Origin of the sequence: Variovorax nivicola (genome assembly GCF_051216475.1) — a bacterium.
Lineage (GTDB): Bacteria > Pseudomonadota > Gammaproteobacteria > Burkholderiales > Burkholderiaceae_C > Variovorax.
Map to the genome: position 1 here is coordinate 1 of NZ_JBPJZK010000012.1, position 108367 is coordinate 108367.

At 66.0% G+C, this 108367-nt stretch carries 118 protein-coding genes and 1 tRNA gene; 73 read left to right on the forward strand and 46 right to left on the reverse strand.

Annotated elements, in window-relative coordinates; translation table 11 throughout:
- The 15 genes from ACSFBF_RS31490 to ACSFBF_RS31560 form a co-directional block, all read left to right on the forward strand.
- A partial coding sequence (locus ACSFBF_RS31490; RefSeq protein ID WP_475539687.1) for an EF-Tu C-terminal domain-related protein occupies nt 1-116 on the forward strand: 116 nt, incomplete at its 5' end.
- Nucleotides 117-137: 21 nt separating this feature from the next.
- Nucleotides 138-452 (forward strand): 30S ribosomal protein S10, encoded by a 315-nt coding sequence (rpsJ, locus tag ACSFBF_RS31495; protein WP_007838118.1) that lies wholly within the window; start codon nt 138-140, stop codon nt 450-452.
- A 153-nt stretch (nt 453-605) separates the two neighbouring features.
- A complete protein-coding gene (locus ACSFBF_RS31500; RefSeq protein WP_435473938.1) occupies nt 606-2192 on the forward strand; it encodes a hypothetical protein in 1587 nt (528 codons plus the stop codon).
- Nucleotides 2193-2209: 17 nt separating this feature from the next.
- Nucleotides 2210-2758: a hypothetical protein gene (locus ACSFBF_RS31505; protein WP_435473940.1), complete on the forward strand. Its 549-nt coding sequence runs from the start codon at nt 2210-2212 to the stop codon at nt 2756-2758.
- 238 nt (nt 2759-2996) lie between these two features.
- Nucleotides 2997-3677, forward strand: coding sequence for a 50S ribosomal protein L3 (gene rplC, locus ACSFBF_RS31510; protein WP_093057774.1), 681 nt, complete (start codon nt 2997-2999; stop codon nt 3675-3677).
- Entirely contained in the window at nt 3677-4297 is a 621-nt protein-coding gene (gene rplD, locus ACSFBF_RS31515) for a 50S ribosomal protein L4 (protein ID WP_019657681.1), read from the forward strand. The genes rplC and rplD overlap by 1 nt, the downstream gene beginning before the upstream one ends.
- Nucleotides 4294-4629 carry a 50S ribosomal protein L23 gene (gene rplW / locus ACSFBF_RS31520; RefSeq protein WP_093057773.1) on the forward strand — a complete coding sequence of 112 codons (336 nt, stop codon included), beginning with the start codon at nt 4294-4296 and terminating at the stop codon, nt 4627-4629. Before rplD ends, rplW begins: the two co-directional genes overlap by 4 nt.
- A gap of 2 nt (nt 4630-4631) precedes the next feature.
- Nucleotides 4632-5456 carry a 50S ribosomal protein L2 gene (gene rplB / locus ACSFBF_RS31525; RefSeq protein ID WP_093057772.1) on the forward strand — a complete coding sequence of 275 codons (825 nt, stop codon included), beginning with the start codon at nt 4632-4634 and terminating at the stop codon, nt 5454-5456.
- Nucleotides 5457-5466: 10 nt separating this feature from the next.
- Nucleotides 5467-5745 carry a 30S ribosomal protein S19 gene (rpsS, locus tag ACSFBF_RS31530; protein WP_007838132.1) on the forward strand — a complete coding sequence of 93 codons (279 nt, stop codon included), beginning with the start codon at nt 5467-5469 and terminating at the stop codon, nt 5743-5745.
- Between the two features lie 9 nt (nt 5746-5754).
- The gene (rplV, locus tag ACSFBF_RS31535) at nt 5755-6087 is read left to right on the forward strand and encodes a 50S ribosomal protein L22 (RefSeq protein ID WP_007838134.1); all 333 of its coding nucleotides are present in this window, start codon (nt 5755-5757) and stop codon (nt 6085-6087) included.
- 17 nt (nt 6088-6104) lie between these two features.
- Entirely contained in the window at nt 6105-7019 is a 915-nt protein-coding gene (gene rpsC / locus ACSFBF_RS31540) for a 30S ribosomal protein S3 (protein ID WP_435473944.1), read from the forward strand.
- A 52-nt stretch (nt 7020-7071) separates the two neighbouring features.
- On the forward strand, nt 7072-7488 hold the full coding sequence (gene rplP / locus ACSFBF_RS31545) for a 50S ribosomal protein L16 (protein ID WP_007838137.1): 417 nt from the start codon (nt 7072-7074) through the stop codon (nt 7486-7488).
- Nucleotides 7489-7543: 55 nt separating this feature from the next.
- Nucleotides 7544-7753: a 50S ribosomal protein L29 gene (gene rpmC / locus ACSFBF_RS31550; RefSeq protein WP_258355404.1), complete on the forward strand. Its 210-nt coding sequence runs from the start codon at nt 7544-7546 to the stop codon at nt 7751-7753.
- A gap of 9 nt (nt 7754-7762) precedes the next feature.
- The gene (gene rpsQ, locus ACSFBF_RS31555; protein WP_015867662.1) at nt 7763-8032 is read left to right on the forward strand and encodes a 30S ribosomal protein S17; all 270 of its coding nucleotides are present in this window, start codon (nt 7763-7765) and stop codon (nt 8030-8032) included.
- Nucleotides 8033-8108: 76 nt separating this feature from the next.
- A complete protein-coding gene (locus ACSFBF_RS31560) occupies nt 8109-8615 on the forward strand; it encodes a peroxiredoxin (RefSeq protein WP_093079077.1) in 507 nt (168 codons plus the stop codon).
- Between the two features lie 13 nt (nt 8616-8628).
- Here the strand turns inward: ACSFBF_RS31560 and ACSFBF_RS31565 are convergent, their stop codons facing one another.
- Entirely contained in the window at nt 8629-9216 is a 588-nt protein-coding gene (locus ACSFBF_RS31565; protein WP_435473947.1) for a GNAT family N-acetyltransferase, read from the reverse strand.
- Nucleotides 9213-9923 carry a cytochrome b/b6 domain-containing protein gene (locus tag ACSFBF_RS31570; protein ID WP_435473949.1) on the reverse strand — a complete coding sequence of 237 codons (711 nt, stop codon included), beginning with the start codon at nt 9921-9923 and terminating at the stop codon, nt 9213-9215. The genes ACSFBF_RS31565 and ACSFBF_RS31570 overlap by 4 nt, the downstream gene beginning before the upstream one ends.
- 162 nt (nt 9924-10085) lie before the next feature.
- Here ACSFBF_RS31570 and ACSFBF_RS31575 point away from each other — a divergent pair, with 162 nt between their 5' ends.
- Nucleotides 10086-10532, forward strand: a complete 447-nt coding sequence (locus tag ACSFBF_RS31575) for a c-type cytochrome (protein WP_435473951.1) — start codon at nt 10086-10088, stop codon at nt 10530-10532.
- Nucleotides 10533-10596: 64 nt separating this feature from the next.
- Here ACSFBF_RS31575 and ACSFBF_RS31580 read toward each other — a convergent pair whose 3' ends face one another.
- Nucleotides 10597-11094, reverse strand: coding sequence for a TlpA disulfide reductase family protein (locus ACSFBF_RS31580; RefSeq protein ID WP_093057766.1), 498 nt, complete (start codon nt 11092-11094; stop codon nt 10597-10599).
- 100 nt (nt 11095-11194) lie between these two features.
- Here ACSFBF_RS31580 and ACSFBF_RS31585 point away from each other — a divergent pair, with 100 nt between their 5' ends.
- The 11 genes from ACSFBF_RS31585 (at nt 11195) to ACSFBF_RS31635 (ending at nt 19705) form a co-directional block, all read left to right on the forward strand.
- Nucleotides 11195-11740, forward strand: coding sequence for a hypothetical protein (locus tag ACSFBF_RS31585; RefSeq protein ID WP_435473954.1), 546 nt, complete (start codon nt 11195-11197; stop codon nt 11738-11740).
- A 169-nt stretch (nt 11741-11909) separates the two neighbouring features.
- Nucleotides 11910-12365, forward strand: coding sequence for a PTS sugar transporter subunit IIA (locus ACSFBF_RS31590; protein WP_093057764.1), 456 nt, complete (start codon nt 11910-11912; stop codon nt 12363-12365).
- Nucleotides 12334-12603, forward strand: coding sequence for an HPr family phosphocarrier protein (locus tag ACSFBF_RS31595; protein ID WP_258352525.1), 270 nt, complete (start codon nt 12334-12336; stop codon nt 12601-12603). Before ACSFBF_RS31590 ends, ACSFBF_RS31595 begins: the two co-directional genes overlap by 32 nt.
- A 10-nt stretch (nt 12604-12613) precedes the next feature.
- A complete protein-coding gene (gene ptsP / locus ACSFBF_RS31600; RefSeq protein ID WP_435473956.1) occupies nt 12614-14416 on the forward strand; it encodes a phosphoenolpyruvate--protein phosphotransferase in 1803 nt (600 codons plus the stop codon).
- 133 nt (nt 14417-14549) lie between these two features.
- The gene (locus tag ACSFBF_RS31605) at nt 14550-14924 is read left to right on the forward strand and encodes a DUF4148 domain-containing protein (protein WP_435473958.1); all 375 of its coding nucleotides are present in this window, start codon (nt 14550-14552) and stop codon (nt 14922-14924) included.
- 132 nt (nt 14925-15056) lie between these two features.
- Nucleotides 15057-15524 carry a Spy/CpxP family protein refolding chaperone gene (locus ACSFBF_RS31610; RefSeq protein WP_093057760.1) on the forward strand — a complete coding sequence of 156 codons (468 nt, stop codon included), beginning with the start codon at nt 15057-15059 and terminating at the stop codon, nt 15522-15524.
- Between the two features lie 94 nt (nt 15525-15618).
- Nucleotides 15619-16014 carry a DUF4260 domain-containing protein gene (locus tag ACSFBF_RS31615; RefSeq protein WP_435473960.1) on the forward strand — a complete coding sequence of 132 codons (396 nt, stop codon included), beginning with the start codon at nt 15619-15621 and terminating at the stop codon, nt 16012-16014.
- A complete protein-coding gene (locus tag ACSFBF_RS31620) occupies nt 16008-16397 on the forward strand; it encodes a hypothetical protein (protein WP_435473962.1) in 390 nt (129 codons plus the stop codon). Before ACSFBF_RS31615 ends, ACSFBF_RS31620 begins: the two co-directional genes overlap by 7 nt.
- Nucleotides 16398-16447: 50 nt before the next feature.
- Nucleotides 16448-17143, forward strand: coding sequence for a response regulator transcription factor (locus ACSFBF_RS31625; RefSeq protein ID WP_435473964.1), 696 nt, complete (start codon nt 16448-16450; stop codon nt 17141-17143).
- 26 nt (nt 17144-17169) lie between these two features.
- A complete protein-coding gene (locus tag ACSFBF_RS31630) occupies nt 17170-18552 on the forward strand; it encodes a HAMP domain-containing sensor histidine kinase (protein ID WP_435473966.1) in 1383 nt (460 codons plus the stop codon).
- Between the two features lie 109 nt (nt 18553-18661).
- On the forward strand, nt 18662-19705 hold the full coding sequence (locus tag ACSFBF_RS31635; RefSeq protein ID WP_435473968.1) for an NADP-dependent oxidoreductase: 1044 nt from the start codon (nt 18662-18664) through the stop codon (nt 19703-19705).
- A 25-nt stretch (nt 19706-19730) separates the two neighbouring features.
- Here ACSFBF_RS31635 and ACSFBF_RS31640 read toward each other — a convergent pair whose 3' ends face one another.
- The 5 genes from ACSFBF_RS31640 to ACSFBF_RS31660 form a co-directional block, all read right to left on the reverse strand.
- Nucleotides 19731-20048, reverse strand: coding sequence for a hypothetical protein (locus tag ACSFBF_RS31640; RefSeq protein ID WP_435473970.1), 318 nt, complete (start codon nt 20046-20048; stop codon nt 19731-19733).
- An 86-nt stretch (nt 20049-20134) separates the two neighbouring features.
- Nucleotides 20135-20983 carry a DMT family transporter gene (locus tag ACSFBF_RS31645; protein ID WP_435473972.1) on the reverse strand — a complete coding sequence of 283 codons (849 nt, stop codon included), beginning with the start codon at nt 20981-20983 and terminating at the stop codon, nt 20135-20137.
- A 78-nt stretch (nt 20984-21061) separates the two neighbouring features.
- Nucleotides 21062-21754, reverse strand: coding sequence for a helix-turn-helix domain-containing protein (locus ACSFBF_RS31650; protein WP_435473974.1), 693 nt, complete (start codon nt 21752-21754; stop codon nt 21062-21064).
- A gap of 52 nt (nt 21755-21806) precedes the next feature.
- Nucleotides 21807-22937, reverse strand: coding sequence for an SLC13 family permease (locus ACSFBF_RS31655; protein WP_435473976.1), 1131 nt, complete (start codon nt 22935-22937; stop codon nt 21807-21809).
- Nucleotides 22918-24450 (reverse strand): class I adenylate-forming enzyme family protein, encoded by a 1533-nt coding sequence (locus ACSFBF_RS31660; RefSeq protein ID WP_435473978.1) that lies wholly within the window; start codon nt 24448-24450, stop codon nt 22918-22920. The genes ACSFBF_RS31655 and ACSFBF_RS31660 overlap by 20 nt, the downstream gene beginning before the upstream one ends.
- 179 nt (nt 24451-24629) lie before the next feature.
- On the opposite strand from ACSFBF_RS31660, the gene ACSFBF_RS31665 reads away from it, so the two are divergent.
- Entirely contained in the window at nt 24630-25133 is a 504-nt protein-coding gene (locus ACSFBF_RS31665; protein ID WP_435473980.1) for a hypothetical protein, read from the forward strand.
- Here the strand turns inward: ACSFBF_RS31665 and ACSFBF_RS31670 are convergent.
- The 3 genes from ACSFBF_RS31670 to ACSFBF_RS31680 are packed head-to-tail and all read right to left on the reverse strand — an operon-like array spanning nt 25125 to nt 30920.
- The gene (locus ACSFBF_RS31670; protein ID WP_435473982.1) at nt 25125-26567 is read right to left on the reverse strand and encodes an efflux transporter outer membrane subunit; all 1443 of its coding nucleotides are present in this window, start codon (nt 26565-26567) and stop codon (nt 25125-25127) included. The two genes, ACSFBF_RS31665 and ACSFBF_RS31670, sit on opposite strands and share 9 nt — an antisense overlap.
- A gap of 5 nt (nt 26568-26572) precedes the next feature.
- On the reverse strand, nt 26573-29710 hold the full coding sequence (locus ACSFBF_RS31675; RefSeq protein WP_435473984.1) for an efflux RND transporter permease subunit: 3138 nt from the start codon (nt 29708-29710) through the stop codon (nt 26573-26575).
- A gap of 13 nt (nt 29711-29723) precedes the next feature.
- Nucleotides 29724-30920, reverse strand: coding sequence for an efflux RND transporter periplasmic adaptor subunit (locus tag ACSFBF_RS31680; RefSeq protein ID WP_435473986.1), 1197 nt, complete (start codon nt 30918-30920; stop codon nt 29724-29726).
- 135 nt (nt 30921-31055) lie between these two features.
- Here ACSFBF_RS31680 and baeS point away from each other — a divergent pair, with 135 nt between their 5' ends.
- Both baeS and ACSFBF_RS31690 read left to right on the forward strand, forming a co-directional pair.
- Nucleotides 31056-32441: a sensor histidine kinase efflux regulator BaeS gene (baeS, locus tag ACSFBF_RS31685; RefSeq protein WP_435473988.1), complete on the forward strand. Its 1386-nt coding sequence runs from the start codon at nt 31056-31058 to the stop codon at nt 32439-32441.
- An 11-nt stretch (nt 32442-32452) separates the two neighbouring features.
- On the forward strand, nt 32453-33139 hold the full coding sequence (locus tag ACSFBF_RS31690) for a response regulator (RefSeq protein ID WP_435473990.1): 687 nt from the start codon (nt 32453-32455) through the stop codon (nt 33137-33139).
- 18 nt (nt 33140-33157) lie between these two features.
- Here ACSFBF_RS31690 and ACSFBF_RS31695 read toward each other — a convergent pair whose 3' ends face one another.
- From ACSFBF_RS31695 to ACSFBF_RS31735, 9 genes are read right to left on the reverse strand one after another with little or no spacing between them, the layout of a single operon-like run.
- Complete coding sequence (locus ACSFBF_RS31695; protein WP_435473992.1) at nt 33158-34294, reverse strand: DegT/DnrJ/EryC1/StrS family aminotransferase; 1137 nt, start codon at nt 34292-34294, stop codon at nt 33158-33160.
- The gene (locus ACSFBF_RS31700; RefSeq protein ID WP_435473994.1) at nt 34291-35331 is read right to left on the reverse strand and encodes a Gfo/Idh/MocA family protein; all 1041 of its coding nucleotides are present in this window, start codon (nt 35329-35331) and stop codon (nt 34291-34293) included. Before ACSFBF_RS31700 ends, ACSFBF_RS31695 begins: the two co-directional genes overlap by 4 nt.
- Nucleotides 35279-36055 (reverse strand): hypothetical protein, encoded by a 777-nt coding sequence (locus ACSFBF_RS31705; protein ID WP_435473996.1) that lies wholly within the window; start codon nt 36053-36055, stop codon nt 35279-35281. Before ACSFBF_RS31705 ends, ACSFBF_RS31700 begins: the two co-directional genes overlap by 53 nt.
- Nucleotides 36052-37485 carry a glycosyltransferase gene (locus tag ACSFBF_RS31710; protein ID WP_435473998.1) on the reverse strand — a complete coding sequence of 478 codons (1434 nt, stop codon included), beginning with the start codon at nt 37483-37485 and terminating at the stop codon, nt 36052-36054. Before ACSFBF_RS31710 ends, ACSFBF_RS31705 begins: the two co-directional genes overlap by 4 nt.
- On the reverse strand, nt 37482-38483 hold the full coding sequence (lipA, locus tag ACSFBF_RS31715; RefSeq protein WP_435474000.1) for a lipoyl synthase: 1002 nt from the start codon (nt 38481-38483) through the stop codon (nt 37482-37484). The genes ACSFBF_RS31710 and lipA overlap by 4 nt, the downstream gene beginning before the upstream one ends.
- Before the next feature lie 7 nt (nt 38484-38490).
- Nucleotides 38491-39186: a lipoyl(octanoyl) transferase LipB gene (gene lipB / locus ACSFBF_RS31720; RefSeq protein ID WP_435474002.1), complete on the reverse strand. Its 696-nt coding sequence runs from the start codon at nt 39184-39186 to the stop codon at nt 38491-38493.
- Complete coding sequence (locus ACSFBF_RS31725; protein WP_435474004.1) at nt 39183-40403, reverse strand: MBL fold metallo-hydrolase; 1221 nt, start codon at nt 40401-40403, stop codon at nt 39183-39185. The genes lipB and ACSFBF_RS31725 overlap by 4 nt, the downstream gene beginning before the upstream one ends.
- Nucleotides 40400-40711 (reverse strand): YbeD family protein, encoded by a 312-nt coding sequence (locus ACSFBF_RS31730; RefSeq protein ID WP_435474006.1) that lies wholly within the window; start codon nt 40709-40711, stop codon nt 40400-40402. Before ACSFBF_RS31730 ends, ACSFBF_RS31725 begins: the two co-directional genes overlap by 4 nt.
- Nucleotides 40708-41601: a D-amino acid aminotransferase gene (locus ACSFBF_RS31735; protein WP_435474008.1), complete on the reverse strand. Its 894-nt coding sequence runs from the start codon at nt 41599-41601 to the stop codon at nt 40708-40710. Before ACSFBF_RS31735 ends, ACSFBF_RS31730 begins: the two co-directional genes overlap by 4 nt.
- Before the next feature lie 158 nt (nt 41602-41759).
- Here ACSFBF_RS31735 and ACSFBF_RS31740 point away from each other — a divergent pair, with 158 nt between their 5' ends.
- The 22 genes from ACSFBF_RS31740 to ACSFBF_RS31845 all read left to right on the forward strand — a co-directional run bounded on the left by ACSFBF_RS31740 (nt 41760) and on the right by ACSFBF_RS31845 (nt 64253).
- Nucleotides 41760-42245, forward strand: a complete 486-nt coding sequence (locus ACSFBF_RS31740) for an ATP synthase subunit I (protein ID WP_093057738.1) — start codon at nt 41760-41762, stop codon at nt 42243-42245.
- Nucleotides 42246-42249: 4 nt separating this feature from the next.
- Nucleotides 42250-43119 carry a F0F1 ATP synthase subunit A gene (gene atpB / locus ACSFBF_RS31745; RefSeq protein WP_093057737.1) on the forward strand — a complete coding sequence of 290 codons (870 nt, stop codon included), beginning with the start codon at nt 42250-42252 and terminating at the stop codon, nt 43117-43119.
- 60 nt (nt 43120-43179) lie between these two features.
- Nucleotides 43180-43443 carry a F0F1 ATP synthase subunit C gene (gene atpE / locus ACSFBF_RS31750; protein ID WP_007830191.1) on the forward strand — a complete coding sequence of 88 codons (264 nt, stop codon included), beginning with the start codon at nt 43180-43182 and terminating at the stop codon, nt 43441-43443.
- An 88-nt stretch (nt 43444-43531) separates the two neighbouring features.
- A complete protein-coding gene (locus ACSFBF_RS31755; protein ID WP_435474011.1) occupies nt 43532-44002 on the forward strand; it encodes a F0F1 ATP synthase subunit B in 471 nt (156 codons plus the stop codon).
- A gap of 8 nt (nt 44003-44010) precedes the next feature.
- Complete coding sequence (locus tag ACSFBF_RS31760) at nt 44011-44541, forward strand: F0F1 ATP synthase subunit delta (protein ID WP_435474013.1); 531 nt, start codon at nt 44011-44013, stop codon at nt 44539-44541.
- A 48-nt stretch (nt 44542-44589) separates the two neighbouring features.
- Nucleotides 44590-46143, forward strand: a complete 1554-nt coding sequence (atpA, locus tag ACSFBF_RS31765; RefSeq protein ID WP_435474015.1) for a F0F1 ATP synthase subunit alpha — start codon at nt 44590-44592, stop codon at nt 46141-46143.
- A gap of 33 nt (nt 46144-46176) precedes the next feature.
- Nucleotides 46177-47052 (forward strand): F0F1 ATP synthase subunit gamma, encoded by an 876-nt coding sequence (atpG, locus tag ACSFBF_RS31770; RefSeq protein WP_093057733.1) that lies wholly within the window; start codon nt 46177-46179, stop codon nt 47050-47052.
- 90 nt (nt 47053-47142) lie between these two features.
- Nucleotides 47143-47526 (forward strand): hypothetical protein, encoded by a 384-nt coding sequence (locus ACSFBF_RS31775; RefSeq protein WP_435474017.1) that lies wholly within the window; start codon nt 47143-47145, stop codon nt 47524-47526.
- Between the two features lie 137 nt (nt 47527-47663).
- Nucleotides 47664-49064, forward strand: a complete 1401-nt coding sequence (gene atpD / locus ACSFBF_RS31780; protein ID WP_435474019.1) for a F0F1 ATP synthase subunit beta — start codon at nt 47664-47666, stop codon at nt 49062-49064.
- 18 nt (nt 49065-49082) lie between these two features.
- Nucleotides 49083-49502 carry a F0F1 ATP synthase subunit epsilon gene (locus tag ACSFBF_RS31785; RefSeq protein ID WP_093057730.1) on the forward strand — a complete coding sequence of 140 codons (420 nt, stop codon included), beginning with the start codon at nt 49083-49085 and terminating at the stop codon, nt 49500-49502.
- Nucleotides 49503-49732: 230 nt separating this feature from the next.
- Nucleotides 49733-50902 carry an ROK family protein gene (locus tag ACSFBF_RS31790; RefSeq protein WP_435474185.1) on the forward strand — a complete coding sequence of 390 codons (1170 nt, stop codon included), beginning with the start codon at nt 49733-49735 and terminating at the stop codon, nt 50900-50902.
- Nucleotides 50899-52437: a sugar ABC transporter ATP-binding protein gene (locus ACSFBF_RS31795; protein WP_435474022.1), complete on the forward strand. Its 1539-nt coding sequence runs from the start codon at nt 50899-50901 to the stop codon at nt 52435-52437. The genes ACSFBF_RS31790 and ACSFBF_RS31795 overlap by 4 nt, the downstream gene beginning before the upstream one ends.
- Nucleotides 52400-53431 carry an ABC transporter permease gene (locus ACSFBF_RS31800; RefSeq protein ID WP_258352628.1) on the forward strand — a complete coding sequence of 344 codons (1032 nt, stop codon included), beginning with the start codon at nt 52400-52402 and terminating at the stop codon, nt 53429-53431. Before ACSFBF_RS31795 ends, ACSFBF_RS31800 begins: the two co-directional genes overlap by 38 nt.
- A gap of 161 nt (nt 53432-53592) precedes the next feature.
- Complete coding sequence (locus ACSFBF_RS31805) at nt 53593-54555, forward strand: substrate-binding domain-containing protein (protein ID WP_435474024.1); 963 nt, start codon at nt 53593-53595, stop codon at nt 54553-54555.
- Nucleotides 54556-54592: 37 nt separating this feature from the next.
- On the forward strand, nt 54593-55720 hold the full coding sequence (locus ACSFBF_RS31810; RefSeq protein ID WP_435474187.1) for a Gfo/Idh/MocA family protein: 1128 nt from the start codon (nt 54593-54595) through the stop codon (nt 55718-55720).
- Nucleotides 55721-55890: 170 nt separating this feature from the next.
- Complete coding sequence (locus tag ACSFBF_RS31815; protein WP_435474026.1) at nt 55891-56595, forward strand: hypothetical protein; 705 nt, start codon at nt 55891-55893, stop codon at nt 56593-56595.
- Nucleotides 56596-56614: 19 nt separating this feature from the next.
- Complete coding sequence (locus ACSFBF_RS31820; protein WP_435474028.1) at nt 56615-57541, forward strand: hypothetical protein; 927 nt, start codon at nt 56615-56617, stop codon at nt 57539-57541.
- 82 nt (nt 57542-57623) lie between these two features.
- Nucleotides 57624-58325: a phosphatase PAP2 family protein gene (locus tag ACSFBF_RS31825; protein WP_435474030.1), complete on the forward strand. Its 702-nt coding sequence runs from the start codon at nt 57624-57626 to the stop codon at nt 58323-58325.
- A 77-nt stretch (nt 58326-58402) separates the two neighbouring features.
- Nucleotides 58403-58819 carry a DUF3617 domain-containing protein gene (locus ACSFBF_RS31830; RefSeq protein ID WP_435474032.1) on the forward strand — a complete coding sequence of 139 codons (417 nt, stop codon included), beginning with the start codon at nt 58403-58405 and terminating at the stop codon, nt 58817-58819.
- A gap of 144 nt (nt 58820-58963) precedes the next feature.
- Nucleotides 58964-59992 carry a ligase-associated DNA damage response exonuclease gene (locus ACSFBF_RS31835; RefSeq protein WP_435474034.1) on the forward strand — a complete coding sequence of 343 codons (1029 nt, stop codon included), beginning with the start codon at nt 58964-58966 and terminating at the stop codon, nt 59990-59992.
- Nucleotides 59989-61644, forward strand: coding sequence for an ATP-dependent DNA ligase (locus tag ACSFBF_RS31840; protein ID WP_435474036.1), 1656 nt, complete (start codon nt 59989-59991; stop codon nt 61642-61644). The genes ACSFBF_RS31835 and ACSFBF_RS31840 overlap by 4 nt, the downstream gene beginning before the upstream one ends.
- Nucleotides 61641-64253: a ligase-associated DNA damage response DEXH box helicase gene (locus ACSFBF_RS31845; protein ID WP_435474038.1), complete on the forward strand. Its 2613-nt coding sequence runs from the start codon at nt 61641-61643 to the stop codon at nt 64251-64253. Before ACSFBF_RS31840 ends, ACSFBF_RS31845 begins: the two co-directional genes overlap by 4 nt.
- Nucleotides 64254-64258: 5 nt before the next feature.
- On the opposite strand, the gene trxC is transcribed toward ACSFBF_RS31845, so the two are convergent.
- Nucleotides 64259-64708 (reverse strand): thioredoxin TrxC, encoded by a 450-nt coding sequence (gene trxC, locus ACSFBF_RS31850; protein WP_435474040.1) that lies wholly within the window; start codon nt 64706-64708, stop codon nt 64259-64261.
- Nucleotides 64709-64785: 77 nt separating this feature from the next.
- Between trxC and pdeM the strand changes: the two genes are divergently transcribed.
- Nucleotides 64786-65466, forward strand: a complete 681-nt coding sequence (gene pdeM, locus ACSFBF_RS31855; RefSeq protein WP_435474042.1) for a ligase-associated DNA damage response endonuclease PdeM — start codon at nt 64786-64788, stop codon at nt 65464-65466.
- Here the strand turns inward: pdeM and ACSFBF_RS31860 are convergent.
- From ACSFBF_RS31860 to ACSFBF_RS31870, 3 genes are read right to left on the reverse strand one after another with little or no spacing between them, the layout of a single operon-like run.
- Nucleotides 65463-65999, reverse strand: coding sequence for a TPM domain-containing protein (locus ACSFBF_RS31860; protein WP_435474044.1), 537 nt, complete (start codon nt 65997-65999; stop codon nt 65463-65465). The two genes, pdeM and ACSFBF_RS31860, sit on opposite strands and share 4 nt — an antisense overlap.
- Nucleotides 66000-66004: 5 nt before the next feature.
- Nucleotides 66005-66910: a TPM domain-containing protein gene (locus tag ACSFBF_RS31865; RefSeq protein WP_435474046.1), complete on the reverse strand. Its 906-nt coding sequence runs from the start codon at nt 66908-66910 to the stop codon at nt 66005-66007.
- 10 nt (nt 66911-66920) lie between these two features.
- Entirely contained in the window at nt 66921-67520 is a 600-nt protein-coding gene (locus ACSFBF_RS31870; RefSeq protein ID WP_371127398.1) for a LemA family protein, read from the reverse strand.
- Nucleotides 67521-67566: 46 nt separating this feature from the next.
- On the opposite strand from ACSFBF_RS31870, the gene ACSFBF_RS31875 reads away from it, so the two are divergent.
- Complete coding sequence (locus tag ACSFBF_RS31875) at nt 67567-68325, forward strand: hypothetical protein (protein WP_435474048.1); 759 nt, start codon at nt 67567-67569, stop codon at nt 68323-68325.
- A gap of 1 nt (nt 68326) precedes the next feature.
- Here ACSFBF_RS31875 and ACSFBF_RS31880 read toward each other — a convergent pair whose 3' ends face one another.
- From ACSFBF_RS31880 to ACSFBF_RS31910, 7 genes are all read right to left on the reverse strand, one after another.
- Nucleotides 68327-69001 (reverse strand): cysteine hydrolase family protein, encoded by a 675-nt coding sequence (locus ACSFBF_RS31880; protein ID WP_435474050.1) that lies wholly within the window; start codon nt 68999-69001, stop codon nt 68327-68329.
- A complete protein-coding gene (locus tag ACSFBF_RS31885) occupies nt 68998-69930 on the reverse strand; it encodes an ABC transporter permease (protein ID WP_435474052.1) in 933 nt (310 codons plus the stop codon). Before ACSFBF_RS31885 ends, ACSFBF_RS31880 begins: the two co-directional genes overlap by 4 nt.
- Nucleotides 69927-71048, reverse strand: a complete 1122-nt coding sequence (locus tag ACSFBF_RS31890) for an ABC transporter permease (protein ID WP_435474189.1) — start codon at nt 71046-71048, stop codon at nt 69927-69929. The genes ACSFBF_RS31885 and ACSFBF_RS31890 overlap by 4 nt, the downstream gene beginning before the upstream one ends.
- 19 nt (nt 71049-71067) lie before the next feature.
- The gene (locus ACSFBF_RS31895; protein ID WP_435474054.1) at nt 71068-72597 is read right to left on the reverse strand and encodes an ABC transporter ATP-binding protein; all 1530 of its coding nucleotides are present in this window, start codon (nt 72595-72597) and stop codon (nt 71068-71070) included.
- Nucleotides 72598-72601: 4 nt separating this feature from the next.
- Nucleotides 72602-73711: a BMP family ABC transporter substrate-binding protein gene (locus tag ACSFBF_RS31900; RefSeq protein WP_435474056.1), complete on the reverse strand. Its 1110-nt coding sequence runs from the start codon at nt 73709-73711 to the stop codon at nt 72602-72604.
- 67 nt (nt 73712-73778) lie between these two features.
- Entirely contained in the window at nt 73779-74165 is a 387-nt protein-coding gene (locus tag ACSFBF_RS31905) for a VOC family protein (RefSeq protein WP_258352650.1), read from the reverse strand.
- Nucleotides 74166-74475: 310 nt separating this feature from the next.
- Nucleotides 74476-75477 carry an isopenicillin N synthase family dioxygenase gene (locus tag ACSFBF_RS31910; protein WP_435474059.1) on the reverse strand — a complete coding sequence of 334 codons (1002 nt, stop codon included), beginning with the start codon at nt 75475-75477 and terminating at the stop codon, nt 74476-74478.
- Between the two features lie 211 nt (nt 75478-75688).
- Between ACSFBF_RS31910 and rutR the strand changes: the two genes are divergently transcribed.
- Nucleotides 75689-76399 carry an HTH-type transcriptional regulator RutR gene (gene rutR, locus ACSFBF_RS31915; RefSeq protein ID WP_435474061.1) on the forward strand — a complete coding sequence of 237 codons (711 nt, stop codon included), beginning with the start codon at nt 75689-75691 and terminating at the stop codon, nt 76397-76399.
- Nucleotides 76400-76411: 12 nt separating this feature from the next.
- On the opposite strand, the gene rutF is transcribed toward rutR, so the two are convergent.
- From rutF to rutA, 6 genes are read right to left on the reverse strand one after another with little or no spacing between them, the layout of a single operon-like run.
- Nucleotides 76412-76957: an NADH-dependent FMN reductase RutF gene (gene rutF, locus ACSFBF_RS31920; protein WP_435474063.1), complete on the reverse strand. Its 546-nt coding sequence runs from the start codon at nt 76955-76957 to the stop codon at nt 76412-76414.
- Between the two features lie 15 nt (nt 76958-76972).
- On the reverse strand, nt 76973-77575 hold the full coding sequence (locus tag ACSFBF_RS31925; protein WP_435474065.1) for a malonic semialdehyde reductase: 603 nt from the start codon (nt 77573-77575) through the stop codon (nt 76973-76975).
- Nucleotides 77572-78378, reverse strand: coding sequence for a pyrimidine utilization protein D (gene rutD / locus ACSFBF_RS31930; RefSeq protein WP_435474067.1), 807 nt, complete (start codon nt 78376-78378; stop codon nt 77572-77574). Before rutD ends, ACSFBF_RS31925 begins: the two co-directional genes overlap by 4 nt.
- Nucleotides 78379-78383: 5 nt before the next feature.
- On the reverse strand, nt 78384-78776 hold the full coding sequence (rutC, locus tag ACSFBF_RS31935; protein ID WP_435474069.1) for a pyrimidine utilization protein C: 393 nt from the start codon (nt 78774-78776) through the stop codon (nt 78384-78386).
- Between the two features lie 23 nt (nt 78777-78799).
- A complete protein-coding gene (gene rutB / locus ACSFBF_RS31940; RefSeq protein WP_435474071.1) occupies nt 78800-79591 on the reverse strand; it encodes a pyrimidine utilization protein B in 792 nt (263 codons plus the stop codon).
- Between the two features lie 13 nt (nt 79592-79604).
- A complete protein-coding gene (gene rutA / locus ACSFBF_RS31945) occupies nt 79605-80717 on the reverse strand; it encodes a pyrimidine utilization protein A (RefSeq protein WP_435474073.1) in 1113 nt (370 codons plus the stop codon).
- Nucleotides 80718-80934: 217 nt separating this feature from the next.
- Here rutA and ACSFBF_RS31950 point away from each other — a divergent pair, with 217 nt between their 5' ends.
- The 3 genes from ACSFBF_RS31950 to ACSFBF_RS31960 are packed head-to-tail and all read left to right on the forward strand — an operon-like array spanning nt 80935 to nt 83031.
- Nucleotides 80935-81387 (forward strand): YybH family protein, encoded by a 453-nt coding sequence (locus tag ACSFBF_RS31950; RefSeq protein ID WP_093057704.1) that lies wholly within the window; start codon nt 80935-80937, stop codon nt 81385-81387.
- 53 nt (nt 81388-81440) lie between these two features.
- Complete coding sequence (locus ACSFBF_RS31955; protein WP_435474191.1) at nt 81441-82463, forward strand: YheT family hydrolase; 1023 nt, start codon at nt 81441-81443, stop codon at nt 82461-82463.
- A 4-nt stretch (nt 82464-82467) separates the two neighbouring features.
- Complete coding sequence (locus tag ACSFBF_RS31960; protein ID WP_435474076.1) at nt 82468-83031, forward strand: DUF2946 family protein; 564 nt, start codon at nt 82468-82470, stop codon at nt 83029-83031.
- A 48-nt stretch (nt 83032-83079) separates the two neighbouring features.
- Here ACSFBF_RS31960 and ACSFBF_RS31965 read toward each other — a convergent pair whose 3' ends face one another.
- The 4 genes from ACSFBF_RS31965 to ACSFBF_RS31980 all read right to left on the reverse strand — a co-directional run bounded on the left by ACSFBF_RS31965 (nt 83080) and on the right by ACSFBF_RS31980 (nt 89688).
- Entirely contained in the window at nt 83080-83691 is a 612-nt protein-coding gene (locus tag ACSFBF_RS31965) for a c-type cytochrome (protein WP_435474078.1), read from the reverse strand.
- A 116-nt stretch (nt 83692-83807) separates the two neighbouring features.
- Entirely contained in the window at nt 83808-85229 is a 1422-nt protein-coding gene (locus ACSFBF_RS31970; protein ID WP_435474080.1) for an efflux transporter outer membrane subunit, read from the reverse strand.
- On the reverse strand, nt 85222-88386 hold the full coding sequence (locus ACSFBF_RS31975; protein ID WP_435474082.1) for an efflux RND transporter permease subunit: 3165 nt from the start codon (nt 88384-88386) through the stop codon (nt 85222-85224). Before ACSFBF_RS31975 ends, ACSFBF_RS31970 begins: the two co-directional genes overlap by 8 nt.
- Before the next feature lie 18 nt (nt 88387-88404).
- A complete protein-coding gene (locus ACSFBF_RS31980) occupies nt 88405-89688 on the reverse strand; it encodes an efflux RND transporter periplasmic adaptor subunit (RefSeq protein WP_435474084.1) in 1284 nt (427 codons plus the stop codon).
- A 177-nt stretch (nt 89689-89865) separates the two neighbouring features.
- Between ACSFBF_RS31980 and ACSFBF_RS31985 the strand changes: the two genes are divergently transcribed.
- The 9 genes from ACSFBF_RS31985 (at nt 89866) to ACSFBF_RS32025 (ending at nt 98768) form a co-directional block, all read left to right on the forward strand.
- Entirely contained in the window at nt 89866-90537 is a 672-nt protein-coding gene (locus ACSFBF_RS31985) for a TetR family transcriptional regulator (protein ID WP_435474086.1), read from the forward strand.
- A gap of 43 nt (nt 90538-90580) precedes the next feature.
- A tRNA-Arg gene (locus ACSFBF_RS31990) sits at nt 90581-90655 on the forward strand.
- A gap of 67 nt (nt 90656-90722) precedes the next feature.
- On the forward strand, nt 90723-91580 hold the full coding sequence (locus ACSFBF_RS31995) for an inositol monophosphatase family protein (protein WP_435474088.1): 858 nt from the start codon (nt 90723-90725) through the stop codon (nt 91578-91580).
- A gap of 239 nt (nt 91581-91819) precedes the next feature.
- Entirely contained in the window at nt 91820-94483 is a 2664-nt protein-coding gene (locus ACSFBF_RS32000) for a type VI secretion system Vgr family protein (RefSeq protein WP_435474090.1), read from the forward strand.
- Nucleotides 94483-95796: an N-acetylmuramidase family protein gene (locus ACSFBF_RS32005; protein WP_435474092.1), complete on the forward strand. Its 1314-nt coding sequence runs from the start codon at nt 94483-94485 to the stop codon at nt 95794-95796. The genes ACSFBF_RS32000 and ACSFBF_RS32005 overlap by 1 nt, the downstream gene beginning before the upstream one ends.
- Complete coding sequence (locus tag ACSFBF_RS32010; RefSeq protein WP_435474094.1) at nt 95783-96442, forward strand: SH3 domain-containing protein; 660 nt, start codon at nt 95783-95785, stop codon at nt 96440-96442. Before ACSFBF_RS32005 ends, ACSFBF_RS32010 begins: the two co-directional genes overlap by 14 nt.
- 65 nt (nt 96443-96507) lie before the next feature.
- Complete coding sequence (locus ACSFBF_RS32015) at nt 96508-97155, forward strand: hypothetical protein (protein ID WP_435474096.1); 648 nt, start codon at nt 96508-96510, stop codon at nt 97153-97155.
- A gap of 292 nt (nt 97156-97447) precedes the next feature.
- Nucleotides 97448-97951: a pentapeptide repeat-containing protein gene (locus ACSFBF_RS32020; RefSeq protein WP_435474098.1), complete on the forward strand. Its 504-nt coding sequence runs from the start codon at nt 97448-97450 to the stop codon at nt 97949-97951.
- Between the two features lie 88 nt (nt 97952-98039).
- A complete protein-coding gene (locus ACSFBF_RS32025) occupies nt 98040-98768 on the forward strand; it encodes a glutathione S-transferase (RefSeq protein WP_435474100.1) in 729 nt (242 codons plus the stop codon).
- Between the two features lie 2 nt (nt 98769-98770).
- Here ACSFBF_RS32025 and rsmI read toward each other — a convergent pair whose 3' ends face one another.
- Nucleotides 98771-99724 (reverse strand): 16S rRNA (cytidine(1402)-2'-O)-methyltransferase, encoded by a 954-nt coding sequence (gene rsmI / locus ACSFBF_RS32030; protein WP_435474102.1) that lies wholly within the window; start codon nt 99722-99724, stop codon nt 98771-98773.
- 54 nt (nt 99725-99778) lie between these two features.
- Between rsmI and ACSFBF_RS32035 the strand changes: the two genes are divergently transcribed.
- The 3 genes from ACSFBF_RS32035 to ACSFBF_RS32045 all read left to right on the forward strand — a co-directional run bounded on the left by ACSFBF_RS32035 (nt 99779) and on the right by ACSFBF_RS32045 (nt 101700).
- A complete protein-coding gene (locus tag ACSFBF_RS32035; RefSeq protein WP_435474104.1) occupies nt 99779-100153 on the forward strand; it encodes a YraN family protein in 375 nt (124 codons plus the stop codon).
- Nucleotides 100154-100240: 87 nt separating this feature from the next.
- Entirely contained in the window at nt 100241-100885 is a 645-nt protein-coding gene (locus tag ACSFBF_RS32040) for an SIS domain-containing protein (protein WP_435474106.1), read from the forward strand.
- Entirely contained in the window at nt 100882-101700 is an 819-nt protein-coding gene (locus tag ACSFBF_RS32045; protein ID WP_435474108.1) for a BON domain-containing protein, read from the forward strand. Before ACSFBF_RS32040 ends, ACSFBF_RS32045 begins: the two co-directional genes overlap by 4 nt.
- Before the next feature lie 47 nt (nt 101701-101747).
- Here ACSFBF_RS32045 and ACSFBF_RS32050 read toward each other — a convergent pair whose 3' ends face one another.
- Nucleotides 101748-102656, reverse strand: a complete 909-nt coding sequence (locus ACSFBF_RS32050; protein WP_435474110.1) for an NAD(P)-dependent oxidoreductase — start codon at nt 102654-102656, stop codon at nt 101748-101750.
- 87 nt (nt 102657-102743) lie between these two features.
- On the opposite strand from ACSFBF_RS32050, the gene ACSFBF_RS32055 reads away from it, so the two are divergent.
- Together ACSFBF_RS32055 and ACSFBF_RS32060 are read left to right on the forward strand one after the other, a co-directional pair.
- Nucleotides 102744-103226, forward strand: coding sequence for a MerR family transcriptional regulator (locus ACSFBF_RS32055; RefSeq protein WP_435474112.1), 483 nt, complete (start codon nt 102744-102746; stop codon nt 103224-103226).
- Nucleotides 103223-104776 (forward strand): MFS transporter, encoded by a 1554-nt coding sequence (locus ACSFBF_RS32060; RefSeq protein ID WP_435474114.1) that lies wholly within the window; start codon nt 103223-103225, stop codon nt 104774-104776. The genes ACSFBF_RS32055 and ACSFBF_RS32060 overlap by 4 nt, the downstream gene beginning before the upstream one ends.
- Before the next feature lie 15 nt (nt 104777-104791).
- On the opposite strand, the gene ACSFBF_RS32065 is transcribed toward ACSFBF_RS32060, so the two are convergent.
- Together ACSFBF_RS32065 and ACSFBF_RS32070 are read right to left on the reverse strand one after the other, a co-directional pair.
- Nucleotides 104792-105928, reverse strand: a complete 1137-nt coding sequence (locus ACSFBF_RS32065; protein WP_435474116.1) for a PilT/PilU family type 4a pilus ATPase — start codon at nt 105926-105928, stop codon at nt 104792-104794.
- Nucleotides 105929-105962: 34 nt separating this feature from the next.
- Nucleotides 105963-107006, reverse strand: coding sequence for a type IV pilus twitching motility protein PilT (locus tag ACSFBF_RS32070; RefSeq protein WP_435474118.1), 1044 nt, complete (start codon nt 107004-107006; stop codon nt 105963-105965).
- A gap of 51 nt (nt 107007-107057) precedes the next feature.
- Here ACSFBF_RS32070 and ACSFBF_RS32075 point away from each other — a divergent pair, with 51 nt between their 5' ends.
- Nucleotides 107058-107759, forward strand: coding sequence for a YggS family pyridoxal phosphate-dependent enzyme (locus ACSFBF_RS32075; protein WP_435474193.1), 702 nt, complete (start codon nt 107058-107060; stop codon nt 107757-107759).
- A 15-nt stretch (nt 107760-107774) separates the two neighbouring features.
- Here ACSFBF_RS32075 and ACSFBF_RS32080 read toward each other — a convergent pair whose 3' ends face one another.
- Nucleotides 107775-108242, reverse strand: coding sequence for an Lrp/AsnC ligand binding domain-containing protein (locus ACSFBF_RS32080; RefSeq protein WP_435474120.1), 468 nt, complete (start codon nt 108240-108242; stop codon nt 107775-107777).
- Between the last annotated feature and the right edge of the window lie 125 nt (nt 108243-108367).

Genomic DNA, 108367 nt, shown 5'->3' on the forward strand with positions numbered 1-108367 from the left:
GCATCACCGTCAAGCTGATCAACCCGATCGCGATGGAAGAAGGCCTGCGCTTCGCCATCCGTGAAGGCGGCCGTACCGTGGGTTCGGGCGTCGTGGCCAAGATCCTCGACATCTAAGCCGGACGCAAAGGAATCACCATGGCTACCAAGCAAAAAATCCGCATCCGCCTGAAGGCATTCGACTACAAGCTGATCGACCAGTCGGCAGCCGAAATCGTCGACACCGCCAAGCGCACCGGCGCGATCGTCAAGGGCCCCGTGCCCCTGCCGACCCGCATGAAGCGTTTCGACATCCTGCGTTCGCCGCACGTCAACAAGACGTCGCGCGACCAGCTGGAAATCCGCACGCACCAGCGCCTGATGGACATCGTCGACCCGACCGACAAGACCGTGGACGCGCTGATGAAGCTCGACCTGCCGGCCGGCGTGGACGTCGAGATCAAGCTGCAGTAATTCGTTAGACCTCGCGTCTCGGTTATTGACAAGGCCCGCCTGCAGAAATGCAGGCGGGCTTTGTGCTTTATGTCACGCAGATGTGGCATCCTCGCCGGACGACAGCCTCCCTCCATCGAGGCGTCGGACAGCTGAAACGAGGGCAGCACAGCTATGAGACAAAGCATCTCTTTTGCATCGGGTTTGGTGGCTTGCATCGCGGCGGCGTTGTTGACCGCATGCGGCGGCGGTGGGGGAGGTGGCGGTGGTGGCATTCCCTTGTTGCCCGTGCTTCCGACGACGCCAGTCGCCCTGAGCGGTACGGCCACCTATGAGTCGGTGCCCAATCCCAGCGGTCGCCTCGTGTACGCCGATACCTCGGTCAAGCCGGTGCGCGGCGCCTTTGTCGAAGTGCTCGACGCCACCAGTGGCAGCCAGCTGGCCACGACCTCCACCGACGACAACGGCGCCTATTCGGCGAGCGTTCCGTCGAACACGAACGTGATTGTCCGCGTGCGCGCCCAACTGACCCGCACTGGCGCGCTCCCGAGCTGGGACGTCACCGTGCGCGACAACACGCAGTCGAACGCGATCTATTCCATGCAGTCGTCGGCATTCTCCACGGGCGCCGCGGCGCTCAGCCGCGACCTGCGTGCCGGCAGCGGATGGGGCGGATCGAGCTACACCAGCCAGCGTGTATCCGGGCCGTTCGCCGTGGTGGATACGGTCTACACCGCGATGCAAAAGGTGCTGTCGGTGGCGCCGGCGACGGCGTTTCCGTCGCTGAAGGTGTTCTGGAGTGTCAACAACACGAACTCCGGCGGCAGCATCGCGCTGGGACAGATCGGCACAACGTTCTTCATCGGCAGGAGTTCGGGCGCCGAGATCTACGTGCTCGGCAAGGAAGATGTGGACACCGACGAATTCGACGCGCCCGTGATCGCGCACGAGTGGGGTCACTACTACCAGGCTTCCTTCAGTCGCGACGATTCGCCGGGCGGCGCGCACTCCACGACCGAGCGCATCGATCGCCGGCTCGCTTTTTCCGAAGGATGGGGCAATGGCTGGTCCGGCATTGCGCTGGGGCGGAGCAACTATGTCGACTCGGGCGGGCCTGGCCAGGCTGACGGCGGCAGCCTCGATCTCACGCAGGGGCCGGCGACCGATAGAGGATGGTTCCGTGAATCCTCGATTCAGTCGATCTTCTGGAATCTGAACCAGCAGGCCGGGTTCAAGCCGATCCACGACACGATGACGGGGGCGCTGTTCAGGAGCGGTGCGCCGGTCACGTCGATTCATCCGTTCACGGCGGCATTCAACGCGACGGTGCCGGGCAGTGCGTCGGTACTGACTACCTTGCTGACGGGGCAAAGCATCAGCGCGGCCACCAACGACGCATATGGCACACAGGAAACCAACGATGGTGGCGCACCGACCGTGAACTACACGCTGCCGATGTACAAACAGGCAGTGGTCGGTACGGCCACTTCGGCCTGCGTGACGAACACTGCGGATCCTCAGCGGGACGGAAACAAGCTCGGAAGCTTTGCCTACCTGCGCTTTACGGCGCCCGCCAACCGTAGCTACCAGTTCACGATCTCCCCGCCGTCGGGCGCCAATCCCAACTACGCGATCTACCGGGGTGGGGTGGTGAGCCGAAACACCAGTTCGGTCAACCTGTCGGCCGGCGACCATGTTCTGGTTGTCAACGACCTCAACAATTCCGCCGCCAGCACCTGCTTCGGCGTGATCATTCAATAGCAGTGAGGAAGGCCGCCATGAACCTCCGTTCCAGTTCGACGATCGCCACCGTGGCATGCCTGACGCTCGCCGCCGCGTCGGCGCCGGTCTTTGCAGATGGCGTGCCGGCGCCCCGCACCGCCAAGCACGCCGCCTTGTCCCGCAATGCTGCGCCCATGACGGTCGCGGCGCGCAAGCCCAACGATTCCGGTGTCGTGATCCAGTTCAGGGTGGAAGGTACGCCCCAGGTCGGCCGGCCGGTCTCTGTCGTTCTTCAGTTCGACGGTGTGAGCGATCCGGCAGGTGCCACCGCGCGCCTGACGACCGATGCCGGCCTGACCCTGACCACAAGCAGCAGCCTGGCCTTGCCTGCTGGACAGCGTACGACCGCCACTGCCACGGTGACGAGCGACCGCGAGGGCCTCGCCTACCTGAACGTCTTTGTCACGCAGAACGGCGCCATGAGCATCGTCGCCATTCCCGTGCAGACCGGCTCGGCCGCGCCGGCCATGAAGGCTGCGGGCGAGATGAAGTCGTCCGCGGAAGGCGAAAAAATCATCTCGCTGCCGGCCAAAGAGCCGAAATAAGCCGCGAAAGCCCCCGGAAACGGGGCTTCGGCGCCCTCAAAACGGCCGCAATTGCAGTGCTTGCGCGGAGCCCGCATCGCGGGCTATAATCGCAGGCTCTGCCCTTGCTGCGTCCGCATTGGGTGTTGTTCTGGCAGAGATTTATCAACCTTCTTACGCTGTTCGGGGAAGCCCGGCAAACGCTGTCGCCAATTGAAGTGGCAGCGGCGTAGGGAGTTTCCATTTTTGGAGAAAACAAATGAGTCTGAGCAACTCCCTCGGGTTGCTGGGCCGCAAGGTGGGGATGATGCGTCTCTTCACCGATGACGGGGACGCAGTTCCTGTCACGGTGGTGGATGTGTCCAACAACCGTGTGACCCAGATCAAGTCCCAAGAGACCGATGGCTACGTCGCCCTGCAGGTGACGTTCGGTTCGCGCAAAGCATCGCGCGTGACCAAGCCCGAAGCCGGCCACCTCGCCAAGGCAGGTGTCGAAGCAGGCGAAATCATCCAGGAATTCCGCGTTACCGCCGATACCGCTGGTCAGCACAAGGCTGGCGGCGTGATTGCTGTGACGAGCGTCTTCTCCGTGGGCCAGAAGGTGGACGTGCAGGGCACTTCCATTGGTAAGGGCTACGCTGGCACGATCAAGCGTCACAACATGAGCTCGCAACGCGCGTCGCACGGTAACAGCCGTTCGCACAACGTTCCCGGCTCGATCGGTATGGCACAAGACCCCGGTCGCGTGTTCCCCGGCAAGCGCATGACGGGCCACCTCGGCGACGTCACCCGCACGACGCAAAACCTCGACGTGTTCCGCATCGACGAAGCACGTCAACTGCTGCTCATCAAGGGCGCGATTCCGGGTTCGAAGGGTGGCTTCGTCACCGTGCGTCCCGCCGTCAAGGCCAAGCCGCAAGCGGCCCAAGGAGCGAAGTAATGGAACTCGAACTCCTGAACGAACAAGGCCAGGCCGCGTCGAAGTACGACGCCCCCGAGACTGTGTTCGGCCGTGACTACAACGAAGACCTGGTTCACCAGATCGTCGTTGCATTCCAGGCCAACGCCCGCCAAGGCACGCGCGCCCAGAAGGACCGCGAACAGGTCAAGCACTCGACCAAGAAGCCTTTCAAGCAAAAGGGAACGGGCCGCGCCCGTGCCGGTATGACGTCCTCGCCGCTGTGGCGCGGGGGTGGCCGGATTTTCCCGAACATGCCTGACGAAAACTTCTCGCAGAAGATCAACAAGAAGATGTACCGCGCCGGCATGGCGTCCATCTTCTCGCAGCTGGCTCGCGAAGGCCGTCTGGCCGTGGTCGATTCGATCAAGGTCGACTCGCCCAAGACCAAGCCGCTGGCAGCCCGTTTCAAGGCGATGAATCTCGAGTCCGTGCTCGTGATCGCCGAAGAAGTCGACGAAAACCTGTACCTTGCCTCGCGCAATCTGGTCAACGTTCTCGTGGTCGAACCCCGCTACGCCGATCCGGTGTCGCTGGTTCACTACAAGAAGGTGCTGGTCACCAAGGGTGCCGTCGACAAGCTCAAGGAGATGTTCGCATGAGCCGCGTGAACCCTACCGCCGCTGAACGTACGTTCGAAGAAGGCCGCCTGATGGCGGTGCTGGTCGCCCCGATCGTGTCTGAAAAGGCCACGATGGTCGGCGAGAAGTCGAACGCTGTCACTTTCAAGGTGCTGCAAGACGCCACCAAGCCCGAGATCAAGGCCGCTGTCGAACTGATGTTCAAGGTCGAAGTCCAGGGCGTGTCGGTGCTCAACACCAAGGGCAAGACCAAGCGCTTTGGCAAGTCCATCGGCCGCCGCGACAACGTTCGCAAGGCCTATGTGACGCTGAAGGCCGGTCAAGAGCTCAACCTCGTCGGGGAAGGCGCTTAATCATGGCCGTCATCAAGATGAAACCCACTTCGCCGGGCCAACGCGGCGCGGTGAAGATCTCGCGTGACCACCTGTTCAAGGGTGCTCCTCACGCAGCCCTGCTGGAACCCCAGTTCCAGAAGGCCGGCCGTAACAACAACGGTCACATCACGATCCGTCACCGTGGCGGTGGTTCCAAGCACCACTACCGCGTTGTCGACTTCGTGCGCAACAAGGACGGCATTCCGGCCAAGGTCGAACGCATCGAGTACGACCCGAACCGCACCGCCCACATCGCTCTGGTCTGCTACGCCGACGGCGAGCGCCGCTACATCATCGCCCCGCGCGGTCTTGAAGCCGGTGCAACGCTGCTGTCGGGCGCCGAAGCCCCGATCCGCGCCGGCAACACCCTGCCGATCCGCAACATCCCGGTCGGCTCGACGATCCACTGCATCGAACTGCAACCCGGCAAGGGCGCGCAGATCGCACGTTCGGCCGGTACGTCGGCTACGCTGCTGGCCCGTGAAGGCGTTTACGCCCAGGTCCGCATGCGTTCGGGCGAAGTCCGCCGCATTCACATCGAATGCCGCGCGACGATCGGCGAAGTTGCCAACGAAGAGCACAGCCTGCGCCAACTCGGCAAGGCAGGCGCCAAGCGCTGGAAGGGCATTCGCCCGACCGTTCGCGGCGTCGTGATGAACCCGGTCGACCACCCGCACGGTGGCGGCGAAGGCAAGACTGGCGAAGGCCGCCATCCTGTCGACCCATGGGGCAATCTGACCAAGGGCTATCGCACCCGTAACAACAAGCGCACGCAGGTCTTCATCGTGTCGCGTCGCAAGAAGTAAGGGATAGCCAATGACTCGCTCTCTCAAAAAGGGTCCTTTCGTCGACCACCACCTCGTGGCCAAGGCCGACAAGGCCGTGACGACCAAGGACAAGAAGCCGATCAAGACCTGGTCGCGCCGCTCGATGGTTCTGCCCGAATTCATCGGTCTGACCATCGCTGTGCACAACGGCAAGCAACACGTGCCCGTGTACATCACCGACCAGATGGTCGGCCACAAGCTCGGCGAATTTGCGCTCACGCGCACGTTCAAGGGGCACCCCGCGGACAAAAAAGTCCAGAAGAAGTAAGGAACGACCATGTCTGAAACACGTGCAGTCCTCCGCGGTGTCCGCCTGTCGGTCGACAAGGGCCGTCTGGTCGCGGACCTGATCCGCGGCAAGAAGGTCGATCAAGCGCTCAACGTTCTGCAGTTCACGCAGAAAAAGGCCGCTGTGATCATCAAGAAGGTGCTCGAGTCGGCAATCGCCAACGCCGAGCACAACGACGGTGCCGACATCGACGAGCTGAAGGTCAAGACCATCTACGTCGAGCAAGGTGCAACGCTCAAGCGCTTCACGGCGCGGGCCAAGGGTCGCGGCAATCGCATCAGCAAGCCCACGTGCCATGTGTACGTGACGGTTGGCAACTAAGAAGGCCTGGAAGAAATATGGGACAGAAAATCCACCCAACCGGGTTCCGCCTTGCGGTTACCCGTAACTGGTCCAGCCGTTGGTACGCAAGCGACCGCGATTTCGCGGGCATGCTGGCCGAAGACATCAAGGTTCGCGAATACCTGAAGAAGAAGCTGAAGAACGCTTCGGTTTCGCGCGTCATGATCGAGCGTCCCGCCAAGAATGCACGCATCACGATCTACTCGGCACGTCCGGGCGTCGTGATCGGCAAGAAGGGCGAAGACATCGAGAACCTCAAGCGCGAACTGGGCAAGCAGCTCGGCGTGCCGGTTGCGGTCAACATCGAAGAAGTGCGCAAGCCCGAAATCGATGCGCAGCTGATCGCCGACAGCATCACGCAGCAGCTCGAAAAGCGGATCATGTTCCGCCGCGCCATGAAGCGCGCCATGCAAAACGCCATGCGTCTGGGTGCCCTGGGCATCAAGATCATGTCGGCTGGCCGCCTGAACGGCATCGAAATCGCACGTACCGAGTGGTACCGCGAAGGCCGCGTGCCGCTTCACACCCTGCGCGCCGACATCGACTACGGCACCTCGGAAGCCAAGACCACCTACGGCGTCATCGGCGTCAAGGTCTGGGTCTACAAGGGCGACACGCTGGGTCGTAACGACCTGCCGGCCGTCGAAACGCCGCGTCCCGAAGAAGAACGTCGTCCGCGCGGTCCGCGCCGTGATGGCCGCCCTGGTGGCGACCGTCCGAGCAGCGACCGCCGTGGTCCCGGCCCGCGCGCCGGTGCCCGTGGCCCGATCGGTGGCAACACCGCCCCGGCCGATGGCAGCGACAAGCCCGCAGAAGCAACCGGCGGTGCCGGTGCAGACTCGAAACCCGCCGTTAAGCGCGTCCGCAAAGCCGCGCCCGCTGCAGCAGCGGACGGTGCCAAGACCGAGTAATCGGTCGCTCCCGGGCACGCAAGTGCCTGGGGCCCTCACGGAGTAACAAAACATGCTGCAACCTGCACGCAGAAAGTTCCGCAAGGAACAAAAGGGCCGCAACACCGGCATCGCAACCACGGGTAACTCGGTTGCGTTCGGTGACTTCGGTCTCAAATGCACCGACCGCGGCCGCCTCACGGCGCGCCAGATCGAAGCCGCTCGTCGCGCGATTTCGCGTCACGTGAAGCGCGGTGGCCGTATCTGGATCCGCGTGTTCCCGGACAAGCCAATCTCTACCAAGCCCGCTGAAGTGCGGATGGGTAACGGTAAGGGCAACCCCGAGTACTACGTCGCTGAAATCCAGCCTGGCAAGATCGTGTTCGAGATCGTCGGCGTGCCCGAAGAACTCGCCCGCGAAGCGTTCCGCCTGGCCGCCGCCAAGCTTCCGCTGCGTACGACGTTCGTCGCTCGCCAGCTCGGCGCCTGAGAGGAGAACATCCATGGCAACACGTAAGAAAAAAGAAACCGCGGCTCCGGCCAAGGTGACGAAGGCTGCAACCCTGCGCACGAAGGACGTCGTGGGCCTGCAAGCCGAAATCAAGGATCTGCAGAAGGCTCATTTCGGCCTGCGCATGCAGAAAGCCACGCAACAGCTGTCGAACACCTCGACGCTGCGCGTCACGCGTCGCGACATCGCGCGCGCCAAGACCATTCTTGCTCAGAAGCAGCAAGAAACCCCCGCCGCCAAGTAAGGAGTGAACATGACGGAAGCTAAAAAATCCCTCAAGCGCACCTTGATCGGCAAGGTGGTCAGCGACAAGCGTGCCAAGACCGTGACCGTGCTGGTCGAGCGCCGTGTGAAGCACGAGCTCTACGGCAAGATCGTGGCCAAGACGAGCAAGTACCACGCCCATGACGAAAAGGGCGAGTACAAGCTGGGCGACACCATCGAGATCACGGAAAGCCGTCCGATCTCGAAGACCAAGAACTGGGTCGTGACCCGTCTGGTCGAGAAGGCCGTTCTGGTCTGATCATCCCCGGCTCGATACAGCCCATCTAGAAACGGCCCACAATGTGGGCCGTTTTTCTTTTTCAGGAGCACATTCAATGATCAAAGTCGGCGACACCCTTCCTTCGGCCACCCTGCAGGAATATTCCGAGGTCGAGGGCGAAGGCTGCAGCATCGGCCCGAACGCCGTGGACGTGAGCAAGGCTTCGGCGGGCAAGACCATTGCGCTGTTCGCGCTGCCCGGTGCCTTCACGCCCACCTGCTCGGCCAAGCACGTGCCGGGCTACGTGCAGCACTTCGACGACTTCAAGGCTGCCGGCGTGGACGAGATCTGGTGCGTGAGCGTGAACGACGCCTTCGTGATGGGCGCCTGGGCGCGCGACCAGAAGACCGGCGCCAAGGTGCGCATGCTGGCCGACGGCAGCGCTGACTTCGCCAAGGCCACCGGCCTCACGCTCGACCTGACCGGTCGCGGCATGGGACTGCGCAGCAACCGTTATTCGATGCTCGTGAAGGACGGCAAGGTCGCGACGCTGAACGTCGAGGCGCCGGGCAAGTTCGAAGTCAGCGACGCCGATACGCTGCTGGCGCAAGCCCGCGGCTGATCGGCCGCTTCAGTCAGAGATCCACTTTGAGGTAGTGGGCCCCGGCGACGGGGTTGTGATAGTAGGGCGGCACCTCCGCGAAGCCCAGGTCTTCGTACAGGGCCCGCGCCGACTCCATGTCGTCGAGGGTGTCGAGCAGCACACAGCCGTATCCCGCGCTGCGTGCGGCGTCGAGGATCGCCTCGGCCAACTGGCGGCCCAGCCCCAGGCCACGGAAGCCGGGGCGTACGTAGAGGCGCTTCATTTCCGCAGCGTTCGCGTAGTCCGCGCTGTCGAGCGGCCGTAGCGCGCAGCACCCCGCCACATGCGCCAGCGTGCCGTCGGCGCGCTGCAGCGTTGGCGCTTGGCGCCCGGCGTCTTCCGACACATTGACGGGATCGACCAGCGCCAGAAACAGCGTGCCGCGTGGCTCGGCGTATTCGCCCGGCAGTTGTGCCAGCTCGCTGTCGAAATCCTGAAAGTCCAGATCGATGCCCAGCGAACCCGCGTAGTCGCGGAAGATCGCGCGCGCGGCCTCGATCTCGTGCGCCTCTTCAGGCGCAAGCAACACGACGGCCGGCATCGCTGACAGCGGCAGGGGGCGTGACACGGAAAAGCTCATACGCGCAACGAAGAAACCCAGTAAGCCACGCCCGCGCACAGCGCGAACAGCACCAGCGCAAGCCAGCGCGAGGCCGCATCGTCGCGGCTCGGCGCCACCTGGCCGCTCTCGGCGGAAACCAGCTTGTCGCCAGTCACCATCGGCCGCACCAGGCGATGCCGCTTGACGAGCACGTAGAACAGCACTGCCAGCACATGCAGGCTCACGAGCGTGATCACGGTCCACTTGCCCTGTGCCTTGTGCCAGCCCGTGGCCAGGCTCACGACTTCGCCCGAGACGAAACGCGTGAGCGGCCCAGAAGCCGAGATTTCGTCGTCCGCCATCAGCCCGGTGGCGACCTGCAACGCAAGGATCGCCAGCACCGCGAACACCGACAGCGCGCCCAGTGGCGTGTGCCCGATCAGATGGTCCGGATGCGCCCGTCCGCGCAGGTAGGCCACGACCGACCCCGGCCCGTAGACAAACGCCGCAAAGCGCGACCAGCGCCCGCCGACAAAACCCCAGAGCAGCCGGAACAGCAGCAGCGCAAGCACCGTGTACCCAAGGCGAAAGTGCCATTCCATGACACCGCCCAGGCCGGTGCCGATCATGCTGATGACGGCGATGGCAAGCGCCCAGTGGAAAAGGCGCGTTGGCAGGTCCCAGACCCGTGTGCGGGCGCCGGAGCCGGAGGTCGCGCGAAAGGCGGCCACGGAGGAGTCGGTCATCGAAGAAGGCGCCAAGGGGGCGCAATGCTGCGGAAGGCGCAGATTAGCAAAGTCCGGGCCCCAGTCTGCTTCGGGTTGTTGCTATGCGCCGGACACGGGCCGCCCCTACACTCGCCCGCAGTGCCGCGTTCGACGGCGCTTTCCCCACAACGAGGACCCACGATGACCCGACTTGCTTCGTTCGCCCTTGCAGCCGCCTGCGCTGCCATGTCCCTCCCCGCAGCGGCCCAGTTTGCCAAGCCCGAGGACGCCATCAAGTACCGCCAGAGCGCGCTATTCGTGATGAGCCAGCATTTCGCTCGCCTCGGCGCCATGGCCAACGGCCGTGCTCCCTACGACGCCAGCGCTGCAGCGGCCAATGCCGAAGTGGTCGCCGACATGGCGAAGCTGCCCTGGGCCGGCTTCGGCGCCGGCACCGAGGGCGGCAAGGCCAAGCCTGACGTCTGGAAGGAAGACGCCAAGTTCAAGGAGCGCCAGCAGAAGCTGATGGAAGAAACCGGCAAGCTGGTGACCGCCGCCAAGGCCGGCAACCTCGATGCGCTCAAGGCTCAGTTTGGCCCGACCGCCGCGAGCTGCAAGGCTTGTCACGACAGCTTCCGCAATCAGTAAACGGCGTATCTCAAAAGCAAAAGGCGCTCTTCTGGAGCGCCTTTTTGCTGGGAGGGCCGGAAGATCAGGCCTCGGCCAGCAGCTTTTCGATCAATTTGTGCAGCTCGGCGAAGTCCGGCTCGCCCACATAGCGCTTCACGATCTCGCCGCGCTTGTTGACCAGATAGGTGGTCGGCGTGAGCTTCACGTCGCCCCAGGCCTGCGCCACGCTGCCGGTGTTGTCGATCGCCACCTTGAACGGCAGCTTGCGCGTCTGGGCGAAATTGACGACGTAGCTCGGCGGGTCGTAGCTCATGGCCACGGCCAGGGTGTCGTAGCCCTGCGCCTTGTACTTGTCGTAGGTGGCGATGACCTTGGGCATCTCGCCGACGCAGGTCACGCAGCTCGTGGCCCAGAAGTTGACCAGGGTGACCTTGCCCTTCAGGTCCGCTGTACTCTTTTGCGTGCCGTCGAGCAACACGAAGGTCGAGGCCGGCGCGGCAGTGGCGCCGGAGCCGAGGTACACGCCCACGCCGGTGGCCAATGCGATGACGACGGCAGCGGCGGCGATGTATTTTTTCATGGCTTCAAGCAAGAGAAGGGCGGCGCGATTTTAGTTCCGCGTGCCGGATCGTGCTGGCGGCGCTCCGGCCGCCCTCGCGCGGTTCGATAATCGCTGCCCCATGCCGTCGTCGCCCGCTTTTTCTTCGTCCTGGCTTGCGCTGACCGCAGCAGCCCTGCTCGCAGCCTGCAGCCCCACTTTCAACTGGCGCGAAGTGCCGGTCGCCGAATCGGGCCTGATCGCGCTGCTGCCCTGCAAGCCCGACCGCGCGAACCGTGCCCTGCCGCTGGGCGCCGAATCGGTGCAGGTCGATATGGCGGGCTGCGAAGCCGGCGGTGCGACCTTCGCCATCGCGCATGCCTCTGCCAACGGCCCTGTGCAGGCCGAGGCCTGGCTCAATGCGTGGCACGTCGCCACGCGCGGCCAACTGGGCGAAGCGCGGCAGGTGACGGAAGCCCCCGCCAGCGTGCAGCGCGCGACCGCCACGCCCGCCCCGTTGCGGCTCGACGCCCAGCCGCAGCAGCAAGGCGCCGCACCGGTACAGGTGCTCTGGTTCGCCCAGTCGCAAAAAGACGGCACCGTGGCGCTCTATCAGGCTACCGTGCTGGGCAAGCCTTCCTCCGCCGAAGCGTCGAAGACATTCTTCGAGGGCCTGCGGCTTCCGTGAACGACCGCACCATTCGCTATTGTTTTGATAGTGCCTCCCGCGACAAGTGTGGACACACGGCTGTCTCATTTCGCGCGGTGCTGTCTGTTTTTCGGGGCTGCTGCGTTATGTCGTATATCTACTTCCCCTGGGCGCCCCCGCATAATCGACGAGTCGTCCTCCGTCCCGCATGAACAGCATCCTCATCATCGCCCACTCACCGTTCGCACACGCGCTGCGGCAGTGCGCGCTGCATGTGTTTCCCGATTGCGAGCAGGCCATCGTCGCGCTCGACGTGCTGCCCAACGTGTCGCCCGAAGAAACGCTGGCGGCCGCGCGCATCACGCTCGCGCAGCAGCTGCACACGCCGCGCTCGCAGGTGCTGGTGCTGGCAGACGTGTTCGGCGCCACGCCCTGCAACGTGGCGCAGAAGCTGGTGGACGGCGTCCGGTCGCGGCTGGTGGCGGGGGTCAATCTTCCGATGCTGCTGCGTGCCGTCACCTACCGGCATGAGCCTCTTGAGACGCTGGTGCAGCGCGCCCTCGCAGGCGGCACCGCGGGCGTCATGCAGGTGGCGGTGGCGGCTCCCCAGAATCAGGCGAAAAGAAAGCACAGTGATCAAGAAATCCGTGACCATCAGCAATAAGCTGGGCCTGCACGCACGCGCATCGGCCAAGCTGACCAAGCTCGCAGGCAGCTTTCCCTGCGAGGTGTGGCTCTCCCGCGGCGACCGCCGCATCAATGCCAAGAGCATCATGGGCGTGATGATGCTGGCCGCCGGCATCGGCTCGACCGTCGAGCTCGAAACCAACGGCCAGCAGGAAGAAGAAGCGATGAACGCCATCGTCCAGCTCATGGACGACAAGTTCGGCGAAGGCGAGTAAGGACCGTCCCATGACTTTCGCAGTCCACGGCCTCCCTGTCGCCCGTGGCATTGCCATCGGGCGCGCGGTGATGGTGGTGTCGAGCCGCATCGATGTGGCCCACTACTTCATCAAGCCCGAAGAAATCGAGACCGAGATTGACCGCGTGCGCACCGCGCGCAACGCAGTGGCCGACGAGCTCGCCAAGCTGCAGGCCAACGTCGCGCTGATGGGCCCCAACGACGCGCCGCACGAACTCGCGGCGCTGCTCGAGGTGCACCAGATGCTGCTGCAGGACGAGGCCTTGAGCGGCGGCGTCAAGCACTGGATCAGCGAGCGGCTCTACAACGCCGAATGGGCGCTGACCACGCAGCTCGAAATCATTGCGCGCCAGTTCGACGAGATGGAGGACGAGTACCTGCGCGAGCGCAAGGCCGACCTCGAACAGGTGGTCGAGCGCCTGCTGCACCGCATGAAGGGCACGGCCGCCGTGCTGGCTCCGAGCCCGCCGCGCCGCAAGCGCGCCGCCGCCTCGGACGACGACAACGACGACCCCACCGCTGGCGACGGCATCGACGTGCCGCTGGTGCTCATCGCGCACGACCTCTCGCCGGCCGACATGCTGCAGTTCAAGAAAAGCGTGTTCGCCGGCTTCGTCACCGACGTGGGTGGGCGCACCTCGCACACTGCCATCGTTGCGCGCAGCATGGACATTCCGGCCGTGGTCGGCGCGCGCACCGCGAGCCAGCTGGTGCGCCAGGACGACTGGGTCATCATCGACGGCGACGCCGGCGTGGTGATCGTTGATCCGTCTCCGATCATCCTGGCCGAGTACGGCTTCAAGCAGCGCCAGGGCGATCTCGAACGCGGCCGGCTCGCGCGGCTGCGCCACAAGCCGGCCGTCACGCTTGACGGCCAGCGCGTCGAACTGCTCGCCAACATCGAGATGCCCGAAGACACCGTGGGCGCCGTCAAGGCCGGGGCGGTGGGCGTGGGCCTGTTCCGCAGCGAATTCCTCTTCATGGGTCGCGAGTCGACCACGCGCCAGACCCGCCTGCCCGACGAAGAAGAGCAGTACCAGGCCTACAAGCGCGCGGTCGAGGGCATGCAGGGCATGCCCGTCACCATCCGCACCATCGACGTGGGGGCAGACAAGCCGCTCGACAGCAAGTCGGCCAACAAGCAGGAGCACCTGAACCCCGCGCTCGGCCTGCGCGCCATCCGCTGGAGCCTGGCCGACCCGGCGATGTTCCTCACGCAGCTGCGCGCCATTCTGCGTGCGGCGGCGCACGGCGAAATCCATCTGCTGATCCCCATGCTCGCGCACGCGAGCGAGATCCGCCAGACGCTGTCGCTGATCGACTTCGCGCGCACCGAGCTCGACAACCGCGGCGCGGTGCACGGCCCGGTGAAGCTCGGCGCCATGATCGAGATTCCGGCGGCCGCGCTCACGCTGAACATCTTCCTGAAGCACTTCGACTTCCTGTCGATCGGCACGAACGACCTGATCCAGTACACGCTGGCCATCGACCGCGCCGACGAATCGGTGGCGCACCTCTATGACCCTGCGCACCCCGCTGTGCTGCGCCTCGTGGCCGACACCATTGCCGAGTGCCGCCGCCAGGGCAAGGGCGTGGCCGTGTGCGGCGAGATGGCGGGCGACGTGGCCTTCACGCGCCTGCTGCTGGGCCTTGGCCTGCGCAGCTTCTCGATGCACCCCTCGCGCATCCTCGCGGTCAAGCAGGAAGTGCTGCGCGCTGACACCAGCAAGCTCGAGGCATGGGCCAAGAGCGTGCTCGAGTCCGACGACCCTGCCGCCACGATGGCGGGTTGAGCGTACTTTTCACTCACCCTGGCGGGTGGGTGAAAAGAAACGATACACGCCGAAACTGCGGCGAAAGGACTTGCGGGAACCCCGCAAGCACGATCAGGCCTCCTCTTCCAACCCTGAAAGAAAGGCCTGCATCATGAAATCTCTCTCCCTGACCCAGATCATTGCCGTTGGCTCGTTCGCCATGCTCGCCGCAGCCGGCGCCAAGGCTGAAAGCTACGAGGGCGTGCAGCCCACCGTGTCGGCCAAGAGCCGCGCCGACGTCAGCGCCGAAGCCATGAGCACCGCATCGGCACCCAACCAGAACGTGGTGCGCGGTTCGCGCGGCGCCGAGACCATGGCCGTGTCGACCGAGCGCGGTCGCATCGTCGCCGAAGCCGTGCGCGCCACCGCTGCGCCCGACCAGAACGTGTCGGCCAGCTCGCGCGTGAACAGCCAAGTCATCTCGACGATGCAGAACCCCGTCGACGCGCGCGCCTCGGCTGCCAACGCCAAGAGCAGCCGCCTGTAAGCAAACAGCCTCCGGCTTGCCGCCTCGCGCGTCGCAATAAAACGAAACACGCCGCAACCGCAGCGAGAGGACTTGGCCCGGTGCAGATCGCACCATGGAGCTTCCTCCTCACAGACAACACAAGGAATCACCATGAAGTACTGGATCAAACGAACTCTCTTCGGTTTTGCGGGCGCCGCAATGGTTGCCGGCAGCATCGCCGGTTGTGCCGGCCAACGACACGGCTGGGGCGGCGGCGACAGCGCCGAGTTCCGCGCGAAGATGATCGAGCGCGTGGGCAGCAAGCTCGAGCTCGACGCCAACCAGAAGCAGAAGCTCACCGTGCTGGCCGAGAAGCTGCAGGCGCAGCGCGAAGCCATGCGCGGCGCCGGCGGCTCGGGCGACCCGCGCTCGCAGTTCAAGGCGCTGTTCGCGGGCAACAAGCTCGACCAGGCCGGCGCCACGCGCCTGGTCGAAGAGAAGACCGCCGCAGTGCGCAACGGCAGCCCCGAGATCATTGCCGCCGCTGCCGACTTCTACGACAACCTGAACGCCGCGCAGCAGCAGAAGGTGCGCGACTTCATGGACCGAGGTGGCCGCCGCTGGAGCCATCGTGGATAGGCTCCACTCACCCCCGGGCTTCGCGCACTTCGTGTCGCTTCGCCTTCCCCCTCTCCGGGGGCGACAGCTGTGGACCGGCGAAGCCGGTTCCACGGTGTCTCCCGAACAGGCAGCGGTAGCGGGCGGGGTGCGTGCGCTGCTGCGGGTCGAAGGCGCCGTGGTGCTCGGCGTGGCACTCGCTGCCTACGCCCAGTTCGGCTTGGGCTGGGGCATGTTCGCGCTCTGGCTGCTCGCGCCCGATCTCTCGCTGCTGGGCTACCTTGCGGGCCCGCGCGTGGGCGCGGCGCTCTACAACGCGGCGCATTCGTACGTCGGGCCGGTGCTGCTGCTGGCGCTCGGCGTGCTTGCGGCCATGCCGTGGGCGGTGGCCGGCAGCCTGATCTGGCTGGTCCACATCGGCTTCGATCGCGCACTCGGCTACGGGCTCAAGTACGCGGCGGGCTTTGCCGCCACGCATCTGGGCCGCATCGGAAAGGCCGATCCATGGTGAGCCAAGGCAGCACAGTCCCCGTCATGCGCCCGCAGGCCGCGCGCGCCTGGATGCTGACCGAGGCGCTCGCGCTCGGCCTCGCATCGATGGTGCATGCCGGTCGCATCGTGCCGGGCTATGCGCATGGGCAGGCCCGCATCGCTGAAGCGGTGATCGCCACCGTGCTGGTGCTCGCCACGGTCGAGACCTGGCTGCGCCCAGAGGACGCGCGCCGCGCCGCCATCTTCGGCCAGGGCTTCGCGCTGCTGGGCACGCTGGTCGGGCTCGGCACCATCGTGGCGGGCATCGGTCCGCGCACCGTGCCCGACGTGGTCTACCACGCGCTTTTGCTCTCACTCCTCGTGACGGGTCTTACCTGGGCGGTGCGATGCCGGCAGGTCTGATGGTCAGCGAGGTCATCCGCCATTTCCTTGCCAGGAGGCACAATCCCGCCATGCCGCGCATCCTGCTGATCGACGACGACGAACACCTCGCCGCGCCGCTGACAACCTACTTCGCACGCTTCGGCTGCACGCTCGAGAGCGCCGTGCGCCCGAGCGAAGGCCTCGCCAAGCTGCGCGCCGGCACCTACGACGCGGCCATCCTCGACGTCATGCTGCCCGAGATGGACGGCTTCGAGCTGTGCCGCGAGATCCGCAAGGAAAGCGACATTCCCATCGTCATGCTCACCGCCCGCGGCGAAGTGATGGACCGCGTGGTCGGCCTCGAGCTTGGCGCCGACGACTACGTGCCCAAGCCCTTCGAGCCGCGCGAGCTGGTGGCACGCGTGCAGACCATCCTGCGCCGCCAGCGCAGCGTGCCGCAGGCGGTAGCCAACGGCACCCAGCACCGCGTGTTCGACGGCCTGTCGATCGACCTCGACCGGCGCCAGGTGCTGCGCCACGGCGAGCGCGTGGAGCTCACGGGCACCGAGTTCGAACTGCTGGCGCTGCTGGCGGCCGAGCCCGGCAAGGTGTTCAGCCGCGACGACATCCTCAATCGCCTGCGCGGCCACGAGGCCGAGCTCTACACGCGCGCAGTCGACATCGTGGTGAGCCGTCTGCGCAAGAAGCTGGAGCCGCTGGACTGCATCAAGACGCTGCGCAACGCCGGCTACGCGCTTGCTGTGGCACGAAGCGAACCTGCATGAGTTTCGGCCGCCGGGAATCCCGCAGGATGAGATGGCGCGGCGAGGAGTGCCGCGACGAGCAATCGCGCGAGGACTGGCACACGAAGTGGCACGCGCGCTGGAACGAGAAAGTGCAGGGCAAGCGCCGCTGGCGCCGCTCCCTGCGCGTGCGGCTGGTGCTGATGTTCGTGGTGCTGGCCATGGTGATGGCGGCGGTGTTCATGGGCGGCATGAAGAAGGCCTTCTCCACCGGCTGGGCCGAAGCTGCCAAGCCGATGCTGACCGACTACGCCGACCGCCTGGTGGCGGAGATCGGTACGCCGCCCGACGTGGGGCGCGCGCAGGCGCTCGTGGCGCGGCTGCCCATCACCATCCGCATCGTCGGCCCCAAGGTCAACTGGGACTCCAACCCCGGCGGCGCGAACAGCCCCGGCGGCTGGATGCACGACCGCGAAGATGTGTTCGGGGGCGACAAGTGGTTCATCCGCCCCACGGCCGACGGCCACCGCGTGATCTTCGGCTGGGCGCCCAAGCTCTGGCAGCTGGCGCCGCGTGCCACCGGCTGGGCCACGCTCGGCGTGCTGCTGTCGTGCGTGCTGCTGGGTTATGCCTACGTGAGCCGGCTGCTGCGGCCGCTGATCGACATTCGCGAAGGCGCGCAGCGCTTCGGCCGTGGCGAGTTCACGCAGCCCATTCCGGTGCGCCGCAACGACGACCTCGGCGATCTCGCCGAACGCATCAACACCATGGCCGACGACATCCAGGCCATGCTCGATGCCAAGCGCGGGCTGCTGCTCGCCCTGAGCCACGAACTGCGCTCGCCGCTCACGCGTGCCCGGCTCAATGCCGAGCTGCTGCCGGCCACGCCCGAAGGCCAGGCCGAGCGCGAGGCGCTGCTGCGCGACCTCAACGAGATGCGCGACCTCATCAGCGACCTGCTCGAAAGCGAACGCCTCGCGAGCCCGCACGTGGCGCTGCAGCGCGAGCCGGTCGACCTGGCGGTGCTGATCCGCGAGATCGTGGCCGAGATGCCCGATGCGCAGCACGTGCACCTCGACCTGGCCGAAGGCCTGCCGCCGCATGCCGTCGACCGCATGCGCATCCGCCTGCTGGTGCGCAACCTGCTGGACAACGCATTGCGCTACAGCGCCGACGCACCACGGCCGCCCTGCGTGTCGCTGCGCGCGGTGCTCGACGGCAGGAAGCAGGGCATCGAGATCGAGGTGCGCGACCACGGCCCCGGCGTGGACGACGAACAGCTCGAGCGGCTGACCGAGCCCTTCTACCGCACCGACGGCGCACGGGCGCGCGCCACCGGAGGCGTTGGCCTCGGCATGTACCTGTGCCGGCTGATTGCCGAGGCGCACGGCGGCGAGCTGACGGTGCGCAACGCCGGGCCGGGGCTGCAGATCATCGTCAGGCTGGCCTGAGGCAAGGCGGCCCGGCGGGCGCTGTCACCTGCGCTACCAGCCCGCCCGCGGGCCACGGCTACGATGCGCCTCCGTGCCAGCGTCCGGCATTCAAGGTCAAGGAGACACCATGAGCAGCTCACTCACCAACCACCAGGTTCGCCTCGCCAAACGCCCCGAGGGCACGGCCACCCGCGAGAACTGGAAATTCACCACCGAGCCCGTCGGCGAGCCAGCCGAGGGCGGCGTGCTGGTCAAGACGCTGTCGCTGTCGCTCGACCCCGCCATGCGCGGCTGGCTCAACGACGCCAAGAGCTACATCCCGCCCGTGGGCATCGACGAGGTTATGCGCGCCGGCGGCGTCGGCCGCGTCGTTGCCTCGAAGAACCCGCAGTTCGCGGTGGGCGACACCGTGTACGGCACGCTGGGCGTGCAGGAATACATCCTGATCCCCGAAGACCAGATCAAGCGCAACGGCCTGGTGAAGATCGACCTGAACGTCGGCACCATCGGCCAGTGGCTCAACGTGCTGGGCATGCCCGGCATGACCGGCTACTTCGGCCTGATGGACGTGGGCATGCCCAAGGCCGGCGAAACGGTGGTGGTTTCCGGTGCGGCCGGCGCGGTGGGCCAGACCGTGGGCCAGCTCGCCAAGATCAAGGGCTGCCGCGTGGTCGGCATCGCCGGCGGCGCCGCCAAGTGCGACTGGGTGGTGAAGGAGCTGGGCTTCGACGCCTGCATCGACTACAAAGCCGGCGCAGGCGCGGTGCGCGAAGGCCTCAAGACCCATTGCCCGAAGGGCGTGGACATCTACTTCGACAATGTCGGCGGCGAGATCCTCGACATGGTGCTGGCGCGGCTCGCGCGCAAGGCCCGCATCATCATCTGCGGCGCCATCAGCCAGTACAACAACGCCAACAGCATGCCCGCGGCCGGCCCCAAGAACTACCTGAGCCTGCTGGTGAACCGTGCGCGCATGGAAGGCATCGTGGTGTTCGACTACGCCGACCGCTATCACATCGCCATCGCCGAGATGGCCGGCTACCTGAAAGATGGGCGCATGAAGAGCAAGGAAGACATCGTGAAGGGCCTGGACACCTTCCCCGAGTCGCTCAACAAGCTCTTTGCCGGAGAAAACTTCGGCAAATTGGTGCTGCAGGTGGCGGAAGCCTGAAAAAGAAGAAGAAAAAAGCGCTTCTTCAGCTTTCGTCGGGCCGCATGGGAATGTCGCCCAGCGCGTCGTCCTCGCGCAGGCCCCGCGCGGCCTTCAGCAGCTCGATCGACAGGCCGTCGCCATGGCCTGCAAAGCCCCTGGCAATGCCTTCGAGCACTGTCGACAGGCCGGTTTCGCCGTCGCCGCGCGCATCCATGCTGATGTTCAGCACCCGGGCCGCCATCTGGCGGTAGGTGACGGCGCCCGCGCCCTCCAGCGCGGCCACCAGGTCGAGGTACAGCGCCAGGTTCAGGTCGAACACCAGCTTGGGCGTGATCTCGAAATCCCTGTTTTTGTCGTCCATGTGGGTTGGCTCCTTTATTCCTGAGCCTCCACTCTAGCCAGAAAAGAAGACGCCGAGCCGTCGGATACAGCCTGATTCAGCGCAAGTCAGCGCGCACGCGTGCCTATCACAGCCGCCGAGACGATGAGCCAGGCCGCCACGGCGATGGTCCAGGTCAGCGGCCGGCCGGTGACGAGCAGCAGCAGCGCGGTCGAGCCCAGCGGCGTGAGGTAGCTCAGGATGCCGATCTGCCGCGCGTCGCCGCGCTTGAGCGCGATGTCCCACGCGAAGAAAGCCGCGCCCAGCGGGCCGAGGCCGCAAAGCACGAGCAGCAGCCAGTCGCGGCCAGACAGCGCCACCGAGGGCTCGAGCACGGCGTGGCAGGCCAGCGAGAGCACGCCCGAGGCCAGCCCGAACAGGCCGATCGCCGAGGTCGGGAAGGCCGCCACGCGCTTCGTCCAGAGCGAATAGCTCGCCCAGACGAAGGCCGAGCCCAGCGCCGGCACGAAGCCCCAGTACTCCTGCGCTCCCGTTGCCGCCGTGGTGCCACCGCGCGCGCCGAGGATCGCGATCGCCGCGCCCGCGAACCCCAGCAGCCCCGCCACCAGGTGAAGCGGCCGCAGCGACATGCTCGGCAGCAGCACCGGCGCCAGCACCACCATGAAGAGCGGCCACAGGTAGTTGACGAGGTTGGCCTCGACCGGCGGCGCATGCCGCAGTGCGATGAACAGCAGGAAGTGAAAGCCGAACAGCCCGTAGATGCCCAGCGCCAGCGTGCGCGGCGGCACCTTCCATGCCGAGCGGTCGCGCAGCACCAGCGGCCAGCTCGGCACACTGCCGACGATCAGCGCGAGGCCGGTCAGAAGAAAAGGCGGCAGGTGCGACAGCGCAGTGCCGAGCGAGGCGAGCGTGGCCCAGAGCGCGATGGCCAGCAGGGCGTAGACGGTGGACGACATGAGCGGCAAGGCTAAGCGACGCGGTCGTCGCGCAATGACGGTCCGTCGTCGCGCAACGACGGTCTTGCCGGGGAGCGGTCAGCGACGCAGCGCGGCGGTGAGTGCGGAGGGCGAGCGGTAGCCCGTGCGGCGCGCCGTCTCAGCCACGCTCATGCCGCCCAGCCGCAGCTCACGCGCATGCGCCAGCCGCAGCGAGCGCAGCCAGTGCATCGCGCTCACGCCCTGCTCGTCGCGGCAGCGTTGCGCGAACTGGCTCGGGCTCAGGCAGGCGACATCGGCCAGGTCGGCCACGCCCAGCGGTTCATGCCAGCGGGCCCGGGCCCAGTCGGCGAGCAGGGTCCAGTCGATGCGGCGGCGGCGCGAATCCGCAGATACCGGCGCGGGGCTCCAGGCCTCCAGCAGCAGCGCGGGGCCGTGCTGCAAGGCCAGGGCCGAGGCCTGCGGTTGCTTCATGCATTGCGCCAGGTAGCGCGCGAGCGCGTGAAGTTGGGGCGAATCGGGCGGCGCACGCTCGGCGCAGCGGGCCCATGCCGGCTGCGTGGTGTCGAGCACCAGGCACAGGCTGCCGTGCTTGCGCGCGCTGAAGTCGTGCCGGTCACCCGGGGCGACCACCTGCGCCTCGCCCACGCCGATGCCGGCGCCCCGGCCTTCCACTTCGATCTCCAGCACGCCGTCGAGGCCGATCAGCACCTGGAAGTGGTCGTGCGCATGGCTGCCGTGCGAGTGGCCGTAGTCGCGCAGGGCCAGGGTGTGCGTGGCGGGCGTGTGCATGGAAAAGGGCTGGGAAGGGAGGGAGCGATTGTCCGCCCGCGCACCGCCGCTGTCACCCCAGCCGCAGCAGCAGCGCCGAAGCCGCGCACACCAGCAAAAAGGGAATGCTGATGCGGTGAAACTCCCGCAGCCCGTTCGGCAGCTTCGCAAGCCGCAGCGCGATCAGGTTGGCCAGCGAGCCCAGCACGCAGCCGAAGCCGCCCACGCTCACCCCGGCCGCCAGCGCGGGCAGTTCGCGCACGTGGCCATCCAGCAGGATCGCCGCCGGCACGTTGCTGATGAACTGCGACGTGACGATGGCCGCGAGGTAGGCGCGCCAGCCCTCGGTGATGGGCCAGTGGCCTAGCAGCGCAACGACGGTGGGTAGCTCCGCCAGCTGCCGCAGGTCCACGAACATCAGCGCGATGATCGCGAGCAGCGCCCAGTCGATGCCCCGCAGCACGCGCGGATACGACACCAGGAACACGCCGAACACCACGCCCAGCCCCGCCAGCAGCCAGTGCCGGTCCAGCGCGACCACGAATCCGATGAACAGCACCCCCGCCAGCGCCAGCAGGCGCGGCTGCACCGGCGCGGCCTCGGCCTCGGGCTTGAGCTCGATAGGCGTGCGCGGCACCAGCAGCCACACTGCGACGAAGAGCCAGAACAGCATCACTGCGACCGTCGGTCCCATCATCCCCATGAAGGCGAAGAAGCTCTCGCCCGAGCGGTGCCACAGATAGAGGTTCTGCGGATTGCCGATGGGCGTGAGCGCCGAGCCCGCGTTCACCGCAAGTGCCTGGAGCACCACCAGACGCGCGAGCGGCAGGTGCGCCTGCGTGGCGAGCACGCGCGTCAGCGGCACCAGCAGGAACAGGCTCACGTCGTTGGTCACCAGCGCCGAGAGAAAGGCTGCACTGGCCGTCAACATCAGCGCCAGGCTGCGCTGGTTGTGCGTGCGCGCCAGCAGGCGCTGCGCGGCGGCCTGCAGCATGCCGCTCTTCTCCACGCCCTGCGTGATGGCCAGCAGCCCCGCGAGCGCACCCACCGTCTGCCAGTCGACCAGCCGCAGCCAGTCCATCGGCGCACGCGGGCGCAGGAAGGCGAACAGTACGGCGACCGCCACCAGCACCCAGAGCAGGCCGTTGCCGCCGCCGCCGTGCTCGGACGGCGCCGCCGTGGTGTCAGCGGCCGACGAGTTCACGCAGTTCGCGCTTGAGCACCTTGCCGATGGCACTGCGCGGCAGCTCGTCGATGAAGCTCAGCCGCGCCAGGCGCTGCGTCTTGCCGAGCTGGGCGTTGGTCCACTGCAGCAGCGCGTCTTCCGTCGTGGCGTCGCCTTCGCGGCGTACCACGAACGCCACCGGCGTCTCGCCCCATTGCTCCGACGGCACGCCGACCACCGCCACGTCGGCCACTGCCGCATGGCCGCGCAGCACGGCCTCGAGGTCGCTCGGGTAGATGTTGAAGCCGCCGCTGATGATCATGTCCTTCTTGCGGTCGAACAGCGTGAGGAAGCCGTCGGCGTCGAAGCGGCCCACGTCGCCGGTGCGGATGAAGCGCTTGCCGCTGGCGTCGAACCACTCGGCTTCGCGTGTCTTCTCGGGCTGGCGGTGGTAGCCGGTCATCATGCCGCCCGAGTGGCCCACCACCTCGCCGGCCACCTCGGTGTTGCCGCGCGGCAGCTCGTTGCCTTCCTCGTCGATCAGGCGGATGTCGCTGCCCTCGGCGGGCTGGCCCACCGTGTGCAGCTTGGTCGGGTGCAGGTGCGCCTCCAGGATGCAGGTGCCGCCGCCCTCGGTCATGCCGTAGAACTCGATCAGCCCGCCGGGCCAGCGCTTCAGCACGTCGGCCTTGAGCGCGGCGTTGAAGGGCGCGCTGGTGCTGAACTTGAACTTGTAGGAAGACAGGTCGTGCTCGTCGAAGCGCGGGTGCGCCATCAGCCGCTGGTACTGCACCGGCACGAGCATGGTGTGCGTCACGCGGCGCTGCTGCGCCAGCTGCAGGTAGCCGAGCGCGTCGAACTTGGGCATCAGCACCACGCAGCCGCCGAAGGCCAGCGTGGGGAAGAACACCACCAGCGTGGTGTTGGAGTAGAGCGGCGTCGACAGCAGCGTGACGGTGTCGGGGCCGTATTCATATTTGGCGCCGCGCTGCACATGGGACCAGCGCATGCCATGGCCCTGCACGATGCCCTTGGGCTCGCCGGTGGTGCCCGACGAATAGATGATGTTGAAGGCCCAGCCGGGCTGCACCTCGACGGCCTCGGGCTTCGCGCCGGCCGGCGCCAGCCAGCCTTCGAAGTCGCGGCCGACCTGCGAGCCGTCAAGCGCAACGCGCGCAATGCCGCCGTCCTTCGCCGGGCCGATCACTTCGGCCGCCGAAGCATCGCTGAACAGGATGCGCGCGTCGGCGTCCTCGATCATGCGGGCCAGGCTGGCGGGCGTGGAGCCGGGCGCCAGCGGGGCCACCGCAACGCCCGCGCGCAACGCGCCCAGGAACACGGCCGCGTAGTTCACCGACGACGAGGCGCAGATGGCGATGGCGTCGCCCGCCTTGAGCCCGTCGCGCTGCAGGCTGGCCGCAACGCGGTCCATCAGCGCGTCGAGCGCGCGGTAGTCCAGCGTGCGGCCGGCGTCTGCCAGCGCGGCGTGGTCGGGGGTGTGGAGTGCGTGGAGGCGAACCAGATCGGCAATGGCGCCGAAACTGCGTTCCATAGAGGCTTGAACAGCGGGGTGCATGGGAGAGTCAGTCCTTCATCTTGGCCAGCCGGCAGGATAGCGGACCCGCCGCGCATGGCCAGCGCCTAGGCGACGCCTGCCGGTGCAGGACAGGGTGCCGTCAGTTGCCGCTCAGGAAGGCGGGGCGACCATGCCCGACCATCAAGGAGCTCACCATGGGTTTACTCGACATCCTCCAGCAGGCCATCGGCAACAACAACAGCAACAACGCCGAGGCCCACATCGACCAGGTCGCGCAGCACGCCTCCCCCGGCGAGATTGGCGCGGGGCTCGCCGCGGCCATGCGCTCCGACCAGACGCCGCCTTTCGGCGACACGGTCGGCAAGCTGTTCGGCCAGTCGTCGCCCGCGCAGCAGGCCGGCGTGCTCAACCAGATCCTGGCCACGCTGGGCCCGGCCGCTGCCTCGGTGTTGGCCGGCGGCGTGCTCGGGCGCGTGTTGCAGCCGGGGCAGGCGCAGGTCACGCCCGACCAGGCCTCGCAGCTGTCGCCCGCGCAGGTGACCGAGATCGCCGCGCATGCCGAGCAGCAGCATGCGGGCGTGATCGACGAGGTGAGCCAGTTCTACGCGCAGCACTCGGGGCTGATCAAGACGCTGGGTGGCGCGGCCATCGCCATTGCGCTGGCGAAGATGAAAGAGAACGCCACGCGATCAGCGTGACGATGCGGTGGTCTCGGCCCGTACCGTGTCCCCGCCGCCCATCACCTTGTAGAGCGTGATGCGGTTGCTCTGCTCCGACAGCTGCAGGCCAATCAGCGTTTGCTGCGCCGTGTACAGCGAGCGCTGCGCGTCCAGCACTTCGAGAAAGCTGTAGCTGCCGCTGCGGTAGAGCGCGTTCGACAGCGTGTAGCTCTTCTGCGTGGCATCGACCAGCGACTGCTGCGCCGCAATCTGCTCGCCGATCGAGCCGCGCGTGGCCAGCGCGTCGGCCACTTCCCTGAACGCGGTCTGCACGGTCTTCTCGTAGGTGGCGAGGTCGATCTCGCGCTGCGCCTTGGCCGAGTCGAGGCTGGCGCGGTTGCTGCCGGCGTTGAAGATCGGCAGGCTGACCGATGGCGCGAAGCTCCAGGTGCTGTTGCCGCCCTTGAACAGGCCCGACAGCGCCGTGCTCGACGAGCCCGAGCTCGCGGTCAGCGAGATCGTCGGGAAGAAGGCCGCGCGCGCTGCGCCGATGTCGGCGTTCGAGCCCTGCAGCGTGTGCTCGGCGGCCAGCACGTCGGGCCGCTGCTGCAGCAGCGTCGAAGGCAGGCCCGCGGGCACGTCGACCAGCGCGCTGGCCGTGGCCATGCCTGCGGCCGGCAGCAGATCGTCGGGCACGGTGGCGCCGGCCAGCAGGTCCAGCGCGTTGCGGTCGAGCGCCACCTGCGCGGTGTAACTGGCCACGTCCACGCGCGCGGAATCCACCGTCGTCTGCGCCTGGGCCAGCGACAGCGCCGAGCTGGCGCCCAGTTCATGCATGCGGCCGGTCAGCGCATAAGAACGCTGCTGGCTGGCCAGCGTGTCCTGTGCGAGCTTCAGCCGTTCGTTGTCCGCGGCCAGCGTGAGCCAGGCCGAGGCGACTTCCGCCACCAGGCTGATCTGCGTGCTGCGGGTCGTGGCCTCGGTCGACAGATAGCTCTGCAGCGCCGCCTCGTTGAGGTTGCGCACGCGACCGAACAGGTCGAGCTCGTAACTGCTGAAGCCCAGCGACGCGCTGTACGTCGAGCCGATGGACGATTCGCCGCTGCTGCTCGTTGCGGCCGAGGTGCGCGCGCGCGTGGCGCCCGCCGTGGCCGCGACGCTTGGGAACAGCTCGGCGCGCTGCACGCCGTACTGCGCGCGCGCCTTCTCGATGTTCTGCACCGCCACGCGCAGATCGCGGTTGTTGGCCAGCGCGAGCGCGATGGTGCGGCGCAGCCGGTCATCGTTGATGAAGCTCTGCCAGCCGGTGGTTGCGGAGACAGTCGCGTCCTTGGCCTCCTTCGCATTCGCGGAGGCCGGCCAGGCCGTGGGCACGGGCGCTTCGGGCCGCGAGTACACGGGCGCGAGGTTGACGCAGCCGGCCAGCAGCGCGGCTGCAACGAGTGCGGAGAGTCTGAAATGAATTCGGGTCATGGCGTTCATGCCTCAGGCAGCGCGGTCAGCGTGGGAGCCACCGCGGGTTTTTTCTTTTGCGCGAAGAAGCGCCGGATCACAACGAAGAACAGCGGCACGAAGAAGATGCCCAGCGCCGTGGCGGTCGCGATGCCGCCGAGCACGCCCACACCGATGGCGCGGCGACTGCCCGAGCCCGCGCCGCTGCTCAGCGCCAGCGGCAGCACGCCGAACATGAAGGCCAGCGAGGTCATCAAGATGGGCCGCAGCCGCAGGCGCACCGCCTGCAGCGTGGCATCGATCAGCGCGACGCCCTCGTCTTGCAGCTGCTTGGCGAATTCCACGATCAGGATCGCGTTCTTCGCCGACAGGCCCACCGTGGCCAGCAGCCCCACCTGGAAGTACACGTCGTTCGACAGCCCCGCCAGCTTCGTCGCCAGCACCGCGCCCAGCACGCCCAGCGGCACCACCAGAATCACCGAGAACGGCACCGACCAGCTCTCGTACAGCGCCGCGAGGCACAGGAACACGAACAAAATCGACACCGCGTAGAGCAGCGGCGCCTGCGAGCCCGACAGGCGTTCCTGATACGAGCTGCCGGCCCATTCGTAGCCGATGCCCTGCGGCAGCTGCTTCATGATGTTTTCCACCGCATCCATCGCCGCGCCCGAGCTCACACCCGCGGCAGGGTCGCCGATCAGCTCGAACGACGACATGCCGTTGTAGCGCGACAGCTGCGGCGAGCCATACGTCCAGCGGCTGCTGGCGAAGGCCGAGAACGGCACCATCTCGCTGCTTGCATTGCGCACGTACCAGCTGTTTACGCTGTCAGGCTGCATGCGGAAGGGCGCGTCGGCCTGCACATAGACCTTCTTCACGCGACCGTTGCTGATGAAGTCGTTCACATAGCTGCCGCCCATGGCGCTGGACAGCGTGTCGTTGATGTCCGAAGTCGACAGGCCCAGCGCCGAGGCCTTGCGGTCGTCGATGTCGATGGCGAACTGCGGCGTGTCGTCCAGGTTGTTGCTGCGCACCTGGCTCAGCGCCGGGTCTTTTTTGGCCAGGGTCAGGAACTGCTCGCGCGCCTGCACCAGCGCCTCGTGGCCGATGCCGCCAAGGTCCTGCAGCTGTACGTCGAAGCCCGCGTTGGAGCCCAGGCCACGCACGGCCGGCGGCAGCATCACGAACACGTTGGCGTTGCTGGTGCGCGCGGCCATCTCCATCGTGAAGCGGCGCGACAGCGATGCGGCGTCTTGCGCCTTGCCGCCGCGTTCGCTCCAGTCCTTCAGCGTGATGAAGGCGTTGCCCGTGGCCTGGTCGCCGCTCAGGCCGGTCAGCGTGATGAAGTGGCTGACTTCCTTTTGCGAAGACAGGTAGTCCTCGAAGTTCTTCATGGTCTGCTGCAGCTGCTCGTCGGTGGCGCTGGCGGGCAGCTTCACCTGGGCCATCAGCGTGCCCTGGTCTTCGTCGGGCAGGAACGATGTGGGCAGGCGCATGAAGGTCACGGCCAGCACGCCCACCAGCAGCGCGTACACCAGCAGGCTGCGCTTGCCGCGCTGCAGCAGTCCGCCGACGCCCGAGCGGTAGCGGTCTGCATTGCGCTCGAAGTTGCGGTTGAACCAGCCGAAGAAGCCGCGCTTCTCCTTGTTGTGGCCGGCCTCCACGGGCTTGAGCAGCGTGGCGCACAGCGCCGGCGACAGCGTGAGCGCCACCAGCACCGACAGCAGCATGGCCGCGACGATGGTCACCGAGAACTGGCGGTAGATCACGCCCGTCGAGCCGCCGAAGAAAGCCATGGGAATGAACACCGCCGACAGCACCAGCGCGATGCCCACCAGCGCACCGGTGATCTCGCGCATCGACTTGCGCGTGGCTTCCTTCGGCGAGAGCCCTTCCTCGGTCATGAGCCGTTCGACGTTTTCCACCACCACGATGGCGTCGTCCACCAAGAGGCCGATGGCCAGCACCATGCCGAACATGGTGAGCGTGTTGATCGAGTAGCCCAGCAGCGACAGCACGCCGAAGGTGCCCAGCAGCACCACCGGCACTGCGATGGCGGGGACCAGCGTGGCGCGCAGGTTCTGCAAAAAGAGATACATGATCAGCACGACCAGCACCATCGCCTCGCCCAGCGTCTTGGCCACTTCTTCGATGGAGATGCGCACGAAGGGCGTGGTGTCGTAGCCGACCACGGCCTTCATCTGGTTGGGGAAGAAAGGCGCCAGCTCCGCGAGCTTGGCCTTCACCGCGTTCGACACCGTGAGCGCGTTGGCGCCGGTGGCCAGCTTCACGCCCATGCCGGACGACGGCTTGCCGTCCAGGCGCGAGCTGACGGTGTAGCTCTCGCTGCCGAGCTCGATGCGCGCGACGTCGCCCAGTCGCACGATCGCGCCGCTGCTGCTGTCCGACTTGACGATCACCTCGCGGAACTGGTCGGCGGTGCGCAGCTTGCTGCGCGCGGTGATGGTCGCGGTGAGCCGCTGGCCCGCGGCCGCCGGCAACGCGCCGAGCTGGCCGGCCGAGACTTCGGTGTTCTGGCTGGTGAGCGCGGTGGTCACGTCCGAGGGCATCAACGAATACTTCTGCAGCTTGGCCGGGTCGAGCCAGATGCGCATGGCATAGCCCGAGCCCAGCGTCTGCACGTCGCCCACGCCGTCGATGCGGCTGACCACGTCGAGCAGGCTGCTGGAGATGTAGTCGCCGATGTCGGTGGCCGAGGCGCTGCCGTCCTGCGATACCAGCGAGACGATCATCAGGAAGTCGGTGCCCGACTTGGTGACCGTCACGCCCTGGCTCTGCACCGATTGCGGCAACTGCGACTCGGCCTGCTGCAGCTTGTTCTGCACCTGCATCTGCGCCACGTCGGCGTTGGTGCCGGCCTCGAAGGTGAGCTCGATGCGCGCGGTGCCCGACGAGGTGCTGCTCGACGACATCGAGACGAGCCGGTCGAGGCCCTTCATCTTCTGCTCGATCACCTGCGTGACCGAGTCCTCGATGGTCTTGGCCGACGCGCCGGTGTAGGTCGCGTTGATGGAAACCTTGGTGGGTGCGATGTCGGGGTACTGCTCCAGCGGCAGCGTGCTGATGGACAGTGCCCCCGCCAGCATGATGACGATGGCGATGACCCACGCGAAGATGGGCCGGTCGATGAAGAAGCGTGCCATGTGCGGGGCCTCCTCAGCGGGCGGTGCCGGCGGTTGCCGCGCTGGCTACCGTGGCGGTGTCGCTGGTCGTCGCAACGGGCTTCACCGTGTCGCCCACCTTCACCCTGAGCGAGCCCTCGACGATCACGCGCTCGCCAGCCTTCAGCCCGTCGGTCACCTGCCAGCGGCTGCCGACCGCGCGCGACACCTTCAGCGCGCGCTTCTCGACCTTGTTGTCGGCAGTGACCACCAGCGCTGATGCATCGCCGCTGGCCGTGCGCGTCACGCCCTGTTGCGGCACCAGCAGCGCCCGTTCGGCCACGCCTTCTTCGAGCACGGCGCGCACGTACATGCCGGGCAGCAGCGTGCGCTCGGGGTTCGGCACCAGGATGCGCAGCGTGACCGCGCCCGTGCCTTCGCTGACGGTGACGCTCGCGAACTGCAGGCGCCCGGCGTGGGCGTAGGCCGTGCCGTCTTCCAGCAGCAGCTTCACCGAGGCTTCGCTCTTGTCGCTGCTGCTCTTGAGCGTGCCGGCCGCGAGCTCGCGCTGCAGCCGCAGCAACTCGGTGGTCGATTGCGTCACGTCGACGTGGATCGGATCGAGCTGCTGCACGGTGGTGAGTGCGGTGGTCTGGCTCGCCGTGACCAGCGCGCCCGGTGTGACCGTGGAGGCCTCGATGCGCCCCGCGATCGGCGCGGTGATGCGCGTGAAGCCCAGGTTGATGCGCGCCGTGTCGAGCGAGGCGCGGGCCACGCCGAGCTCGGCTTCGGCTTGCTGCAGCGTGGCCTGGCTGTCGTCGTTGGTCTGCTGGCTGACGGCGTCGATCTTCGCGAGCTCGGCATTGCGGCGCGCGGTGACCTTCGCGGAGTTGACCGTGGCCTCGGCCTTGGCGACGCTGGCCTGCGCGCTGGCGTAGGACGCCTTGTAGCTGGCGGGGTCGAGCTGGTAGAGCACCTGCCCAGCCTTGACCAGCGCGCCTTCTTCGAACAGGCGTTGCTGCACGATGCCACCGACCTGCGGGCGGATCTCCGCGCTCAGGCGGGCGCGGGTGCGGCCCGACAGCTCGGTGGTGATCGGCTGGTTCTCGGGCTGGATGGTGACCACGCCGACTTGCGTGGCGGGAAGCTGGGGCGGTGCGGAGGAAGAAGAGCCGGAGCACCCCGCGATCGCGCCCAGCAGGCCGATGGCCAGGGCGCACGCGAGGCCGGTGCGGATGAAGCGGGAAGACATGTTCAGGGTTCCAATCAGGTTGGAATCCATGGTCTTCACCGAATGTGGAGCCAATGTGGAGGTCCCTGCGGCGTGCGCGGCCATGAGCGCGGAGTGCACCGCGCGGGCCTCATCTGGCTTATCTTGTGGCCCTTCATGAAGATCAGCATCACCACCAAGCTCTTTCTCGCCGTGCTGGCCACCGCCGTGCTGGCCGTGGTCGCGATGGGCGCCGCCTCGCGCTGGAACTTCGAGCGTGGCTTTGTCGGCTACCTCAACGAGCAGGGCGTGGAGCGGCTCGACTCCGTGCTGCCGAATGCCGTCGCGGCCTACCGGCAGAACGGCAGTTGGGACTTCCTGCGAGACAACCCCCGCCCGTGGTTCGAGATCATGCGGCCGGCGCCTTCCGAGTCGGGCGAGAGCTTCGAGCCGGGCCGCACGCCGGCGCTGGTGTCCGACCTGACGGGCGCCGTGCTGCGCATCGCACTGCTCGATACGAACAGGCAGGTGATCGTGGGCTTCAGGGAGATTCGCAAAGGCGCCATCGAACGCGCCGTGGTGGTCGACGGCAAGACCGTGGGCTGGGTTGCCATGATGCCGTTCCAGAGCGTGAGCGAAGCGGGCGACCAGCGCTTCCAGAAGAACCAGCTGCGCGCGAGCTGGGTCATCGGCAGCCTGTGCGTGCTGCTGGCCGCGGGCATCGCGTGGTGGATCGCGCGGGTGCTGCTCGCGCCCGTCAAGCGCGTGGCTGCGGCCACACATCGGCTGACGTCAGGCGACTACGCAAGTCGCGTTGCGGTGGCATCGCACGATGAGGTGGGACAACTGGCGCGCGACTTCAATTCGTTGGCCTTCACCTTGCAGCGCAACGAGCGGATGCGCCGCGAGTTCATGGCCGACGTGTCGCACGAGCTGCGCACGCCGCTGGGCGTGCTGCACGGCGAGCTGGAGGCAATGGAAGACGGCGTGCGCCGCCTCGACGCACAGGCAGTGCGCTCGCTGCAGCACGAAGTGGGCATGCTCAACAAGCTGGTCACCGACCTGTACGACCTGTCGATGGCGGACGTGGGCGCGCTCGCGTACCGCAAGGCCGACGTCGACCTGCGCGAGCTGATCGAACTGAGCGTGGATGCGTTCCGCGAGAGGCTGGCTTCGGCGGGACTGCGGCTGGAGCTGATGCTGCCCGCGCAGCCGCTGGCGATGTTCGCCGACGAGCGGCGCATGCAGCAGCTCTTCAGCAACCTCGTGCTCAACACCTGCCGCTACACCGACGCGGGCGGCGTGCTGCGCATCGAGGCGCGCGAGGACGGCAGCGAGATCGCGATCGATCTCATGGATTCGGCGCCGGGCGTCGACGCGGCGCTGCTGCCGCGCCTGTTCGAGCGTTTCTTCCGCGGCGAGGGTTCGCGCAACCGCGCCAGCGGCGGTGCGGGCCTTGGCCTGGCCATCTGCCGCAGCATCGTGGAGGCGCACGGCGGCACCATCGAGGCCAAGGCGTCGCCGCTGGGCGGGGTGTGGATTGCGGTGCGGCTGCCGCGATGAACGACACGACCATGGCAACTGCTTCTTCACCCGCACACATCCTGATCGTCGAGGACGAGCCGCGCATGGCCGCGCTGCTCGCCGACTATCTCCAGGCATCGGGCTACACCTCGCAATGGATCGCCAACGGGCTGGAGGTTGTGCCCTCTGTGAAAGCCCGCCGACCGGATCTGGTGCTGCTCGACCTCATGCTGCCCGGCCAGGACGGCATGAGCGTGTGCCGCGAACTGCGGCTGTTCAGCGAGGTGCCCGTCATCATGCTCACGGCGCGCGTCGAGGAGGCCGACCGCCTGATGGGGCTCGAGATCGGCGCGGACGACTACATCTGCAAGACGCCCTTCAGTCCGCGCGAGGTGGTGGCGCGCGTGAAGGCGCTGCTGCGCCGCAGCGGCTATGCGTCGCGCGAGGCATCGCCCCTGCAGATCGACGAGCAGACGTACAAGGCGACGCTGCACGGCACCCCGCTGGGGCTGACGCCGATCGAGTTTCGCCTGCTGAAGGCGCTGGCCGATGCGCGGGGCCGCGTGCTGTCGCGCGACAAGCTGCTCGACCATGTGCATGCAGACCAGCGCGCGGTGACCGATCGCGCGGTCGACAGCCACGTCAAGAATCTGCGCCGCAAGCTCGATGCGGCAAGCCAGGGGCAGGAGTTGATACGGTCGATCTACGGGGTGGGGTACCGGCTCGACTTGCCTTGATCGCCGCGTTCGCCCGTATCACGCGCCAGTCGCAGCAGCTTGCCGCACGACACCGATGATGTACTCGATTTCCTCGTCGCCGAGCATCGGGTAGAGCGGCAATGCGAGCGAACAGCCGGCCAGCGTCTCGCTGTGCGGCAGGGCGCCATCGACGTGCCAGGGCCGCAGTGCTTCGTGCCGGTGCAGCAGCTGCTCGTAGTAGATGCGAGTGGCGATGCCGGATGTGGCCAGTCGGGCCGCAAAGGTTTCGCGTTCGCGCGGGCCGGGCAGCCGGATGACGAAATAGTTCCACGCGTGGCCGGGCGAGTCTGGCGGCAAGCGAATCGGCAAGTCCGCCCAGGCCGACAGGTAGCGTGCGGCAATGGCGCGCCGTCGCGCGATGTGGTCCGGGAAATCATCCAGGGCGGCATTGAGCAGGCAGGCCTGCAGTTCGTCCATGCGGCTGTTGTGCCCGAGGCAGTGGTGCCTGCCGTCGTGGTAGCCGTGGTTGCGCAACAGCCGGGCCTTGCTGGCGTGGAGCGGGTCTCTAAAGGCCAGCGCACCGGCGTCGCCGGCAGCGCCGAGGGTCTTGGTCGGATAGAAGCTCATCGCCGCGGCGTCGCCCCAGGTGCCGGCGTTGCCCGCTGCGGTGCCGTCACCTGCCTGAGCACCGAGGCACTGCGCCACGTCCTCGACCAGCAGCAGTTTTTCGTCGCGGCAGTAGGCGGCCAGCTCGGGCAGGCCGCTCGGGTCGCCAAAGAGGCCGACCGCGAGGATCGCGCGGGTCCGCGGCGTGCGGGCGTTGCGGAAATGCGCGAGCGTTGGCAGGAAGTCGTCTGGCGCACTGTCGACGAAGACCGGCCGCGCGCCGGCGCCGAGCACCGCTTCCGCGCACGCGACGAAGGTGTAGGTCGGCATCAGGACCTCGTCCATCGCGTCCCCTCCGCCCGCGCTTCCGATGCCGAGGCTCTTGAAGGCCAGCAGCAACGCCTCGGAACCCGACCCCACGGCCACGGTCTCGCGGCCGTGCAGCAGCGCCGACAGCCGCGCCTCCAGAGCCAGGACCTGCGGGCCGAGGATGTAAGTGCCGCTGCGCAGCACGGCGGCGAGGGCCTGGGCCAGGCGCGCCGCCATCGGTTCGGCGGAAGCCGCCGGCCGGAACAGCGGGATCTTCATGCGTGCAGTATCTGGCAGGCCCGGGTGACGGCCACAAGGCCGTCGGCACCCGACGCGACGCGGCTGGCCTGGCCCAGGATGGCGCGCCGGAAGCCCTGGTACTGCCGTGTCAGGGCATCGTCGCCGGTCGCCGTCGCGGTCGAACGGCGCAGATCCAGCAACTGCTCACGGTGGCCGTCGCACACGTGCAACCGGGCGCTGGCCGGCATGCTGCCGTAGCCGCTCTCGAATTCGGCGACCAGTTCGCCCAGCCGCACGCGAGCGCGGACGCTTTGTTCACCGATGTGCCGCGCAAGCACTTCCAGCGGTGCTTCCACGGGAATCGCGCACAGCCAGGCAAACAGGTCGATGTCGTGCACCATCAGGTCCAGCACGCTGTCTCTGGCTGTGGCGATGCGAGTCGAATAGCGGCGAAACCGCATGAAAGGACGCTGGCGCTGCTGGCCCTGGCCGTGGCTCGCCGCTGCGTTCCGCAGCCGGTCCAGCACGGCTTCGTCGAACACCGGGTTGAAGCGCTCGATGTGCCCGGTGCTCAGGGTGACGCCGCATTGCCGCGCGGTGCGGATCATCAGGGCGCCTTCGTGCCGGTCGATGCAAAGCGGCTTCTCGACCAGCACGTGGCAGCCGCGCCGCATCAATGCCATTGCGACTTCGGCGTGCGCGTCGTCGCTGGTGGCGACTGTGACCGACGCAATGCCCGGCGGCAGATCGTCCAGGCTTGGCAACAGCGGCAGCGCCGCGAGTTCGCTGGCAGCGCGGGCCGACGACGAGCAATCCACCAGGGCACACAGATGGAAGCCGCTCAGGGCGAGGAGCTTTTGGGCGTGGACGCAGCCGAAGCGGCCGAGGCCCACGACTGCATGGGCCAGCGGAGCGTCGAGCGTGAGCGGAGCCGCGGAGGTGGCGATGGGGTCGGCGACGGTGGCCGTGCTGTCGTCGTCGATGGCAGGCGTCGTGAAGGACATCGAGGCGTCGATGGCTGTGTCAGCGCGTGGCGTCGCGCAGCCGGTCGGCCACGGCTTGCAGATGGGCGCCACGGATCACGTGCTTGTACACGCCGGCCGCGACGCGCTCTTCGCCGATGATTTCGAAAGAGGGCTTGGTTGCGGGCGCTTCTGCCAGTTCGTAGCGCGTGGGCTGTGCGGCGAAGAGGCATTCCCGCCCATAGGCCTGGGCGCCGAACTCGGCGATGAAGCCCGCCAGCTCCCGCTCCAGCTGGCCGCCGAAGCTGCGCGCATAGCCGTGCATGTCGTCCAGCTTGGCCTGCAGCTCGTGCCCGTCGAGTTCCACCATGACATGGCGCTCGGAGGCCAGCCGCGCCGGCGGGCTGGGATGGCCCACTGTGGGATAGCCGAGCGAGACGACCTCGCGGCCGCGCGCTGCGGCGTGCGCGGCGACCTGGTTGGCCAGCAGGCGACACAGGTCGTGCGAAGGGTTGTAGTCCTCCGCTTCGTCGGCGACGATGCAGTCGATGCCTTGTTCGACGACGTGCGTCGTCAACGCACTGACCCACTGGGTGAACAGGCGCGTGTCGCCTTCGAGCAGTGCCCGGTAGATGTCGGCATCGGCGACTGGTTGCACCACGTTCGGAATCCAGTGGGCGCCAGCTTGCGCCAGGTTGTCGATCGTCGGATCGAGCCGAGGCACACCGGTCGACCCGGCGCCGTTGGTCAGCACCACGAAGTCCGGCCGCTCGTTGCGCAGCCATTTCCAGAGCAGCAGTTCGTGGCCCGAATGGGCGGCGATCACCAGCGGCTTCATGCGCTTGGGCCGCCCGGGCGGACAAGGGTCGAAATACGGCGCAGCGGTCCGGTCACGCGCCATGAGTGACTGGCATAGACCTCGCGCAACTGCGCCTGGAGCAGGCTGAGCTCGGTGCGCGCTTGCCGGGCCTGCTGCTCGGCTTCCGCCAGCCGTGCGTTGCAGTCGGCGTTCGATTGCGCGGCCGCATGGTCCGCCTGCTGCCGTGCCTCAGCATGCGCCGCCGCATAGCTCGCTTGCCGCTGCGCCTCGGCCTGCGCCGCGTCAATCTGGACTTGATGCAGGCGCTGATGGTCGTTGAAGGATTGCTGGAGCCCCGCGATGTGCTGATGCAAGGAAGCAATATTCAGATGCGCCGCTGAAGGGCTGCCGCGCCGGATCCAGTCCTGCATGTAGCGGGACATCTCGTCCGCCCGTTGACTTGCGGGCACCTCGACCACCGGATGCTGCAGGACCATGCGCTGCACGCAACTCTCGAGCGCACCGAGCGTGGCGTCGAGGCTGCCATGCGCGCGCATCCATTCGCCGGTCTTGCCTGCATCGTCGGCGTCGTAGCGGTCGAGTTCGGCGCCCACGCTCTCCCGCGTGATCGGCCGGATCAGCATCGCCCGGCCGAAATTCCAGTGCCGTGCGTGGGCCACGGTCGCCGCCGTCACCATCTCGCCCATGCCCCAGGCTGGATCGAGCACCACCACTGAGTTGCCGGTGCACAGCGCCTCGGTGGCGCAGCGGCCCTTGCCGAAGACGATGTCGTAGCGGCCGAGTGCTTCTGCCGGGTCGGGCAGGTGGTTGCCGGTGCCACTGCCGATCACGTCCATCGAGATTCCGCGCTGCACACAGGCGGCGCGGATCTCCTCGAGCTGCGCATTGTGCGAGGCGTAGTTGCTGAAGACCAGCGCCGTGCGGGGCTGCGCCGGCAGGTCGCTGCGCCGGGGAAAGCGCGAAAGGTCGACACCGTTCTGGATCAGCTCGATGCGCTCGCGCGCGATGCCGAACTCGTGCACGAGGCGCTGCGCGCAGTTCTCGTCGACGGCCACATGACACACGACCTGTGCGAACTGCGCCGGGCGCCCGTGGTCGGCGCTGCGGTCGTGGCAGATCGTGATGACCGGCACGTCGTGGAAGTGCAGCAGGGCGCGAACCGTCTCGTGGTGTGTGTTCCCGACGATCACGTCAGGCCGCGCCGCCATGTCGGTGAGGTCGGTGACGCAGGCGATGGAGGCGAAGCGCAATTCGTTCGCCATGTCGCCGAAGGCCGTTGCGAAGATGGTGACGGCGTGTCCGCGACGGCGCAGCCACATCGCCAGGTCGCGCGTGAACATTTCGGCGCCTGTGCGATGCAGCAGGTAGCACATCGCCAGCAGGATGTGCAGGGGCTTGCCGGACTGCGGCGCGTCCGCAGCAGGGGCCGTCGCCGTGTCGTTGTTCAATCGAGCGACGGCGCGCCGGCCAGAACGTGTCCTGCCTGCTGGTCTGCGTGATAGCTGGACCGCACCATCGCACCCACCGCCGCGTGGCTGAAGCCCATCTTGTAGGCCTCTTCCTCGAACATCTTGAAAGTGTCGGGGTGCACGTAGCGGCGCACCGGCAGGTGCGAGCCCGACGGCGACAGGTACTGGCCGATGGTCAGCATGTCGATGTCGTGGGCGCGCATGTCGCGCATGACCTGCAGGATTTCTTCGTCGGTCTCACCGAGGCCGACCATGATGCCGCTCTTGGTCGGCACGTTGGGGTGCAGTGCCTTGAACTTCTTCAACAGATTCAGGCTGAACTGGTAGTCGCTGCCGGGGCGCGCTTCCTTGTAGAGGCGCGGCGCGGTTTCGAGGTTGTGGTTCATCACGTCCGGCGGCGCGGCCTTGAGGATCTCGAGGGCGCGGTCATCGCGGCCGCGGAAGTCGGGCACGAGTATCTCGATCTGAGTCATCGGCGAGAGCTCGCGGATGTTCTTGATGCAGTCGACGAAGTGCTGGCTGCCGCCGTCGCGCAGGTCGTCGCGGTCGACGCTGGTGATCACCACGTACTTCAGGCGCAGCTTGGCGATGGTCTTGGCGAGGTTGAGCGGCTCGTCCTTGTCCAGCGGGTCGGGGCGGCCGTGGCCCACGTCGCAGAACGGGCAGCGGCGCGTGCACTTGTCGCCCATGATCATGAAGGTGGCCGTGCCGTTGCCGAAGCATTCGCCGATGTTCGGGCAGGAAGCCTCTTCGCAGACGGTGTGCAGATTGCTCTCGCGCAGGATCTGCTTGATTTCGTAGAAGCGCGTGGTGGGGCTGCCGGCCTTGACGCGGATCCACTCGGGCTTCTTGAGCACTTCGCCGGTCTGCACCACCTTGACGGGAATGCGAGAGAGCTTGGCCGCCGCTTTCTGCTTGGCCAGGGGGTTGTAAGTTTCGGCGCTTTGCGCGTCGCGGACGACTTCTGTGGTGCTCATTGGTATGTCAAGGCGCCAGGTAGGCGGTGAGCTTCTGGCTCAGCACTTTGGCGGCTTCTTCCCATGTGGTTTGGATGCCGATTGTAGAAAGGTCGACCGTTTGCAGCCCTGCATAGCCGCAAGGGTTGATGCGTGAGAAGGGTTCGAGGTCCATCTGCACGTTGAGCGCGACGCCGTGGTAGGTGGCATGGCGGCTCACCTTGATGCCCAGCGCGGCGATCTTTCCGAGGCCGCGAAACGGGTCGGCGGCGGGCATCGGGCCGGTCAGCGCGGCGTGCGAGAACGGGTCGTCCAGCCGCACGTAGATGCCCGGCGCGCCGGGCACGCGGTGGCCGGTCACGCCGAAATGGGCAAGCGTGCGCAGCACCGATTCCTCGATGCGGTAGACGTATTCCTTGACGAAGTAGCCCACCCGGCGCAGGTCGATCAGCGGGTAGGCCACCACCTGGCCGGGGCCGTGGAAGGTGACCTGGCCGCCGCGGTCGGTCTGCACGACCGGGATGGCGCCGGGGTTCAGGATGTGGTCCTGCTTGCCCGCGATGCCTTGCGTGAACACCGGGGCGTGCTCGCAAATCCATAGCGCGTCGGGCGTGTCGAGCGTGCGTTCCAGCGTGAACTGCTTCATCGCCGCGAAGGTATCGGCGTAGTCGACGCGGCCCAGCGGATGCAACTCGATGGCAGGAAGGGTGGCTGTGTCTGTCATGGCGTGGCCTGCTGCCGTGCAGGCAGCGTGCGGGTCTCGCCGATGGCGAGGGTGAAGAAGGCGTCGTCGGCCACGCCCTGGGCCTTGCGGGCGACGGCCAGGTCTTTGGGCGGCTGGTCGAGTGCCTCGTCGGTGAGCGAGAAGGTGGCCCAGTGCACGCCGAGGCTGTGCTTGGCGTGCAGGTCGCGGTGGATGCGCACGCTTTCGTCGGGGTTCACGTGCTGGTCGGTCATGAACCAGCGTGGCTCGTAGGCGCCAACGGGCAGCAGGGCCAGGTCGAAGCCGCCGCCCTGCGCACTGCCCTGGCGCGGCGCGAGGCGGGCCTGGATGTCGGCGAAGTCCTTCGAATAGTCGGTGTCGCCCGAATAGAAGACATGCATCTTCGGCGAGAGCAGCGCGAAGCCGCCCCACAGCGTCTTCATGCGGTCGCCAAGGCCGCGTGCGCTCCAGTGCTGGGCGGGCGTGAGGAAGACCTGCACCGCGTCAGGCGTGTCCGTGGCGATGCCTGCGCCGTTGCGCTGGATGCGGACCTGCGCGGCTTGCGGTGCGGCGGCCGTTGTTGTGGCCGGCAGCGAGACGCTGTCCCACCAGTCGAGCTCGACCGCATTCGTGATGCCGCGCTCCGCCAGCCAGGGCGCGATGCCCAGCGGCACCACGAAGAGCGGCGGCCCGCCGGCCTGCGCGGCGAGCGCCCTCACGCTGCCTTCGTCCAGGTGGTCATAGTGGTTGTGGCTGATCAGCACGAGGTCGATGTGCGGCAGGTCTTTCAGCGCCACGCCGGGCGGCTGAAAGCGCTTGGGGCCGGCGAACGAGACCGGCGATGCGCGCTCGCCGAACACCGGGTCGGTCAGCACGTTGAGGCCGCCGTTCGCGGTCGGCACTTGTACGAGCACGGTGGCGTGGCCGATGAAGGTGGCGGTGGGGTGGGTGGGGGCGCTTGTGTTGGCCCGGAGGAAGGCGAGGTCTGGCGAGACCACTGGTGGCGGTGCGCTCGGTGGTGGCGGCAGGCCCTTGAACCACGACGGCAACTGCCAGCCGATCAGCACGTCGGTGAAGAAGTTCTTCGGCTTGAACTCGATGTAGTTGTCCTGGAAGCCTGCGGGCCGGTGGTGCTTGCGGCTGGCGTCGTAATAGGGGTTCGGTGCCGTCGAGCAGGCGGCCGCGACGCTGCTGGCGCACAGCGCCGCCGCGACGTGCCGCCAGCGGGAAGAGGTCAAAGCACGACCTTGACCATCGGGTGCGCGGACAGCGCGCGATACAGGTCGTCGAGCTGCTCGCGGCTGGTGGCCGTGACGGTGATGGTCACGCCGAGGTAGTTGCCGGCCTTGCTGTCGCGCAGCTCGACGGTGGTGGCGTCGAAGGTCGGATCGAATTGCTCGGCGATCTGCGTGACGGCATGCACGAAGCCGTCGACCTTGGCGCCCATCACCTTGATCGGAAACTGCGAGGGGTACTCGATCAGCGATTCCTTGCGCGGATCGGGGGTCGCGTTGGTGTCGGTGGGGGGGCTTGTGTTGTCGGTCATGCCAGGGCTCCGTGCTTCTGCGTGTTGTGTTGCTTGGCCTGCTGGTAGGCCGCATACAAGCTCTTGTAAATGGGGCCGGGGAGGCCGTTGCCAATAGCCTGCCCGTCGAGCGTGACGACGGGCAGCAGCTCCTTGCTGGCCGAGGAGATCAGCAATTCGTCGGCGGCGAACACCTCATCGCGCGAGATGGGGCGCAGCGCAAAGGGGATGCCGAGCGCCTTGCACAGGCGCTCGAACAGGCTGTAGCGGATGCCGGTCAGCACGAGGTTGTTCTTGGGCGGGCCCATCAGCTTGCCGTCCTTCACGATCCACACGTTGCTCGACGAGGCTTCGCTGAGCCACTCGTCGCGGAACATGATGGTCTCGGCCGCGCCGGCCTCCACGCTGATCTGCCGTGCGAGCACCGCGCCCAGCAGGCTGGTGCTCTTGATGTGGGCCTTCTGCCAGCGGAAGTCGGCCGCGGTGACGCAGGCCACGCCCTTGGCGCGGATGGCGTCGGAGATCGGCGGCAGTGGGTTCACCATCACGAACACCGTCGGACGCAGGCCGCGCACCATCGCGTGGTCGCGCGGGGCCACGCCGCGCGTCACCTGAAAGTACACTGACTGGGGTTCGTCGCCACCGGGCTCGACCAGGCGCATCACGATCTCGCGCCACTGCTCGAGCGAAAGCGGGTTCTCTATTTGCAGTTCGGCGAGCGAGCGGTCGAGGCGGGCCATGTGCTCCTCGAAGCAGAAGGGCTGGCCGAAGTAGACGGGGACGTATTCGTAGATGCCGTCGCCGAAAATGAAGCCACGGTCGAGGACGCTGATCTTCGCGTCGCGCAGGGCGGTGTACTCGCCGTCGAGGTAACAAAGCGTGGCGGGCAGGGCGTCGGTGATAGGGTGCATGAAGGAATTATGGTTGTGTGCGCCGCGTCGGGTTCGCGTCAGGGAATGCAGCGTCGATTTGCATGCGCGACAGCGCGGGGTGGCGGGACCGGCTGGGTTTTTACTTATAATCAATGGCTTTGTAGAAATTCTGGGTCGTCATCCGGGCTTCATTCGAAATGAAAACAATCGCCCGTCAAGACTCGGAGGTCGCTGAAGACCTCGATGCAGAATTCAAGCCGTTGACCGCCGATGAGGCGCGTGAACTGCGAGCAAAGAACCCTTCGGTCTCCCCATGGCGGGTGATCGCGGGTCAGTTGGTTGTCGGTCTGGTGGTGGCTCTGGCCGCCTGGGGACTGACGGGGAGGCAAAATCTGGGTTGGTCCGCCGCTTATGGTGCGATCGCGGTGGTTGTTCCATCGGCGGTTTTCGCACGCGGGCTGACCGGTCGGTTTTCTTCCTTGAATCCGGGCACTGCGGTGTTCGGATTCTTCCTGTGGGAAATGGTCAAGATGGCCTTGTCCGTGGCGATGCTGATCGCCGCGCCAAGGCTGATAACGGCGCTGAGCTGGCCAGCAATGCTGATCGGCCTGGTGGTGACAATGAAGGCGGCCTGGTTGGCGGTGATGTTCTCGCCCCGGCGCCGGCAACAGAGAGACGAGTAACGGAATGGCTGCTGAAAACGCTGCGGAACATGGTCAGACCGCGGGTGAATACATCGTTCACCACTTGACGCACCTGCAAAGCTCCAAGCCCGGAGGTGTTGCTGACTTCTCGGTTTTCAATTTCGACTCGCTCTTTTTCTCGATCACGCTCGGCATCCTGGGTTGCTGGCTGCTCTGGCTGGCTGCCCGCAAGGCCACTTCGGGTGTTCCCGGCCGTTTTCAAGCGGCTGTCGAACTGCTCGTCGAAATGGTCGACCAGCAGGCCAAGGGCATCGTCCACAACGCCACGAGCCGCAAGTTCGTCGCACCGCTGGCCCTCACGATCTTTGTGTGGATCTTCCTGCTGAATGCAATGGACCTGTTCCCGGTCGATTTGTTCCCGGCAATCTGGGCCAAGATCTTCCACATCGCCGGCGAAGACCCGCACCACGCCTACCTGCGTGTCGTGCCCACCGCCGACCTCTCGGTGACCATGGGCATGTCGGTGGCAGTGCTGCTGATCTGTATCTACTACAACATCAAGATCAAGGGCGCCGGCGGCTGGATCCACGAGCTGTTCACCGCACCCTTTGGCAACCACTGGGCGCTGTACCCCTTCAATTTCGCCATGCAGATGATCGAGTTCGTCGCCAAGACGGTCTCGCACGGCATGCGGTTGTTCGGCAACATGTACGCCGGTGAACTGATCTTCCTGCTGATCGCCCTGATGGGTGGTGCCTGGTCCATGTCGGCCACCGGCATCGGCCTGGCCATCGGCCACATCATCGCGGGCACGGCCTGGGCCATCTTCCACATCCTGATCATCACGCTGCAAGCCTTCGTGTTCATGATGCTGACGCTGGTCTACATCGGCCAGGCCCACGATCACCACTGATCATCAGTTTTCGTTTCTGTTTTTTGTTTTCTCTTCAACCAAAGTCCTCTAGGAGTCATCATGGAAGTTATTAGCTTTGTTGCACTGGCCGCCGGCCTGATCATCGGTCTGGGCGCTGTGGGCGCATGTATCGGCATCGGCATCATGGGCAGCAAGTACCTCGAGTCGGCCGCACGTCAGCCTGAACTCATGGGTGAACTTCAAACCAAGATGTTCCTGCTGGCTGGTCTGATCGACGCCGCTTTCATTATCGGCACCGGTATCGCTCTGTGGTTCGCAACGGCCAACCCGTTCCTGGCTCAGATCGCCAACCTGCCGAAGTAAGTCTTTCTCGTCGGACCTGCGTCGTCGTTCCCTAGTCCTCTGGCGTCTAGCGAATGGCTTCGATTCAATCCCAAAGAGAGGGTGAAAAGTGAGCATTACCGGTACCCTGATCGTTCAGATGATCGTGTTCCTGATCCTGGTCGGGTTCACGATGAAGTACGTGTGGCCGCCGATCGCGAAAGCGCTGGACGACCGCGCTGCGAAGATCGCCGAAGGCCTCGCTGCCGCCGACATGGCCAAGTCCGAGCTGTCCGCCGCCAACAAGCGCGTGGAAGCCGAACTGGGTCAGGCACGCAACGAGTCCGCACAACGTCTTGCCGACGCCGAACGTCGCGCCCAGGCCATCGTTGAAGAGGCCAAGGCCCGCGCGACCGAGGAAGGCAACAAGATCGTTGCAGCCGCACGCGTCGAAGCCGACCAGCAGGCACTGAAGGCCCGTGAAGCACTGCGCGAGCAGGTTGCCGCACTGGCCGTCAAGGGCGCAGAGCAGATTCTGCGCAAGGAAGTGAATGCAGGCGTTCACGCCGATTTGCTCGCCCGTCTGCAGACCGAACTCTGATAGAAGCCATGGCAGAACTCGCCACCATTGCACGCCCCTACGCCGAGGCGCTCTTCAAGGCGTCGTCGTCCGACGTCGCCGGAACCAGCGCCTGGCTCGAAAAGATTGCCGCCATCGCGGCCAATCCGGAGCTCCAGCAGTTCGCCGACAACCCGAAGGCCACGGCCGAACAGGTGATCGGCGTGGTCGCCGGTGCATTCGGTGCACCGTTGGCCGCTCCTGCCCAGAACTTCCTGGGTGCGCTCCTCGAGAACGGGCGCTTTTCGGTGCTGCCGGAAATTGCGAAGCAGTTCCGGGCACTGGCCAACGCGAAGAGCGGTTCGTCCGACGCCGTGGTCTACAGCGCCTTCCCGATCGACGGCGCTGCGCTGGCCAATGTGTCGGCCGCGCTCGAAAAGCGTTTCGGTCGCAAGCTCCAGGTCACGGTCCAGCAAGAGCCGGAACTGATCGGCGGCATTCGTGTGGTGGTCGGCGACGAGGTGCTCGACACCTCCGTCAAAGCGCGCCTTGAACAAATGAAAGTTGCGCTGGCAGCCTGACGGTTTCCAGCCCTCTACTTGTAGCCTCAAAGAAAGAAGGAAAGAGTCATGCAACTCAATCCCGCAGAAATTTCCGAACTGATCAAGAGCCGCATCGAGGGCCTCGGGGTCAGCGCCAACATCCGTAACGAAGGCACCGTGGTGTCGGTGACGGACGGCATCGTGCGCGTGCACGGCCTGTCCGACGCGATGCAGGGCGAAATGCTCGAATTCCCGCCCACGGCAGACGGCACGCCGTCGTTCGGCCTGGCGCTGAACCTCGAGCGCGACTCGGTCGGCGCCGTGATTCTGGGCGAGTACGAGCACATCTCCGAAGGCGACACCGTCAAGTGCACGGGCCGCATCCTGGAAGTGCCCGTGGGCCCCGAGCTCATCGGCCGCGTGGTGAACGCGCTGGGCCAGCCGATCGACGGCAAGGGTCCGATCAACGCCAAGATGACCGACGTGATCGAAAAGGTCGCTCCCGGCGTGATCGCCCGCAAGTCGGTCGACCAGCCGATGCAGACCGGCCTGAAGTCCATCGACTCGATGGTGCCCGTCGGCCGTGGCCAGCGCGAGCTGATCATCGGCGACCGCCAGACCGGCAAGACGGCAGTGGCCATCGACGCGATCATCAACCAGAAGGGTCAGAACATGACCTGCGTCTACGTTGCGATCGGCCAGAAGGCTTCGTCGATCAAGAACGTGGTGCGCGCACTGGAACAAGCCGGTGCCATGGACTACACCATCGTGGTTGCGGCTTCCGCTTCGGAATCGGCTGCCATGCAGTACGTGTCGGCCTACTCGGGCTGCACGATGGGCGAATACTTCCGCGACCGCGGCGAAGACGCCCTGATCGTCTATGACGACCTGTCCAAGCAGGCCGTCGCCTACCGCCAGGTCTCGCTGCTGCTGCGCCGCCCGCCGGGCCGCGAAGCCTACCCCGGCGACGTGTTCTATCTCCACAGCCGTCTGCTCGAGCGCGCAGCCCGCGTGAATGCCGACTACGTCGAAGCCTTCACCAAGGGTGAAGTCAAGGGCAAGACCGGTTCGCTGACCGCACTGCCGATCATCGAAACGCAAGCCGGCGACGTTTCCGCTTTCGTGCCGACCAACGTGATCTCGATCACCGACGGCCAGATCTTCCTGGAAACCAACCTGTTCAACGCCGGTATCCGCCCCGCCATCAACGCCGGTATCTCGGTGTCGCGCGTGGGTTCGTCGGCTCAGACGAAGATCATCAAGGGCCTGTCCGGCGGTATCCGTACCGACCTGGCGCAGTACCGTGAACTGGCTGCGTTCGCGCAGTTCGCTTCCGACCTGGACGAAGCCACCCGCAAGCAGCTCGACCGCGGTGCCCGCGTGACCGAACTGCTGAAGCAGGCACAGTACAGCCCGCTGCCGATCTCGCTGATGGGCGCGTCGCTGTTCGCCGTGAACAAGGGCTTCATGGACGACCTCGAAATCAAGAAGGTGCTGCCGTTCGAACATGGCCTGCACCAGTTCCTGAAGTCCAGCCACGCCCCGCTGCTCGACAAGATCGAGAAGGCCAAGGCGCTCGACAAGGAATCGGAAGCCGAATTGCTGGCAGCCGTTACCGCGTTCAAGAAGTCGTTCGCCTGATCGACCCCTTGACCGACGCAAGAAGGAGCTCTCATGGCAGCTGGTAAGGAAATCCGCGGCAAGATCAAATCGGTGGAAAACACCAAGAAGATCACCAAGGCCATGGAAATGGTCTCGGTTTCCAAGATGCGCAAGGCGCAGGAACGCATGCGCGCCGCTCGCCCCTACAGCGAAAAGATCCGCAACATCGCAGCCAACCTCGGCAAGGCGAACCCGGAGTACACCCACGCGTTCATGAAGACGACCGATGCCAAGGGCGTCGGCTTCATCATCGTGACCAGCGACAAGGGCCTGTGCGGCGGCTTGAACACCAACCTGCTGCGTGCCGTCACCGGCAAGCTGCGCGAAGCGCAGGCAGCGGGCAACGTGGTCGAGTCGGTCGCCATCGGCAACAAGGGCCTGGGTTTCCTGAATCGCATCGGCGCCCGCGTGGTGGCCCATGTGACGCAGCTGGGCGACACGCCGCATCTGGACAAGCTCATCGGGCCGGTCAAGACGCTGCTGGACGCCTACGCCGAAGGCAAGCTGTCGGCGGTGTACCTGTGCTACACGAAGTTCATCAACACCATCAAGCAAGAGCCGATGGTGGAGCAACTGCTGCCGCTGAAGGCCGAGACGCTGCAAACCGAGTCGGGTCATCATTCGTGGGACTACATCTACGAACCCGACGCGCAAAGCGTGATCGACGAGCTGCTGGTGCGCTACGTGGAATCGCTGGTGTACCAGGCCGTGGCCGAAAACATGGCGTCCGAGCACTCGGCGCGCATGGTGGCCATGAAGGCTGCGACCGACAACGCGGGCAACGTGATCAGCGAACTGAAGCTGGTCTACAACAAGACCCGTCAGGCAGGCATCACCAAAGAGCTGTCCGAAATCGTGTCCGGCGCGGCTGCGGCCGCGGGCGTTTGATTGAGGCAATGCAACAGGCCGCGTTGCTGATCGGATGCGCTCTGCGCGCCCGGTAACCCAAGGCCTTTATTTAAGGGGACTCTGCGCAAAATGAAGAAGATTCTTGCTCTGGTGGCGATTGCTGCCGCTCTGACTGCCTGCTCCAAGAAGGAAGAGGCGCCCGCGCCTGCACCGGCTCCCGCTGCTGCGCCCGCTCCGGCTCCTGCCCCCGCTCCCGCAGCAGCGCCGGCTGCTCCCGCTGCAGCCCCGACGGCATCGGCCGCCGACCTGCCGCAGGAGTGCAACGACTACCTGGCCAAGGTGCAGACCTGCGTGGGTTCGCAAAGCGGCGCCGCTGCTGACGCGATGAAGGCCAGCCTCGACCAGACGAAGGCCACCTGGGCTTCGATGGGCGCTGACAAGGCCGCGTTGGGTCAGGCCTGCAAGGCTGCTTCGGACGCCTTCGCTGCACAAGCGACGGCCATGAAGTGCTGATGAACTGACGAGAAGAAGTAGAAATTCAAGGGTGCCGGCCCGTCCGGCTTTCTTGCAAAAGCGGCCCGTTTTGGCACCAGGACGCTTCTGCAAGAACCTGTCGCAAATTTATTGAGATCCATCCAGAAGGAAACGCCATGGCTGAAGGAAAAATTGTCCAATGTATCGGCGCCGTGGTCGACGTGGAGTTCCCGCGTGACCAGATGCCCAAGGTGTACGACGCCTTGAAATTCGAAGGCGGCGGGCTGACCCTCGAAGTTCAGCAGCTGCTCGGCGACGGCGTGGTGCGCACCATTGCACTGGGCTCGTCCGACGGCCTGCGCCGCGGTCTGATCGTGACCAACACCGGTGCACCCATCACCGTGCCGGTCGGCAAGGCCACGCTCGGCCGCATCATGGACGTGCTCGGCCGTCCGATCGACGAGCGCGGCGACGTGGGCCAGGAGCTCACCGCTTCCATCCACCGCAAGGCTCCCGCGTACGACGAACTGTCGCCCTCGCAAGACCTGCTGGAAACCGGCATCAAGGTGATCGACCTGGTGTGCCCGTTCGCCAAGGGCGGCAAGGTGGGCCTGTTCGGCGGCGCCGGCGTGGGCAAGACCGTGAACATGATGGAACTCATCAACAACATCGCCAAGGCTCACTCGGGTCTGTCGGTGTTCGCCGGTGTGGGTGAACGTACCCGCGAAGGCAACGACTTCTATCACGAGATGGCCGACTCCGGCGTCGTGAACCTCGAGAAGCTCGAGGACTCGAAGGTGGCCATGGTCTACGGCCAGATGAACGAACCCCCGGGCAACCGTCTGCGCGTGGCGCTGACCGGCCTGACCATCGCCGAGTCGTTCCGCGACGAAGGCCGTGACGTTCTGTTCTTCGTGGACAACATCTACCGCTACACGCTGGCCGGTACCGAAGTGTCGGCTCTGCTGGGCCGCATGCCTTCCGCCGTGGGCTACCAGCCGACGCTGGCAGAAGAAATGGGTCGCCTGCAAGAGCGGATCACGTCGACCAAGGTCGGCTCGATCACCTCGATCCAGGCCGTGTACGTCCCTGCCGACGACTTGACCGACCCGTCGCCCGCTACCACCTTCGCCCACTTGGACTCGACCGTGGTGCTGTCGCGCGACATCGCTTCGCTCGGTATCTACCCCGCCGTGGACCCGCTGGACTCGACCTCGCGCCAGCTCGACCCGAACGTGGTCGGCGAAGAGCACTACAACGTGGCTCGCGCCGTGCAAGGCACGCTGCAGCGCTACAAGGAACTGCGCGACATCATCGCCATTCTGGGCATGGACGAACTGGCTCCCGACGACAAGCTGGCCGTGGCCCGCGCCCGCAAGATCCAGCGTTTCTTGTCGCAGCCGTTCCACGTGGCCGAAGTGTTCACGGGCTCGCCCGGCAAGTACGTGCCGCTGGCCGAAACCATCCGTGGTTTCAAGATGATCGTGAACGGCGAAGCCGACCACCTGCCGGAACAAGCGTTCTACATGGTGGGCGGCATCGACGAAGCGTTCGAAAAAGCCAAGAAGGTCGCTTAAGGCGGCATAGGAACTCAGATGGCAAACACCATTCACGTCGACGTGGTCAGCGCGGAAGAGTCGATCTTCTCGGGCGAAGCCAGGTTCGTCGCGCTGCCCGGTGAAGCCGGTGAGCTCGGCATCTATCCGCGCCACACTCCGCTGATCACGCGCATCCGCCCCGGCGCCGTGCGCATCGAAACGGCCGACGGCAAGGAAGAGTTCGTCTTCGTGGCCGGCGGCATTCTCGAAGTGCAGCCCAACGCCGTTACCGTGCTGTCCGACACCGCGATCCGCGGCAAGGACCTCGACGACGAGAAGGCCAACCAGGCCAAGGCCGCCGCCGAAGAAGCGCTGAAGAACGCGAAGAGCGACATCGACATCGCGATGGCGCAGTCGGAGCTGGCTGTGATGGCCGCCCAGATCGCGGCACTGCGCAAGTACCGCCAGAAGAAGTAATCGGTCTTCCCGATTGCTCCGACAAGAAGCCGCCTTCGGGCGGCTTTTTTGCGTCTGTCCGCTTTCATTCGATCATCTTCGGCTGAAACATGGTCGAAGTTTGACCTTGTCTGGCTGAAGAGCGCCGCCTAGTATTCGCCTTCGTCCAGCAGCCGGGGCTGCGGGCGCAAAGCAAAAGAACACCGGAGACAAAGCGCGTGGCACCCTGGAGTGGCATCACTGCGGACGAAATGCGGCTGCTGGAAACGACCTTCTGGTCGGCCGGCGGCTCGCGCCATGCCATGGCCGAGCAACTCGGCTTTTCCAAGAGCAAGGCCAACGGGCTGATCGCCGGCCTCGTTGACCAGGGCCTGCTCGCCGAAGCCGGCTTGCAACGCTCATCAGGCGGCCGCCGCGCCGAAAACCTCCAGTTGCATGCCGGCCTCGGTGTGCTCGTCGGCATCGACATCGGCGCCACCAGCCTCGACGTGGCCGTGCTGCGCCCCGATCTCACCGTGCTCGCGCAGCACGACGAGCCTGCCGACGTGCGCGAAGGCCCGGCCGTGGTGCTGGCCCGCGTGCGCACGCTCATGCGCGAACTGCTGGCCCGCTGCAACGCGAGCGCCAAGGACGTGCTCGGCATCGGCATCGGCGTGCCCGGCCCCGTCAACTTCGAGATTGGCCAACTCGTGAATCCGCCGCTGATGCCCGCATGGGACAGCTTCTCGATCCGCGATTACCTGCGAGAGGACTACGCCGCGCCCGTCTTCGTCGACAACGACGTGAACCTCATGGCGCTCGGCGAACTGTGGCGCCTCAAGCGCTCGCTGACCAACTTCCTCGTCATCAAAATCGGCACCGGCATCGGCTGCGGCATCGTCTGCCACGGCGAGGTGTACCGCGGCGCCGCAGGCTCGGCCGGCGACGTGGGCCATATCTGCGTCGACCAGGAAGGCCCGCGCTGCCATTGCGGCAACCTCGGCTGCGTCGAGGCCATGGCCGCCGGCCCCGCGATCACGCGCATGGCGACGCGGGCGGCCGAGGCGGGCGAGAGTGCGACGCTGGCCGAGTGCCTGCGCGTGCACGGGCGCATCGACGCCATCGACGTGGGCCAAGCCAGCCGCGGTGGCGACACGGCCGCCAACGCCATCATCCAGCGCGCGGGCAGCCTGATCGGGCAGATGCTCGCGTCGGTCGTCAACTTCTTCAACCCGTCGCATGTGTTCATCGGCGGCGGCATCACGCGCATCGGCCCGCTGTTTCTCGCGGCCGTGCGGCAGAGCGTGTACCAGCGCTCGCTGGCGCTCTCCACGCGGCACCTCGAGATCCAGTACACGCCGCTGGGCATGCAGGGTGGCCTGATCGGCGCCGGCGTGCTCGCGATGCAAGAGACCCTGAAGGCCCGCGGAGTGGCGCCATGAACGCGGCTGAGAACATCAAGGGCAGCGTCGCCGTCGAGTTCGATGGCGTGGTGAAGGCCTTCGGCCCCGTGCAGGTGCTGCACGGCGTGAGCTTTGCGCTTGCACCCGGCCACGTGTACGGCCTGCTGGGCGAGAACGGCGCGGGCAAGTCCACGCTGATGAAGATCCTGGCCGGCTATGAATCGCTTACCGGCGGCACGCTGCGCGTCAACGGACAGCCGCAGCAGTTCGCGAGCTCGCGCGATGCCGAGGCGCTGGGCATCGTGCTGATCCACCAGGAGTTCAATCTCGCTGAAGACTTGAGCGTGGCGCAGAACATCTTCCTCGGCCACGAGAAGAAGAGAGGCTGGCTGCTCGACGACGCGTCGATGGAGCGCGACGCCGCCGCTGCACTTGCAGCAGTGGGCTTGAACATCGACCCGCGCACCAAGGTGCGAAAGCTCATCGTCGCCGAGAAGCAGCTCGTCGAGATCGCCAAGGCCATCGCCCGCCGCGCGCGCCTGCTCATCATGGACGAGCCCACGGCTACGCTGACGCCCGGCGAAACGGAGCGCCTCTTCAAGCTCATCGCCCAACTGCGCGCCGATGGCGTCACCATCGTCTACATCTCGCACAAGCTCGACGAAGTGGAGCAGGTGACGGACGAAGTCATCGTCATGCGCGACGGCCGCTTCGTCGCGCGCGCACCCACTGCCGAAGTCACGCGCCAGCAGATGGCCAACCTCATGGTGGGCCGCGAACTGGCCGACCTCTATCCGCCGCGCGACGTGGTCGTCGCGGCTGACGCACCCGCCATGCGTGTGCGCAACTTCAGCGTGCCTGGCTGGGCGCAGGACGCGAGCTTCGAGGTGCGCCCCGGCGAAATCCTCGGCTTCGCGGGCCTCGTCGGCGCGGGTCGCACCGAACTCTTCGAGGGCCTGCTCGGCCTGCGCCCCGCGAGCGGCAGCGTCGAGATGCTCGGCAAGCCCGTGCCCCACGACAAGGGCTGGCGCAACCCACGCGATGCCGCGAAGCACGGCCTCACCTACCTCAGCGAAGACCGCAAGGGCAAGGGCCTGCACGTCAACTTCGGCCTGCGCCAGAACCTCACGCTGATGGCGCTCGAACGCTATGCCCAGCCCTGGCTCAAGCCCGAGGCCGAGCGCGGCGCGCTGGCTGGGGCGGTGAAGGACTACGGCATTCGCACCGGCTCGCTCGACGTCAAGGCTTCCTCGCTCTCGGGTGGCAACCAGCAGAAGCTCGCGCTTGCAAAAGTGCTGCAGCCGCAGCCCAAGGTGGTGGTGCTCGACGAGCCCACGCGCGGCGTCGACGTGGGCGCCAAGCGCGACATCTATTTCCTGATCCAGCGACTCGCCCGCGAAGGGCTCGCCGTGATCGTCGTCTCGTCGGAGCTGATGGAACTGATCGGCCTGTGCCACCGCGTCGCGGTGATGCGCGCGGGCCGCGTGGTTGCCACGCTCGACGCGGACCATCTGACTGAAGAGGAGCTCATCGCTCATGCCACCGGAACAGCCAACACCACCGCAGACGCTTGAAGCCGCGCAGCAGCAGCACCGCAGCGAGGCAAAGCCGGGCTGGGTGCAGCGCCTGCACGGGCTCGGCCCGGTCATCGGCCTCGTGCTGCTGTGCATTGCCGGCACGCTGCTGAACGGCGACTTCGCGACCCTCGACAACGCGATGAACGTGCTCACGCGCACGGCCTTCATCGGCATCATCGCGGTGGGCATGTGCTTCGTGATCATCTCCGGCGGCATCGACCTGTCGGTGGGCTCGATGGCCGCGCTCATCGCGGGCAGTGTGATCATGTTCATCAACTGGGCCGGGCCGGCCTCGGGCTCGCCGCTGCTGGCGGTGGTGATGGGCGCGGTGCTGGCCGTGGTGCTCGGCGCGGTGTTCGGCCTCGCGCATGGCCTGCTCATTACCAAGGGGCGCATCGAGCCCTTCATCGTGACGCTGGGCACGCTCGGCATCTTCCGTGCGTACCTCACGTACTTTGCCGACGGCGGCGCGCTCACGCTCGACAACGATCTGTCGGACCTCTACGCGCCGGTGTACTACGCCAGCCTCGCGGGCATTCCGGTGCCGGTGTGGGTGTTCGTGATCGTCGCGGTCATCGGCGGCGTCATTCTCAACCGCACGGCCTACGGTCGCTACGTGCAGGCCATCGGCTCGAACGAACAGGTGGCGCGCTATGCGGCCGTGGACGTCGACCGCGTGAAGATCCTCACCTACGTGCTGCTCGGCGTGTGCGTGGGCATCGCGACGCTGCTGTACGTGCCCCGCCTGGGCTCGGCCTCGCCGACCACCGGCCTGCTGTGGGAGCTGGAAGCCATCGCCGCGGTGATCGTCGGCGGCACCGCGCTCAAGGGCGGCGCGGGCAGCATCACCGGCACCGTGGTGGGTGCGATCCTGCTCTCGGTCATCAGCAACATCCTGAACCTCACCAGCATCATCAGCGTGTACCTGAATGCTGCCGTGCAGGGCTTCGTGATCATCATCGTCGCGTTCCTCCAGAGAGGCAGAAGATGAACTCTCCCCCAGGCTTCGCGCACTTCGTGTCGCTTCGCCAACCCCCTCGCCGGGGGCAACACCTGCGGCCCGGCAAAGCCGGTTCCGCGGTGTTCCGCGAACCAGTCATCCGCTCAGTTTTCCGTTCCCGTTCCCTCATCAACCACAAGGAGACACCCAGCATGACGACTTTCACCCGACGCCTCGCACTCACGGCGGTTGCCGCCGCAGCGTTCGCCAGCCTGCCCGCGCTTGCCGCGGAGAAGGTCAACCTCGGCGTTTCGATTCCCGCGGCCACGCACAGCTTCATGGGCGGCATCAACTACTGGGCCAACCAGGCGAAGAAGGATCTGGAGAAGGAACACAAGGACCTGAAGATCACGATCAAGACGGCGGCCAACGCGCCCGAGCAGGCCAACCAGCTGCAAGACCTGTCGACCGTCACCAAGATCAACGCGCTGGTTGTGTTCCCCTTCGAGTCGGCAGCGCTGACCAAGCCCGTCGCGCAGGTCAAGGCCAAGGGCGCCTACGTCACCGTGGTCGACCGCGGCCTTACCGACACCAGCGCGCAAGATGCCTACGTGGCCGGCGACAACACGGCCTTCGGCAAGATCCCGGCCGAGTACATCGTGAAGCAGCTGAACGGCAAGGGTAACGTGGTGGCGCTGCGCGGCATTGCGACCACGCTCGACAACGAACGCATGGACGCCTTCAACGCAGTGCTCAAGGGCAGCCCCGACATCAAGCTGCTCGACGCCAAGTACGCCAACTGGAACCGCGACGACGCCTTCAAGGTCACGCAGGACTACCTGACGCGCTTCAAGAGCATCGACGCCATCTGGGCCGCCGACGACGACATGGCCGTGGGCGTGCTCAAGGCCATCGAGCAGGCCAAGCGCGACGACATCAAGATCATCTTCGGCGGCGCGGGCGCCAAGGGCATGGTCAAGACCATCATGGACGGCAAGGACAAGCGCATCACGGCCGACGTGAGCTATTCGCCCAAGTTCATCTACGACGCGATCAAGCTGACGGCCGAGGCACGCCTGAAGGGCGAGAAGCTGCCAGCGACGACGATCATTCCTTCGGTGCTCATCACCAAGGAAAACGCCAAGGACTTCTACCACCCCAACTCGCCCTTCTAAGGTGACCGAGATCGCTTCACGCAAGCTCCGCTACGCCATGGTCGGCGGCGGCCGCGACGCCTTCATCGGCGGCGTGCACCGCAAGGCCATGGCGCTCGACGGCCAGATCGAACTCGTTGCCGGCGCGCTGTCGTCGAGCCCGGACAAGGCGCGTGCCTCGGGCCGCGACCTCGGCCTGGCCGACGACCGCAACCACGGCGACTGGCAGGCGCTGCTGGCCGACGAGCTGAAGCGCCCGGCGGGCGAGCGCATCGACTTCGTGTCGATCGTCACGCCCAACCACGTGCACTTTCCGGTGGCGCAGGCCTTTGCCGAAGCGGGCTTCCATGTGGTGTGCGACAAGCCGCTGGTGCACACGCGCGATCAGGCCGATGCGCTGGTCGCGACCGTGGCAAAGCAGGGCACGGTGTTCGGCGTCACCTACAACTACACCGGCTACCCGATGGTGCGGCAGGCGCGCGAGATGGTGCGCTCGGGCCAGATCGGCGAGGTCCGCAAGGTCGTCGTCGAATACAACCAGGGCTGGCTCGCGAGCCATGTCGAAGGCGGCACCAACAAGCAGGCCGACTGGCGCACCGACCCCGCGCGCAGCGGCGCGGCAGGCGCCATCGGCGACATCGGCTCGCACGCCGAGAACCTCGTGGCCACCGTTACCGGCCTGCAGATCGAAAGCCTGTGCGCCGACCTCGGCGCGCTGGTGCCGGGCCGCATGCTCGACGACGACGGCAGCCTGTTGTTGCGCTTCGAGGGTGGCGCGCGTGGCGTGCTCATCGCTTCGCAGATCAACACCGGCCTGGAGAACGACCTGCACCTGCGCGTGTCGGGCACGCTGGGCACGCTCGAATGGCACCAGGAGCAGCCGAGCCGGCTGGTGCATCTGCCGCATGACGGACCCCTGCGCGTGCTCACGCGCGGCGCGCCATGGCTGTGCGAGTCGGCGCAGCGCGCGAGCCGGTTGCCGGCGGGGCACCCCGAAGGCTTCATCGAGGCCTTCGCCAACGTGTACGCAGGCGTTGCTGCGGACATCCGCGCCCGGCTCGCAGGCCAGCCGGCCGATCCGCTGGCCGCCGACTACCCGCGCGTGGAAGACGGCGCGCGCGGCGTGCGCTTCATCGAGCGTACGGTGGCGTCTGCGGGAAGCGAGCGGAAGTGGACGTCATGGTGAGTTGCCGTCGATCCGGAAATACCACGCCCGCCATCTCTGCTGATAGCAAATAAATCACGAAGACTCGCGCTATTTGGTCTATTTATTTCGACTGCTGACGTCATCGACAGCCTCTCTTTCTCTTTCCTGCGGGTCTAATCCTGCGGTTCAACAAAAAGAGGAGAAGTAGCATGAGATGGAGTCTGGTCGTCGCAACGACGGTGGTGGGTATTTTCCTGAGCGGGTGCGCCGTCAAGCCACAGCAGCCAGTGGCCTTGAGCCAGGATGTATTGAGCGCAAAGAGCGGAAAGGTCGGCGTGGCGATGTCTGCGCTGCCCAAAGTCGACACTTACTTTCCCGGCGCAGGCTGCCTCCTGTGCTATGCCTTTGCCAGCGCCTCCAATGCGTCGCTGACCAAGCACGCGGAAACCCTGTCGCACGACGATCTGTCGGCACTCAAGGAAGATGTTGCAGCCGTCCTTCGCAAGAAGGAAATGGATGTGGTGGTCATCAAGGAGCCCATTGACCTCAAGTCCCTGCCTGACGTGAGAACCGAGGTGCCCACGACCGCACGAAAGGATTTTTCCTCGCTTAGGGCCAAGCTCGCCGTCGACAAGCTGCTGATCATCGACATGCCTTTGGTCGGCTATGTGCGACCGTATTCTTCCTATGTGCCGACCAGCGATCCCAAGGCCACGGTTTCGGGCTCGAGCTATCTGGTGGACCTCAAGACCAACACTTACAGCTGGTACCAGCCCATCGAAATCAGCCGCAGCGCCGACGGCAAATGGGACGAGCCGCCGAAGTTTCCAGGCCTCACAAACGCCTATTTCCAGGCACTGGAAGCGGGTCGCGACAGCGTCCTGAAGCCGCTCAATGGCACCGCGAAGCCTTGAGCGTAGAAAGCCGGCGCTGGTGACTTCGATCGTTTGTGCCGGGCGTACCCTGGCCGGTGCAACGATCGCTTCCCTGGCCATGCTGGCTCCTGCGGCATTCGCGCAGGTCGATGCCGCATCGCCAGCGACCGACGAAGCCATCAAGGCGCCGGCAGCGGCACCGTTGCCGCGGTGGTCCCTGCAGTTCCCGGGAACTGGTCCCGTTGCCTTCAAGGGCGTTGTCAGCTTCGATGAAGCGGGCGTCGGTGGCGGCGGGATGCTTTACCCCGCACCCAGTGCGGCGGGTCTTCTTGCTGCGGTGATCACTCACGGGCTGATCAACGAATCGTCGAAGAACGCACAGAAGACCAAGCTGCAGCAGAAGGCCGACGAGGTGCTGGTGCCTTACAAGGCCGTACTGTCCACCTACACGCATGCCGAGCTCGCGAGTCAGGTGGCAGCAACCGGGCAGGCGGACGTGTCGGGCGGCGCTACGGAGGCCCAGTGGCTGGTCGAGAGCGCGCCGGTGTTTGCATTGACGCAAGACCAGACAGCCCTCGTGCTCGAGAACGCGGTGAGGGTGCGAAAACCGGGGTCCACGGGACCTGCGGTTTACGAGAGGGTGATCAAGGTCGTGTCTTCGCCGATGACCGAGTCAGACTCCGTGGCGTATTGGACTCGGGACAACGGTGCACGGCTGCGCCAGATTACGGGCGAGTTGATGCGGGAGTCTGCCGACCTTGCTGTTTCGATGGCGGCAAAGACCTTGCCCGGAAACGTGACCACGCAGAAGTCCTTTCGCTACTTCGAGGGGAAGACCGAAAAAGTGGAGCGCGCAGGCCTGGTTGTCGAGCGCTGTACACGCAGGGTGTTGCTCACGCTCAGGGAGGACCTGATCTCGGTGCCTTTCCCTTCGTCGGCCGAGACATGCGGCACGACGGCCGTGGCAAATTCGTCGGTCAACTGAGGTCAACAGGCCGGCAGCGCATGGCGGCTTCGGAAGCAAAGCGAATTAAAGTGGATGCACCCGGCAGCGCCGAGGTGCATCCATGACCTTCTCTTCCTCTTCTGCCGACGGGCCTTCCTCGACGCATTGGCTGCGCGCCCTCTGGCGCCGCTGCATTACGCTGTTCCCCCTGAAGCTGGTCGGCAACACCGTCGCCACCCTCGGCTTCTTCCCGCTGTACTTCTGGATCATGAAGAACGCAGGCCAGGCCTGGGTGCTGCCGCTCACGGCCGTCGACCGGCTGATCGCTTTCTGGCCGGCGCTGCTGCCGGTGTATCTCTCGCTCTGGGGCTACATCGCGCTGCCAGTGCTGCTGGCCAAGGACAAGCGCGAGCTGCTGGGCTTTTCATTCGGCTGCGCGGCCATGACGGCCCTGGCGCTGCTCGTGTTCTGGTTCATGCCCACGGCGATTCCCAACTTCGCGGTCGAGGCTGCACCGGGCACCTCGCTGCAGTTTCTCAAGATGGTCGACTCGGCCGGCAACGCCTTTCCCTCGCTGCACGTCTCGTTCTCGGTGTTCGCCTGCGTCATGCTGGCGCGGCAGCTGCGCGAGGTGGGGGCTCCGGCCTGGCTGCGCATCATCAACGTGGCCTGGGCCGTGGGCATCGTCTATTCGACGATGGCGGTGCGCCAGCATGTGCTGATCGACGTGCTGGGTGGCCTTGCGCTGGGGGTGGCGCTCGGTGTCGCCACGCGGCAGCGCGGCCCGGTGCTCGCGCCGGCGCAGCAAGCGCGTCCGGCTTAGGCCGATTGCGCTATTCCGCCGCTGCGGTGCGCACGGTACAACCCAAGGATCGTCGTCCACCGATACGGGAGCCCGTCATGAAGATCCGTTTGTCCGCCGTCGCTGCCTGCATGGCGGCCAGCGCTGTTGCGTGCCCCGCGTTCGCGGTCGACTTCCCCTCGCGCAAGCCCGGGCTGTGGGAGATCCAGTCCGGGGACCCCACGGGCAAGGGCGCCGGCCACACCATGCAGCAGTGCATCGACGCGGCCAGCGACAAGGCGCTGCGCGACATGGGCCAGGGCATGGGCAAGGACATGTGCTCCAAGCAGGAACTGCGCGCCGATGGCGGCAAGCTGGTGATGGACTCAGTCTGCAAGATCGGCAACACGGTCGCCACCTCGCATGCGGTGATGAGCGGCGACTTCAGCACGGCCTATCGCATGGAAAGCAAGTCGACTTACAACCCGCCGCTGATGGGCCGCGCCGAAGGCGCGAGCGTCATGGAAGCCAAGTGAATCGGCCCCTGCAAGGCCGACCAGAAGCCGGGCGATATGGTCATGCCCAACGGCATGAAGATGAACGTGCTCGACATGATGAACAACCGGCCCAAGAAGCCGTAGCCTGTCGCGCAAGCCCGGCTGCGCCTACCATGGCGTGCCATGCCCGCAAAGCAGGAAGAAGATCTCCTCGTTGTCGCCCGGCCCGAGGGCCTGTACTGCCCGCCCGGCGATTTCTACATCGACCCGTGGCGGCCGGTGGCGCGCGCCGTCATCACGCATGCGCATTCGGATCACGCGCGCCCCGGGCATGCGCACTACCTGGCCCACACCGACAGCGCCGGCACGCTGCGCACGCGGCTTGGCCCTGACATCGACCTGCAGACGCTGGCCTACGGCGAGGCCATCGAGCACCACGGCGTGCGCGTCTCGCTGCATCCTGCCGGCCATGTGCTGGGCTCGGCGCAGGTGCGGCTCGAACACGGCGGGCGCGTGTGGGTGGCCTCGGGCGACTACAAGACCGAGCCTGACGGCACCTGCACGCCCTTCGAGCCAGTGCCTTGCGACACATTCATCACCGAGTCGACCTTCGGCCTGCCGATCTACCGCTGGCCCACGCAGGCCGTGCTGTTCGCGGAGATCGATGCATGGTGGCGCGCCAATGCTGAAGCAGGGCGCGCGTCGGTGCTGTTCTGCTATGCCTTTGGCAAGGCGCAGCGCATCCTGCACGGGGTGGACGCGAGCATCGGGCCGATCGTCGTGCACGGGGCGGTGGAGCCGCTCAACGCCGTGTACCGAGCGGCGGGCGTCGCATTGCCGCCTACCTTGCGTGTGAGCGATGAAGGCGTCGATGCCGCGTTGCTGAAGCGCGCGCTGGTGCTCGCACCACCCTCCGCGCAAGGCTCGCCGTGGATGAAGCGCTTCGGCAACTACGCCGATGCGTTCGCGAGCGGATGGATGCAACTGCGCGGCACCCGGCGGCGGCGCGGCGTGGACCGGGGCTTCGTGATGTCCGACCATGCCGACTGGCCCGGCTTGCAGCAGGCGATTGCGGGCACAGGTGCGGAGCGCGTGTTCGTCACGCATGGCAGCGTGCAGGTGATGGTGCGATGGCTCACCGAGAACGGGCTCGACGCGCAAGCCTTCAAGACGGAGTACGGCGACGAAGACGATCAGGAGGCAGGGGCATGAAAGCCTTCGCCGCTCTCTACCGTGATCTCGACGCCAGCACGTCGAGTCTCGCCAAGCAGGCGGCACTGCAGCGCTACCTGCGCGAGGCCGATGCAGCCGATGCCGCATGGGCCGTCTACTTCCTCGCCGGCGGCAAGCCGCGCCAGCTCGTGCCCACCAAGCTGCTGCGCTCGCTCGCACAGGAAGCGGCGGGCCTGCCCGAGTGGCTGTTTGACGAAAGCTACGACGCCGTGGGCGATCTCGCCGAAACCATCGCACTCCTGTTGCCGCCGCCAAGCGAGGCGCACGATCTTGGCCTCGCAAGCTGGGTCGAGCAGCATCTGCTGCCGCTGCGCGAAGCCGCAAAGACCTCGCCCGAGCAGCTTGCCGACCGCCTGCGCGCGCAATGGCGGCAGCTCGCGGCCGAAGAGCGGCTGGTGTATTTCAAGCTCATCACCGGTGCGTTCCGCGTCGGCGTGTCGAAGCTGCAGGTCACGCAGGCGCTCGCCGCGGTCGGCGGCATCGATGCCAAGCGCGTCGCGCAGCGGCTCATGGGCTACACGCACATCGGCGCGCGGCCACGGGCCGATGACTACCGCACGCTCATCGCCCCCGAGTCGGGCGCCGAGCAGGTGCAGAAGACCAGCGGCCAGCCGTACCCCTTCTTCCTCGCGCATCCGTTCAACCTGCCACTCGAACAGTTCGATGCGGCGCTGGGGCCGTCGTCCGACTGGATCGTGGAATGGAAGTGGGACGGCATCCGCGCGCAGCTCATCAAGCGTGCGGGCGTCGTGTGGCTGTGGTCGCGCGGCGAAGAGCTGGTGACGGAGCGCTTCCCCGAGCTTGCCGTCCTCGGCGAGGCCCTGCCCGACGGCACCGTGCTCGACGGCGAGATCGTCGTGTGGCGCGACGACCGCGTGCAGCCCTTTGCCGAGCTGCAGCAGCGCATCGGCCGCAAGACGCTGGGAGCGAAGCTGCTTCGCGACATTCCCGTGGTGCTGCTGGCCTACGACATCCTCGATTGGGAAGGCCGTGACCTGCGCGCACTGCCGCAGTCGCAGCGCCGCACGCTGCTCGACGACCTGGTCACGCGCATGCAGCATCCCTCGCTGCTGCCGAGCCCGATGCTCACGGGCGCCGACTGGCCCGATCTCGCACGCCAGCGTGAAGCGGCACGCACCATGGGCGTCGAAGGCATGATGCTCAAGCGCCGCGACGCGCAGTACGGCGTGGGTCGCACCAAGGACGTCGGCGTGTGGTGGAAGTGGAAGATCGACCCGCTCAGCATCGATGCAGTGCTGATCTACGCACAGCGCGGCCACGGCCGGCGCGCGAGCCTCTTCAGCGACTACACCTTCGCAGTGTGGGACGGCCCGCCCGAACAGGAAGACCGCAAGCTCGTGCCCTTCGCCAAGGCTTATTCGGGCTTGACCGATGCCGAGATGGCGCGCGTGGACGCGATCATCCGCAAGACCACGGTGGAGAGCTTCGGGCCGGTGAAGAGCGTGAAGCCGACGCTGGTGTTCGAGCTTGGCTTCGAAGGCATCGCGCGCAGCACGCGGCACAAGAGCGGCATCGCGGTGCGTTTTCCGCGGATGCTGCGGTGGCGGGAGGACAAGCCGGTGGAAGAGGCGGACACCCTGCAGACGCTGGCGGCGTTGTTGCCCGTATGAAAAAGGCCGTCAAGCAGGCGCTCGATGCGTGGTTCGCCGCGCGCGGCTGGAAGCCCTTCAAATTCCAGCGCGATGTCTGGAAGGCCATCGGCGAAGGCAAGTCCGGCCTGCTGCATGCCACCACTGGCGCGGGCAAGACCTACGCGGTGTGGCTCGGCGCGCTGCAGGCCTTCTCGCAGGCCCGCAAGACAAGCGCGCGACCTTCGGCCCCACCGCTCACCGTGCTGTGGCTCACACCCATGCGCGCCCTGGCCGCCGACACGCTGCGTGCGCTGCAGCAACCGCTCGAAGCCCTCGGCGCCGAAGTGCATCCGTGGAGCGCGGGCGCGCGCAGCGGCGACACCACCTCTGCCGAACGCAGCGCGCAGAACCAGCGCTTGCCCACGGTGCTCGTCACCACGCCGGAGAGCCTTTCGCTGCTGCTCGCGCGTGCCGATGCGCGTGAGGTGCTCGGCCACGTGCAGATGGCGGTGGTCGACGAATGGCACGAACTGCTCGGCAACAAGCGCGGCGTGCAGGTGCAGCTCGCGCTCGCGCGGCTCAAGCGCTGGAACACTGGCCTCGCGATCTGGGGCATGTCGGCCACGCTGGGCAATCTGCACGAGGCAATGCATGCGCTGCTGGGGAATGAAGAAGGCGTGCTAGTGCAGGGCCAGGTGCCGAAGAAGCTCGTCATCGATTCGCTGCTGCCCGGCACCGCCGAGCGCTTTCCATGGGGCGGGCACCTGGGCCTCACGATGCTGCCGCAGGTGATCGGTGAGATTGCCGCGAGCAAGACTGCGTTGGTCTTCACCAACACGCGCTCGCAGGCAGAGATCTGGTACCAGGCCATGCTCGAAGCCAAGCCAGAGTGGGCCGGCCTCATCGCGCTGCATCACGGCTCGCTCGACCGCGAAGTGCGTGAGTGGGTCGAACTGGGTCTGAAGAGCGGTGAGCTGAAGGCGGTGGTCTGCACCTCGAGCCTGGACCTGGGCGTGGACTTTTTGCCGGTCGAGCGCGTGCTGCAGATCGGCTCGCCCAAGGGCGTGGCGCGGCTGCTGCAGCGCGCGGGCCGTTCGGGCCATGCGCCGGGGCGGTCGTCGCGCATCACGCTCGTGCCCACGCACAGCGTGGAGATGGTGGAGGGCTCGGCCGCGCGCACGGCCATTGCGGCGGGGCACATCGAGGCGCGGCATTCGCCGGACCAGCCGCTCGACGTGCTGGTGCAGCACCTGGTGACGGTGGCACTCGGCGGTGGCTTCATGCCCGACGATCTGTACGACGAGGTGCGCGGCACGGCCGCGTACGAAGGCCTTTCGCGCGAGAGCTGGCAGTGGTGCCTCGACTTCGTCTCGCAAGGCGGTCCCTCGCTTGCGGCCTACCCGGACTACAGGCGCGCCGTGCCCGATGCAGAGGGCGTCTGGCGCGTGCCCGATGCGCGGCTCGCGCGGCGGCATCGCATGAACATCGGCACCATCGTGAGCGACGCGAGCATGTCGGTGCAGTACCTCGGCGGCTCGAAGATCGGCAATGTCGAAGAGAGTTTCGTCGCGCGCATGAAGGCCGGCGACTGCTTCCTGTTCGGCGGCCGGCTGCTCGAACTCGTGCGCATCCACGACATGACGGCCTGGGTGCGACGCGCCAGCGGCAAGCGGCCCGCGGTGCCGCGCTGGAGCGGCGGGCGCATGCCGCTGTCGAACACGCTGGCCGATGCGGTGGTGCAGCAGCTGGCGCTGGCCGGCGAAGGGCACTACGATTCACCCGAGCTGCAATGCGTGCGCCCGCTGCTCGAGATACAGCAGCAGTGGTCGGCACTGCCGACGCCGCAGACGCTGCTGGCCGAGACGCTGAGCACGCGCGAAGGCTCGCACCTGTTCCTGTATCCGTTCGCGGGCCGACATGTGCACCTTGGGCTGGCGAGCCTGCTGGCCTGGCGTGTCGCGCAGCACGAGGCGCGGACCTTCTCGATTGCGGTCAACGACTACGGCTTCGAGCTGCTGAGCGCGACCGAGGTCGATTGGGCTGTGCTGCTGCCGCAGGTGCTGCGGCTGCCGGAAGGCGACGACGCACATGCGGTGTTGCTGCACGAAGTGCTGGCGTCGCTCAACGCGAGTGAACTCGCGCAGCGGCGCTTCCGCGAGATCGCGCGCGTGTCGGGGCTCATCTACCAGGGCTACCCGGGCGAGAAGCGCAGCGGCAAGCAGCTGCAGGCCTCGTCCTCGCTGTTCTGGGAGGTGTTCCGCAAGTACGACCCCGGCAACAGGCTGCTGCAGCAGGCCGAGCAGGAACTGCTCTCGCAGGAACTCGAAATCGGCCGCCTGCGCGCCAGCCTCGCGCGCATGGCCACGCAGCAGCTTGTGCTGAAGCCGCTGGCGCGGCCGACGCCGTTCTCGTTTCCGCTGATGGTCGAGCTGTTCCGCGAGAAGCTGTCGAACGAGAACGTGGCCGACCGCATTGCGCGCATGGTGGAGCAGCTGGAGAAGGCTGCGGGGGGTGTGGTTACGGCCGGTGGCGTGGAGCGCGTGAAGGGCACGCTGGCTTTCGGGCAGGAAGGGCCGGGCAAGTCGCCCAAGCCGTCAAGAGACCGGCGCGAGCGCAGGCGGCCTTCGCGTCCGCTGCCGCCACTGTGAATGGATCAGCCGGCGCCGTGCGCCTTCACCCAACGCACGATATCCGCCGCGCCCATCGCACCGGCCTGCCGCGCCACTTCGCGGCCGCCGCGGAAGAGGGCCAGCGTCGGAATGCTGCGGATGTTGAAGCGTGCTCCCAGCGCCGGCACGGCCTCGGTATCGACTTTTGCCAGCCGCACTCGCGGTTCGAGCTGGGCCGCGGCCTGTTCGTAGCCCGCCGCCATCTGGCGGCACGGGCCGCACCAGGGTGCCCAGAAGTCGACCAGCACCGGAATTTCGTTGCGCGAGATGTGACGGTCGAAGGTGGCTTCGTCTGGCAGCGCGGTCGAATGGCCGGCGAACAGTGGGCGGTGGCAGCTGCCGCAGTCGGGCGCGCTGCCAAGCTGCGCCGCGCGCACGCGGTTGGTCGTGTGGCAATGCGGGCAGACGATGTGCAGCGGGGGCGATTCGGTCATCTGCAGAAACTGGGGGCTGCCGGGACGCATTGCAAGGAGGTCGCCTGCCAGAGCGTCTTTTGCGACACTTCCAGACCGTGATCTCTTCAGACCTCTCCGCATCGTCTCTCCCGGTCCACTGGGCGGGCGAGTTGCTGCACCTGCTGCCCGAGCGGGCGCTGTGGTGGCCCGGTGCGCGCGTGCTGTTCGTGGCCGACCTGCATCTGGGCAAGGCCGCGACCTACCGCGCACTCGGCCAGCCGGTGCCGGGCGGCACCACGCAGGAGAACCTGGCACGGCTCGATGTGCTGATCGAACGGCACGCACCGCAGCGCATCGTGTTCCTTGGCGACTTCCTGCACGCGGCGCAGGCGCGCACGGTGCTCGCCGCGGTGGAAGCCTGGCGCACGCGCCATGCGGGAATCGCGATGACGCTGGTGCGCGGTAACCACGACAGCCGCGCGGGCGATCCGCCGGAGACGCTCGGCATCGAGGTGGTTGACGAGCCATTTCTGCTCGGGCCGTTCGCCTGCTGCCACCATCCGCAGACGCACGCCACGCACTTCGTGCTCGCGGGGCACCTGCATCCCGTTTGCAGGCTTTACGGACCGGGCCGCGACAGCGTGCGGCTGCCGTGCTTCGTGAGCGATGCGCAGCAGGCCGTGCTGCCAGCCTTCGGCGAATTCACGGGCGGGTTGTCGATGGAGTCGGCGCCGGGGCGGCGCTTCCATGCAGTGGGCGGCTCAGCTGTGTGGGCCGTGCCGCCGCGGGACGGCTAGAGCACGACCGGCTCGTCCGGCAACTCGTTCACGTCCACTTCGCCCTCGCCCAGCGGAAAGTGCTCCACCAGCAAGGCCGAGATTTCTTCCAGCGCCTGCGTGAGCCCATCCTCGAAGCGCCCTTCGCGAAAGGCCGCGCCCATGCGCTGCGCCATCGCAGCCCATTCGGCATCGTCTACGCGCGCGTTGATGCCGCGGTCGGCAACGATCTCGATGGCGTGTTCGGCCAGCAGCAGGTAGATGAGCACGCCGTTGTTGTGCGCGGTGTCCCACACGCGCAGCTTGCCGAACAGCGTGACGGCACGCTCGCGCGGCGGTGCATGGCGCCACAGGTACGACATCGGCAGGCCGGCCTCGACGCAGATGCGGATCTCGCCGCTGTGGCGCCGCTCGCTCGCGGCCACGCGGCCTGCAAGGCGCTCCAGCGCGGCCGCGGGCAGCGCACGGCGAACCTCGGACTCGTCGATCCAGCGGTGGCGCCAGATGCGGCCGAGCTTCGAGAGGAAGCTTGTGTCGGTTGCCTTCGTCGTCATCGTGTTCACCAGTCCCCCGACGCGCCGCCGCCGCCGAAATTGCCACCGCCGCCGGAGCTGAAACCACCACCTCCGCCTCCGCCCCCACCGCCGCTGCTCCAGCCACCGCCTCCACCGGAACTCCAGCCGCCACCCCCGCCGCCGCCCGGCCGCCCGGCGCCTGCGACCAGCGAGACGATGAGCGCGACAAGCGCCGCGATCACCGCGATGGCGATGCTGGTGGTGATGAAGAACACGACCACGCCCACACCACCGCCCACGACCACCGTGCCCAGCTTCTTGCCGAGGACGGCGCGCGCAATCGGTGCACCAATGAAGACGCCGACGAACAGGAAGATCGCGAGGTTCTCCCAGTCGAAGCCACCGCCACCACCACCGCTGCCGCCCGTGTCGCGCGAAGGCTCTGGCAGCGGCTCGCCGTCGACCAGGCCGATGAGCCGGTCTACCGCCGCGTTCAGCCCGCCCGCGAAGTCGTTGTTACGAAAGCGCGGCTTCATTTCCTCGTCGATGATGCGCACGGCCGCAAGGTCGGGCACCGCGCCTTCGAGCGCCTTGGCGGTGGCGATGCGCATCTTGCGGTCGTCCTTGGCCACGACCACCAGCAGGCCGTCGCCGACGTCCTTGCGGCCGATCTTCCAGGCGTCGCCCACGCGCTGCGTGTAGCTGGCGATGTCCTCGGGCGCGGTGGTCGGCACCATCAGCACCACGATCTGCGAACCCTTGCGTTGCTCGAAGGCCGCGAGCTTGGTGTCGAGGCCGTTGCGCTGAGCGCTGTCGAGCGTGCCGGTCTGGTCGATCACCCGTGCGGTGAGCGTGGGCACCGGCAGCAGGCCCTGGGCCAGCGCGACCCCGGCCAGGGCCGTGAGAACGACCGCGGCCAGCGCGCGACGGAGCAGTGCGGCAATGGCCATCGGTGCTGGCTTACTTCTTCGGCGCGCTGAAGTCGACCGTCGGCGGTGTCGAGATTTGCGCCTCGTTCTGCACCGAGAAGTTGGGCTTGGGCGCGTAGCTGAAGATCTTGGCCGTGATGTTGGTCGGGAAGCTGCGCGCGAGCACGTTGTACTCCTGCACGCTTTCGATGTAGCGGTTGCGTGCCACGGTGATGCGGTTCTCGGTGCCTTCCAGCGTCACGCGCAGGTCGCGGAAGGCCTGGTTGGCCTTGAGCTCGGGGTAGCGCTCCGACACCACCATCAGCCGCGACAGTGCGGACGAAAGTTCGCCCTGTGCCTGCTGAAACTTGTTGAAGGCCTCGGGGTTGTTCAGCGTCTCTGGCGTTACCTGGATCGAGGTGGCCTTGGCGCGTGCCTCGATCACCTTGGTGAGCGTGTCCTGCTCGAAGCTGGCCTCGCCCTTCACGGTGGCCACGATGTTGGGCACGAGGTCGGCGCGCCGCTGGTACTGGTTGAGCACCTCGCTCCAGGCCGATTTGCTGGCCTCGTCGAGGGACTGGAACTGGTTGTAGCCGCATCCGCTCAGGGACAAGACCGCCGCGAGAATCAAGAGCCAGCGCTTCATCATCATTTGCATTACCTCCGCAGAATTGCCGGAAGGTAGCATAGATGGCTCTATGTCCCTCGACCCTCTACAAGCCCTGCGGGCCGCCAACCGTGCGGTACTGCCCGTTGCTTCCGATGCTTTCGGCACGCTGCTGATCGCGGGCGCGACCGGTGCGCTGGGAGCGGAGCTGCTGCGGCGGTTGGCGGGCAGCCACCGGCATGCCCACACCCGCGTGCTGGCGCGCGAGCCGATTCGCGACGGGTTGCGCGGCGTTGAAACCTACCTGAGCCCGACCCAGCCGATCGCGCAATGGCCGCTGACCTCGGCTCACACGGCCATCGTCGCCTTCGACCCGCCGCGGCTGTACCACGACCGCGAACGCGCGCTGTGGGTGCCCGAGCCTTCCGACTTGCCCGAACTGGCCCGCTGGCTGCGCGCCTGCGGCGTGCAGACGCTGGCCATCGTGCAGCCGCACGACCAGGGCCGGCTGCCCGAGGCGTTGAAGCGCGGGCTCGCCAGCCTCGACGAGCAGGCGGTGGTGGCCTGCGGCTTCGAGCGGGTGATCCTCGTGCGCTCGGCGCGCAAGCCGGTGAATGCGAAGTTCGCCAACCCGCTCGAGCGGCTCGCCGCATGGATGCTGTCCGTCGTGCGTTTCATGGTGCCGAGCAGCGAGCAGCCGGTGCGCGCGTCGAAGGTGGCGGAGCTGGTCGATGTGGCGCTGCGCATCGCGCCGCCGGGTGTGCACGTTGCCGCTCCCGAAATGGTGTGGCAGGCAGCCCAAGGCGACATGCCCGCCGTGGCCGCGCGCTGGCTCGGCGTATCGGGTTAATTCAGCCGCGCCACTGGCGCAGCAGTTCAGCCGAATCGACCACCAGCCCGAGGTGCAGCGACACCATCGCGAGCGCCGCGCCCTCCAGATGCGGATCGGTGCCGCGCACCAGGTCGCGCAGCACGATCACGCGATAGTTGTGGTTGTTGGCGTCGAAGGCGGTGTTGAGCACGCAGCAGTCGGTAAAGCCGCCGTTGAGCACCACCGTCTCGATACGCTGGTTGCGCAGCAGAAAGTCGAGATCGGTCGGGTAGAAGGCCGACAGCCGGCGCTTGCTGTCCACGCGCATGTCGCCGGGCTCGACGCGCGTGACCCATTCGGTCCACTTCGAGCCTTCGATGGCGTGCGCGTCGGCATTCGGAATCTCGCCCACGTGCAGGGGAAAGGTGCGCCGCCACGCGGACGGAATGCCGCGGATGTCGTCCACGCCGTCGGGCCGCAGCACCGACTTGATGTGCACGATGCGCACGCCCAGCGCGCGCACTTCGTCATGAAAACTGTCGATGGGCGCCACCACGTCGCGCGCGCGCGGCGCGGGGCAGGGGCAGTCGGGGCTGTCGTCGAGATGGCCGCGATGCATGTCGATGGAGACGACCGCGGTGGTGGCGGGGTTCAGGTAGTCGGCGAACTTTGCCGCGTCGAGCTCGCGCTCCTCGTTGTAGACCCAGGCCTTCATCGGCGTTCTTCTCTCACATAGGGTTGGCCCAGTGCACCGGGCTCTTCATCGGCACCGCGCCGAGAGAGCGCGACCCACACCATTACGCCGAGCGTCACCACATACGGCGTCATCATCACGAAGTACTGCGGCAACTGCACGCCATCCGCGGCAAGCTGCGGAATCAGCGCCTCGATGCAGCCGAACAGCAGCGCGCCGACCAGCGCCTTCCATGGCGACCAGCGCGCGAAGATCACCAGGCCCACCGCGATCCAGCCGCGCCCTCCGGTCATGCCCGCGATCCACAGCTTGGTGCTGACCACCGAGATGTAGGCGCCCGCCAGCCCCACCAGCGCCGAACCCGCGAGCACCGCCGCGAAGCGCCATGCCGTCACGCGGATGCCGGCCGCATCGGCCGCCTGCGGGTTCTCGCCCACCGCACGCAGCCGCAGGCCGGTGGAGGTGCGCGCGAAGAACCACGCTACCGCACCGAAGATAGGCAGCGTGAGCCACACCATCGCGTTCTGCTCGAAAAGCCTACCCACGACCGGCAGCAGCGACAGCGGCCACAGCGCCATCGCGCCGATGCCTTCGGTGGCGTGATTGGTCCAGTCGGCCATCGAGCCGACCAGCGCAGTGAGCCCCTGGCAGAAGAACACCAGCGCGAGCCCGGCAATCACCTGGTTCACGCGCAGCCAGATCACCATCACCGCGAACAGCACCGACACCGCGCTGGCCGCCAGCATCGCGAGCACCAGCGACACGGCCGGCTGGCCGATGGCGATCTGCGCGCCGATGCCGGCCAGTGCGCCGACCAGCATCAGCCCTTCGGCGCCGAGCGCGAGCACGCCCGCGCGTTCGCAGATGATGAGACCGAGCGCCGCGAGTGCATAAGGCACCGCGAAGTCCGGCGTGCTGGCCAGCCAGTTCAGGACGATGCTGCCGTTCATGCCGCAGCCTCCCCGCCCACGCGGCGCAGCCGATGGCGAATGAAGAAGTCGCTCGATGCCACGCACACCACGATCACCGCCTGTATGAGCTGCACCATCGAGAACGGCACCTGGTAGAACACCTGCAGGCTGCGTCCGGTGACGAAGAGCGCCGCCACCAGCAGCGCCACCACCGTTGCCGCGAGCGGGTTGTTGCGCGCGAGAAAGGCGATGAGGATGCCCGAGAAGCCATAGCCCTGATAGAAGGCCTGCGTGAGCCGGCCCTCCTGCCCCGCGACCACCGCGAAGCCCGCGAGCCCGGCCATCGCGCCCGACAGCAGCACCGCGCTGTAGATCGTGCGCCGCACCGGCACGCCGTTGGCATGCGCGACGCGCGGATTCGCATCGACGAAGCGCAGGTAGAGCCCCACGCGGCTCACGCTCACCAGCCACCACGCCAGCAGCGCGACCACGCCCGCGAGCACGATCGAGCTGCCGATGCCCGCGCCCAGCTCGGGAAGTCGCTCGAACACGCGGAACTGTGGCGAGTACGGAAAGTTGTCCTTCGGGTCCTTCCAACTGCCGTAGACCAGGTGCAGCAGGAAGTTGGCCGCCATGTAGTTGAGCATCAGCGTCGAGATGATCTCGTTCACGCCGAGCTTCAGCTTGAGCCACGCGGGGCCCAGCACCCACAGCAGGCCGCAGCCGATGGCGGCCGCGAACATCAGCGGCAGGCGCAGGTTCTCGGGGCCGATCTGCCACATCGAGACGGTGGTCGCGCCGATGGCGCCCCAGATCATCTGGCCTTCGAGGCCGAGGTTCCAGAAGCGCGCGCGGAACGCGATGGAGCCCGCGAGGCCGACGAGGATCATCGGCGCGGCCTGGAACAGCACGGCGCGGAAGTTCTGGCCGTCGAAGAAGGTCTGCATCACGAACTCGTTGGCGAGTTCGTCGGCGGGCACACCCGCGCCCACGAGGATCGCGGCGGAGATGGCGAAGCCCACGAGCAATGCCGCCGCGAGGATCAGCGTCTGCCAGCGCCAGGCCATGTGCTGGCGGATTTCGAGCGCGTAGCGGCGACGTGCGAGCGGTTGTGTGTGCTGCTGCGAGTTCACCTGGGTCCCGGGCGCTTGTGCCATGTCGACGGAGAGCGAGGCATCAGCCATGGTCCACCATCGCCTGTCCGATGGCCTGCCGGTCGGCGGGTTGCGCGAACTCGCCGGCAATGCGACCGCGCGTCATCACGCCTACGCGGTCGGCGAGCTGCAGTACTTCGTCGAGGTCTTCGCTGATGAGCAGCACTGCTGCGCCGCTGTCGCGCGCGGCGCGCAGCCGCGCATGCACTTCAGCGCTAGCGCGCACGTCGAGCCCGCGGCTCGGGCTGTGCGCGAGCACCAGCGTGGGCGACTTGCCGAACTCTCGCGCGAGCACCAGCTTCTGCGCATTGCCGCCCGACAACAGCGCGGCCTTCTGCGCGACCGAGCGCACGCCCTGCACATCGAAGGCGTGCACAGCTTCTTGCGTGTCGCTCTGGATGCGGCCACGGCGCAGGCGCCACACGGGGCCGTAGCGGCCGGTGTGCACGCGGCCGATGGCGTAGTTCTCGGCGACGGAAAGGCCACCCGCGAGCGCGAGCCCGTAGCGGTCGGCCGGGATGGCGGCAATGCCGATGCCGCGGCGCGCCGATGCGGCCATGGTCTTCAGGTCGCCGTGGCCCTCGAGCCGGATCTCTCCTTCGGTGGCTTCGCCCGGCAGGCCCATGATTGCGCCCGCCAATTCGCCCTGGCCGTTGCCGCCTACACCTGCAAGGCCGTAGATTTCGCCCGCGTGCAGTTCGAGATCCACGCCGTCGAGCACGCGACGGCCTTCGGGCGAGGCGGGCGTGCGCAGCCCGCGCACTGAAAGGCGCACGGGGCCGCGCGATGCGGTTGAAGGCTGGAATCCTTGCGCGGCAATCGATTCACCCACGGTGAGCTTCACCAACTCGGCGACCGATGCTTCGCCCGGCTTCAGCGTGGCCACCGTGCGCCCGCCGCGCATCACCGTCACGCGGTCGGCATACGCCTTCACATCGGCCATCTTGTGCGTGACCAGCACCACGGCAGACCCCGCACGCGCCAGACCCTGCACCGTCTGCAGCAGGCGCGCGGCTTCCTGGTCGGTCAGCACGGCGGTGGGCTCGTCGAGGATCAGGATGCGCGCGCCCGCGAGCAGCACCTTGAGGATTTCGACGCGTTGCTGTTCCGCGATCGACAGTGCATCGATGCGCTTCGATGGATCGATGTCGAAGCCCAGCTCCGAGGCCTTGTTGCGGATGTCGCGCTCGATCTCGCGCAGCCGTTCGCCATGGCTTTGAAATTCGGCCGGCGGTGGTGCGGTGAGCAAAATGTTCTGCGCCACCGTGAAAGGCCGCACCAGCTTGAAATGCTGGTGGACCATGCCGATGCGGTGCTTCGCAGCGTCGCGTGGGCCGGTGAAGCGCACCGCGTTGTCGTCCACCAGCAGCTGCCCGGCCTCGGGTGCATAGAGCCCGGCCGCGATGTTCATCAGCGACGATTTGCCCGCGCCGTTCTCGCCCAGCAGCGCATGCACCTCGCCCCAGCGCGCGGCGAAGTGTGCGTCGGTCAATGCCGCGAAGCCGTCGAAGGACTTGCGGATGCCGGTGAGTTCTAGCGCGTTGTTGGGCATGAACTTACTTCTGCGTGACCACGCCCTTGACGAACCAGTCCATCTTCCACAGGTCCGCATCGGACAGCACCGCGCCCTTGGCAACGCGCTCCTTGCCGTCGCGGTCGGCGAGCGGGCCGGCGTAGACCTGCTTGCCCTTCATGATCGCGTCGCGCTCGGCGGTGATGACCGCGGCCTTGTCCTTGGGCACGGCGGGGCCGAAGCCCGCGATGTCGGTGCCGCCGTCCTTCATCTCGATGAAGGCGCCGTACTGCGCGGGTTTCCAGTTGCCGGCCATCACCTTCTTCAGCTCGGGCGTCAGGAAGCGGTCCCACACCCACACCGACGAGCACAGCGTGGCCTTGGGCGCGAACTGGCGCAGGTCGCGGTGGTGGCCGGTGCCGTACACGCCGCGCTCCTGCGCGACGATCTGCGGCGTGGGGCTGTCGACGTGCTGGCCGATCACGTCGGCGCCCTGGTCGATGAGCGCGGCGGCGGCGGCGCGTTCTTTCACCGGGTCGTTCCAGGCACCGGTGTAGATCACGTTGACCGTGGCGTTCGGGTTCATCTTCTGGGCGCCGAGCGCGAAGGCGTTGATGGTCCAGTTCACCACGCCGAAGGGGTTGGCCGCGACGAAGCCGAGCTTGCCGGTCTTCGATGCAGCGCCGGCGGCCATGCCGCAGAGGTACTGGCTTTCGTAGGTGCGGCCGTAGAACGATTCGAGGTTGCTGCCGTTAGTGGTGCCCGAGCCGTTGAGGAAGGCAACATCGGGGTACTTGGCGGCCAGGTCCTTGAAGCTGTCGGAGTATCCGAAGGCCGTGCCGATCACGATGTTGGCCCCGCGCTGGATGAACTTTTCTGCAGCGGGCTTGATGGCCGATGCGTCTTCGGGCACGTTCTCGACGAACTGGATCTTCTGGCCGATTTCCTTCTCGATCTTCACGCGAGCCTCGTCGAAGGCCTGCGTCCAGCCGCCGTCGTTCTTCGGACCGAAGTAGAGCATCGCGATCTTCGGCTTGTCCTTCAGCGTGAAGCCGTCGGCGGCCGCGGCGGGCAGCGTGGTGAAGAAGGCGCCGCTGGCTGCGATGGTCATCGCGAGGCCCAGGCCTGGAGTGAGGGTGCGCAACTGCTGCATGGAACTACCTTTGAGGAGAGGCTTTGAAGGGAGGAGGGGACGGGAAAAGGAGCGAATGCAGTGCGCGTCACATCATGAAGTTGATGCGAAACACATTGCCCTCGGGGTCGAGCAGCACCGACTGGTACCAGTTGTAGTAGGTGACGTACGGTGGCTTGATAAGCGTGGCGCCGGCCTCCAGCGCCACAGGCACCATGCGGTCAACGTCGGCCTGGCTGTCGACGTCGATGTTCAGCAGGAACTTCACGCCGCGCGTGTCGGAGAACTCGCTCAGATGCAGCAGCTCGTAGGCATCGAGTGCGTTGAAGCCGAGGCTCGACTTGCCTGTGTCCAGTCCTCGGAAGATGGGCGAGCGGATCGCTTCGATCTCGGGGAAGCCGAATACGCGCTGGTAGAAGCCGCTGAGTGCGACCACGTCTTTTGCGAAGACGTTGACGTAGGAGAGGTGGGCCATGTCAGTTGCTCATTGGGCGTTTGCTGTTGTTCTTGTTCGGGGTGCGTGCGAATGACACCGGGTACTCCCCTCCGCGAATGTCCCCCGGCCTTCGGCCTCCTCCTTTATTTCGCTGCGGGGAGCACCCGGCGCCATTCGCACATGGGCGCGGCTGTGGTGCTGGCCGATCAACCACCGCAGTGAACAACGATCACGCCGATGGGGTGCCTTGCGCAGCGAAATAAAGGAGGAGGCCGGAGGCCGGGGGACATTCGCGGAGCAAGGTACCCCGTCGGCGTGATCGCACCCCGAAGAACAGCAGGCCGTCATCTCAAGCCATCGCCTTCGTGCCACCAAAGGTCGTCTGCTTGACGAACTTCGAAGTCAGGTGATCGCCCGAGGAAATCGGCGCGTATTTGGCCTGCTCACCCGGCGCAAGGCAGCTAGGCAAGCACTCGACCATCGCGTCGTAGTTCGGCTGGTGGAAGAACACCAGCGATTGCCGGCGGTTGGTGCTGGCGATCTCGAAGGGCGGGTTGATCACGCGGTGCAGCGTGGAAACCCACTGGTCGTTGGTCCACTGCATCATGAGGTCGGCGATGTTGACCACCAGGCCGCCTTCGACCTGAGGCACGTCGACCCACTGGCCGGCCTTGTTGAACACCTGCAGGCCCTTGTCGTCGGGCAGCACGATGGTGAGGCTGCCGTAGTCGCTGTGCGCGCCCGCGCGCAATTGGCCGGGCAGCGGCTGCTCGCGCTGCGGCGGATAGCTCAGCACACGAAACATGCTGATGTGTTTGTCGATCTTGTCGTCGAAGAAGGTCTCGGGCAGCGAGAGGCCGAGCGCAAAGACGCGCATCAGCGAGCGAGAGAGATCGCTCATCGCCTCGAAGTAGCCTTCGTAGGCTTCGCGGAAGCCCTCGATGGGCGGCCAGCTGTTGGGCTCGAAGTGCGGGCCGGCGGCGGGGCCGCGGTGGTAGTCGTCTTGCGGCACGTTCGACGGGCCGATCGAGAACGATTCCTTCAGGTCGCCGGGAGCGGCTTCTTCGAGGCTGTACGAGAGCCCTTCTTCGCCCACCGCGCTGTAGCCGCGTACCGCGTCTTCGCGCGGGCGGTCGACCTTTCGCTTTTCACCCAGCGGCATGTCGAAGAACCTGCGCGAGAGCGACGACACGCGCGAGATCAGCTCGGGCGCAATGCCGTGGTTCGTGATGACGAGAAAGCCGATGCTGCGGCAGGCCTCGTCGACCTTCTTCGCGACCTCGGCCTTGCCTTCGGCGGTGCCCGCGAAGTAGGGCGCTAGATCGATGATGGGGACGGACAGCAGGGTCATGGCAGGTTCCTCATGCTTGGCATGCCTTTCGCCATGCAACGTCTGTGCCAGTTGGACCAAATGGACAAAACGCATCCGTCGCGTCAGCATGGTGCGCAACGACGCGCCGCGAAGGCGGCTGCGGCGCAAGGCGATGCACCACGGCCTTACAGTGGTGCGCTGTGCTGTCCACCGATTCACTAACGAACGAACAAGAGAAGAGCGAGGGAAGATGCCGAAGACCAAAGCGCTGGCCGCGAGTGCCAGCAGCAAAGAGAAGAGCCCGGCGCGCAAGCGCGCGAAGCCCGCGGTGCGCAGCGCGTCTGCGGTGAGCCGCCGGCTGCGCCAGATCGAGGACAAGCGCAGCGCGATCCTCGGTGCGGCGCTGGGGTTGTTCTCCCGCTTCGGCCTGCACGGCACGTCGATCGACCAGGTGGCGGCACGCGCCGATGTATCGAAGAGCAACCTGCTCTACTACTTCGCGAACAAGGAGGAGCTTTACGTCAACGTGCTGCGCGATCTGCTCGCGCTGTGGCTCGAACCGCTGCGCGGCTTCAGCGCAGAGCAGGACCCGGCCGAAGCCATTGGCGACTACATCCGCCGCAAACTGGTGGTCTCGCGCGACCGGCCCGATGCGTCACGGCTCTTTTGCCTGGAAATGATCCAGGGTGCGCCGCTGCTGCGCGATGAGCTCGACCGCGAACTGCGCACGCTGGTGGAGAAAAAGTCGGAGGTGATCCGCGCGTGGGTCGAGGCGGGCAAGCTGGCGCCCGTCGATCCGCATCACCTGATCTTCGCGCTGTGGGCGGTGACGCAGCACTACGCGGACTTCGGCGTGCAGGTGCAGGCGCTGTCTGGGCACACGCTGGACGATGAGGCGTTCTTCGAGCGCACTGTTGAGAACGTGCAGCGCATCTTTCTTCAAGGCATCACGCCGCGCTGATCCGGGAGGATGTCAATGCGGTGGCGCTGCGATCTCGTGATAGCGCCGGTCGAAGTAGATGAGGCCCTGCGTCGCACCACCGATGGCGATGGCCACTGCCTCACAGAACAGCACGTCGTGCGTGCCCGCGCTCGTCGCATGCACCACACGGCAGTCGAAGGACACGGCCGCGTCGTCGAGCATCGGCGAGCCGGTGGTCTTGCGGCTCCAGTTGCCGGCGGCGAAGCGCTCGTCCATCGGTGTCTTGCCACCGAACAATGTCGAGAGCGACTGGTGCCCCGCGGCCAGCACGTTCACGCACAGCACGCCGTTGGTCTTGAACGCCGGGTACACCGAGGCCGAACGATTGAGGCACACCAGCAGCGTCGGCGGCTCGTCGGTCACGCTGCACACGGCCGATGCGGTGAAGCCGGCGCGGCCCGCGGGGCCGTCGGTGGTGATGATGTTCACCGCCGCGCCCAGCCGGGCCATCGCATTGCGATAGTCGGCCTTCGGCAAGCCCGGCGGCAGGCCGGCGGGGTTCGATGAAGAAGCATGGGAGGCCATGGCGTTCAGCATGTCGTGACGACTCCTTCAGGCCAGCACGCAGGCCTCGTCGAAGGGCAGCCGCGGCAGGCGGCCGAACACCTTCGACGCATCGCCATGGCCCAGGTTGATGAGGAAGTTGACGGTCCAGTCGGTGCCCTCGAAGAAGGCCGCGTCGACCTTCGCCTTGTCGAAGCCCGACATCGGACCGGCATCGAGACCGACCGCGCGCGCCGCGAGCAGCAGGTAGCCCGCCTGCAGGCTGGCATTGCGAAAGGCGGTCTCGTGCGCGGCCTCAGGGCTGCCGGTGAACCAGCTGCGCGCGTCGGCATGCGGGAACAGCGTGGGCAGCTTGTCGTAGAACTTGCGGTCCCACGCCGCGATGACCGTGACGGGCGCGGCCATGGTCTTGTCGAGATTGCCCTTGGAGAGCGCGGGTGCGAGGCGCTGCTTGCCTTCGGGCGTGCGCACGAAAACGAAGCGCGCGGGCGAGCAGTTGGCCGATGTGGGGCCGAGGCTCGCGAGTGCGTAGATCTGCTGCAGCTGTGCGTCGGTGACCGGTTCGTCGGTCCAGCCGTTGTGGCTGCGCGCGCCGGTGAAGAGCAGCGACAGTGCGGCGTCGTCGAGTGTGGATGCAAGAGTGGTGGTCATGCGGGAACGGCGGGTGTGCTGACCCGCGAAAGAAAGTCGAGCAGGCTGCGGTTGAAGGCTTCGGCCTCGGTCACGCTGTGGGCATGGCCGCCGTGCGGCATGAAGTCGAGCGTGACGTCGCTCAGGCCATCGGCCAGGCGCTGCGAGCAGGTCCAGGGCACGAGCGTGTCGTCCTTGGCTGCGGCCACCAATGCAGGAGCAGTGATGTCTGCGAGGCGTGCGTCGACATCGAAGGCGCGCAGCGCGGCGATGCGTGCGTGCATGTTGGCCTCGCCCGGGAAGTGCGCGAAGGCGTGATCGACTTCGTCGGCCACGCGCTGCGCGTGTTCGGCGGCCCAGGCTGCGGGGTAAAGGAAGATCGGCTGCGCTTCCACGTATGCGCGCGGACCGCAGGCGCCTAGCAGCGCGAGCCGCGCATCGAAGCAGCGCGCCGAATGCGTGTTGGGCTTCGACCACGCGTTGATGAGCACGAGGCTCGCGATGCGAGAGGGCGCATCGAGCGCGAGCTGCAGACCCACGAGGCCGCCGAGCGCATGGCCCGCGAAGTGGCATTGCGAAGTGTTCGTGGCGTCGAGGATTTCGAGCACGTCCTGCGCCATGTCCTCGATGGCATATGCCTCTGGCAATGCAGCGGGGCTGCGGCCGGTGCCGCGCTGGTCATACGCAATGACGCGGTGCCCGGCGGCAATCAACGCGCCGAGCTGCGGCTGCCAGAACCCGGCCGAGCCACCGAGGCCCGACGACAGCAGCACGGTGGCTGCCGCATCGGACGGCCCGTGCACTTCGTAGTGCAGCGACGGCATGCGCTTCAGCCCTTCTTGCCGACGTGCGCGATCGAGGCAATCTCGACCAGCGCGTCGGGCTTCACCAGGCCGCACTGGATGCAGTAGCGCGCGGGCTTGGTGCCGGGAAAGAACTCGGCATACACCGTGTTGATCTTCGCGTAGTCGGCCCAGTCCTTGATCATGATCTGGTTGAAGGTCACGTCGTCCATGGTGCCGCCCGCGGCCTCGACCACGCCCTGGATGATGGTGAGTACGTGGCGCGCCTGCGCGCTCGCGTCGCCCACATGCACAACGTTGTTGTCCTTGTCGAAAGGCAGCGTGCCCGACACGTAGAGCACGCCGTCGGCGAGCGTGCCGGGAACGTAGGGGGCGAGTGGCACGCCGGTGCCGGGCGGGATGATGGCTTGCTTGGGCATGAAGAAGAGCTCCTTGAAAAGAATCAGACAGTGGCCGTTTCGGCCGGAACGGGTTGAGCAATGGGCGAGGGCGCGAAGGTGCTGCAGAAGTGATCCACCGTGGAGACCCATCCGAAGAAGGTCTCGACGTTGTAGACCGCAGCCTTCTGGATCGCGGGCCCGCCGAGTTCGTGCGTGGCGTCTTCGAGCATCACGGCGAAGTATTCGAGGTGGAAGGCATCGCGCAGCGTCGATTCGACGCACACGTTGGTGGCGATGCCGGTGAACACCAGGTTGCGGATGCCGCGCGCGCGCAGCGTGCTGTCGAGCGTGCTGTTGAAGAAGCCGCTGTAGCGCGTCTTCGGCACCACGATGTCGCCGGGCTGTGGCTTCATCTCTTCGATGAGTTCGTAGTCCCAGCCGCCCTTGGCGAGGAACTTGCCCTGCAGTTCGGGCTTGGCGCGCATGGTCTTGAGTGCGTTCGACTTGTGCCAGTTCGGCGAGCCGGGGCCACCGGCCTCGACGTATGCCGCGTCCCAGCCGTTCTGCAAAAACACGACCAGCATGCCGGCCGCGCGCGCTGCCGCGACGGTGCGCGCGATGTTGGCGATGGTGCCTTGCGCGCCGGAAATGTCGAAGCCGGCCGAGTCGACGTACCCGCCGATGGATGCATAGGCGTTCTGCATGTCGACGACGATCAGCGCCGAGTCGCTCGCGTGTAGCGCCAGCGGCTCGGGGCGCGCGGGCAGCACCAGCGGTGCCGGGGCGCCCGGCAGGCGCGGTGCGCCAACGGGGGTGTTCGATGTGAGGGTGGTGTTGCGTGCCGGAGTGCTCACGTGACGCTCCTGTTCAGGCCGCGAGGCGTTCGGGTTCGACCTGCGACGGCACGGGGCTCTGCACGTGCGCGCGGCTCTTCATGAGCGGCTGGATGCGTTCGCCGAAGGCTTCGACGCCCTGCAGGAAATCGTCGAAGGTCAGCAGCACGCCTTCGGTGCCGGGCACCTCGGCCATTTCGTCGAGCATGTGCGCGACGTTTTCATACGAGCCCACGAGCGTGCCCATGTTGATGTTCACGGCCGAGGTCGGGTCGGCCATCTGGCGCACGTTGGTGTCTGCGCCCGACTTGGTGTCGGCCGCGCCCTGCTGGCCCAGCCATGCAATCGCCTCGTGGTCGGCGCCGGCCTTGTAGTGCTCCCACTTGGCGCGCGCGGCCTCGTCGGTCTCGTCGGCGATCACCATCATCAGCACGTAGGTGGTGACGTGGCGGCCGGTCTTCGCGGTGGCCTCGATGAGCTTCTCGGCCGCGGCTGCGAAGGCCTTGGGCGTGTTCACGCCCTTGCCGAAGCAGAAGTTGTAGTCGGCGTACTTGGCGGAAAACTCCATGCCCGCGTCGCTCTGGCCGGCGCAGATCACCTTCATGTCGGCCTGCGGCTGCGGGCTCAGGCGGCAGTCGTCCATCTTGAAATGGTCGCCCTTGAAGTCAGACTGGCCCGTGCCCCAGAGGTCGCGCAGCACCTGGATGTATTCGGACAGGTACTGGTAGCGTGTGCCGAAGAATTGGTCGCCGGGCCACATGCCCATCTGCGAATACTCGGGCCGCTGCCAGCCGGTGACGAGGTTCAGGCCGAAGCGGCCGTTGGAGATCGAATCGATGGTCGACGACATGCGCGCCACGATGGCCGGCGGCATCACCAGCGAAGCGGCAGTGGCAAAGAGCTTGATCTTGCTGGTGACCGCCGCGAGGCCCGCCATGAGCGTGAAGGACTCCAGGTTGTGATCCCAGAACTCCGTCTTGCCGCCGAAGCCGCGCAGCTTGATCATGGACAGCGCGAAGTCGACGCCGTAGCGCTCGGCCTTCAGCGTGATCTGCTTGTTGAGTTCGAAGCTGGGCTTGTATTGCGGTGCGTTTTCGGAAAGCAGCCAGCCGTTGTTGCCGATGGGAATGAAGATGCCGACGTTCATGGAAGGGCTCCTGTTGCGAGGTCGCGAAGCTCCTTGCATGCGCCGTGCCAGTTGGATAAGTCGTTTTAAATCAACGGCTTATGAAGAAACGGCATCCGCGTTTTGACCATTTGGTCCAAAGTGGAGCAGGCGTTCCATCCGGATTGCAGCAGCACGGTGCAACCCGGACCAAAGCGGTGCAGTGCCGCCGTCACGGACAGCGCGGCAAAATCGCGCAATGCCCAAGACCCCACTCCGCGCCGCCGCGGCCATCGGCGGCACTGCCGACGACGTCGAAGCGGCCTTCTATGAAGCGCTGCAACGCGGCGACATCGATGCGCTGATGGCCTGCTGGGCCGACGAGGACGAAGTGTTCTGCGTGCACCCTGGCGGCCCGCGGCTGGTGGGGACCGTGGCGATCCGCGCGGCCTTCGAGCAGATGTTCGGCAACGGCGCGATCCACGCCATGCCGGCGCGGGTGCGCAAGATCGAGTCGCTCGGCAGCGCCGTGCACAACGTGCTCGAACGCATCGAGGTGCTCACGGCCGAAGGCCCGCGCCATGCCTTCGTGCTGGCCACCAACGTCTATCACAAGACCGCCCAGGGCTGGCGCATGGTGGCGCACCATGCGAGCCCGGGCAGCGCGCGCGAGCCCGACGACGCGAACGATCCGCCCCAGACCCTGCATTGATGCCCTCCTTCGTTGCTTCTCCTTCCGCTACTTCTCCTGCTGCTCTCCAGTCGATGGACTACGCCGCGCCGCGCTGGCTGCCCGGCGGCAACCTGCAGACCATCTGGGCCGCGCTCTACGCCCGTCGCTTCGACGGGCCGGCCCCGGTCTACCGGCGCGAACGCTGGCCCACGCCGGACGGCGACTTCATCGACGTCGACTTCGTGGATGCGCCAGTGCCAGGCCCGAGGCCTCTGCTGGTGCTGTTCCATGGGCTCGAAGGCTCGTCGCGCAGCCACTACGCCGAAGCCTTCGCCGCCTTTGCGGCGTCTCGCGGCATGGCCTTCGCGGTGCCGCACTTTCGCGGCTGCAGCGGCGAGCTGAACCTGGCGCCGCGCGCCTACCACTCGGGCGACTTCGAGGAGATCGGCTGGGTCCTGGCGCGCATGCGCGAGCAGCACTCAGGCAAGGGCGGCGGGCCGGTGCTGGCGGCGGGCGTGTCGCTCGGCGGCAATGCGCTGATGCGCTGGGCCTCGGAGGCGGGCGAGACCGCTTCTGGCGTGGTGAGCGCCGTGGCCTCGGTCTGCGCGCCGCTCGACCTCGCGGCGGGCGGCGAAGCCATCGGCCAGGGCTTCAACAAGCTGGTCTACACGCGCATGTTCCTCGCGACCATGAAGCCCAAGGCGCTGGCCAAGCTGGCGCAGTTTCCGGGCCTGTTCGACCGCGAGCGGCTGATGTCGTCGCGCAACCTCTACGACTTCGACAACGTCTTCACCGCCCCGCTGCACGGCTTTCGCGATGTCGACGACTACTGGTCGCGGGGCTCGGCCAAGCCGCACCTGGCGTCGATCCGCGTGCCCGCGCTGGTGGTGAATGCGCGCAACGACCCGTTCATTCCGGCGCGCAGCCTGCCGAAGCCCGGCGAGGTGGGGGCGCACGTCACGCTGTGGCAGCCCGCTCACGGCGGGCATGTGGGCTTTCCGATGGGGTTGCCGCCGGGGCATGTGCGCGGCATGCCGGAGCTGGTGGGCGGCTGGCTGCAGCTGCATGGCGGCGCTTCCACTGACGGTGGGGGCTTGCCACCAGGACGAGAATGACGCCATGGATGACATCGTCAAACAAGCATTGGCCAAGTGGCCCAACGTGCCCCACTGCTACGGCTGGCTCGGCCTCGACGCGCGCGGCAACTGGTACATGCGCGACGACCGTACCCAGGCGCAGGGCCCGTTTCGTAAAGCCAAGGGCTCGATGCTCAGGCACGACAAGCTGATCGACTTCATCCAACGCAATTACGAGCACGATGAAGAAGGCCAGTGGTTCTTCCAGAACGGGCCACAGCGTGTGTATGTGGAGCTGGAGACTTCGCCGCTGGTGTGGCGGGTCGCCGAAGACGAAGGCGGTGGCTTCACCGTCACGGCCCATACGGGCAAGGCGACCGAGGTGTCGGGCTGCCTGCTCGACGAGGAAGGCCGGCTCTATCTGGTTTCGCCTCTAGGGCTCGGGCTGGTGCATACGCAGGACGTAGGCATCGCCGCCGAGGCTGTCGAACGCGGCCTGTGGACACCGGAGGCAGTACAGGCCACTGAATTGCCCACCCGCTTCGGGCATGTGCTGAGTCCAGCGGAGCGCCACGCTGACGCTGCCACATCTGCCGCGCGCCAATGAAAAAAGCCGGCGCTGAGGCCGGCTTTCTTTCGTGACTAGGGAAAACGCCTACTTCGCAGCAGCGCTGGCTGCAGGGGCCGCACCCGAAGCACCTTCAGCGGGTGCAGCAGCGGCCGGACGGTCCGGCACCGGGAACTTGGCACCGCCGGCATTGGCCATGTAGACCACGGCACGGCCCACTTCGAGGTCTTCGAAGTCGCCGCCGCCCTGCGCGGGCATGGCGCCCTTGCCCTTCAAGGCGTGTTCGAGGAGCGTGGCATAGCCTTGGCCGATACGCGGGCCCCAGGCTGCGGCATCGCTCAGGTGCGGGGCGCCGGGAATGCCGGGCGCGCCGTGGCAGGCGACGCACTGGGCCTTGAACACGACCTCGCCTGCGGCGAGCGGGCGGTTGGCGTCGCGGATCTCGATGGCGCCGACCTTCTTGAGGCGTTCGGCCACTTCGCGGTCGCGCGCTTCCTTGGTCACACCATAGAGCGACATGCTCTCGCCTTCTGCGATGCCGGCGGGCTTGGTGCCCGAGACCACGTAGGAGACAAGACCCACGATGATCAGGATCGGGGCTATGAAGGAGAAAAATACCGCGAGCAGCAGTTGCTTCGGGTTCTTGATAGGCCCGGTGTGGGCTTCTTCTGTGGCCTGGTAATGCGGGTCTGCGCTCATTGGCGTCCTCAATTATCGGGGGCTCGTCGGGGGGCTTGTCCTAACCAACCGGCGATTATAGAGAGGCCCCTTGCCCGAACGGACAAGGGACCACCCTTATCGGACGCCTTGGCGTCTCAGCCCTTGTCGCGTGTGGCCCAGCCGCCACCCAGCGTCCGGTACAGCGTGACCTGGTTCTGCAGTTGCAGCAGGCGCACGGTCACGGCCGATTGCTGCGCAGTAAACAGCGAGCGCTGTGCGTCCAGCAGGTCGAGCGCGCTGGCGATGCCGTTGCGGTAGCGCAGGTCGGAGAGCTTGAAGCGCACCGCCTCCGCATCGGCCTGCGCACGCTGCGCGCGCACTTGTTCGCCCAGCGTGGCGCGGCCCGCGAGCGCATCGGCCACTTCGCGGAACGCCGTCTGGATCGACTTCTCGTACTGCGCCACTGCGATCTCGCGCCCGGCCTTGGCCGAGTCGAGCGTGGCGATGTTGCTGCCCGCGTCGAAGATCGGCAGCGTCACCGTCGGCGCGAACGACCAGGCCTTCGAGCCGCGGTCGAACAGGCCCGAGAACTCGCTGCTCGCAGTGCCGATGGAGCTCGTCAGCGACACGCGCGGGAAGAAGTTCGCGCGCGCCGCGCCGATGTTGGCGTTGGCCGCAATCAGCTGCTGCTCGGCCGAGCGGATGTCGGGCCGTTCGGCCAGCAGGTCAGAAGGCAGGCCGGCCGGCACGTCGGGCATCGGCTTGATGCCATCCAGGCCCTTGATGCCGCCCGCCGTGGCGTCGGCCGGCACCGGCGCGCCCAGCAGCAGGGCGAGGGCGTTCTCGTCCTGCATGCGCGCGCGCTGCTGCTCCGCATAGGATGCGCGCGCCGTTTCCAGCAGCGAGTTGGCGGCCTGGAAGTCGAGCTCCGACGACACGCCGTTGTCGAAGCGCATCTTCGTGAGGCGCACCGACTCTTCGCGCGTGACCATCGTCTGGCGCGTGATCTCGAGCAGCTCGTCGTCGGCCAGCAGCGTGAGCCAGCCGTTGGCGACCGACGCGATCAGGCTGATCTGCACCGCCTTGCGCGTCTCGTCCGTGGCGAGGTACTGCGCCAGCGCCTGGTCCTTCAGCGCGCGGATGCGGCCGAAGAAGTCCAGCTCCCAGGCGTTGAAGCCCAGGTTGACGCTGTACGACGACGACACGCTGCCCACGCTGGGGTCGAAGGCCTGGTAGGGGTTCGGGCTCGAGCGCGAGCCCGAACCCGTGAGGCCCACAGCCGGGAACAGCGCCGAGCGCTGGATCTGGAACTGCGCGCGCGCCTGCTCGATGTTGAGCACCGACACACGCAGGTCGCGGTTGTTCACGAGCGCGGTCTGGATCAGGCCCGCGAGCCGCGCGTCGGTGAAGAAGTCCTGCCAGGGCAGGTTGGCTGCGGCCTGGCCGGGCGGCTGCGTCGGGTCGCCCGGGTAGGTGGTGGGCACCGGCGCGGCGGGGCGCTCGTAGGTCGGAATCAGCGAGCAGCCGGCCAGCAGCATCGCGGCGGCCAGGGCTGTGGGAATCAGTTTCTTAGTCATGTTTAGGTTCCTCCGCGATGCCGGCAGCTTCGGCGTGTCGCTTGTCGGCTTCACGCTGGCGCGCGCTGCCCTTGAACAGGGTGCGCACCACCACGAAGAACACCGGCACGAAGATCACGGCCAGGGCGGTGCCCGTCACCATGCCGCCGAGCACGCCAGTGCCGATGGCGCGCTGGCTGGCAGAGCCGGCGCCCGAGGCGATCACCAGCGGCACCACGCCAAGGCCGAAGGCCAGCGAGGTCATGATGATCGGGCGGAACCGCAGGTGAGCGGCGGCCAGCGCCGATTCGATGACGCCCTTGCCCTGCGCCTGCAGGTCCTTGGCGAACTCGATGATCAGAATCGCGTTCTTCGCGGACAGGCCGATGATGGTGATCAGCCCCACCTGGAAGTACACGTCGTTCGAATAGGCGCGCAGCATCGTTGCCACCAGCACGCCCAGCACGCCGAGCGGCACCACCAGAATCACCGACAGCGGGATCGACCAGCTTTCGTACAGCGCGGCCAGGCAGAGGAACACAGCCAGGATCGCGAAGCCATAAAGGATGATGGCCTGCGAACCCGCGAGCTTTTCTTCGCGCGACTGGCCGGTCCATTCGAAGCCGAAGCCTTGCGGCAGCTGCGCGGCGAGCTTTTCCATCTCGGCCATCGCGGCGCCCGTGCTGTAGCCGGCGGCGGCGTCGCCGCTGATGCGGATTGCCGGGTAGCCGTTGTAGCGCACCGTCTGCGTGGCGCCCGTAACCCATTTGGTGGTCGCGAAGGCCGACAGCGGCACCGGCTGGCCCTGCGTGTTGCTGGCGTTCAGCTTGAGCAGATCGTCGGGCTGCATCCGCGCCGGAGCGTCGGCCTGCACCACCACGCGCTGCAGGCGGCCGCGGTTCGGGAAGTCGTTGACGTAGTTCGAACCCAGGCCGGTCGACAGCGTCGTATTGATCGCGTCGAAGCTCACGCCCAGCGCATTCGCCTTGTCGCGGTCGATGTCGATCTGCAGTTGCGGCGCGTCTTCCAGGCCGTCAGGGCGAACCTGCGTCAGGATCTTGCTCTGCGATGCCATGCCCAGCAGCTGGTTGCGTGCGTTGATCAGCGCCTCGTGGCCCGCGCCCGAGCGGTCCTGCAGACGGAAGCTGAAGCCGCTGGCATTGCCTAGTTCGGGAATGGGCGGTGGGCTCAGCGGGTAGATGAAGGCGTCGCGGATGCCCGACAGCGCACCGAAGGCACGGCCGGCCAGCGCGCTGGCCGAGTGGGCCGGGTCCTTGCGTTCGTCCCAGTCCTTCAGCGTCACGAAGGCGAGGCCCGCGTTCTGGCCCTGGCCCGAGAAGCTGAAGCCCATCACGCCCACCATGCTCTGCACTTCGGGCTGCTTCAGGATGAAGCCCTCGACCTGCTGCATGACCGACAGCGCGCGCTCCTGCGTCGCACCTGGCGGCAGCTGCACGTTCACGATGATGTTGCCCTGGTCTTCCTGCGGCAGGAACGAGGTCGGCAGACGGGTGTAGGTGAACACCACCGCGCCGATGATGGCGAGGTAGATCACGAGGTAGCGGGCAGCTCGGCGCAGGATGCGCGCGACCATGCTCTCGTAGCCCTTGGCCGTGCTGGCGAAGCCGCGGTTGAACCAGCCGAAGAAGCCGGTCTTCTCGTGGTGGTGGCCAGCTTCCACCGGCTTGAGCAGCGTGGCGCATAGCGCCGGCGTGAGCGACAGCGCCATGAAGGCCGAGAAGGCGATCGAGGCCACCATCACCGCCGAGAACTGGCGGTAGATGTTGCCGGTCGAGCCGGCGAAGAACGCGAGCGGCACGAACACCGAGATCAGCACCACCGTCACGCCGATGATGGCGCCGGAGATCTGCTTCATGGCCTTGCGCGTGGCTTCGAGCGGCGACAGCCCCTCCTCGCTCATGATGCGCTCGACGTTCTCCACCACCACGATGGCGTCGTCCACCACGATACCGATCACCAGCACCATGCCGAACATGGTCAGCACGTTGATCGAGAAGCCGAGCGCCAGCAGCGAGGCAAACGTGCCCAGCAGCGCGATCGGCACCACGATGGTCGGGATGATCGTGTAGCGCCAGTTCTGCAGGAACAGGAACATCACCACGAACACCAGCGCCACTGCTTCCAGCAGCGTCTTGACCACTTCGGTGATCGAGATCTGCACGAAGCGCGAGCTGTCGTACGGAATGGCCCACTTCACGCCCTGCGGGAAGAAGCGTTCGAGTTCGGTCATCTTGGCGCGGATCGCCTTGGCCGATTGCAGCGCGTTGCCGTTGGGTGTGGGCTGGACGCCGATACCAACCGCGGGCACGCCGTTCAGGCGGGCCGAGGTGGCATACGACTGGCCGCCGAGTTCGACGCGAGCCACGTCCTTCAGCCGCACGGTCGAGCCGTCGGTGTTGGCGCGCAGCACGATGTCCTTGAACTGGTCCACGTTGGCGAGCTGGCCGTTCACCACCACGGTGGCCGCAATGGCCTGGCCGGGAATGTTCGGCAGGTCGCCGATGGTGCCGGAGGACACCTGCGCGTTCTGCGCGCGGATCGCGTTGTTCACATCGGCGGCCGACAGGTTGAAGCCCTGCAGCTTGGCCGGATCGACCCAGATGCGCATCGCGTTTTCGGTGCCGAACAGCTGGGCCTGGCCCACGCCCACGACACGTTGCAGCTCGGGCACGATGTTGCGCGAGGCGTAGTCGCCAAGGGCGACCGGGTCGAAGGCGGGGTTGTCCGAGGACAGCATCACGAACATCAGGAAGTTGTTGCGCGACTTGTCCACGCGCACGCCCTGCTGCGTCACTGCGGCCGGCAGGCGCGGCGTCGCGCGCGACAGCCGGTTCTGCACGTCCACCTGGGCGAGGTCGTCGTTGGTGCCGGCTTCGAAGCTGATCGTGATGGAGCCGGTGCCGTCGGCCTGGGCCACCGATTCCATGTAGATCATGCCCGGCGAGCCGTTCATTTCACGCTCGATGACGGACAGCACGCTGTCCTCGAGCGTCTGGGCCGAAGCGCCGGGGTAGGCGACGTTGATGACGATGGCGGGCGGCGCCACCGGCGGGTACTGCGAGATCGGCAGCTGGGTGATTGACACGCCGCCCAGCACCAGGACGAACAGTGCGATCACCCAGGCGAAGATCGGTCGGTCGATAAAAAATTTGGCCATTTGCGGGCGCGCTCCTGATTACTTCTTCTCGGCCGCGGCCTTGTCGGCCGGGGCAGGCGCCGCCGGAGCGGCCCCCGCGGCGGCCGGCGTGGCCGCGGCGTTCGGGTTCGGCTTGGTCCACGGGACCGCCTTCACCGGCGTGCCGGGCGGCATCATCTGCAGCTTCTGGAAGCCGTCGACCATCACCTGCTCGCCGGCCTTCAGGCCATCGAGCACCACCCACTGGTTGTCCTTGGCGGCGCTGATCTTCACGGTGCGCTTGCTGATCTTGCCGTCCTTGTCGACCACCGACACGGTGTCACCCTGCTGGGTGCGCGTGACGGCCTGCTGCGGCAGCGTGATCGCGTTGGTGGCCTGCGCCTGTTCGAGCTTCACGCGAACGTACAGGCCGGGCAGCAGCTCGCCCTTGGGGTTGGGCACTTCGGCGCGCAGCGTGACCTGGCCGGTGGTGGAGTCGACCGTGAGGTCGGAGAACAGCAGCTTGCCTTCCAGCGGGTAGTCGGTGCCGTCTTCGAGCACCACGCGGATGGTTGCGGCTTCTTCGCCACTCGCGCGCTTGTACTGGCCGGCGGCCACGGCGCGGCGCAGCTTCATCGCGTCGGAGGCCGACTGCGTGAAGTTCACGTACAACGGGTTGATCTGCTGCACCACGGCGAGCTCGGTGGCGTCGCCCTGGCCCACCAGCGCGCCTTCGGTGACGAGGGCACGGCCGATGCGGCCCGCGATGGGCGAGGTCACGTCGGCATAGCCCTGGTTGATCTTGGCGGTCTGCAGCGCCGCGCGGCCCGAGGCCACGTCGGCTTCGGCCTGCTTGGCGGAGGCCACGGCGCTCGCGTATTCCTGCTTGCTGACCGCATTGGCTTCGACCAGTGGCTTGTAGCGGTCGGCCAGGGCCTTGGCCTGTACCGCGTTGGCTTCGGCGCGGGCCAGCGTGGCCTGCGCGTTCTGCGTGGCGGCCACCAGCGGGGCGGGGTCGATGCGGAACAGCAGCTGGCCGGCCTTCACGTCGCTGCCTTCGCGGAATTCGCGCTTCAGCAGGATGCCCGAGGCGCGGGCGCGGACCTGGGCGACGCGGGAGGCCTCGAGGCGGCCGGGCAACTCGGTGACGAGGCCGACGTCGGTCGGCGCGGCAACCACCACGCCCACCTCGGGTGCGGGGGGATGGCCACCACCGCCGGCGCCGCCCGGACCGGCGGGCGCATCGCTCTTGCCACAGCCCGCAAGGACCAGCAGGACAACGGCGGCCACGGTCGCGAGACGCGGCGAAAAGGACGAATGACGCGAAACATGCAGGAGAGGCATGCGATTCCTTTGAAGCGAAGACGGGAGATGGCGCGTTCGCGGAGCAAACCGGAAACCTGTGTAGCCAGGTGGGCCATCGAGGAAACCGGCGAGTTTACATACATTCATGGATGTATAGTGACAACCGCGAATGGCCCCACGATACATAGAGGGCGTTGTCTTTACAAATCAGGAGACTTGGTGGCACGTCGGACGAAAGAAGAAGCATTGGCCACGCGGCATCGGTTGCTCGATGCCGCGGAGCTGCTGTTTCAGGCGCAGGGCGTTTCGCAGACCACGCTGCAGCAGATCGCGCAGCAGGCCGGCGCAACGCGCGGCGCCATCTATTGGCATTTCAAGGACAAGGCTGACCTCTTCAACGCGATGATGGAGCGGGTCATCCTGCCGCTGGAAGCCGCGCCGAAGTCCGCCACCGCAGACTTCGCGGACGACCCCCTGGCCGAGATCGAGGAGGGCATGATCCATGCGCTCAACCTCATGGCCACCGACCCCCAGGTGCGCCGCGTGTTCGACGTGGCGACCCACAAGGTCGAATACACCCACGACATGGCCTCGGTGCAGCAGCGCCACCTCGACGCCCGCAACGCCTGCGTGGGCGACTTCGAGAAGGCCTTGCGCCTGGCCGCGCGCCGCAGCCATATCAAGCTGCCGCTGCCGGGCAACGCGGCGGCGCAGGGGTTGCACGCACTCATCAGCGGGCTCATTCAGAACTGGCTGCTCGACCCCGAGGCCTTTGACCTGGTACACACCGGAAGGCGCACATTCCGGGTCTATCTGGCCGGGCTCGGGTTCGCCCGGCCACTTCCGGGCACCGCTGTTGCGGTCGAGGCTGAAGCAGTCGCCGCCTGATAGGCGATAATGCGTGGCTCCGGTGCATGCCGGACCCCAATTCCTCGCTGTATTTCAACGGATAGAATTCGGCCCTCCGAAGGCTGAGATCCAGGTTCGATTCCTGGCGGCGGGACCAGATACAAGGCCGGAAGCTTTCAAAAGCTTCCGGCCTTTTTCATTTTTCCTCGGAGAAATGCCTCTGCATGAAAACATTCACTCGCCATGACGCAGTGACCGTGGGGAAGATCCTGGCCGAAGTCGCGCGCGCCGAGATCATGCCGCGCTTCAATGGCTCGCTGGCCAGCAGCACGAGAGAAAAGTCCTCCACCTTCGACGTGGTCACTGATGCAGACGAGGCTGCGGAGTACGAGATCTCGCGACGGCTGCTTCAGCTCTATCCGGACGCGCTCATCATTGGCGAGGAGGCGGCTGGTCGCGACCCCGGCGTGCTGTCGCGGATCGCAACGGCCGAGCTCGCGTTCATCATCGACCCCATCGACGGAACGAAGAACTTCTCTTCCGGCGTTCCTCTCTTTGGCGTCATGCTCGCGGCCACGGTGCGAGGCGAGGTTGTCATGGGCATCATCCATGACCCTGTCTGCGACGACACGTCATTCGCAGTGCGCGGAAGCGGTGCCTGGCGGCAAGGGGCCGACCTGATCGACAAGGAGATAAAGGTCGCTCTCCCTATGCCGGTCAACCAGATGCACGTGGTGGCCGGCACGAACTTTCTTCCGGAGCCGATGCGCTCGATGGTGGTTCGGAATTTGCCGAAGGTCGCCATGAACTTCTGGATGCGCTGTGCTGCGCATGAATACCGGATGGCGGCCGCGGGCCATTGCCATGCGCTGCTCTATTACAAGCTGATGCCCTGGGACCACGCCGCGGGCTGGCTCATTCATAAAGAGGCAGGCGGCTACAGCGCTCATTTCGACGGGTCGCCGTACAAGCCGGACCATCTCACTGGCGGGTTGATCTGCGCGCCTGATCAGAGCTCTTGGGATTTGTTGAGAGACGCTCTTTTTTCGGATTCGCCTGAGAGCGATCCGACTACCGACTAGTAAACATTCGGAACCAACGTTCTTGCCGAGGCACGCAAGCCACTTTTGGCGCGTGTATTCGTTCACGGATTCGCAGGCACTTCTCATTGCTGCCTGCTGGAAAACGCCAAGCACTTACATACTCTGACAAAGCTTACCGCCGCTAGAGCGGGGCGATTTCAGGGAGGATCCATGTCCATCTTCGATGGCACGTGCTGGCGTATTCGCCTGGCGTGCGTCTTTGCGTCTTCGGCGGTGCAATGACACGCCGCGTCACTATTCAAACGCCGTTGGGGACGGCGCTGCAATTCCACCGGCTCGTCGGCCGTGAGGCACTGAGCGAGCTCTATGCTTTCGAAATCGACCTGCTGGGCAGCAGCAACGGCATCGATTCGAAACTGCTGCTCGGAAAGCCCGCCACCGTGGCGGTGCAAACGGAAAGCGGCGGCACGCGCTACCTGGGCGGCATCGCCGCAGGCTTCGGGCTTCAGCAGGAAGACGCCCGGCATTCTTTCTACCGGCTTCAGTTGCGGCCCTGGTTGTGGCTGGCGACACGGCGCAGCGATTTCCGCGTATTCCAGTCAAGGACTGCCCCCGAAATCGTGATGGAAGTTTTGGAGCGCTACGGCTTTCCCATTGAACAGAAGCTCAGCCGCAGTTACCGCACATGGGATTACTGCACTCAATACGACGAGACCGACTTCGCCTTCGTCTCGCGCCTGTGCGAGCACGAAGGCATCTATTACTACTTCAGGCACGAAGCCTCGCAACAGGTGCTCGTGTTCGCGGACGACATCGCCACATCGCACGATCCGCTGCCCGGCGGCGAGACCGTGCGCTTCCATCCCCTGGAGAAGGCGGGCATGACCGGCGGAGGCCCGAGGCCGAACGAGCGCATCTACGAATGGAAGACCGGCGAAGAAGTCCGCTCTGGCTTTCACTTCACCAACGAATACGACCCCCTCAAGCCCAGGGCGGATCTTTCCAATCAGCGGCAAGTGCGCTCTGGCCACGCCCACGACGACTTCGAGCTGTACGCATGGCCCGGCGGCTACAAGCAGCACGACGACGGAGAAACCTACACGCGCATCCGAACCGAAGAGCAGTTGAGCGCACGCTGTGCTGCGAGCGGCCGTTCCAACCGGCGCGAGTTCGCGCCAGGCTACACCTTCGAGCTCGCTCGCCACCCAAGGGACGACCAGAACCAGAAGTACCTTCTGACCAGCGTCGAATACGAGCTGCAAGAGAACATCCAGGCCAGCGAAGGTGCCCATGCGAGCGAGGGCTCCGTCCAGCGCTTCGCCTTCGAAGCGCAGCCCGTCAGCTATGCGTGGCGGCCGGTGCGCACCACGCCAAAGCCTCGTACGCGTGGTCCGCAGACGGCCATCGTGGTCGGCCCGAAGAATGAAGAAATTTGGGCCGATCAATATGGTCGCGTCAAAGTCCAGTTCTATTGGGATCGCCTCGGCCAGCGCAATGAGAACTCCAGCTGCTGGGTGCGCGTGTCCACCTCCTGGGCCGGCGACACCTTCGGCACCGCAGCCTTGCCACGCATCGGCCATGAAGTCATCGTCGATTTTCTGAGCGGCGATCCGGACTACCCTATCGTCACCGGACGCGTGTTCAACGCCGAGAACATGCCGGCGTGGCGTTTGCCCGAACAGACGAATCTCTCAGGCATTCGCAGCCGCGAACTGAGTGCAAACGATGGTTCGGGCAGCACGGGCGGAGCACGCGGCAATCATCTGGCGCTGGACGACCACCATGGAAAGATCCAGGCGCAACTCAAGAGCGACCACCTCAGCAGCAGCCTGAGCCTTGGCCACATCGGTCGCATCGATGACACGGCAGGCCGCAAGGACGACCGGGGCGAGGGCGCCGAACTGCGTACCGACGGTCATGCCGCGGTGCGTGCCGCCAGGGGCCTGTTGCTTTCCACCGAGACACGACCCAATGCGCAGGCGCACATCACCGACCTGGGGGAGACCGTGGCGCGCCTGACGGTCGCGCGTGATCTGCACGAGCGGCAGAGTCAAACCGCCCTGGAGGTCAAGGCGCACGAAGCGGGCGACCAGGATGCGGTCACGAAAGTTCTCAAGGAGCAGAACGACGCCATCAAGGGCAAGGGCGGCGATGGTGGCTTGCAGCAAGGCGTGTTCCCGGAACTCAGCGAGCCTCACCTCGTGCTCGCCAGCGCGGCCGGCATCCAGAGCACCGCGGCGGGCGCCACCCACATCGCCAGCATCACCCACAACGCGCTGAGCAGCGGTGGCCATACCAGCATCAGCGCAGGCAAGGGCTTCCTGGTCAGCGTGAAAGAGGCCGCACGCCTCTTCGCCTACAAGGCCATCCGCCTGACAGCCGCTACTGCCGGCATAGACATCGTCGCCCTGCAGAACAGCATCAACCTGCTGGCCAAGCTCGACATCAAGCTGGAGGCCAACAAGATCAGCATCACCGCTAAGGAAGAGATCCTGATCAATGGAGGCAGCAGCTTCACCAAATGGAGCGCCTCGGGGATCGTGCACGGGACGAAAGGCCTTTGGCGTGAGCACGCGAGCACTCATAGCTATGCAGGGCCGAAGAATCTGCCTGCGCCCTTCGCGACTCTTCCCATTGCGGAAATCAAGCAAGACGAGGAGCACAAGTACGTTCAGAAATTCGATGTCACCACGCTGGTCGACTACGCCCCAATGGCCGCAGTGCTGCAAGGCCAGCCGTACCGAATCTATCTACCGGATGAGACCTTGATCCAGCAAGGCAACGTGTCCGAGACGACTGCTCAGGTCCGCACGAAAACATCAACCAAGGTGCGCTGCGAAATCGGGGCGGGCGATTGGACGGTGCATGAGCACGGATATGACCACGAGCAGGCCAATGGCAGTGGCGCCAAGCAGAACCACGAGAACCAAGGTGCCTGGTAATGGCTAACCCAACTTCCAATACGCCAACTGATGGCAAGCCAAGCACTGCTGGCGATGTCCTCCCTCCCTCCGAGCTGGCGCCGCCTGGCCCTGTCGGAGTTGTGCGCAAGCCTGGTGATCCTGAAGTGGAAGTCACCTTTGTGTTCGTGGATGCGGTCAAGCACGGCATCAAAGGGCTGGACGTCAAGATGGAGGGAGGCGGAAAAAGCGAGATCGCCACCACCGACGAGGATGGCACCGCCGCGACTTGGTCTGATGCCAAACGTGGCGAACCGATCAAGATTTACGTCAAGAAACGGACCGGCGATTTGGACCTCAAGGGCACCGTCACGCCCAGGCTGGATGTCAACAATTACACGATCCAGAGTCCTGAATACCACCTCGAAGCCATTACAAAACTGGATGCTGAAGAGCAACTGGAGCAGGACCTGAATATCCCCAGCGTCAAGGAAGGGGAAATCATGACGGTGGAGCGATTGACAGGGGTGTTAGCTCCTTACATTGCGTCCAAGCAGGTGGTGACGGAAACCGGGAAAGTGATTAAGGACCACCCCGTCAAGAAAAGAGTTGTGACCATAGATCCAAAGACTCGCAAAACAAAAACAAAGATAGAGATAGAACATCACTACCAAGCGGTAGACACCAAAAAGCCGCATACAGTTGTAATGTATGTGCTTGGGTCTCGGTTGAATTATCCAATCGCAACCGAAATAACCGAGGCACAGTACGCCAGGATGGCCAAGGAACTCGGATGCGAAGTGGCTGCAATCAGAGCGGTGGCAAAAACGGAAAGTAATAGCGCGGCTTATTTTGCAAATGGTCTGCCTGTCATATTGTTTGAGCGCCATAAGTTTTTCAAGTTGACAAGGCCTGCAAATGGAAAGCATCCATATGCAAAATTCCCTGATATCTGCAACCCTATTCCAGGTGGCTACAAACTGCCCGCCGATTACGGGCCCGATCCTATACGGATTTGGCAATATGAACGTCTAGTCAAAGCGGCTCAATTGAATCGTGCCGCGGCGGTGGAGTCATGTTCTTGGGGAGCGTTTCAAGTGATGGGCGAATATTGGTATTCAATGGGATACAGCAGTCCAGAAAATCTTGCCAATGAATGCATGGCATCTATTGACGGGCAAGCCAAGCTTTTCATGGAATATATAAAAATGAAAAACAAAGAGGTGGCAATAATTAAAACACTGATCGATAAGGACTGGGAAGGCTTCACGCGTTACTACAACGGTGCCAATTGGAAGGCTCAAAATCCAGATTATCCCGCAAAAATGAAAAAGGCCTACGATGAAAACAAATAAGCTGATTTTGCTACTTGTTGTTTTTCTATCTGCAAATTTTGCGCATGCCGGAGTATTGCTGCAATTTGAATATCCAACGCTTTTGATTCTTGAATCAAAAGATGGGGTGTATGGCTACTACGGATCTGCGTTGCCGAAAGTGAATGGTGTCCGGCCGTACTCTGTTGAATGCAGGTTTTTCTTTTACTCCACTGATAAATCATCAGGGATAGATGTTAAATATCCGGCAAAGGCTTTTCTTACGAGAAATTCTTTTGAAGAAAGAGAGAAGTCAATTGATAGTCCTGCTTCAATATTTCACCGTGGCTCTAGTTGGATTGTTCAGATGCGGCATCAAGATGCTGGTTGCGACAGTGCGGCGGGCTGGAATTTTCGACTCGGTCCTGATGATCAAGAGGTCATGCAGTTTGAAGTTATAGGAAGCGTAAGCGCGTTCTATTTGCGCCTGGTGATAAAAAAGGCGAACATTTTTAGTCGAGGGAAAAGCTTTACTTCATCGAGAGTATTTCTTGTTCCTGGGGATGTTGTGGCAGTTGTCGATGAAGAAGAGGGGTTCTCTAAAATTCGATTTATGAACTCAAAGAGTAATCAGGCAACAGAGGGATGGGTGAAAAATGAAACTCTCGTGAATCCTTTTCCAGATTAGGAGCGCTGTTTTTCGAAATGTGAGGATGGGTGCAAATAGGTAAATTAAATGGCAGGGAGATTGTTGTGAAATATATGAAGAGCATCGCAATTTCGTTGTGCTTTTTGTGGTGTGAGGGTTCTCTGGCTGGTACGCTCTATTATTTTTCAAATGGTGAGCTTATTGCCTTTGAAGAAGCGGGAAGGATTGGTGGATCTTATTTGAATGTGGCGCGTGTGAATGGAAAGTCACTTGAGTGCAAATTTATTTTCAAGACTATAGATAAAAGTAAAAAATATGAGAAGCGCAAAATATTCGCGCAAGAGAAAAATCGATACTTTCGCGCCAAGACGAATGGTTACCTTCATAGAGAAGGCGATGATTGGAGGATTCGAATTGAATTCCCAAGTGCTGGATGCCGATTATTTCCATGGCGCCTCTTTTCATCAAATGAGAAAATTGCTGGCAGATTTTCTGTGGAAGAAAAAAAGACCGCTCTTGGAATTTATGTATTGAAAAAAGACGCAAATTACTACGATGAAGATGGCGGTAAATCTGAAGTAAATGGCTCTAGGCACGATCCTTTGAGGAAAGGCGATCTTGTGGCGATCATCAAGAGAAAAGCTGATTTTTCTTATATTGATCGCTATTTTGGATATGGCACGGGGGCTTACAAAATAAAGTCTTCTGGGTGGATCAAATCGTCCGATGTTGGTAATGCAATTTCTCGCTAGTGAAGGTCGGAGAGTCTGATGGAGGAATTACATCAACCTGAGACGGATTTGAGCCCTCTCATCCCCAAATCGCACCGAACAAAATCCAATTACCTGCGGGCACGTTCGGCACTCCAAAAATCTCGGTGGTGCCGGGCAGGTTGTGGTGAGTTGACCGCGGACGGGCCGCTCGGCTGGTGGCCGTGCTGCAGCGAGGCTTGCCTGGAAGCCTGGAATGCTCGCTCTCCCACAGTTCAGCTCTCGCGCATCGAGTGGCCTCCTCGCCAGCAAAGCCACGACTGAACAGACCGCAATGAGCTCTCAAGAAATCATCCTCAACCACAACCTCTGGCGCAAAGGCGCGGGCGGCGCCCCGGCCGGCTTGGTTGGACAAGCAGATAGTTCTGCCTACGTCGGTCTTGACCTCGATCTGGCCCAGTTCACCGAGTCAGCGTTCTTCGGTAGCAGTTTCACCAGTACGACTTTTCATCAGGCCCAGTGGGTTGCCTGCACGTTCACCGACTGTGTTTTCAGCGCGTGCGGTTTCGGCGATATCTCGATCACAGACTGCACTTTCGTCAACTGTGTCTTCGAGTACGCCGAGTTCAAGCGAAGTACCCTCAGTGGTAGTTGCTTGATGCAATGCAGCTTGAACGGGGTCAACTTCGATCAGGGGCATTGGTCCGAAGTCAAGCTGCTCGAATGCACCGGTACGCGGATCAAGGCCGTTGGATTGCGCGGTGAGCGCATTGACTTCATGGGCAGCAACTTCGAGCAGCTGGAGTTTGAGGACACGATCCTCAACAGCGCGATGTGACGAAGCGTTCTTAGCCGCACGGTGCGGCGCTGACACGCGCACACGCGCATGGTTGCCATGGTCCCCGCACTCGTGACACCATGCCCGCATGCCCTACCAACTCCATTACTGGCCCACCATCCAGGGCCGCGGTGAATTCGTGCGGCTCGCGCTCGAGGCGGCCGGCGCCGACTATGTCGACGTGGCGCGGCTACCCGAAGCCAAGGGCGGAGGTGAGTCCGCCCTCGGTGAGCGGCTGGACGACCCCAACAGTGCGCGCCCGGCGTTCGCGCCGCCCTTTCTCGTCGACGGCGACATCGTGGTCGGGCAGACTGCCGCGATCCTGCTGTACCTGGGGCCGCGGCTCGGCCTGTCTGGCGTGGGCGAGTCCGACGGGCTGTGGACGCACCAGCTGCAGCTCACCATCGCCGACGTGGTGGCCGAGGCGCACGACACGCACCATCCGATCTCGGTCGACGCTTACTACGAAGACCAGCGCGACACGGCGGTTCAGCGCGCGCAGGCCTTTCGCGACGAGCGCATCCCGAAGTTCCTGAACTGGTTCGAGCGGGTGCTCCAGCGCAACCCCGCGGGCAGCCTGCACCTGGTGGGTGACGTGCTGACCTATGCGGACCTGTCGCTGTTCCAGCTGGTGGACGGCCTGCACTACGCATTTCCGAAGGCCACGGCCCGGGCGCTGGCCGCAACGCCTGCGGTCGAGAAGCTGCATGCCAACGTCAGGCGCCGCCAGCGCGTGCATGACTACCTGCAGAGCCCGCGCCGCATCGCGTTCAACGAAGACGGCATCTTCCGGCGCTACGCCGAGCTGGACGGCTAGGGCTAGGCTTCTTCCGCGCCGTTGCGAATGCGCAGAGCGGTCTCGTACAGCGTGTTGCGCGGCGCGCCGCTGATCTCGGCAGCCAGCTTCACCGCAGTCTTCACAGGCAGTTCAGCCAGCAACAGGCGCAACACACGTTCGCCTTCCGCGCCGTCGTCGCCGCTCACCGCCACGGGGTGCAGTACCAGCGCGAACTCGCCGCGCGTGCGGTCGCGGTCGGCGCTGAACCACTCGGGCAGGGAGCTGGCCGCGACGGTGGCGATTTCCTCGAACTGCTTGGTGAGCTCGCGGCCCACGGTGATGCGGCGTTCGCCCAGCGTGGCCAATGCGCGCGCCAGGCTTTCAATGCGATGCGGCGCTTCGAGCAGCACCACGGCGCGCGGCTCTTGCGACAGCGCCTGCACGGCGGTGTCGCGCTCGCCGGCCTTGCTCGGCAGGAAGCCGGCGAAGACGAAGGCGCTGCTGCTGGCGTTGCCGTCGCTGCCGCCATCCGCCACGAGGCCCGCCGCGCTGATCAGTGTGGTCACGCTGCTGGCGCCCGGCAGTGGCAGCACGCGCTGCCCGGCCGCGCGCACGGCTGCGGCCAGTCGCGCGCCGGGGTCGCTCACGCCGGGCGTGCCGGCGTCGCTGACATAGGCGATGCGCTCGCCCTGCGCGAGCCGCGCGACGACGGTCTGCGCAGCCTCGGCCTCGTTGTGCTGGTGCACCGCCAGCAGCCGCGTGCCGGGGCGGTCGATGCCGTAGGCGCGCAGCATGCTCTGGGTGTGGCGCGTGTCCTCGCAGGCGATGGCGTCCACCAGCTGCAGCACATGCAGCGCGCGCAGCGTGATGTCGGCCAAGTTGCCGATGGGTGTGGCGACGATGTAGAGCGTGCCCTGCGGATAATGCTGCGCACCCGCGGCGTCGTGCGCGGCCGCGAGGGCGGCGCCGAAAGAAGCAGGGGCGAGTGAAGCCAAGAGGTTTCTCCGTCGGAACGAACGAACAAAAAAGAAGATTGCAGGCAGGGAGCCATGAAGACCACCACAACGAAGCATCGAGGCGATGCGGCGGAAGACGCCGCGCTCGACCACCTGCGGGACGCCGGCCTGTTGCTGGTCGCGCGCAATTATCGGACGCCCGGGCGCGGCGGCGGCGAGATCGACCTGATCATGCGCGATCCGCGCCATTCGTCGATGGGCACGCTGGTGTTCGTCGAGGTCCGCCAGCGCAGCACCGGCACGCACGGTGGCGCGGGCGGCAGCATCACCGGGCTGAAGCAGCGGCGCATCGTGTTCGCCGCGCAGCACTACCTGAGCCGGCTGCGCGCGGTGCCGCCATGCCGTTTCGACGTGGTGCTGGTCGAGGAGAAAATCACCTGGCTTCAAGGCGCTTTCGACGCCGGCTGAAGTGCCCTGCATGGGGAACTGAAGCCCTGCCGAGGGCTCCACAACTCACACGTCTTGTTTCACAACCCCCAGTTATCATCCCGCCTCATGCTCGAGCAACGTATTCAGCAGCACTTCATTGATAGTGCCGACCTCAAATACCAGACCGGACCGGTCCTCAGCAAACCCATCTCTCAAGCGATGCAGGCCATCCTGGCCTGTGTGACCAGCGGCGGCAAGGTGCTGGCTTGCGGCGCCGGCGTGTCTGGCCTGCTGGCGGCCCAGTTCGCCGCGCAGTTCGTGGGCCGCTTCGAACGCGAGCGGCCCGAGCTCGGTGCCATCGCGCTGCCCGGCGACACCACCGACCCCGAGGCCGACAGCGCCAGTGCTGCAGACTCCGACCGCTTTGCCCGACAGGTGCGTGCGCTCGGCCAGGCCGGCGACGTGCTGCTCGCACTGAGCGCCAGCGGGCAGTCCGCGTCGGTGCTGGCCGCTGTGGCAGCCGCGCACGAGCGCGACATGACCGTGGTCGCGCTGCTGGGCAATGCCGTTTCGGGCGTGCCCGCGGCGCCGGGCGCGGGCAGCAGCGGCTCGGGCGGCGCCATTGGCCGCGCGCTGCGCGAGACCGACGTCCAGATCAGCGTGCCGCACGAGCGTGCGGCACGCATCCACGAAATCCACCAGATCGCGCTGCATTGCCTGTGCGACGGCGTGGATGCCCAGTTACTCGGAGAACAGGAAGCTTCCTCATGACCATGACGACCATGAAGACGACGACATCGACCCAGCGTTTCGCCCTTGCCCTGACCCTGGGCGCCGCATTGGTTGCAGGCCTTTCGGCCTGCGTGCCGCTCGTCGTGGGCGGCGCGGCCGTGGTGGGCGTGGGCATGGTGGCCACCGACCGCCGCAGCTCGGGCGCACAGCTGGACGACCAGGGCATCGAACTGCGTGCCGCAGCCCGCGTGCGCGACATCGCCAACGACCAGATGTACGTGAGCGTCACCAGCTTCAACCGCCAGGTGCTGCTGACCGGCGCCGTCGGCAGCGACGCCGACCGCCGCCGCGTCGAGGACGAGGTGAGTCGCATCGTGAACGTGCGCTCGGTGGTGAACGAACTGACCATCGGCGCCTCGAGCACCTTCCAGGACCGCTCGAACGACCTCTACGTCACCGGCAAGGTGAAGGCCTCGCTGCTCGACGCCAAGGACATCTTCGCCAATTCCTTCAAGGTAGTGACCGAGCGCGGCACGGTCTACCTGATGGGCATCGCCACGCGGCGCGAAACCGACCGCGCCACTGAAATCACGCGCGGCATCTCGGGCGTGGTGAAGGTGGTGCGGGTGGTCGAGATCGTGAGCGAAGCGGATCTGGCGGCCAGCCAGGCGGCGAACCAGTCCGCGGCGCAGCGCGGCGGTACGGGACCGGCGCCGGTGACGTCGGCCTCGCCTTCGTCGTCTTCTTCCTCGTCGTCGTCGCGCGTGCCGCTGCCGCCGATGGAGCCGCTGCCTGCGTCGGGCTCCACGTCCACGCAGCCTGCGGGCAGTGCGACGACCTCGCCGGTGCGCTGAACAGAAGCAAGCGCCCGATAAAAAAAGCCCGCATCAGCGGGCTTTTTTCATTTGAGCCGGATGATGAGGCTCGACGTGTCCCAGCGCCGCCCGCCGGCCTGCTGCACGTCGGCATAGAACTGGTCGACCAGCGCAGTCACCGGCACGCGCGCGCCGTTGCGCTTGGCCTCGTCGAGCACCAGGCCCAGGTCCTTGCGCATCCAGTCGACCGCGAAGCCGTAGTCGAACTTGCCTTCGATCATGGTCTTGCCGCGGTTTTCCATCTGCCAGCTCTGGGCCGCGCCCTTGCTGATGACGCCCAGCACAGCCTCCATGTCGAGCCCCGCGCGCTGGCCGAAGGCAATGGCTTCCGACAGGCCCTGCACCAGGCCCGCGATGGCGATCTGGTTCACCATCTTTGCGAGCTGACCGGCGCCGCTTTCGCCCAGCAGCGTGACTGCGCGCGAGAACGCCATGGCCACCGGCTTGATGCGTTCGAATGCCGCCGCGTCGCCGCCGCACATCACCGTGAGTGCGCCGTTCTGCGCGCCGGCCTGGCCGCCCGAGACGGGCGCGTCGATGAAGTACAGGCCCAGCGCCTGCGCGGCCTTGGAGAGTTCGCGCGCCACGTCGGCCGAGGCGGTCGTGTGGTCGACCAGCACGGCGCCCTTCTTCATGCCGGCGAAAGCGCCGTCGTCGCCCAGTACCACCGAGCGCAGGTCGTCGTCGTTGCCGACGCAGCAGAACACGATGTCGGCGCCGGCTGCCGCCTCGCGCGGGGTGGTGGCGTGGCGCCCGGGCGGGCCGAACTCGGAGGCCCAGGCCTGTGCCTTGGCGGAGGTGCGGTTGTAGACCGTGACGCTGTGGCCGGCCTTGGCCAGGTGGCCTGCCATGGGGCCGCCCATGACGCCGAGGCCGAGGAAAGCCACTGTCTGCGCGGGGACGGATTCGTAGGTGCGGGTATTGATGCTGCTCATGGGGCGACAGCTTAAAGCCATTCCGCGACAGGTGCGATGACCTCAACATGTACGTGAACGTACAGGTTTGAGTAGAATGCCTCCACCATGACCGACCCGAGCCCCGCCAAGACCATCACTGTGCGCGATGCCGCGGCCCGGCTCGACGTGACGCCGCGCACGCTCAAGTACTACGAGGAGCTCGGCATCGTGGTGCCGGTGCGCAGCGAGGGCGGCTACCGCCTCTACGAGCAGGCCGACCTCGACAAGCTGGCGCGCGTGCTTCGCATGCGCTCGCTGGGTTTTTCGCTCACGGCCATCACGACGATGCTGCTGCAGCCGATGGAGGCGCCGGCCGAAGGCGGCCGCCCGCGGCTGTCGAACGCCTCGCTCAAGACGCTGCGCGAAACGCTTACGGAGCAACTGGGCACGCTCGACGCGCGCGTGGCGCAGGTCCGCCGCGAGCTCAAGGAGGCAGCTTCACTGCAGGCGCAGCTGCGGCGCGACCTCGACTATGTGGAACGCCGCCTCGCCGGCGAGCCGGTGGAAGAGGCGCTCGAGCAGCGCCGCAAGGAGCGGCCTGCGCCATGAGCGCCTCGGCGCCCCTGCAGTGGCCTTCGCGCGGCAACGCCGCGGCCGCGCTGCTGCCCTGGGCCATCGCCCTCGTCACGGCCATCGACTATTTCGACAACGCGCTGTTCGCCTTCTTCGCCAGCTACATCGCCGGCGGCGTGAACGCATCGCCCGACGAGCTGGTGTGGGCTTCGAGCGCCTATGCGCTGGGCGCCGTGCTCGGCATCCTGCACCAGCATGCGTGGATCGAGCGGCTGGGCTACCGGCGCTACCTGGCCGTCTGCATGTTCGCCTTCGCCCTGGGCGGCGTGGGCGCGGCGCTGTGCGACAGCTCGATGCAGCTCACGCTCGCGCGCGCCGTGCAGGGCTACTTCGTCGGCCCGATGCTCGGTGCCTGCCGCATCCTGATCCAGATCGGCATTCCGCCCGCGCGCCGCGCCAAGGCGCTGAAGGCGTTCATGGTGCTGATCGTCTTCGGCGGCGCGCTGGCGCCCATCGTGGGCGCCTTTCTCGTGACCAACTTCGACTGGCGCTGGCTGTTCGCGAGCACCGCGCCGGCCGCGGCGCTGATCGGGCTGCTGGTGCTCTGGACGCTGCCCGACATCGGCGACGTCGAGCCGCACGAGCGCACCGAGCCGCACTACGTCGCCTACGTGGTGTTCGCGCTCGCGCAGGCTGCGCTGCAGGTGGTGCTGACGCGCTCGCACTTCGAGCTGTTCACCGGATCGCCAGCGCTGATCGGCCTCACCATCGCCGGCGTGGCGGGGCTCGCATGGTTCGGCTGGCAGCAATGGCAGCATCCCGCGCCGCTGGTGCGGCTGCATGCGCTGCGCAACGCGTCGTTTCGCGTGGGGCTGGCGCTCTACGTCGTCTACTACTACCTCTCGACGGGCTTCAGCTACCTGCTGCCACGGATGATGGAAGGCGGGCTCGGCTTCACCGTGGGCAACACCGGCTATTTCACGGGCGCGGCCTCGCTCGCGACCGGGCTGCTGGTGTTCGTCTACCTGAAGTACTCGGCGCGGCTGGCTCGCAAGAAGTGGCTCATCGTCACGGGCTTTGGCATTGCAGCACTGGCAGCATGGTGGCTGTCGCGGGTCACGCCGCAGGCAGGGCGCGAGGCCTTGCTGGTGCCACTGCTGTTGCGCGGGCTGCTGATGCTCTTCGTCGTGCTGCCGGTGGCGAACCTCACCTTCAAGCCCTTTGCGGCCGAGGAGTTCGCGCACGGCTACCGGCTCAAGAACCTTGTGCGCCAGTTGGCGATTTCATTCGCGACCTCGAGCGTGATCGCGCTGCAGCAGCACCGGTTGGCGCTGCACGAGGTGCGGCTGAGCGAATCGGCCAATCCCGCGAACGCGAGCTTCATGCAGGCGCTGGATTCGTTGACCCGCGGGTTCGCGGCGGCGGGCCACGCCGCCGGCGAGGCGCATGCCATGGCGCTCGGCACGCTGTACCGCACGCTCGAACAGCAGGCCACGTTCATGGCCTCGCTGGACGGGTTCACCGCGATGGCGGTGGTTGCGCTGGCGGCGGGAATCTTCGCCGCCTGGCAGCGGACGATCGACTGACGACGGCCTGCGCGATCAGACGATTGCGAAGTGCTCCGTGCCTGCCGCCAGGTCGGTGCTGCGCGCACGCTGGCTGTTCAGCTTGATCTGCAGCCGCAGGTCGTTCGCCGAGTCCGCGTTGCGGATGGCGTCGTCGAAGGTGATCGAGTGGCTTTCGAACAGGTCGAACAGCGCCTGGTCGAAAGTCTGCATGCCCAGATTGCGGCTCTTGCGCATGATTTCCTTGATCTCGCCCACCTCGCCCTTGAAGATCAGGTCGGAAATCAGTGGCGTGTTCAGCAGCACTTCGACCGCGGCCACGCGGCCTTGGCCGTCTTCGGTCGGCACCAGCCGCTGCGAGACCAGCGAACGCAGGTTCAGCGACAGGTCCATCAGCAGTTGCGCGCGGCGCTCTTCGGGGAAGAAGTTGATGATCCGGTCCAGCGCCTGGTTGGCGCTGTTGGCGTGCAGCGTGGCCATGCACAGGTGGCCGGTTTCGGCGAAGGCCACCGCGTGCTCCATGGTCTCGCGGTCGCGGATCTCGCCCATCAGGATCACGTCTGGCGCCTGGCGCAGCGTGTTCTTCAGCGCGGCTTCCCAGCTGTCGGTGTCGATGCCCACTTCGCGCTGGGTCACCACGCAGTTCTTGTGCGGATGCACGAATTCGACCGGGTCTTCCACCGTCACGATGTGGCCGTACGAGTTCTCGTTGCGCCAGTCGATCATCGCGGCCAGCGTGGTCGACTTGCCCGAGCCCGTGGCGCCCACCATGATGGTGAGGCCGCGCTTGGTCATCGACACGTCTTTCAGAATCTGCGGCATGCCCAGGCCGTCGATGGTCGGCAGCTTGGCGGGAATGGTCCGCAGCACCATGCCGACCTTGCCCTGCTGCACGAAGGCGTTCACGCGGAAGCGGCCGATGCCGGTCGGCGAGATCGCGAAGTTGCATTCCTTGGTGCGCTCGAACTCCGCCGTCTGGCGGTCGTTCATGATCGAGCGCGTGAGCGCCAGCGTGTGCGGCGCGCCCAGCGCCTGCTGCGACACTTTGGTGACCTTGCCGTCGACCTTGATGGCCGGCGGAAAGTCGGCGGTGATGAACAGGTCGCTGCCGTTGCGGCTCACCATGAGCTTGAGCAGGTCGTTGATGAACTGGCTGGCTTGATCGCGTTCCATGATGTCTGTGCTCCTGGGGGCTGCTCTTCTTGAATCAGCCCGGGAAGTTTTCGGGGATCTTCGCCTTGCCGCGGGCTTCTGCAGCAGAGATGGTATTGCGGCGCACCAGCTCTGTCAGGTTCTGGTCGAGCGTCTGCATGCCCGAGCCCTGGCCGGTCTGGATGGTGGAGTACATCTGCGCGACCTTGGCCTCGCGGATCAGGTTTCGGATGGCGGGCGTGCCCAGCATGATCTCGTGCGCCGCCACGCGGCTCTGGCCGTCCTTGGTCTTGCACAGCGTCTGCGAGATCACGGCCTGCAATGACTCCGACAGCATCGCGCGGATCATTTCCTTTTCTTCACCAGGGAACACGTCGATGATCCGGTCGATGGTCTTGGCGGCGGAAGAGGTGTGCAGCGTGCCGAACACCAGGTGGCCCGTTTCGGCCGCGGTCATGGCGAGGCGGATGGTCTCGAGGTCGCGCAGCTCGCCCACCAGGATGGCGTCCGGGTCTTCGCGCAGGGCGGAGCGCAGCGCGTTCGAGAACGACAGCGTCATCGGGCCCACTTCGCGCTGGTTGATCAGGCACTTCTTCGACTCGTGCACGAACTCGATCGGGTCTTCCACCGTGAGGATGTGGCCGTATTCGTTTTCGTTGAGGTAGTTGACCATCGCAGCCAGCGTGGTCGACTTGCCCGAGCCCGTGGGGCCCGTCACCAGCACCAGCCCGCGCGGCTTGAGCGCGAGTTCGCCGAAAATCTTCGGCGCGTTCAGCTGCTCCAGCGTCAGGATCTTCGAGGGAATGGTCCGGAACACCGCGGCCGCGCCGCGCGCCTGATTGAAGGCATTCACGCGGAAGCGCGCAAGGCCGTCGATCTCGAACGAGAAGTCGACCTCCAGGAATTCTTCGTAGTGCTTGCGGTGCGTGTCGCTCATGATGTCGTACACCATGGCGTGCACGCCCTTGTGATCGAGCGCGTCGACGTTGATGCGGCGCACGTCGCCGTTCACGCGGATCATGGGCGGCAGGCCTGCGGAAAGGTGCAGGTCGGAGGCTTTGTTCTTGACGCTGAACGCCAGCAATTGGGTGATGTCCACGGGGCTCCTCGGCTCGAGTTCGGTGACGTTTTGATACGATTTTGGACGATTATGACGATGATTGGCGACGACCTCCAGCAAGTAAACAGCCGGATCGCAAAGGCATGTGTAACGGCTGGCCGTGACCCTGGCGAGGTGAGGCTGCTGGCGGTGTCAAAGACCTTCGGGCCGGAGGCCGTGCGCGAGGCGCATGCGGCGGGCCAGTCGGCCTTCGGCGAGAACTACGTGCAGGAAGGTCTGGACAAGATCGAAGCCCTCGCCGATCTGCGCTCCACCCTCGAATGGCACTGCATCGGCCCTCTGCAAAGCAACAAGACGCGGCCCGTGGCCGAGCACTTCGACTGGGTCCACAGCATCGACCGGCTGAAGATTGCCGAACGCCTGTCGGCCCAGCGGCCGGCTTCGCTGCCGCCGCTCAATGTATGCCTTCAGGTTAATGTGGACGGTGGTGTTAACAAGTCCGGTGTGCCGCCTGAAGAGGCGCTGGCGCTGGCACACGCTGTGGCGGCTTTGCCACAGCTGCGGCTGCGCGGGCTCATGGCGATCCCCGAACCGGCAACGGATTTCGAGGCGCAGCGCGCGTTGTGCCTGCGGGCGCATGCGGTGTACCAGTCGATCCGCGACGCGGGCATCGCGCTCGACACGCTGTCGCTCGGCATGAGCGCCGATCTTGAAGCGGCGATCAGCGCGGGCAGCACGATGGTGCGCGTGGGCACCGCGATCTTCGGTGGCCGGGCGCGCAAGACAGCCTAAGGTCGGCCGGCGCGCTCACACCCCCAGCGGGAGGCGCGCGCTGCTCTTCACCTCTTCCATCACCGCATAAGTCCGCGTCTCGCGCACGCCGGGCAATTGCCACAGCACGGTGCCCGCGAACTCGCGGTAGGCGGCCATGTCGGCCATGCGGGTCTTGAGCAGGTAGTCGAAGCCGCCCGCGACCATGTGGCATTCCATGATCTCTTCGCGCACATGCACGGCAGCCTTGAACTGGTCGAACACATTGGGCGTGGTGCGGTCGAGCAGCACCTCGACGAAGACGGTGAAGCCGCGGCCCAGCTTGTGCGGATCGAGCCGCGCCTCGTAACCCAGGATGAAGCCGTCGCGCGTGAGCCGCTGCACCCGCGCCAGTACCGCGGTGGGCGAGAGCGCTACCGCCTCGGCCAGCTTGAGGTTGGTGATGCGGCCGTCCTCCTGAAGGATCTTCAGCAGCCGGAGATCGATGCGGTCCAGGTCGAGCATCAGAAGATTATCCGGCCCGAACGCCGATTGCTGGCGGAAGATGCGGCCTATGACCGCTGACCATAGGAGATAGAACCAAGGCGCTGCCGGCGGCCTACCCTTGCTTACCCAAGGTGCCGCCGGTG

Coding starts and splice junctions, on each gene's coding strand:
- rplB (WP_093057772.1), top strand. CDS start 4,632: ATGGCCGTCATCAAGATGAAACCCACTTCGCCGGGCCAACGCGGCGCG.
- ACSFBF_RS31870 (WP_371127398.1), bottom strand. CDS start 67,520: ATGATGATGAAGCGCTGGCTCTTGATTCTCGCGGCGGTCTTGTCCCTG.
- ACSFBF_RS31810 (WP_435474187.1), top strand. CDS start 54,593: ATGGTCGGCGGCGGCCGCGACGCCTTCATCGGCGGCGTGCACCGCAAG.
- lipB (WP_435474002.1), bottom strand. CDS start 39,186: ATGACAGACACAGCCACCCTTCCTGCCATCGAGTTGCATCCGCTGGGC.
- ACSFBF_RS31645 (WP_435473972.1), bottom strand. CDS start 20,983: ATGTCGTCCACCGTCTACGCCCTGCTGGCCATCGCGCTCTGGGCCACG.
- ACSFBF_RS31800 (WP_258352628.1), top strand. CDS start 52,400: ATGCCACCGGAACAGCCAACACCACCGCAGACGCTTGAAGCCGCGCAG.
- rpsC (WP_435473944.1), top strand. CDS start 6,105: ATGGGACAGAAAATCCACCCAACCGGGTTCCGCCTTGCGGTTACCCGT.
- ACSFBF_RS31585 (WP_435473954.1), top strand. CDS start 11,195: ATGCCGTCGTCGCCCGCTTTTTCTTCGTCCTGGCTTGCGCTGACCGCA.
- ACSFBF_RS32065 (WP_435474116.1), bottom strand. CDS start 105,928: ATGGAACGCGATCAAGCCAGCCAGTTCATCAACGACCTGCTCAAGCTC.
- rutR (WP_435474061.1), top strand. CDS start 75,689: ATGCCGAAGACCAAAGCGCTGGCCGCGAGTGCCAGCAGCAAAGAGAAG.
- ACSFBF_RS32020 (WP_435474098.1), top strand. CDS start 97,448: ATGAGCTCTCAAGAAATCATCCTCAACCACAACCTCTGGCGCAAAGGC.
- ACSFBF_RS31980 (WP_435474084.1), bottom strand. CDS start 89,688: ATGCCTCTCCTGCATGTTTCGCGTCATTCGTCCTTTTCGCCGCGTCTC.
- baeS (WP_435473988.1), top strand. CDS start 31,056: ATGAAGATCAGCATCACCACCAAGCTCTTTCTCGCCGTGCTGGCCACC.
- ACSFBF_RS32060 (WP_435474114.1), top strand. CDS start 103,223: ATGAGCGCCTCGGCGCCCCTGCAGTGGCCTTCGCGCGGCAACGCCGCG.
- ACSFBF_RS31735 (WP_435474008.1), bottom strand. CDS start 41,601: ATGCACCCTATCACCGACGCCCTGCCCGCCACGCTTTGTTACCTCGAC.
- ACSFBF_RS31500 (WP_435473938.1), top strand. CDS start 606: ATGAGACAAAGCATCTCTTTTGCATCGGGTTTGGTGGCTTGCATCGCG.
- lipA (WP_435474000.1), bottom strand. CDS start 38,483: ATGAGCACCACAGAAGTCGTCCGCGACGCGCAAAGCGCCGAAACTTAC.
- ACSFBF_RS31625 (WP_435473964.1), top strand. CDS start 16,448: ATGCCGCGCATCCTGCTGATCGACGACGACGAACACCTCGCCGCGCCG.
- ACSFBF_RS31760 (WP_435474013.1), top strand. CDS start 44,011: ATGGCAGAACTCGCCACCATTGCACGCCCCTACGCCGAGGCGCTCTTC.
- rutA (WP_435474073.1), bottom strand. CDS start 80,717: ATGAACGTCGGCATCTTCATTCCCATCGGCAACAACGGCTGGCTGCTT.
- ACSFBF_RS31670 (WP_435473982.1), bottom strand. CDS start 26,567: ATGACCCGAATTCATTTCAGACTCTCCGCACTCGTTGCAGCCGCGCTG.
- ACSFBF_RS32025 (WP_435474100.1), top strand. CDS start 98,040: ATGCCCTACCAACTCCATTACTGGCCCACCATCCAGGGCCGCGGTGAA.
- ptsP (WP_435473956.1), top strand. CDS start 12,614: ATGACTTTCGCAGTCCACGGCCTCCCTGTCGCCCGTGGCATTGCCATC.
- ACSFBF_RS31965 (WP_435474078.1), bottom strand. CDS start 83,691: ATGAGCGCAGACCCGCATTACCAGGCCACAGAAGAAGCCCACACCGGG.
- ACSFBF_RS31995 (WP_435474088.1), top strand. CDS start 90,723: ATGAAAACATTCACTCGCCATGACGCAGTGACCGTGGGGAAGATCCTG.
- rplC (WP_093057774.1), top strand. CDS start 2,997: ATGAGTCTGAGCAACTCCCTCGGGTTGCTGGGCCGCAAGGTGGGGATG.
- ACSFBF_RS31740 (WP_093057738.1), top strand. CDS start 41,760: ATGAAAACAATCGCCCGTCAAGACTCGGAGGTCGCTGAAGACCTCGAT.
- ACSFBF_RS31790 (WP_435474185.1), top strand. CDS start 49,733: ATGCGGCTGCTGGAAACGACCTTCTGGTCGGCCGGCGGCTCGCGCCAT.
- ACSFBF_RS31925 (WP_435474065.1), bottom strand. CDS start 77,575: ATGACCACCACTCTTGCATCCACACTCGACGACGCCGCACTGTCGCTG.
- ACSFBF_RS31650 (WP_435473974.1), bottom strand. CDS start 21,754: ATGCACACGCCCGCCACGCACACCCTGGCCCTGCGCGACTACGGCCAC.
- ACSFBF_RS31880 (WP_435474050.1), bottom strand. CDS start 69,001: ATGAAGGCCTGGGTCTACAACGAGGAGCGCGAGCTCGACGCGGCAAAG.
- ACSFBF_RS31865 (WP_435474046.1), bottom strand. CDS start 66,910: ATGGCCATTGCCGCACTGCTCCGTCGCGCGCTGGCCGCGGTCGTTCTC.
- ACSFBF_RS31505 (WP_435473940.1), top strand. CDS start 2,210: ATGAACCTCCGTTCCAGTTCGACGATCGCCACCGTGGCATGCCTGACG.
- ACSFBF_RS31805 (WP_435474024.1), top strand. CDS start 53,593: ATGACGACTTTCACCCGACGCCTCGCACTCACGGCGGTTGCCGCCGCA.
- ACSFBF_RS31675 (WP_435473984.1), bottom strand. CDS start 29,710: ATGGCACGCTTCTTCATCGACCGGCCCATCTTCGCGTGGGTCATCGCC.
- ACSFBF_RS31860 (WP_435474044.1), bottom strand. CDS start 65,999: ATGACGACGAAGGCAACCGACACAAGCTTCCTCTCGAAGCTCGGCCGC.
- ACSFBF_RS31610 (WP_093057760.1), top strand. CDS start 15,057: ATGAAGTACTGGATCAAACGAACTCTCTTCGGTTTTGCGGGCGCCGCA.
- ACSFBF_RS31730 (WP_435474006.1), bottom strand. CDS start 40,711: ATGACCGACAACACAAGCCCCCCCACCGACACCAACGCGACCCCCGAT.
- ACSFBF_RS31590 (WP_093057764.1), top strand. CDS start 11,910: ATGAACAGCATCCTCATCATCGCCCACTCACCGTTCGCACACGCGCTG.
- ACSFBF_RS32050 (WP_435474110.1), bottom strand. CDS start 102,656: ATGAGCAGCATCAATACCCGCACCTACGAATCCGTCCCCGCGCAGACA.
- ACSFBF_RS31950 (WP_093057704.1), top strand. CDS start 80,935: ATGCCCAAGACCCCACTCCGCGCCGCCGCGGCCATCGGCGGCACTGCC.
- ACSFBF_RS31905 (WP_258352650.1), bottom strand. CDS start 74,165: ATGGCCCACCTCTCCTACGTCAACGTCTTCGCAAAAGACGTGGTCGCA.
- ACSFBF_RS32035 (WP_435474104.1), top strand. CDS start 99,779: ATGAAGACCACCACAACGAAGCATCGAGGCGATGCGGCGGAAGACGCC.
- rplW (WP_093057773.1), top strand. CDS start 4,294: ATGAGCCGCGTGAACCCTACCGCCGCTGAACGTACGTTCGAAGAAGGC.
- ACSFBF_RS31580 (WP_093057766.1), bottom strand. CDS start 11,094: ATGAAAAAATACATCGCCGCCGCTGCCGTCGTCATCGCATTGGCCACC.
- ACSFBF_RS32010 (WP_435474094.1), top strand. CDS start 95,783: ATGAAAACAAATAAGCTGATTTTGCTACTTGTTGTTTTTCTATCTGCA.
- ACSFBF_RS31690 (WP_435473990.1), top strand. CDS start 32,453: ATGGCAACTGCTTCTTCACCCGCACACATCCTGATCGTCGAGGACGAG.
- ACSFBF_RS32000 (WP_435474090.1), top strand. CDS start 91,820: ATGACACGCCGCGTCACTATTCAAACGCCGTTGGGGACGGCGCTGCAA.
- ACSFBF_RS32040 (WP_435474106.1), top strand. CDS start 100,241: ATGCTCGAGCAACGTATTCAGCAGCACTTCATTGATAGTGCCGACCTC.
- ACSFBF_RS32080 (WP_435474120.1), bottom strand. CDS start 108,242: ATGCTCGACCTGGACCGCATCGATCTCCGGCTGCTGAAGATCCTTCAG.
- ACSFBF_RS31825 (WP_435474030.1), top strand. CDS start 57,624: ATGACCTTCTCTTCCTCTTCTGCCGACGGGCCTTCCTCGACGCATTGG.
- ACSFBF_RS31640 (WP_435473970.1), bottom strand. CDS start 20,048: ATGGACGACAAAAACAGGGATTTCGAGATCACGCCCAAGCTGGTGTTC.
- ACSFBF_RS31890 (WP_435474189.1), bottom strand. CDS start 71,048: ATGGCACAAGCGCCCGGGACCCAGGTGAACTCGCAGCAGCACACACAA.
- ACSFBF_RS31885 (WP_435474052.1), bottom strand. CDS start 69,930: ATGAACGGCAGCATCGTCCTGAACTGGCTGGCCAGCACGCCGGACTTC.
- rpsS (WP_007838132.1), top strand. CDS start 5,467: ATGACTCGCTCTCTCAAAAAGGGTCCTTTCGTCGACCACCACCTCGTG.
- ACSFBF_RS31620 (WP_435473962.1), top strand. CDS start 16,008: ATGGTGAGCCAAGGCAGCACAGTCCCCGTCATGCGCCCGCAGGCCGCG.
- rutD (WP_435474067.1), bottom strand. CDS start 78,378: ATGCCGTCGCTGCACTACGAAGTGCACGGGCCGTCCGATGCGGCAGCC.
- ACSFBF_RS31575 (WP_435473951.1), top strand. CDS start 10,086: ATGACCCGACTTGCTTCGTTCGCCCTTGCAGCCGCCTGCGCTGCCATG.
- ACSFBF_RS32055 (WP_435474112.1), top strand. CDS start 102,744: ATGACCGACCCGAGCCCCGCCAAGACCATCACTGTGCGCGATGCCGCG.
- ACSFBF_RS31900 (WP_435474056.1), bottom strand. CDS start 73,711: ATGCAGCAGTTGCGCACCCTCACTCCAGGCCTGGGCCTCGCGATGACC.
- ACSFBF_RS31695 (WP_435473992.1), bottom strand. CDS start 34,294: ATGAAGATCCCGCTGTTCCGGCCGGCGGCTTCCGCCGAACCGATGGCG.
- atpG (WP_093057733.1), top strand. CDS start 46,177: ATGGCAGCTGGTAAGGAAATCCGCGGCAAGATCAAATCGGTGGAAAAC.
- ACSFBF_RS31835 (WP_435474034.1), top strand. CDS start 58,964: ATGCCCGCAAAGCAGGAAGAAGATCTCCTCGTTGTCGCCCGGCCCGAG.
- rplV (WP_007838134.1), top strand. CDS start 5,755: ATGTCTGAAACACGTGCAGTCCTCCGCGGTGTCCGCCTGTCGGTCGAC.
- ACSFBF_RS31795 (WP_435474022.1), top strand. CDS start 50,899: ATGAACGCGGCTGAGAACATCAAGGGCAGCGTCGCCGTCGAGTTCGAT.
- ACSFBF_RS32005 (WP_435474092.1), top strand. CDS start 94,483: ATGGCTAACCCAACTTCCAATACGCCAACTGATGGCAAGCCAAGCACT.
- ACSFBF_RS31970 (WP_435474080.1), bottom strand. CDS start 85,229: ATGACTAAGAAACTGATTCCCACAGCCCTGGCCGCCGCGATGCTGCTG.
- ACSFBF_RS31565 (WP_435473947.1), bottom strand. CDS start 9,216: ATGAGCTTTTCCGTGTCACGCCCCCTGCCGCTGTCAGCGATGCCGGCC.
- ACSFBF_RS31785 (WP_093057730.1), top strand. CDS start 49,083: ATGGCAAACACCATTCACGTCGACGTGGTCAGCGCGGAAGAGTCGATC.
- atpA (WP_435474015.1), top strand. CDS start 44,590: ATGCAACTCAATCCCGCAGAAATTTCCGAACTGATCAAGAGCCGCATC.
- rutC (WP_435474069.1), bottom strand. CDS start 78,776: ATGCCCAAGCAAGCCATCATCCCGCCCGGCACCGGCGTGCCACTCGCC.
- ACSFBF_RS31845 (WP_435474038.1), top strand. CDS start 61,641: ATGAAAAAGGCCGTCAAGCAGGCGCTCGATGCGTGGTTCGCCGCGCGC.
- ACSFBF_RS31680 (WP_435473986.1), bottom strand. CDS start 30,920: ATGTCTTCCCGCTTCATCCGCACCGGCCTCGCGTGCGCCCTGGCCATC.
- ACSFBF_RS31910 (WP_435474059.1), bottom strand. CDS start 75,477: ATGACCCTGCTGTCCGTCCCCATCATCGATCTAGCGCCCTACTTCGCG.
- atpD (WP_435474019.1), top strand. CDS start 47,664: ATGGCTGAAGGAAAAATTGTCCAATGTATCGGCGCCGTGGTCGACGTG.
- ACSFBF_RS31705 (WP_435473996.1), bottom strand. CDS start 36,055: ATGAAGCCGCTGGTGATCGCCGCCCATTCGGGCCACGAACTGCTGCTC.
- ACSFBF_RS31895 (WP_435474054.1), bottom strand. CDS start 72,597: ATGCCCAACAACGCGCTAGAACTCACCGGCATCCGCAAGTCCTTCGAC.
- ACSFBF_RS32075 (WP_435474193.1), top strand. CDS start 107,058: ATGACGATGATTGGCGACGACCTCCAGCAAGTAAACAGCCGGATCGCA.
- ACSFBF_RS31560 (WP_093079077.1), top strand. CDS start 8,109: ATGATCAAAGTCGGCGACACCCTTCCTTCGGCCACCCTGCAGGAATAT.
- ACSFBF_RS31830 (WP_435474032.1), top strand. CDS start 58,403: ATGAAGATCCGTTTGTCCGCCGTCGCTGCCTGCATGGCGGCCAGCGCT.
- trxC (WP_435474040.1), bottom strand. CDS start 64,708: ATGACCGAATCGCCCCCGCTGCACATCGTCTGCCCGCATTGCCACACG.
- atpE (WP_007830191.1), top strand. CDS start 43,180: ATGGAAGTTATTAGCTTTGTTGCACTGGCCGCCGGCCTGATCATCGGT.
- ACSFBF_RS31665 (WP_435473980.1), top strand. CDS start 24,630: ATGGGTTTACTCGACATCCTCCAGCAGGCCATCGGCAACAACAACAGC.
- ACSFBF_RS32045 (WP_435474108.1), top strand. CDS start 100,882: ATGACCATGACGACCATGAAGACGACGACATCGACCCAGCGTTTCGCC.
- ACSFBF_RS31960 (WP_435474076.1), top strand. CDS start 82,468: ATGGATGACATCGTCAAACAAGCATTGGCCAAGTGGCCCAACGTGCCC.
- ACSFBF_RS31660 (WP_435473978.1), bottom strand. CDS start 24,450: ATGGAACGCAGTTTCGGCGCCATTGCCGATCTGGTTCGCCTCCACGCA.
- ACSFBF_RS31975 (WP_435474082.1), bottom strand. CDS start 88,386: ATGGCCAAATTTTTTATCGACCGACCGATCTTCGCCTGGGTGATCGCA.
- ACSFBF_RS31840 (WP_435474036.1), top strand. CDS start 59,989: ATGAAAGCCTTCGCCGCTCTCTACCGTGATCTCGACGCCAGCACGTCG.
- ACSFBF_RS31775 (WP_435474017.1), top strand. CDS start 47,143: ATGAAGAAGATTCTTGCTCTGGTGGCGATTGCTGCCGCTCTGACTGCC.
- atpB (WP_093057737.1), top strand. CDS start 42,250: ATGGCTGCTGAAAACGCTGCGGAACATGGTCAGACCGCGGGTGAATAC.
- ACSFBF_RS31630 (WP_435473966.1), top strand. CDS start 17,170: ATGAGATGGCGCGGCGAGGAGTGCCGCGACGAGCAATCGCGCGAGGAC.
- ACSFBF_RS31570 (WP_435473949.1), bottom strand. CDS start 9,923: ATGACCGACTCCTCCGTGGCCGCCTTTCGCGCGACCTCCGGCTCCGGC.
- rpsJ (WP_007838118.1), top strand. CDS start 138: ATGGCTACCAAGCAAAAAATCCGCATCCGCCTGAAGGCATTCGACTAC.
- ACSFBF_RS31875 (WP_435474048.1), top strand. CDS start 67,567: ATGTCCCTCGACCCTCTACAAGCCCTGCGGGCCGCCAACCGTGCGGTA.
- ACSFBF_RS31815 (WP_435474026.1), top strand. CDS start 55,891: ATGAGATGGAGTCTGGTCGTCGCAACGACGGTGGTGGGTATTTTCCTG.
- rplD (WP_019657681.1), top strand. CDS start 3,677: ATGGAACTCGAACTCCTGAACGAACAAGGCCAGGCCGCGTCGAAGTAC.
- ACSFBF_RS31635 (WP_435473968.1), top strand. CDS start 18,662: ATGAGCAGCTCACTCACCAACCACCAGGTTCGCCTCGCCAAACGCCCC.
- rpsQ (WP_015867662.1), top strand. CDS start 7,763: ATGACGGAAGCTAAAAAATCCCTCAAGCGCACCTTGATCGGCAAGGTG.
- rplP (WP_007838137.1), top strand. CDS start 7,072: ATGCTGCAACCTGCACGCAGAAAGTTCCGCAAGGAACAAAAGGGCCGC.
- ACSFBF_RS31955 (WP_435474191.1), top strand. CDS start 81,441: ATGGACTACGCCGCGCCGCGCTGGCTGCCCGGCGGCAACCTGCAGACC.
- rutF (WP_435474063.1), bottom strand. CDS start 76,957: ATGCTGAACGCCATGGCCTCCCATGCTTCTTCATCGAACCCCGCCGGC.
- ACSFBF_RS31605 (WP_435473958.1), top strand. CDS start 14,550: ATGAAATCTCTCTCCCTGACCCAGATCATTGCCGTTGGCTCGTTCGCC.